The organism is Geobacillus sp. FSL W8-1251 (genome assembly GCF_038005945.1).
Taxonomy (GTDB): Bacteria; Bacillota; Bacilli; order Bacillales; family Anoxybacillaceae; genus Geobacillus; species Geobacillus stearothermophilus.
On record NZ_JBBOUF010000001.1, the window covers coordinates 1,280,545 to 1,395,887 of the forward strand.

The 115,343-nt window shown below is 51.6% G+C and carries 93 protein-coding genes, 3 rRNA genes, 7 pseudogenes, 3 CRISPR repeat arrays and 3 riboswitches (2 of these 109 only partly in view); of the genes and pseudogenes, 32 read left to right on the top strand and 71 right to left on the bottom strand.

What is annotated here, in order from left to right; genetic code table 11:
* From NSS88_RS06775 to NSS88_RS06785, 3 genes and pseudogenes are all read right to left on the bottom strand, one after another.
* Positions 1-662 carry the 5' portion of a S1C family serine protease gene (locus NSS88_RS06775; protein ID WP_049624127.1) on the bottom strand. 544 nt of this gene lie to the left of the window's left edge, so only the first 662 of its 1,206 coding nucleotides appear in the window; its start codon is at positions 660-662; its stop codon lies off the left edge, out of view.
* Positions 643-828, bottom strand: a complete 186-nt coding sequence (locus NSS88_RS06780; RefSeq protein WP_081106600.1) for a hypothetical protein — start codon at positions 826-828, stop codon at positions 643-645. The genes NSS88_RS06775 and NSS88_RS06780 overlap by 20 nt, the downstream gene beginning before the upstream one ends.
* A gap of 23 nt (positions 829-851) precedes the next feature.
* Positions 852-1,289, bottom strand: a pseudogene (locus NSS88_RS06785) (PepSY-associated TM helix domain-containing protein); the annotation flags it as partial.
* Between the two features lie 167 nt (positions 1,290-1,456).
* Between NSS88_RS06785 and NSS88_RS06790 the strand changes: the two are divergent.
* The 4 genes from NSS88_RS06790 to NSS88_RS06805 all read left to right on the top strand — a co-directional run bounded on the left by NSS88_RS06790 (position 1,457) and on the right by NSS88_RS06805 (position 6,607).
* Positions 1,457-2,119: a response regulator transcription factor gene (locus tag NSS88_RS06790; RefSeq protein ID WP_033016949.1), complete on the top strand. Its 663-nt coding sequence runs from the start codon at positions 1,457-1,459 to the stop codon at positions 2,117-2,119.
* Positions 2,109-3,482, top strand: coding sequence for a sensor histidine kinase (locus NSS88_RS06795; RefSeq protein ID WP_033016947.1), 1,374 nt, complete (start codon positions 2,109-2,111; stop codon positions 3,480-3,482). The genes NSS88_RS06790 and NSS88_RS06795 overlap by 11 nt, the downstream gene beginning before the upstream one ends.
* A gap of 170 nt (positions 3,483-3,652) precedes the next feature.
* Positions 3,653-4,222: a TetR/AcrR family transcriptional regulator gene (locus NSS88_RS06800; RefSeq protein ID WP_033016946.1), complete on the top strand. Its 570-nt coding sequence runs from the start codon at positions 3,653-3,655 to the stop codon at positions 4,220-4,222.
* Between the two features lie 75 nt (positions 4,223-4,297).
* On the top strand, positions 4,298-6,607 hold the full coding sequence (locus NSS88_RS06805; protein WP_341083733.1) for a YhgE/Pip domain-containing protein: 2,310 nt from the start codon (positions 4,298-4,300) through the stop codon (positions 6,605-6,607).
* A 197-nt stretch (positions 6,608-6,804) separates the two neighbouring features.
* Here the strand turns inward: NSS88_RS06805 and NSS88_RS06810 are convergent, their stop codons facing one another.
* On the bottom strand, positions 6,805-7,152 hold the full coding sequence (locus NSS88_RS06810) for a hypothetical protein (RefSeq protein WP_049624124.1): 348 nt from the start codon (positions 7,150-7,152) through the stop codon (positions 6,805-6,807).
* Between the two features lie 178 nt (positions 7,153-7,330).
* Here NSS88_RS06810 and NSS88_RS06815 point away from each other — a divergent pair, with 178 nt between their 5' ends.
* From NSS88_RS06815 to NSS88_RS06825, 3 genes are all read left to right on the top strand, one after another.
* Positions 7,331-7,855 carry a hypothetical protein gene (locus NSS88_RS06815; RefSeq protein WP_055359149.1) on the top strand — a complete coding sequence of 175 codons (525 nt, stop codon included), beginning with the start codon at positions 7,331-7,333 and terminating at the stop codon, positions 7,853-7,855.
* Positions 7,815-8,468: a PspA/IM30 family protein gene (locus NSS88_RS06820; RefSeq protein WP_055359148.1), complete on the top strand. Its 654-nt coding sequence runs from the start codon at positions 7,815-7,817 to the stop codon at positions 8,466-8,468. The genes NSS88_RS06815 and NSS88_RS06820 overlap by 41 nt, the downstream gene beginning before the upstream one ends.
* A 233-nt stretch (positions 8,469-8,701) precedes the next feature.
* A complete protein-coding gene (locus NSS88_RS06825; RefSeq protein WP_341083735.1) occupies positions 8,702-9,934 on the top strand; it encodes an MFS transporter in 1,233 nt (410 codons plus the stop codon).
* A gap of 60 nt (positions 9,935-9,994) precedes the next feature.
* On the opposite strand, the gene NSS88_RS06830 is transcribed toward NSS88_RS06825, so the two are convergent.
* Both NSS88_RS06830 and NSS88_RS06835 read right to left on the bottom strand, forming a co-directional pair.
* Positions 9,995-11,041, bottom strand: coding sequence for a DmpA family aminopeptidase (locus NSS88_RS06830; RefSeq protein WP_341083736.1), 1,047 nt, complete (start codon positions 11,039-11,041; stop codon positions 9,995-9,997).
* A 650-nt stretch (positions 11,042-11,691) separates the two neighbouring features.
* Positions 11,692-12,141: pseudogene (locus NSS88_RS06835) on the bottom strand (DUF4351 domain-containing protein); the annotation flags it as partial.
* A 310-nt stretch (positions 12,142-12,451) separates the two neighbouring features.
* Here NSS88_RS06835 and cas9 point away from each other — a divergent pair.
* From cas9 to cas2, 3 genes are read left to right on the top strand one after another with little or no spacing between them, the layout of a single operon-like run.
* Positions 12,452-15,715 (top strand): type II CRISPR RNA-guided endonuclease Cas9, encoded by a 3,264-nt coding sequence (gene cas9, locus NSS88_RS06840; RefSeq protein WP_341083737.1) that lies wholly within the window; start codon positions 12,452-12,454, stop codon positions 15,713-15,715.
* Positions 15,645-16,544: a type II CRISPR-associated endonuclease Cas1 gene (gene cas1 / locus NSS88_RS06845; RefSeq protein WP_341083738.1), complete on the top strand. Its 900-nt coding sequence runs from the start codon at positions 15,645-15,647 to the stop codon at positions 16,542-16,544. Before cas9 ends, cas1 begins: the two co-directional genes overlap by 71 nt.
* 4 nt (positions 16,545-16,548) lie before the next feature.
* Complete coding sequence (gene cas2, locus NSS88_RS06850; protein ID WP_033016933.1) at positions 16,549-16,857, top strand: CRISPR-associated endonuclease Cas2; 309 nt, start codon at positions 16,549-16,551, stop codon at positions 16,855-16,857.
* A gap of 101 nt (positions 16,858-16,958) precedes the next feature.
* A CRISPR array of direct repeats spans positions 16,959-17,389; the repeat unit is 36 nt; unit sequence ATTATACCACAGCGATAATCTCAGGGGAACTATGAC.
* 209 nt (positions 17,390-17,598) lie between these two features.
* Here the strand turns inward: cas2 and NSS88_RS06855 are convergent.
* The 3 genes from NSS88_RS06855 to NSS88_RS06865 form a co-directional block, all read right to left on the bottom strand.
* A complete protein-coding gene (locus NSS88_RS06855; protein WP_069303982.1) occupies positions 17,599-18,399 on the bottom strand; it encodes an ExeA family protein in 801 nt (266 codons plus the stop codon).
* On the bottom strand, positions 18,392-19,645 hold the full coding sequence (locus NSS88_RS06860) for an IS481 family transposase (protein ID WP_341083740.1): 1,254 nt from the start codon (positions 19,643-19,645) through the stop codon (positions 18,392-18,394). Before NSS88_RS06860 ends, NSS88_RS06855 begins: the two co-directional genes overlap by 8 nt.
* A gap of 152 nt (positions 19,646-19,797) precedes the next feature.
* Positions 19,798-20,343: a DUF6431 domain-containing protein gene (locus tag NSS88_RS06865; RefSeq protein WP_033011705.1), complete on the bottom strand. Its 546-nt coding sequence runs from the start codon at positions 20,341-20,343 to the stop codon at positions 19,798-19,800.
* Positions 20,344-20,530: 187 nt separating this feature from the next.
* Positions 20,531-21,027: direct repeats of the CRISPR family, unit length 36 nt; unit sequence ATTATACCACAGCGATAATCTCAGGGGAACTATGAC.
* A 113-nt stretch (positions 21,028-21,140) separates the two neighbouring features.
* Here NSS88_RS06865 and NSS88_RS06870 point away from each other — a divergent pair.
* Entirely contained in the window at positions 21,141-22,514 is a 1,374-nt protein-coding gene (locus tag NSS88_RS06870) for an IS1380-like element ISGsp2 family transposase (RefSeq protein ID WP_012748994.1), read from the top strand.
* Between the two features lie 226 nt (positions 22,515-22,740).
* A CRISPR array of direct repeats spans positions 22,741-23,237; the repeat unit is 36 nt; unit sequence ATTATACCACAGCGATAATCTCAGGGGAACTATGAC.
* A 90-nt stretch (positions 23,238-23,327) separates the two neighbouring features.
* On the opposite strand, the pseudogene NSS88_RS06875 reads toward NSS88_RS06870, so the two are convergent.
* The 5 genes and pseudogenes from NSS88_RS06875 to NSS88_RS06895 form a co-directional block, all read right to left on the bottom strand.
* Positions 23,328-23,711, bottom strand: a pseudogene (locus NSS88_RS06875) (DUF4351 domain-containing protein); the annotation flags it as partial.
* A 49-nt stretch (positions 23,712-23,760) separates the two neighbouring features.
* On the bottom strand, positions 23,761-24,981 hold the full coding sequence (locus NSS88_RS06880) for a TIGR02679 family protein (RefSeq protein ID WP_033016650.1): 1,221 nt from the start codon (positions 24,979-24,981) through the stop codon (positions 23,761-23,763).
* A complete protein-coding gene (locus tag NSS88_RS06885; RefSeq protein WP_049626822.1) occupies positions 24,978-29,099 on the bottom strand; it encodes a TIGR02680 family protein in 4,122 nt (1,373 codons plus the stop codon). Before NSS88_RS06885 ends, NSS88_RS06880 begins: the two co-directional genes overlap by 4 nt.
* Complete coding sequence (locus tag NSS88_RS06890) at positions 29,059-30,255, bottom strand: TIGR02678 family protein (RefSeq protein WP_049624943.1); 1,197 nt, start codon at positions 30,253-30,255, stop codon at positions 29,059-29,061. Before NSS88_RS06890 ends, NSS88_RS06885 begins: the two co-directional genes overlap by 41 nt.
* A 2-nt stretch (positions 30,256-30,257) precedes the next feature.
* Positions 30,258-31,748, bottom strand: a complete 1,491-nt coding sequence (locus NSS88_RS06895) for a TIGR02677 family protein (RefSeq protein ID WP_033016653.1) — start codon at positions 31,746-31,748, stop codon at positions 30,258-30,260.
* Between the two features lie 145 nt (positions 31,749-31,893).
* Between NSS88_RS06895 and NSS88_RS06900 the strand changes: the two genes are divergently transcribed.
* The 5 genes from NSS88_RS06900 (at position 31,894) to NSS88_RS06920 (ending at position 37,942) form a co-directional block, all read left to right on the top strand.
* Positions 31,894-32,541, top strand: a complete 648-nt coding sequence (locus NSS88_RS06900; RefSeq protein WP_341083742.1) for a hypothetical protein — start codon at positions 31,894-31,896, stop codon at positions 32,539-32,541.
* A gap of 444 nt (positions 32,542-32,985) precedes the next feature.
* Complete coding sequence (locus tag NSS88_RS06905; protein ID WP_049626823.1) at positions 32,986-33,888, top strand: glycine betaine ABC transporter substrate-binding protein; 903 nt, start codon at positions 32,986-32,988, stop codon at positions 33,886-33,888.
* 16 nt (positions 33,889-33,904) lie between these two features.
* On the top strand, positions 33,905-35,038 hold the full coding sequence (locus tag NSS88_RS06910; protein WP_049626819.1) for a betaine/proline/choline family ABC transporter ATP-binding protein: 1,134 nt from the start codon (positions 33,905-33,907) through the stop codon (positions 35,036-35,038).
* 224 nt (positions 35,039-35,262) lie between these two features.
* On the top strand, positions 35,263-35,892 hold the full coding sequence (locus NSS88_RS06915) for an ABC transporter permease (protein ID WP_049626818.1): 630 nt from the start codon (positions 35,263-35,265) through the stop codon (positions 35,890-35,892).
* 682 nt (positions 35,893-36,574) lie between these two features.
* Entirely contained in the window at positions 36,575-37,942 is a 1,368-nt protein-coding gene (locus NSS88_RS06920) for an ISLre2-like element ISGsp3 family transposase (RefSeq protein ID WP_341083745.1), read from the top strand.
* Positions 37,943-38,300: 358 nt separating this feature from the next.
* On the opposite strand, the gene NSS88_RS06925 is transcribed toward NSS88_RS06920, so the two are convergent.
* The 5 genes from NSS88_RS06925 to NSS88_RS06945 form a co-directional block, all read right to left on the bottom strand.
* Positions 38,301-39,242 carry an ABC transporter ATP-binding protein gene (locus NSS88_RS06925; protein ID WP_049624427.1) on the bottom strand — a complete coding sequence of 314 codons (942 nt, stop codon included), beginning with the start codon at positions 39,240-39,242 and terminating at the stop codon, positions 38,301-38,303.
* The gene (locus NSS88_RS06930) at positions 39,242-39,925 is read right to left on the bottom strand and encodes an ABC transporter permease (protein WP_064213618.1); all 684 of its coding nucleotides are present in this window, start codon (positions 39,923-39,925) and stop codon (positions 39,242-39,244) included. The genes NSS88_RS06925 and NSS88_RS06930 overlap by 1 nt, the downstream gene beginning before the upstream one ends.
* Positions 39,926-40,068: 143 nt before the next feature.
* Complete coding sequence (locus NSS88_RS06935) at positions 40,069-41,394, bottom strand: hypothetical protein (protein WP_049624429.1); 1,326 nt, start codon at positions 41,392-41,394, stop codon at positions 40,069-40,071.
* A gap of 6 nt (positions 41,395-41,400) precedes the next feature.
* A complete protein-coding gene (locus tag NSS88_RS06940; RefSeq protein ID WP_049624430.1) occupies positions 41,401-42,084 on the bottom strand; it encodes an ATP-binding cassette domain-containing protein in 684 nt (227 codons plus the stop codon).
* Positions 42,085-42,256: 172 nt separating this feature from the next.
* Positions 42,257-42,460 (bottom strand): hypothetical protein, encoded by a 204-nt coding sequence (locus NSS88_RS06945; protein WP_049624431.1) that lies wholly within the window; start codon positions 42,458-42,460, stop codon positions 42,257-42,259.
* Between the two features lie 184 nt (positions 42,461-42,644).
* On the opposite strand from NSS88_RS06945, the gene NSS88_RS06950 reads away from it, so the two are divergent.
* From NSS88_RS06950 to NSS88_RS06965, 4 genes are all read left to right on the top strand, one after another.
* On the top strand, positions 42,645-42,809 hold the full coding sequence (locus tag NSS88_RS06950; RefSeq protein ID WP_167359665.1) for a hypothetical protein: 165 nt from the start codon (positions 42,645-42,647) through the stop codon (positions 42,807-42,809).
* Between the two features lie 6 nt (positions 42,810-42,815).
* Positions 42,816-43,766, top strand: coding sequence for a polyprenyl synthetase family protein (locus NSS88_RS06955; protein WP_049625308.1), 951 nt, complete (start codon positions 42,816-42,818; stop codon positions 43,764-43,766).
* Between the two features lie 118 nt (positions 43,767-43,884).
* Positions 43,885-45,900: an ATP-binding protein gene (locus tag NSS88_RS06960; protein ID WP_231107666.1), complete on the top strand. Its 2,016-nt coding sequence runs from the start codon at positions 43,885-43,887 to the stop codon at positions 45,898-45,900.
* Positions 45,827-46,426, top strand: a complete 600-nt coding sequence (locus NSS88_RS06965; protein WP_080985714.1) for a response regulator transcription factor — start codon at positions 45,827-45,829, stop codon at positions 46,424-46,426. The genes NSS88_RS06960 and NSS88_RS06965 overlap by 74 nt, the downstream gene beginning before the upstream one ends.
* Positions 46,427-46,473: 47 nt before the next feature.
* Here NSS88_RS06965 and NSS88_RS06970 read toward each other — a convergent pair.
* Positions 46,474-46,623, bottom strand: a pseudogene (locus tag NSS88_RS06970) (undecaprenyl-diphosphatase); the annotation flags it as partial.
* 73 nt (positions 46,624-46,696) lie between these two features.
* Between NSS88_RS06970 and NSS88_RS06975 the strand changes: the two are divergent.
* A pseudogene (locus NSS88_RS06975) lies at positions 46,697-47,140 on the top strand (helix-turn-helix domain-containing protein); the annotation flags it as partial.
* 206 nt (positions 47,141-47,346) lie between these two features.
* On the opposite strand, the gene NSS88_RS06980 reads toward NSS88_RS06975, so the two are convergent.
* The 11 genes and pseudogenes from NSS88_RS06980 to gatC form a co-directional block, all read right to left on the bottom strand.
* Positions 47,347-48,147, bottom strand: coding sequence for an ExeA family protein (locus tag NSS88_RS06980; protein ID WP_064213564.1), 801 nt, complete (start codon positions 48,145-48,147; stop codon positions 47,347-47,349).
* Positions 48,140-49,393: an IS481 family transposase gene (locus NSS88_RS06985; RefSeq protein WP_094239815.1), complete on the bottom strand. Its 1,254-nt coding sequence runs from the start codon at positions 49,391-49,393 to the stop codon at positions 48,140-48,142. Before NSS88_RS06985 ends, NSS88_RS06980 begins: the two co-directional genes overlap by 8 nt.
* Before the next feature lie 152 nt (positions 49,394-49,545).
* Positions 49,546-50,091 carry a DUF6431 domain-containing protein gene (locus tag NSS88_RS06990; protein ID WP_289643825.1) on the bottom strand — a complete coding sequence of 182 codons (546 nt, stop codon included), beginning with the start codon at positions 50,089-50,091 and terminating at the stop codon, positions 49,546-49,548.
* Positions 50,092-50,164: 73 nt separating this feature from the next.
* Entirely contained in the window at positions 50,165-50,464 is a 300-nt protein-coding gene (locus tag NSS88_RS06995; RefSeq protein WP_235434221.1) for a hypothetical protein, read from the bottom strand.
* Positions 50,454-51,107 (bottom strand): annotated as a pseudogene (locus NSS88_RS07000) (NADH dehydrogenase FAD-containing subunit); the annotation flags it as partial. The gene NSS88_RS06995 and the pseudogene NSS88_RS07000, both read right to left, overlap by 11 nt.
* 12 nt (positions 51,108-51,119) lie before the next feature.
* On the bottom strand, positions 51,120-52,253 hold the full coding sequence (locus NSS88_RS07005; protein WP_015374614.1) for an IS4-like element IS5377 family transposase: 1,134 nt from the start codon (positions 52,251-52,253) through the stop codon (positions 51,120-51,122).
* 91 nt (positions 52,254-52,344) lie between these two features.
* Positions 52,345-52,593 (bottom strand): hypothetical protein, encoded by a 249-nt coding sequence (locus NSS88_RS07010; protein WP_339239987.1) that lies wholly within the window; start codon positions 52,591-52,593, stop codon positions 52,345-52,347.
* Positions 52,594-53,426: 833 nt separating this feature from the next.
* Positions 53,427-54,731, bottom strand: a complete 1,305-nt coding sequence (locus tag NSS88_RS07015) for a homocysteine synthase (RefSeq protein WP_049624723.1) — start codon at positions 54,729-54,731, stop codon at positions 53,427-53,429.
* A 176-nt stretch (positions 54,732-54,907) separates the two neighbouring features.
* A complete protein-coding gene (gatB, locus tag NSS88_RS07020; protein WP_049624724.1) occupies positions 54,908-56,338 on the bottom strand; it encodes an Asp-tRNA(Asn)/Glu-tRNA(Gln) amidotransferase subunit GatB in 1,431 nt (476 codons plus the stop codon).
* Between the two features lie 13 nt (positions 56,339-56,351).
* Positions 56,352-57,809: an Asp-tRNA(Asn)/Glu-tRNA(Gln) amidotransferase subunit GatA gene (gatA, locus tag NSS88_RS07025; RefSeq protein WP_055357791.1), complete on the bottom strand. Its 1,458-nt coding sequence runs from the start codon at positions 57,807-57,809 to the stop codon at positions 56,352-56,354.
* Positions 57,810-57,821: 12 nt separating this feature from the next.
* Entirely contained in the window at positions 57,822-58,112 is a 291-nt protein-coding gene (gene gatC, locus NSS88_RS07030) for an Asp-tRNA(Asn)/Glu-tRNA(Gln) amidotransferase subunit GatC (RefSeq protein WP_014194780.1), read from the bottom strand.
* Between the two features lie 621 nt (positions 58,113-58,733).
* On the opposite strand from gatC, the gene NSS88_RS07035 reads away from it, so the two are divergent.
* On the top strand, positions 58,734-59,282 hold the full coding sequence (locus NSS88_RS07035; protein WP_049624726.1) for a hypothetical protein: 549 nt from the start codon (positions 58,734-58,736) through the stop codon (positions 59,280-59,282).
* A gap of 28 nt (positions 59,283-59,310) precedes the next feature.
* Complete coding sequence (locus tag NSS88_RS07040; protein WP_049624727.1) at positions 59,311-60,087, top strand: VOC family protein; 777 nt, start codon at positions 59,311-59,313, stop codon at positions 60,085-60,087.
* Positions 60,088-60,206: 119 nt separating this feature from the next.
* Here NSS88_RS07040 and NSS88_RS07045 read toward each other — a convergent pair whose 3' ends face one another.
* From NSS88_RS07045 to NSS88_RS07080, 8 genes and pseudogenes are all read right to left on the bottom strand, one after another.
* Positions 60,207-60,473: an LOG family protein gene (locus NSS88_RS07045; RefSeq protein WP_445236771.1), complete on the bottom strand. Its 267-nt coding sequence runs from the start codon at positions 60,471-60,473 to the stop codon at positions 60,207-60,209.
* Between the two features lie 240 nt (positions 60,474-60,713).
* Positions 60,714-61,937: a CamS family sex pheromone protein gene (locus NSS88_RS07050; protein WP_049626465.1), complete on the bottom strand. Its 1,224-nt coding sequence runs from the start codon at positions 61,935-61,937 to the stop codon at positions 60,714-60,716.
* Positions 61,934-63,946 (bottom strand): NAD-dependent DNA ligase LigA, encoded by a 2,013-nt coding sequence (gene ligA / locus NSS88_RS07055; protein WP_049626466.1) that lies wholly within the window; start codon positions 63,944-63,946, stop codon positions 61,934-61,936. Before ligA ends, NSS88_RS07050 begins: the two co-directional genes overlap by 4 nt.
* Positions 63,947-63,967: 21 nt before the next feature.
* Positions 63,968-66,142, bottom strand: a complete 2,175-nt coding sequence (pcrA, locus tag NSS88_RS07060) for a DNA helicase PcrA (protein ID WP_049624738.1) — start codon at positions 66,140-66,142, stop codon at positions 63,968-63,970.
* A gap of 28 nt (positions 66,143-66,170) precedes the next feature.
* Positions 66,171-66,872, bottom strand: coding sequence for a heptaprenylglyceryl phosphate synthase (locus NSS88_RS07065; protein WP_033009957.1), 702 nt, complete (start codon positions 66,870-66,872; stop codon positions 66,171-66,173).
* 99 nt (positions 66,873-66,971) lie between these two features.
* Entirely contained in the window at positions 66,972-67,298 is a 327-nt protein-coding gene (locus tag NSS88_RS07070; protein WP_033016672.1) for a YerC/YecD family TrpR-related protein, read from the bottom strand.
* A 102-nt stretch (positions 67,299-67,400) separates the two neighbouring features.
* Positions 67,401-68,417, bottom strand: coding sequence for a DUF3048 domain-containing protein (locus NSS88_RS07075; protein WP_183084375.1), 1,017 nt, complete (start codon positions 68,415-68,417; stop codon positions 67,401-67,403).
* 27 nt (positions 68,418-68,444) lie between these two features.
* A pseudogene (locus NSS88_RS07080) lies at positions 68,445-69,668 on the bottom strand (adenine deaminase C-terminal domain-containing protein).
* Between the two features lie 94 nt (positions 69,669-69,762).
* On the opposite strand from NSS88_RS07080, the gene NSS88_RS07085 reads away from it, so the two are divergent.
* On the top strand, positions 69,763-70,008 hold the full coding sequence (locus NSS88_RS07085) for a YgaP family membrane protein (protein ID WP_033009953.1): 246 nt from the start codon (positions 69,763-69,765) through the stop codon (positions 70,006-70,008).
* A 357-nt stretch (positions 70,009-70,365) separates the two neighbouring features.
* On the opposite strand, the gene NSS88_RS07090 is transcribed toward NSS88_RS07085, so the two are convergent.
* Entirely contained in the window at positions 70,366-71,922 is a 1,557-nt protein-coding gene (locus tag NSS88_RS07090; protein WP_341083776.1) for an IS1182 family transposase, read from the bottom strand.
* A gap of 158 nt (positions 71,923-72,080) precedes the next feature.
* Between NSS88_RS07090 and NSS88_RS07095 the strand changes: the two genes are divergently transcribed.
* Positions 72,081-72,185 carry an EYxxD motif small membrane protein gene (locus NSS88_RS07095; RefSeq protein WP_325048220.1) on the top strand — a complete coding sequence of 35 codons (105 nt, stop codon included), beginning with the start codon at positions 72,081-72,083 and terminating at the stop codon, positions 72,183-72,185.
* Here NSS88_RS07095 and purD read toward each other — a convergent pair.
* The 12 genes from purD to purE all read right to left on the bottom strand — a co-directional run bounded on the left by purD (position 72,139) and on the right by purE (position 84,944).
* The gene (gene purD / locus NSS88_RS07100; protein WP_049626468.1) at positions 72,139-73,431 is read right to left on the bottom strand and encodes a phosphoribosylamine--glycine ligase; all 1,293 of its coding nucleotides are present in this window, start codon (positions 73,429-73,431) and stop codon (positions 72,139-72,141) included. The genes NSS88_RS07095 and purD overlap by 47 nt on opposite strands.
* 26 nt (positions 73,432-73,457) lie before the next feature.
* The gene (gene purH / locus NSS88_RS07105; RefSeq protein ID WP_049626469.1) at positions 73,458-74,996 is read right to left on the bottom strand and encodes a bifunctional phosphoribosylaminoimidazolecarboxamide formyltransferase/IMP cyclohydrolase; all 1,539 of its coding nucleotides are present in this window, start codon (positions 74,994-74,996) and stop codon (positions 73,458-73,460) included.
* The gene (gene purN / locus NSS88_RS07110) at positions 74,959-75,591 is read right to left on the bottom strand and encodes a phosphoribosylglycinamide formyltransferase (RefSeq protein ID WP_049624731.1); all 633 of its coding nucleotides are present in this window, start codon (positions 75,589-75,591) and stop codon (positions 74,959-74,961) included. The genes purH and purN overlap by 38 nt, the downstream gene beginning before the upstream one ends.
* Entirely contained in the window at positions 75,588-76,628 is a 1,041-nt protein-coding gene (gene purM, locus NSS88_RS07115) for a phosphoribosylformylglycinamidine cyclo-ligase (protein WP_033016678.1), read from the bottom strand. Before purM ends, purN begins: the two co-directional genes overlap by 4 nt.
* Positions 76,629-76,693: 65 nt before the next feature.
* Positions 76,694-78,106 (bottom strand): amidophosphoribosyltransferase, encoded by a 1,413-nt coding sequence (gene purF / locus NSS88_RS07120; RefSeq protein WP_341083788.1) that lies wholly within the window; start codon positions 78,104-78,106, stop codon positions 76,694-76,696.
* Complete coding sequence (gene purL / locus NSS88_RS07125) at positions 78,082-80,310, bottom strand: phosphoribosylformylglycinamidine synthase subunit PurL (protein ID WP_341083790.1); 2,229 nt, start codon at positions 80,308-80,310, stop codon at positions 78,082-78,084. The genes purF and purL overlap by 25 nt, the downstream gene beginning before the upstream one ends.
* A complete protein-coding gene (gene purQ, locus NSS88_RS07130) occupies positions 80,294-80,980 on the bottom strand; it encodes a phosphoribosylformylglycinamidine synthase subunit PurQ (protein WP_033016682.1) in 687 nt (228 codons plus the stop codon). Before purQ ends, purL begins: the two co-directional genes overlap by 17 nt.
* Complete coding sequence (gene purS, locus NSS88_RS07135) at positions 80,977-81,231, bottom strand: phosphoribosylformylglycinamidine synthase subunit PurS (RefSeq protein WP_049624734.1); 255 nt, start codon at positions 81,229-81,231, stop codon at positions 80,977-80,979. The genes purQ and purS overlap by 4 nt, the downstream gene beginning before the upstream one ends.
* On the bottom strand, positions 81,219-81,947 hold the full coding sequence (gene purC / locus NSS88_RS07140; RefSeq protein ID WP_061567394.1) for a phosphoribosylaminoimidazolesuccinocarboxamide synthase: 729 nt from the start codon (positions 81,945-81,947) through the stop codon (positions 81,219-81,221). Before purC ends, purS begins: the two co-directional genes overlap by 13 nt.
* 75 nt (positions 81,948-82,022) lie before the next feature.
* On the bottom strand, positions 82,023-83,318 hold the full coding sequence (gene purB / locus NSS88_RS07145) for an adenylosuccinate lyase (RefSeq protein WP_049624735.1): 1,296 nt from the start codon (positions 83,316-83,318) through the stop codon (positions 82,023-82,025).
* Positions 83,315-84,463 (bottom strand): 5-(carboxyamino)imidazole ribonucleotide synthase, encoded by a 1,149-nt coding sequence (purK, locus tag NSS88_RS07150; protein ID WP_081106593.1) that lies wholly within the window; start codon positions 84,461-84,463, stop codon positions 83,315-83,317. Before purK ends, purB begins: the two co-directional genes overlap by 4 nt.
* A complete protein-coding gene (gene purE / locus NSS88_RS07155; RefSeq protein WP_049626475.1) occupies positions 84,456-84,944 on the bottom strand; it encodes a 5-(carboxyamino)imidazole ribonucleotide mutase in 489 nt (162 codons plus the stop codon). Before purE ends, purK begins: the two co-directional genes overlap by 8 nt.
* Positions 84,945-85,054: 110 nt before the next feature.
* Positions 85,055-85,156, bottom strand: a riboswitch (purine riboswitch).
* 147 nt (positions 85,157-85,303) lie between these two features.
* Between purE and NSS88_RS07160 the strand changes: the two genes are divergently transcribed.
* Positions 85,304-85,747: an Hsp20/alpha crystallin family protein gene (locus NSS88_RS07160; RefSeq protein ID WP_049624736.1), complete on the top strand. Its 444-nt coding sequence runs from the start codon at positions 85,304-85,306 to the stop codon at positions 85,745-85,747.
* Positions 85,748-85,987: 240 nt separating this feature from the next.
* Here the strand turns inward: NSS88_RS07160 and rrf are convergent.
* The 9 genes from rrf to NSS88_RS07205 all read right to left on the bottom strand — a co-directional run bounded on the left by rrf (position 85,988) and on the right by NSS88_RS07205 (position 100,584).
* Positions 85,988-86,104: ribosomal RNA gene (gene rrf / locus NSS88_RS07165) — 5S ribosomal RNA — on the bottom strand.
* Positions 86,105-86,231: 127 nt separating this feature from the next.
* Positions 86,232-89,159 (bottom strand): 23S ribosomal RNA (locus NSS88_RS07170).
* Between the two features lie 635 nt (positions 89,160-89,794).
* Positions 89,795-91,353, bottom strand: a 16S ribosomal RNA gene (locus NSS88_RS07175).
* The 16S, 23S and 5S rRNA genes sit together here, the layout of an rRNA operon.
* 501 nt (positions 91,354-91,854) lie before the next feature.
* Positions 91,855-92,403 (bottom strand): GNAT family N-acetyltransferase, encoded by a 549-nt coding sequence (locus NSS88_RS07180; RefSeq protein WP_033016802.1) that lies wholly within the window; start codon positions 92,401-92,403, stop codon positions 91,855-91,857.
* A gap of 138 nt (positions 92,404-92,541) precedes the next feature.
* On the bottom strand, positions 92,542-93,867 hold the full coding sequence (locus tag NSS88_RS07185; protein WP_049625455.1) for an NCS2 family permease: 1,326 nt from the start codon (positions 93,865-93,867) through the stop codon (positions 92,542-92,544).
* Positions 93,868-93,957: 90 nt separating this feature from the next.
* A riboswitch (purine riboswitch) is annotated at positions 93,958-94,059 on the bottom strand.
* Positions 94,060-94,148: 89 nt separating this feature from the next.
* Positions 94,149-95,681 carry a glutamine-hydrolyzing GMP synthase gene (gene guaA, locus NSS88_RS07190; RefSeq protein WP_053532828.1) on the bottom strand — a complete coding sequence of 511 codons (1,533 nt, stop codon included), beginning with the start codon at positions 95,679-95,681 and terminating at the stop codon, positions 94,149-94,151.
* Positions 95,682-95,763: 82 nt separating this feature from the next.
* Positions 95,764-95,820: riboswitch (purine riboswitch) on the bottom strand.
* A gap of 467 nt (positions 95,821-96,287) precedes the next feature.
* Positions 96,288-98,450, bottom strand: coding sequence for a DUF4129 domain-containing transglutaminase family protein (locus tag NSS88_RS07195; RefSeq protein ID WP_341083797.1), 2,163 nt, complete (start codon positions 98,448-98,450; stop codon positions 96,288-96,290).
* Complete coding sequence (locus tag NSS88_RS07200) at positions 98,447-99,622, bottom strand: DUF58 domain-containing protein (RefSeq protein ID WP_341083799.1); 1,176 nt, start codon at positions 99,620-99,622, stop codon at positions 98,447-98,449. The genes NSS88_RS07195 and NSS88_RS07200 overlap by 4 nt, the downstream gene beginning before the upstream one ends.
* Positions 99,623-99,627: 5 nt before the next feature.
* Entirely contained in the window at positions 99,628-100,584 is a 957-nt protein-coding gene (locus NSS88_RS07205; protein ID WP_053532401.1) for an AAA family ATPase, read from the bottom strand.
* A 336-nt stretch (positions 100,585-100,920) separates the two neighbouring features.
* On the opposite strand from NSS88_RS07205, the gene NSS88_RS07210 reads away from it, so the two are divergent.
* Positions 100,921-101,418 (top strand): Nramp family divalent metal transporter, encoded by a 498-nt coding sequence (locus tag NSS88_RS07210; RefSeq protein WP_235434235.1) that lies wholly within the window; start codon positions 100,921-100,923, stop codon positions 101,416-101,418.
* A 134-nt stretch (positions 101,419-101,552) separates the two neighbouring features.
* Here NSS88_RS07210 and fumC read toward each other — a convergent pair whose 3' ends face one another.
* Positions 101,553-102,923 (bottom strand): class II fumarate hydratase, encoded by a 1,371-nt coding sequence (gene fumC / locus NSS88_RS07215; protein ID WP_055358645.1) that lies wholly within the window; start codon positions 102,921-102,923, stop codon positions 101,553-101,555.
* A gap of 270 nt (positions 102,924-103,193) precedes the next feature.
* On the opposite strand from fumC, the gene NSS88_RS07220 reads away from it, so the two are divergent.
* Entirely contained in the window at positions 103,194-103,457 is a 264-nt protein-coding gene (locus NSS88_RS07220) for a hypothetical protein (protein WP_341083803.1), read from the top strand.
* Between the two features lie 166 nt (positions 103,458-103,623).
* Here the strand turns inward: NSS88_RS07220 and groL are convergent, their stop codons facing one another.
* Entirely contained in the window at positions 103,624-105,240 is a 1,617-nt protein-coding gene (gene groL, locus NSS88_RS07225) for a chaperonin GroEL (protein ID WP_033016756.1), read from the bottom strand.
* A 118-nt stretch (positions 105,241-105,358) separates the two neighbouring features.
* On the bottom strand, positions 105,359-105,643 hold the full coding sequence (gene groES, locus NSS88_RS07230; protein ID WP_033010033.1) for a co-chaperone GroES: 285 nt from the start codon (positions 105,641-105,643) through the stop codon (positions 105,359-105,361).
* Positions 105,644-106,003: 360 nt separating this feature from the next.
* Between groES and NSS88_RS07235 the strand changes: the two genes are divergently transcribed.
* The 3 genes from NSS88_RS07235 to NSS88_RS07245 all read left to right on the top strand — a co-directional run bounded on the left by NSS88_RS07235 (position 106,004) and on the right by NSS88_RS07245 (position 108,600).
* On the top strand, positions 106,004-106,738 hold the full coding sequence (locus NSS88_RS07235; RefSeq protein WP_049624795.1) for a CPBP family intramembrane glutamic endopeptidase: 735 nt from the start codon (positions 106,004-106,006) through the stop codon (positions 106,736-106,738).
* On the top strand, positions 106,735-106,914 hold the full coding sequence (locus tag NSS88_RS07240) for a YdiK family protein (protein ID WP_033010036.1): 180 nt from the start codon (positions 106,735-106,737) through the stop codon (positions 106,912-106,914). The genes NSS88_RS07235 and NSS88_RS07240 overlap by 4 nt, the downstream gene beginning before the upstream one ends.
* A gap of 135 nt (positions 106,915-107,049) precedes the next feature.
* Positions 107,050-108,600 (top strand): IS1182 family transposase, encoded by a 1,551-nt coding sequence (locus NSS88_RS07245; protein ID WP_341083536.1) that lies wholly within the window; start codon positions 107,050-107,052, stop codon positions 108,598-108,600.
* 151 nt (positions 108,601-108,751) lie between these two features.
* On the opposite strand, the gene tatC is transcribed toward NSS88_RS07245, so the two are convergent.
* Genes tatC through moaC form a run of 4 tightly spaced genes read right to left on the bottom strand, consistent with a single transcriptional unit; the run spans position 108,752 to position 110,837 of the window.
* Positions 108,752-109,501, bottom strand: a complete 750-nt coding sequence (gene tatC / locus NSS88_RS07250) for a twin-arginine translocase subunit TatC (protein WP_033016804.1) — start codon at positions 109,499-109,501, stop codon at positions 108,752-108,754.
* A gap of 20 nt (positions 109,502-109,521) precedes the next feature.
* Positions 109,522-109,674 (bottom strand): twin-arginine translocase TatA/TatE family subunit, encoded by a 153-nt coding sequence (gene tatA, locus NSS88_RS07255; RefSeq protein WP_031406010.1) that lies wholly within the window; start codon positions 109,672-109,674, stop codon positions 109,522-109,524.
* A 17-nt stretch (positions 109,675-109,691) separates the two neighbouring features.
* Positions 109,692-110,333 carry a redox-sensing transcriptional repressor Rex gene (locus NSS88_RS07260; RefSeq protein WP_033016754.1) on the bottom strand — a complete coding sequence of 214 codons (642 nt, stop codon included), beginning with the start codon at positions 110,331-110,333 and terminating at the stop codon, positions 109,692-109,694.
* A gap of 15 nt (positions 110,334-110,348) precedes the next feature.
* Positions 110,349-110,837, bottom strand: coding sequence for a cyclic pyranopterin monophosphate synthase MoaC (gene moaC / locus NSS88_RS07265; protein WP_055358561.1), 489 nt, complete (start codon positions 110,835-110,837; stop codon positions 110,349-110,351).
* A gap of 95 nt (positions 110,838-110,932) precedes the next feature.
* Between moaC and abc-f the strand changes: the two genes are divergently transcribed.
* Entirely contained in the window at positions 110,933-112,864 is a 1,932-nt protein-coding gene (gene abc-f / locus NSS88_RS07270; protein WP_033016753.1) for a ribosomal protection-like ABC-F family protein, read from the top strand.
* Positions 112,865-113,568: 704 nt separating this feature from the next.
* On the opposite strand, the gene tsaD is transcribed toward abc-f, so the two are convergent.
* The 3 genes in view from tsaD to tsaB are tightly spaced (each overlapping or abutting the next) and all read right to left on the bottom strand, a layout consistent with a single transcriptional unit that may run on beyond the window.
* Entirely contained in the window at positions 113,569-114,582 is a 1,014-nt protein-coding gene (gene tsaD / locus NSS88_RS07275; RefSeq protein WP_047817700.1) for a tRNA (adenosine(37)-N6)-threonylcarbamoyltransferase complex transferase subunit TsaD, read from the bottom strand.
* The gene (rimI, locus tag NSS88_RS07280) at positions 114,579-115,031 is read right to left on the bottom strand and encodes a ribosomal protein S18-alanine N-acetyltransferase (protein WP_055357894.1); all 453 of its coding nucleotides are present in this window, start codon (positions 115,029-115,031) and stop codon (positions 114,579-114,581) included. Before rimI ends, tsaD begins: the two co-directional genes overlap by 4 nt.
* Positions 114,991-115,343, bottom strand: partial view of a tRNA (adenosine(37)-N6)-threonylcarbamoyltransferase complex dimerization subunit type 1 TsaB gene (gene tsaB / locus NSS88_RS07285; RefSeq protein WP_055357895.1) — the 3' portion only. It continues 388 nt past the right edge of the window; the window shows 353 of its 741 coding nt (coding positions 389-741); its start codon lies off the right edge, out of view; it ends in the stop codon at positions 114,991-114,993. Before tsaB ends, rimI begins: the two co-directional genes overlap by 41 nt.

A 115,343-nucleotide genomic window follows, 5' to 3' on the forward strand; every position in this document is an offset into this window, starting at 1 on the left:
GAAACAGGCATCGTCCGCTTGCCGCTGACGATCCCTTCCGTCACCGTCCGCGACAAATCAAGGCCGAGCGGGTTGCCGATTGCCGCGACAGGCTCGCCGATTTTCACCTTCGACGAGTCGCCGAAGCTCGCCACTTTCGTCACCCCTTCAACGGGGATTTTCAAGACGGCAAGGTCGGTGAGTGCATCCGCGCCGACGATGTCGGCTTTCACTTTTTTGCCGTTCGGAAGCGCCACTTCGACTTTGTTTGCCCCTTCAATGACATGGTTGTTCGTCACAATGTAGGCCGCATTGCCTTCTTTTTTAAAGATGACGCCCGACCCCGTCCCCGCTTCCGTATCTTGCGCTTGTTCGGAGAAAAAGTCGACTTGTTTTTGAATGTTGACGACGCCGACGACCGCATCGGCCACTTTATTAATGGCAGCGATCATGTTCGTGTTGACGTTCGCCGTCGGCTGCAGCGGCAGCGCCTCGCTTTTTGCGGTCGTTTCCGCTGTTTCCGTTTGGGAATTCGTTTCTTCATGCATCCATTTCGGCGCCACATACCACGTCGCCGCGCTCCCAATCACCGCCCCTGCGACGGAAGCGGCGAGCCACGATACGAAGCGGCCGCGGCGTTTCGGTTCTGGCGTTGGGGTTGGTTCAAATGGCATCATGTCCATTTGTCCTCTCCTCCTTCATGATCCATGATGGAATATGCAGCATCTTCGAGCGAATGGCCGCCAAGCAGTGAAATGGCGGGCGAAATACGACGATGCCACCGACATCGATCGGTCTCGCATAAAGGGAGGACCAGCGGCACTGTTTCTTTCGGTTGTTCCGATGCATCGTTTCATCCCTTTCTGCATACGTTATGTCGTCTCCGGCGCTGGCGTCATCCGCTTCTGCTTCCGCCTCCGCCCGGCTGCGAGCGTGCGGATCGACAGGAAAATCCCCGTCGCGGTCAAAATGATCATCGCCACCGCCGCGACATCAACCGCCCAGCGGATGTCAAGCGAACCGATTCTCCCTTCGTGCAGCTGGCGGACGAACATCATGAGCGACGATCCGCCTCCCTCGGCGCGCGGTGCCATCGGGGCCGTAGATGCCCCCGCTCCCGACGTCTGCCCCGCCCCGAACGCGTTCATTCTTTCCTGCGCGGCGCGGTGCATCTCGCCGCGCTCCGCCTGGCCGATCAGCCACGGCTCGGATAGAAGGAGCCCCGTCACCGCCTCAACAAGCAAAAAGATCGAACTGATCAGCCCAATCCAAAGATGCAAATTCCTCATTTTCCTCATCGCCGTTTGCCTCCTTTTCCTCTTCGTCCATCATGATAGCCAAGGAAGGTGAAAAAATGGTGAAAATTCTTTTTGAGAGAACAGCCTTCTGCGCGGCGAATGGGCTGCGTTTTCACCGTTTTTTCACGAACGATTTGATATGATTAAGAAGGAAGAGAGACAGAACGGGAGGAATGGCGATGAAAATTTTGCTGGCCGAGGACGATCTTCACCTAGGGGAGCTGATCGTTCACTTATTGAAAAAGAAAGGGATCGACCATATCGATTGGGTGCAGGAAGGAGAAGATGCGTACGACTACGCGCTCGCCGAGTTTTACGATGTCGTCGTGCTCGATTGGATGCTTCCAAACGGCGATGGGGTGGACATTTGTCGACGGTTGAGGCAAAACGGCTACACAGGCGCGATTTTGATGCTGACGGCGAAAGACGCCGTCCACGACCGCGTCACCGGGCTTGAGGCGGGAGCGGACGATTACTTGGTCAAACCGTTTGAAATCGACGAGCTCGTCGCGCGGCTCAAGGCGCTCGCACGGCGGACGTTCGTCCCGCTCCAAGAGGAAAAAGTGGCGTTTCACGGCTTCACCTTAAACCGGACAAGCCATACGCTCCATCGCGGCGATGAAGAGATTTTCCTCACTCCACGCGAGTTTCAGCTTCTCGATTTGCTCGTGCAAAACCAAGGGCAAGTCGTGCCGCGCGAAACGATATTGGACCGCGTTTGGGGGTGGGATGCCGATGTGTCAATGAAAACGATCGACGCGACAATCAAGCTATTGCGCAAAAAGTTGAAAGACGATGTCATCCAAACCGTTCGAGGAGTGGGGTATAAAATTGAAAAATAACTGGAGGGAATGGCGCGGCTGGCTGCGCCGCCTAGGAAGCGCCGACTTGTTCCGCCGCGCCCATTGGCGGCTGACAGCGCTCTACAGCGGCATTTTCACGTTGTTTCTCGCCTTGTTTGTCATGATCGCCGCGGCCTTGTTTTACTGGATCGCCACTTCTGACCAAGAGCGGCGCATCAGCCGCCTCGCCGAGCAAGAGGCGAATACGATCGAGCAGTTTTTACTGAAGCAGAGCGATTTTGACTTGTTTCATGACGAAAGCGTCGTCCTGCTTAGTGAAGATCAACTTTTCTTTTACGTAATCGGCCCAAACGGCGATCTGCTTGCTGGGGATGAAATTCATCCGCGCCTGCGCCCGTATTTTTTGAACGTCTTGTCCCGTATGGACACAGGCGAGCGCACCCCTGTATATGTGACCGTGTCGCTGCCCGAGCATATGCCTGGCCTCGCGCGCGAAGCGGCCCGCGACTGGCGCGTGCTCGCCGCCGCCCGTCCGCTCGTCATCCACGGCGATTTCGTGGGCATGCTGTATATCGGCATGGACGTCACGTCGTTTTTCGGCGTGTTCCATTGGCTGCTCATTGTGCTCATCGGCTTATCGGTGCTGTTTCTTGCCGTCGGCGTGGCGCTCAGCTTCTTTATGTCCAAGCGCGCGCTCGCACCGATTGAAGAAGCGTACGAGCGGCAGCGCCAGTTCGTCGCCGACGCCTCTCATGAGCTGCGGACGCCGCTCAGCGTCGTCTTCTCGTCCGTCGAGGCGCTTGCGCTTGAGGAGGATGTGATGAAAAACGACTTTGCCCACCGCCTGCTCGACCGCCTGCGTGACGAATTGAAGCGAATCACGAAACTGATGAACGACTTGTTGACGCTCGCCCGCGCGGATGCGAAACACGCCGCGCTGGAGCTTTCAAAACAAACGTTCGATTTCCGCCCGCACGCCGAGCGCACGTTCCAGCTCATGTCGGAACTGGCGGCGAAAAAACAGATTACAATGCATTTTCACGCTCCCGAGCAAGCGCTCGTCACCGCTGACCCGGACAAATTGACGCAGCTATTGTACATTTTGCTCGACAACGCGATCAAATACACCCCCGAAGGCGGCGAGGTGACGCTGTCGATCCGCACCGAGCCAAAGCACGTGTTCCTTTCCGTCAAAGACACCGGCATCGGCATCCCGCCGGAAGACATCGGCCGCATTTTCGACCGCTTTTACCGCGTCGACAAAGCGCGCTCGCGCCAACAAGGCGGCCACGGCCTCGGGCTGTCGATCGCCAAATGGATCGTCGACGCCCACGGCGGCGCGATCCACGTCCATAGTCAAATCGGGGAAGGAACCGAATTTCTTGTTCGTCTTCCTTGCTAAATCCGGGGGACAAAACAGCAAGGCCAAGGCTTCCTTCCCCCAACAGAACGCGCCGTCGAGTGAGAAAAATGAAACATAAATATTGCTGTTGCGAATCGAACGTATTCATGTTATGATTTAAAACGTGATGACCAAATCGTCCATTTAGTCAAAACAAAGGATGAATGCCCATGTCGGATAAAAAACAACAAATTATTGATGCCGCCACCAAATCATTTTCGCTGTTCGGCTACAAAGCAACGACAATGGATCAAGTAGCGAAGATGGCTAATGTCGGGAAAGGAACGATTTATACATTTTTCAAAAGCAAAGAAGAGCTGCTTGACCATATCGTTTCCTCTGTTATATCCGAAATTAAGCATGAAGCGGATGCGGCTATGGATGATCGTTTGTCGTTCAGCGAAAACGTCCAACGCGCCTTGCAACGTATTTTTACGTTCCGCCAGGAACATGAATTAACCATCAAACTTTTGCAGGAAGTTCGCGATATTGGCACCGCAGCTGTACGAGAGGTGATGAAACGCCTTGATCGCGAAATGATTGCCTATATTCGCGAAAAAATTGAAGAAGCGATGGCAAAAGGGGAAATTCGCCCTTGCGATCCTGAGTTGACGGCATTTTTCATGTTTAAAATGTACATCGCACTAAGCATTGAATGGGAAAAAGAGCACGAACCATTGTCTCAACAAACCATTGCCGAACTGTTTGATCTGTATTTGCTGAAAGGATTGTCTCCATGATAATCCTTCACTTTTTGGGCTAAAAATGACTAAATGGACGAATCAGTCATAATTATACACAAAGGAGGTTCGGGCATGCACGCATTTCAATTATGGTTGAAAGAATGGAAGGCCATTCTGACCAACCGCAAAGTACTGATTCCTGTCATAGCTGTATTATTCATCCCTCTTCTATACAGCGGCATGTTTCTATGGGCATTTTGGGATCCATACAATCATTTGGATGAACTTCCCGTCGCTGTAGTCAACCAAGACAAAGGGGCAATGCTCGACGGAAAGGAGATTCATCTTGGAAAAGATCTCGTCGAGAAGTTAAAAGAGAACAAACAGTTTGACTGGCATTTTGTAACCGAACATGAAGGGGAAAAAGGGTTAAAAGAACAAAAATATTATATGCTCATTCAAATCCCTGACGATTTTTCCCGGAATGCGACAACGCTGCAAGACGATCATCCGAAAAAACTGGAGCTCATTTACAAACCGAATGAGGGATTTAACTTTCTATCGGCACAAATCGGTCAAACTGCAGTTGAAAAAATAAAAAACGAAGTAGCGAACGCCATAACAGAAACATATGCCGAAAGCATGTTTGATACGATTCAAACCGTCGCTGACGGATTGACAAAAGCGAGCGACGGAGCCGCACGACTGCATGACGGACTCAGCCAAGCACAAAACGGAACAAACCGACTGTATGATGGCATGAAAAAAGCACAAGACGGAAGTGAAACGTTATATCACCATTTAGCGACACTCGCGGAAAAATCCGTGAGCTTTACTGACGGACTGCACCAAGCTGCCAGTGGCTCATTGCAAGTTCAAACCGGAATCGAAACGCTTTACAACGGGATGAAACAAATGACCGCTGGGCAAGAGAAACTCCTCTCCGGAGCCAAGCAGGCTCAACAAGGAACAGCGAATCTTGCTTCAGGGACAAGACGCGTATATGAGGGAATGCAAGCGCTCGACGCCCGCATTCCGCAGCTTTTGCAGGGTTCGGAACAATTAAGCGGGGGAGCCGAAAAGCTAGCATCGTCGCTTGCGCAATGGCAACAAGGCGCGGCTCGGGTTCAAACAGGGGCGACCCAAGTAACAGGCGGGCTTGAACAGTTAGCGGCGCAGCTTGATGCACTCATTGCTCAAACCCCCGATCCGACACAAAAGGCGGTGTATGAGCAGCTAAAGGAAAATGTTGGGAAATTATCATTCGGAAGCAAAAAAGTCGAAAACGGCATTGCACAGTTAAATAGCAGCGCCCAATCGTTGCACTCTGGAGCCTCTTCTTTGCACGAAGGAGCCCGACGGCTGCACGAAGGGCATATCGCTCTCGATCGCGGAATCGACAAACTGCTTGCCGGTCAACAACAACTTGTCAATGGCGCAGACGCACTGGCGAATGGCCAAGAACAACTCGTCAGCGGCATGAACACAATGTATGAAAAAATGCAAGAAGCTGCACAAGGAGCAAGCCAGCTTGCCCATGGCAGTGGAACACTTTCTTCAGGCCTGCAAACATTGGCTCAAGGAGCAGATCAGCTTCAAGATGGCACGCGTCGGTTGGCAAACGGTTCACAACAAGTAGCGGATGGAACGAAGGAATTAACGAACGGGACAAAACATTTGCAAGATGGTGTCAACCAACTGACAGACGGCTCAAAAGAATTGGCGAATAAGTTGAAAGAAGGAGCCGAACAAGCAAGCGATGTCAAGGCCAATGAGGCTGTCTACGACATGTTTGCCCAACCAGTGAATCTCCACAAGGAAGAAATCAATAAAGTGCCGAACTACGGAACAGGGTTTACGCCGTACTTCTTGTCACTCGGATTGTTTGTGGGTGCGCTGTTGCTTTCCATCGTCTTTCCGCTTCGCGAACCAGCAGGGGTTCCACGTTCGCCATTGCATTGGTTTTTGGCTAAATTCGGCGTCTTGATCGGCGTTGGGATTTTGCAAGCACTGCTGGCGGATGTCGTGTTGCTGGTTGGACTCGATTTACACGTAAAAAGCGTCCCGCTCTTTATCGTGTTTAGCATTGTCACTAGCATCACATTTTTATCTGTCATTCAATTTCTTGTTACCGTGTTCGGCGATCCAGGAAGATTTATCGCGATTTTCGTGCTGATTTTGCAATTGACAACAAGCGCGGGAACATTCCCGCTCGAACTGATTCCACGCTCGTTGCAACACTTTAACGCATGGCTTCCGATGACGTATTCGGTTTTCGGATTGAAAGCGGTCATCTCAAGCGGTGATTTCTCGTTTATGTGGGAAAACATCGGCAAGCTGCTACTATTTGTTGTTGCCATGATGATGGGAACACTCGTTTATTTGACTATCCAACATCGCCGCCAATTTGCAACAGTCATCGAACAAGCTTCTGAAGCGTAATGCTTCAGAAGCTTGTTTTTTTCTATCGACCCTTGCCATCGTTATCATTCTTTCATGATTTCTCTCTGATGCAAGGGACAATGATGGAGAACAGTTTTTCATGTTCTTCCTCACATTTCAACTAATAATTCTTGAACGGTGAGACAGGCGTTATGAGCCGCTTCAGCGTTTTTTCGCAAACGGAACGTCGCCCTGCTTCAGGCGATGCAACAGGTGGAGGGCGTGGAGAATGCCAAATATATCAACGCATTCACAACCGCGTTGATATACTGCATAACCAAGTCTCCGACATCTCGGATTTCGATGGGAAACAGGCGGATGATGAGGACAGACACCGCGATGATGAGGAACGAACCGATCAGAGTACCGCCGAACCGCGCCTGCGGATGCCATCGAATTCTCGCCAGGCCGACGATCAACGAACCGATGGCAACCCCCAAAAACGAGCCGTACGCATAATATCCAACATAAAACGTCGGAAACAAAAAGGAAAACCACAACACCAACAAAGCGCCGCCCACATCAACCCCATACGACCGAACCACGTCTTTCCTTCCTCCCCCGTCATGTCATGCGAACATCACCGTTCATCTCGCAGCTCCCCCTAATGGATGATATGCTCAAAACCCCTTCAAAAAACATTCGCTTTTCACCTAATTTTCTCCTTCCCCTTCTACAATACAAACCGTAAGCCAGTCCACCACACAAAAGGAGGTGACGAGATTGAAGAAAGCTCGGGCAGTTTTTCTGCTCGCCCTTGTTGCCCTTGCAGGGGTCAGCCTGTTTCACATTCTCGCTCCGCATGAAGTGATGGCGCACGGGCGGCCGGGCGCTCCGTTTGACGGCATGCCGGGCGGATTCGGTCATCCCCATCGGGAGTTCATCATGGAGCAGCGTGGAGGCTGGATGATGCCGATGTTGTTCCTAAAGTGGCTCATCCCTCTTTTGCTTGCCGCCGCCGGGGCCGCATGGCTCGCCGCGGCGCGGTCGAAGCGCTGGATCGGCTGGGTGCTCGTCACACTCGGAATTGCGGCGTTGCTGCCGAAATGGGTGTTGCTTTTGCTTGCACTGGCCGCGGTGTACGCCTTGGGACGTCGCCAAGCGCGCAAACCATCTGCTGTTGAGGTGTTGATGCCAGCGGCGCCATCCGTTTCCGCCGATTGGCTTGATGAATGGGAAAAAACGATTCAAAAGGAGGCACAAACAAATGGGCATTTTTCGCCGAATGAAGACGATCGTTCTCGCTGAAGTGAACGAACAAATCGACCGCTGGGAAGACCCTGTCGCCATGACGAAACAATATTTGCGCGAACTTGAAGAACAGCTCGAACGAGGGCGCCAGGCGCTCGCCCAGCAATGGGTCGCCGAGCGGCGCTATGAGACGCTCATCGCCCAAGCGGAGGCGACGATTGAAAAACGGAGCCGCCAAGCGAAACTGGCGCTCGAGCGCAACGAAGAAGCCGTCGCCAAACTCGCCTTGCGAGACAAGCTGTTGTATGAGAAAAAACTGGAGGCGTACAAACAACAATACGACGCCATCAAAGCGAAAACAGCCGAAGTCGCCAACCGTCTAAACCAACTGCGCGAGCGGTACGACGAGCTCGCAGCTAAGCAGCTGGAGCTCGCTACCCGCGTTAACGCCGCGCAAGCGTTGAAGCAAATCGACTCGGCGCTCGCCTCCTTTTCCGCCGACGAGGCGCTGCGCGGCTTTGTCCGCATAGAAGAGCGCGTCATCGCCTTAGAAGCCGAAGCGGCAGCCGCCCGATTCGGAACGAACGCCGTGTTGTCCCCTGTGCCATTTGATGAAGAAGTCGAACGTGAACTGGCGAAATGGAAAGACGCCCAAGCGCATAACGCCTAATTTTCCCCTCCCCCCTTTTGACATAGATCACCCCCTTGCCGAGTTGGCAAGGGGGATTCGTTTGTTTCGCACCCTTGGACAAGCGGCGGCCAAAAGCACATGCAGCCCGCGACAAGCCTGAACGATGCCCGATGCCATGGTCTTGCCCCATTGATAAGCAAAATAGTTTCCTTTGTTTTTCCATCGTGCTAAAATTAATTAGAGAGACGAAAGAATACAGGAGATGACCTGCCTTGAACTGGAAACGAAGCGTCCGCGTTCTTTGGCTGTGCAATTTCATGGTGTCGGCGGGAATGACGATGGTCATTCCGTTTTTGTCACTGCTGTTGTGGGAAATGGGCGTCACCGAGCACCATTCGTTGAGCGTCTGGACCGGTCTTGTCTTTTCGGCGACGTTTTTGTCGGCGGCCATCATGGCGCCGATTTGGGGCATGTTCGCCGACAAGTACGGCCAGCGCGCCAACCTCATCCGCGCGGGGATCGGCATGGGCTTGATCACCGGATGCATGGCGTTCGCCGCCTCACCGATGGCGCTGCTTGCTCTCCGATTTCTTGTCGGCTTTTTCTCTGGATTTATCACTGTCTCGTTTTCATACTTGGCGCGCGTTGTGCCGAGAGACCATAGCGGCGAGGCGCTCGGGACGCTGCAGACGGGAAGCATCGCCGGCAACATCATCGGACCTCTCATCGGCGGCGCCTTATCCGATTGGTTCGGCTTCCGCCCGGTGTTTCTCGTGACCGGGCTTTGCATTTTACTGACGCTCTTACCGGTCATTTTTTGGCTCGAAAAAGATCCCGTCGTGCCGCAGACAAAAGAAAACAAGGCCAGCTTCAAAGAAGTATTCAGACACCGGCCGCTCATCGTCTTATTTATCGCCACCTTTCTCGTGCAAATTGCGGTTCTTGGCGTCAACTCGATGATGACGATTTTTGTCCAGTCGCTCGTCGGCCATTCTCGCAATCTCGCCTTTCTATCCGGCCTCGCCTCGTCGATCACCGGCATCGCGACGATCATCGGCGCACCGTACTTAGGGAAACTCGGCGACCGGATCGGGCAGGAGAAAACATTACCGATACTGCTTGTGCTGTCCGGCTTGTTCGCCTTGCCGCAAGTATGGACGGACCATCTTTGTGAATTGTACGTCTGGCGCTTCTTGCAAGGGCTTGTCGTCGGCGGGGTATGGCCTGCCCTTCAAGCGCTGATCAACGCGCAATGCCCGCGCCGCATCCAAGGCCGCGTGTTCGGCGTCACAGCCAGCTCCCGCTTTCTCGGCAACCTCGCTGGTCCGACGGCAGCGGGAGCCATCGCAGGATTCGCATCCATTTCGGCCATTTTCGCCTTGTCAGGGCTGCTCCTCATCGCCACAGGGGCTTTGGTCGGATCCACCACCCACGACCGCGCATGGCGTGAAGACATGAAAGAAAAAATCGCCGCCTGGGCGCACCGCCTTCACATCCGCCACTGACAGCGCGGCCAAGATCATAAATAAACGACCTGAGAGGAATCCCTTTCAGGCCGTTTTCGATCATTCTCCCATCCGTCGAAGCAGCGAATACGGAATCTCCTCCCCCACCCGCCCGTTGCGCCCGGTCGTCGTCTCGGCCATCGTAAGCGAATTCCAAATCGCTTCCTCGGTCGCCTCAATCGCCGCCTGGAACAGCTCATTCATGAGCGGCGCGTCATCACGGACGAGCGGAGGGAACGGTTGAAGAGCAGAATCCGAAAAATGGGGAATGGTATAAGCATTGGAAAACGCAATGACAATGTCGCCGCTCCCGTGATGGACGCAGCTTCCCGTCCGCCCGAGCCCCACCGCCGCCCGCTTCGCCAGCCGCTTTAACTGCCGCGCATCAAGCGGCGCATCGGTCGCGACGATCATCACAATCGAACCAGCCGGCACATCCCGTTCATCAAACGACGGCGGCACATACGGCGTAAACCGCAGCTCTTCACGCCGGCCGAAATTGCTCACGACCAGCGCCCCGACCGTATATCCCCTGCTCACGACCCGCGATGAGCTGCCAACGCCCCCTTTCCAGCCGAAGCACATCATACCCGTCCCCGCGCCGATCGCCCCTTCTTCCATATCGACGCGCGCCGCGGCAATCGCCTCTTTCGCATGCTCCTTCGTCACCGAAAGCGCCCGCGCCGTATTCAAATAGCTGTCATTGCATTCCCCGACGACAATGTTGACCGACCCGGTCGTATCTCCGATCTCCGGCGTCATCGCAAGCATATACTCAAGCGTCCCTTGCCAGACAGCGCCGACACTGAACGTATTAGTCAGCATAATCGGCGACTCGATCAACCCAAGTTCCTCGACCTGCACCAACCCGACCGTTTTCCCAAAACCGTTCAAAACAAAACAAGCCGCGGGCACCTTCTCCAAAAACCAGTTGCCCCCATGCGGCAACACCGCCGTCACCCCAGTGCGGATCACTGTCCGCTCATTCATATCTTCCCGAATCGTCACATGACCGACCCGCACCCCAGGCACATCGGTGACTTGATTGCGCTCCCCTGTCGGAAGCGTGCCGATGGAAAAACCGAGATCGCGAAGCTTGCAGCGCATAACCGTTCCCCTTTCTTTCCTTTGCTTGCCCCCATCGTGAAAAAGCAAAAACAAACGCCCATCCGGAAGCAAACAAATGTTGCTCCTTCTATCCAAGTATAGCGCATCGAACAAAGCTGCCGCGAGAAAAACAGAACGAAGAAGAAGTTTTGCGCGTGGCGAGGGTCAAGGAAAGATGGTGGGTCATCTCCACATTGCCAGCGAAGACAGCACAAGAGGTGAAAAGATCACCAAATTGCGCGGGTGAAAACGCGATTCAGATATGTGTGGAAGACGGGGAGTTGGATAAGTTTTAATCCCTCATAGGTACGATAAAAACATAAGATCGGATAGTGTTTCATATGTGCGATGCCCGTTTCAATCCCTCATAGGTACGATAAAAACAAGCGATGATTCAAAACAAATTAAATGGAGGTAATGTCGGTTTCAATCCCTCATAGGTACGATAAAAACCCCACACAATGCGCATAAAATCAAGCTTTTCCCCTTTTGGCTGTTTTCAGAATATCACGTTTCAAATATTCTGTCAATATCGTTCAGCCGTGTTGGCTGTAGGATTTTGGCGCAAAAGAACATTGTCGTCGATCCCCCGGGGTTTTGGCACGATTGGAGGTCGACGACAATGTGGGGCTTGACGGCGAAGGGCCGTCTCACCCCTTCATCCTTTCAATCTTCTCCATCGGCAGTCCGGTCAGTTCGTGGATCGTGTCGACGTCGTATCCTTTCGCCAGCATTCTCTTCACCACGTCGAGCTTCCCTTCCTCGATCCCTTCTTGGCGTCCTTGCTTCATCCCTTGCTTTAACCCCTGTTCGATTCCTTGTTGGATTCCCTTTTCCATCCCCCGCTGTTCGTATGAGACGATGAGCTCCATCACACGCTTTGCTTCCTTCGTTTCCATTTGGCTCCCCTCGTGTCGCCGTTTTGCTTCCTCCTCTTCGGATCGCCGCAAATACGTCTCGAAAAAACCGAACAACAGCCGCTGTTTCGCTTCATCCAGCTCGAGACGGATGAGCATGCGCAAAAATTCCTTTTTCACGTCGACTTTCTCCTCTTCATTATACCCCATTTTGCTTAGCAAGATGGTGGCAACCGAATTATTTGGTGGATGCAGCGCTAGGGCAGACCCATACGAGTGGGTTTCCCTCCACTCAAAATGATCTAACTTTTGAAAAAAATGCTTGCGTTTTCTAAAATTCCCCATTATTATAGTAATAGGATCATACCACAGCAATGATCTCAGGGTTACTATGATAAGGGCTTTCTGCCTAAGGCAGACTGACCCGCGGCGTTGGGGATCGCCTGTCGCCCGCTTTTGGCGGGCATTCCCCATCCTTGCGCAAACTCAGACCTTGGCGGAAAACGCTAAGGTCTTTTTTACTACATATCTCTATTAACGGGAGGGGATCGACATGAGATACAAAATCGGCCTTGATATCGGCATTACCTCTGTAGGTTGGGCAGTCATGAACTTGGATATTCCCCGCATCGAAGATTTGGGCGTCCGCATTTTTGACAGAGCCGAAAATCCGCAGACGGGAGAATCCCTAGCTCTTCCCCGACGCCTCGCCCGCTCCGCCCGGCGTCGATTGCGCCGCCGCAAGCATCGGCTGGAGCGCATTCGCCGTCTGGTCATTCGCGAAGGAATTTTAACGAAAGAGGAACTGGACAAACTATTCGAGGAAAAACACGAAATCGACGTCTGGCAGCTGCGTGTTGAGGCATTGGATCGAAAATTAAACAACGACGAGCTGGCTCGCGTCCTCCTTCATCTAGCCAAGCGGCGCGGCTTCAAATCCAACCGCAAAAGCGAGCGCAGCAACAAAGAAAACAGCACGATGCTCAAACATATCGAAGAAAACCGGGCCATTCTCTCAAGCTACCGGACCGTCGGCGAAATGATTGTGAAAGATCCAAAGTTTGCGCTCCATAAGCGCAATAAAGGAGAAAATTATACAAACACAATCGCCCGCGATGACTTAGAACGCGAGATCCGACTCATTTTCTCCAAACAGCGTGAGTTTGGAAACATGAGTTGCACGGAAGAGTTTGAGAATGAATATATCACCATTTGGGCTTCCCAGCGTCCTGTCGCTTCCAAAGATGACATCGAGAAAAAGGTCGGCTTTTGTACCTTTGAACCGAAAGAAAAACGGGCGCCAAAAGCAACTTATACATTCCAATCGTTCATCGCCTGGGAGCACATCAATAAATTGCGGCTCATCTCCCCATCAGGCGCACGAGGGCTCACCGATGAGGAACGACGCCTTTTGTATGAACAGGCATTCCAAAAAAACAAAATCACCTACCATGATATACGGACGTTGCTCCGTTTGCCTGATGACACTTACTTTAAAGGCATTGTGTATGATCGAGGCGAATCACGAAAGCAAAATGAAAACATCCGATTCCTTGAACTCGACGCCTATCATCAAATTCGGAAAGCCGTCGATAAAGTGTATGGAAAAGGGAAGTCAAGTTCATTTCTCCCAATCGATTTTGATACATTCGGTTACGCCCTGACATTGTTTAAAGATGATGCCGACATTCACAGCTACTTGCGAAACGAATATGAACAAAACGGAAAACGGATGCCAAATTTAGCGAACAAGGTATATGACAACGAGCTAATTGAGGAACTATTGAACTTGTCATTCACCAAATTCGGCCATTTGTCGCTAAAGGCGCTTCGCAGCATTCTCCCGTACATGGAACAAGGAGAAGTCTACTCTTCGGCTTGTGAGCGGGCGGGATACACATTTACAGGGCCAAAGAAAAAACAAAAAACAATGTTGCTACCAAATATTCCGCCGATCGCCAATCCGGTCGTCATGCGTGCATTGACACAGGCGCGGAAAGTGGTGAATGCTATTATTAAAAAGTACGGTTCGCCGGTATCCATTCATATCGAGTTGGCCCGCGATTTATCACAAACGTTTGACGAACGGCGGAAAACAAAAAAAGAACAAGACGAAAACCGGAAGAAAAACGAAACCGCCATCCGCCAACTCATGGAGTATGGCTTGACGCTAAACCCAACCGGCCATGACATTGTCAAGTTCAAACTTTGGAGTGAGCAAAATGGGAGGTGCGCCTACTCGCTTCAACCGATCGAAATCGAGCGGCTGCTTGAACCGGGGTATGTAGAAGTGGATCACGTCATCCCGTATAGCCGAAGCTTGGACGACAGTTATACCAATAAAGTGTTGGTATTGACAAGAGAAAACCGCGAAAAAGGCAACCGCATTCCTGCCGAATATTTAGGCGTCGGAACCGAACGCTGGCAACAGTTTGAAACGTTTGTGTTAACGAACAAGCAGTTTTCCAAAAAGAAACGGGATCGGCTGCTCCGACTCCATTATGATGAAAATGAAGAAACAGAATTTAAAAATCGAAATTTAAATGACACCCGGTATATTTCACGCTTTTTCGCCAACTTTATTCGCGAACATCTGAAATTCGCCGAAAGTGATGACAAGCAAAAAGTCTATACGGTCAACGGCCGCGTTACCGCCCATTTGCGAAGCCGCTGGGAGTTTAACAAAAACCGTGAAGAATCGGATTTGCATCATGCCGTCGATGCCGTGATCGTCGCTTGCACAACGCCAAGCGATATCGCCAAAGTCACCGCCTTTTACCAACGGCGCGAACAAAACAAAGAACTGGCCAAAAAGACAGAACCGCACTTCCCGCAGCCTTGGCCGCACTTCGCCGACGAACTGCGGGCGCGTTTATCCAAACATCCAAAAGAGAGTATAAAAGCTCTCAATCTTGGAAATTATGATGATCAGAAACTCGAATCGCTACAGCCGGTTTTTGTATCCCGAATGCCGAAGCGGAGCGTTACAGGGGCGGCTCATCAAGAAACATTGCGGCGCTACATTGGCATCGATGAACGGAGCGGGAAAATCCAAACTGTTGTCAAAACGAAACTGTCCGAAATCAAGTTGGATGCGAGCGGGCATTTTCCGATGTACGGCAAAGAAAGCGACCCAAGGACATACGAAGCGATCCGCCAGCGTCTGCTTGAACATAACAATGACCCGAAAAAGGCATTCCAAGAGCCTTTGTACAAGCCGAAAAAGAACGGCGAACCCGGGCCTGTCATTCGGACCGTAAAAATCATCGACACAAAAAACCAGGTCATCCCGCTCAATGACGGCAAAACCGTCGCCTACAACAGCAACATCGTTCGGGTTGACGTATTTGAAAAAGATGGGAAATATTATTGTGTCCCTGTCTACACCATGGACATCATGAAAGGGATTTTGCCAAACAAAGCCATCGAGCCGAACAAGCCGTACTCTGAGTGGAAGGAAATGACGGAGGACTATACGTTCCGATTTAGCCTGTACCCGAATGATCTCATTCGCATTGAGCTTCCGCGGGAAAAAACAGTGAAAACAGCCGCAGGTGAAGAGATCAACGTTAAGGATGTGTTTGTCTACTACAAAACGATTGACTCAGCCACAGGGGGATTAGAGTTGATCAGCCATGACCACAGTTTCTCGCTCCGCGGCGTCGGTTCAAGAACCCTCAAACGATTCGAGAAATACCAAGTAGATGTGCTCGGCAACATCTACAAAGTGAGAGGGGAAAAAAGAGTTGGGTTGGCGTCATCTGCTCATTCGAAAACCGGGGAAACTATCCGTCCGTTACAATCAACTCGTGATTGAACAGGAAGAAAAAGTTTCGATCCCGCTCGAGGATATTTGTTCCATTATCATCGAGGAGCAAGCTGTCAGCGTGACAGCAGCCGCTTTAAGCAAAATGGCCGAACATAACATTACATTATTCACCTGTGACCAAAAACGGCTTCCCAATGGGGTGCTGCAGCCGTTCCAAAAACATTCCCGCCAAGTGGGCGTGCTGCACATGCAGTACGCCTACTCCAAGCCTTTTAAAAAGCGAATTTGGCAGCGGGTCGTGATCCAAAAACTCATCAATCAAGGAAAGTGTTTGGAGTTCCTGAACAAAGAAGGAGCCGACGAGCTATACCGCATCAGCAAAACCGTCGACTCTGGAGACAGCAATAACCGTGAAGCGTATGGAGCGAAAAAGTACTTCCAGTATTTATTTGGCAGTGAATTTACCCGACGAAGCGACTCCGTGGTGAACGCCTCTTTAAATTACGGATACGCCATTATGCGGGGACTCGTCGCCCGCTCTCTCGTTGGGTATGGTTTTTTCCCATGCTTAGGAATTTACCATGATAACGAGTTGAACAAATTTAACCTTGCCGACGACTTTATGGAAGTATTGCGTCCGCTCGTTGACCTATACGTGGCTCAACATATTCAACCGGATGATGAATTTTCTCCATCCATTCGGGCAGACTTATATAATTTAGCCAACATGGACATACTAGTGAATGGAGAAAAACTGACCGTCGTGAACGCGGTGGAAGAAATGACAAAAAGCTTCGTCACGGCAAGCCGAAGCCAAGACCCTTCGTTGTTGAAATTGCCGGAACTTCTCCCGTTGCAACTGCACGTGTATGAGTAAGTTTATGCGGTTGCTCGTCTTTTTCGATCTTCCCGTCGTGACCAACCGGGAGAAGCGCGAATACCGGCGATTTCGCACATTCCTGCTGAACGAAGGGTACGATATGTTGCAGTTTTCGGTCTACAGCCGCGTCTGCCACGGACATGAAGCAACGGACAAACACTTGGCAAGATTAAAACGCAACTTACCTCCTCGAGGATCGATTCGGGCGATGGTCGTAACGGAAAAGCAGTACGCAAAAATGCAGCTGCTTCTTGGGGAACCAACGGCGCAAGAAAAGAAAGTGACATCCACCCAGCTGACGCTTTTTTAAAAAAAAACAGAAATGGTTCCTCTTTTTGCATAAGCGCCTTTGCATTTTTTGAAAGCAAAAAAGCCTGCGATCCTTGAGATTGCAGGCTTTTTTGGATACGTATTATACCACAGCGATAATCTCAGGGGAACTATGACTCCGTTGACTTTTGAAAATTTTACACTACCATTATACCACAGCGATAATCTCAGGGGAACTATGACGAACATTTTAACGGCTTCTACCATGGCCTTATTATACCACAGCGATAATCTCAGGGGAACTATGACCTCTATCGTTGCATCCGGCGCAACTTGCGTATTATACCACAGCGATAATCTCAGGGGAACTATGACCCATCGTATCCCCCTTAATACCCATGATCTATTATACCACAGCGATAATCTCAGGGGAACTATGACTTTAAACTGTGATGTAAATATAAAAATTTATTATACCACAGCGATAATCTCAGGGGAACTATGACTCACATCGAATCGTTCCATATGCATCCTCCATTATACCACAGCGATAATCTCAGGGGAACTATGACACTGTAAACTAGCACATTATTTCAGAATCCCTTTTTCAAATTATTTCAGGCGGATTCGGAAATAATGTGCAAAATTTTTGCGGATTGTTCCGGATTTTGCACATTCTTTCGGAACGTTTGCACGCTCTTTCAGATGAAGATTTCCAGCGCGCCTGATGGACCTATGGAAAAGAGAAAGCACAAAAGAGGCCGATTCGGCCCCTTTCGTGCTAATACCCCATTTCCTCTGCGGCCATGCGCACCATTTCTTCGTCAATGGCGTCCTTTTTCAGCTGATACCCGTATAACAGGCACGTCGTGGCCAACGTGTTGATCACCCGAGGCCATCCCCGCGACTGCAGGGCAATCGCCTCTAACGCCGATGGGGTGAAGATCGGATGCTTCGCCCCGGCCTGTTTCATCCGATGTTCGATGTAGCCCGCCACCTCTTCCTTCTCCAGCGGCCCCATCCGGTATCGCATGATGATCCGCTGGTCGAGAGGGCGGTGCTGATTGAGCCGCAGCTTCCCCTGTAAATGGGGCAGCCCGGCCAAAATCAAGACAAATGGGTTGGTCGAATCCATCTCAAAGTTGAACAAGATCGCGATGTCCTGTAAAAATGCATCCTTCGCTAAATGCATCTCATCCAAAATGAACACCGGCGTGATCCGCCGTTCATGATACAATCGCTCGATCGCCTGCTGGATTTGGCGGAAGAGGTCTACCTTGCGGTACTTCGGTTCCTCTCCTAATCCCAAGGCCAGTCCACGGTAAAAATCCATCACGCCTCCGGTGGATAACGGAAAGTAGACGACATGATACAATGATGGATTCAATGACTCTTTCAGCGCCCGAAGGGCGAACGTCTTGCCCGCCCCCGGCTCTCCGATCAACAGCCCGATCCCCCGGGTTCGTTTCACGTACTCCAGCGCCCGCAACGCTTCCTGAAATGACGCCCCTTGATACGCCTCGGACGGGTCTGTTTCTTTCGCAAACGGCTCCCGCGAAAGGGAGTAAAACGATTTATACACCGTGTTCTCCCTCCTTCGCCGGAATCGCCGCAAACGGGGACCGATGGCGTTTTACATAGGCATTGTCCTCCAAACGCACCCGAATGGCTTCCGCCACCCGTTTGCCATCTTCGTACACATAGACGCCTCGTTCGTCATAGCGGAGCTCAATCGATTGCCCAATGAACCGAGGCGGCACTTCGTATAGCTGTTTATTCAGGGTGATTGTGCCATCGGCTTTCACCTTGCGGTGCTCCCGTTTCAGAAAAATCGCATCCAGCCAATCGCCATCTTCGATGAACGACACGAGATGCACTTGCGATTGAAACACCTCATGCGGCGTTTTTCCGTCCAGTGAGGCGTGCGGTTTTCGATGATACTCCTCTTCAAGCCACTTCCAAAAACGCTCGTTCAACTCGTCAAGCGATTTCGGCGGATTCAGCTCCAACAGTGGATAAAACCGTGTCTGTACGGTGCGGAAGAACCGTTCGATTTTTCCCTTGCTTTGCGGGTCATACGGCTGGGTGTGGATGAGTGTAATCCCCATCTCGGCGCACGCATACTGCAGCACCTCGGACCGATAAATTTTCCCGTTGTCCGAGTAAATGCGTTTCGGCTTCCCGCAACGAAGCACCGCTTCCTTCGTGACGATCCGCAGCCCGTCAAACTTCTCCGAAGGGAAAAATTGGGCATATGGCACTAACCGCGAGCAGTCATCGATATACGCGATCAAAAACGTTTTCTGGGCTTTCCCATGGACGCGAATCGTGGGTCCATGGGATAAGTCCCCTTGCCAAAGCTCATTGATCTGGTCATACGCAAAGCGCTTTCGCTCCGGCATCGGCAAGATTTCTTTCCCGACAAGGTTGTGTTTTTTCAATAATCGGTATATAGTAAAGTAAGAGATATGGTTTTTTGGGATTTCCCCCTGCTCGATCAGGTGTTCGTAGAACACCGTCACGGGCATGGTGGGATGTTCTTTTCTTAGGGCTAAAATATGATCCTCATCATCGGGCGACAGACGCCTTGAGTGGCCGCGGTCCGAACGGCGCTTCGGCTTTAAGGCGTCAAAGCCCCCTTTTTTGTATCGGGTGCACCAATCGAGGATCGTCTTGGCTGCGATTCGTTTGTCTCCCTGGTGGGGAACATGGTGCACTCGCTCGCTCACCTCTTTCAGATACGTCTTCGGTTCCACCTGCCCATTCACCAACGGAGCGATTAGCCCGTACCGAAACAGGGCAATGTCGTGTCTCATCGACTCATTCATTCAAATCTCCTCCTTGTCTCACTTGGAATCAGGACCGTTCCGGTCCGTCTGCCCTTATCGTACCGAATTGCTTTTTCTCCGTCGATAGGAAAGGTTTGTGGGAACCGAAACTATTTCCAATTTAGGGTATGTATGTAAAATCAGGATCCCATTTAATTCGCAAAAGGGTGTCGGAATCCGCCCTCCCACATCTCTCTGATGGCCGAATCAAGACCGTGTTCCTCTAACGTCTGGATCCACCAAGAAGCCCGTTCCTTTTCTTTTTTCACGATAGGGCCTATGATCCTCCACCGCCTCGCAAAAAAGCTGTGAAGGCTTGATAGGTTTCGGTAGAACCGTCGGACATAAAAGATGATGCCGTCCTTTGTCGGGAGAAACGGAGCCTGGTTCGTCCTTTCGGTCAATCCCAACTGCTCTTTCACGACTTGCCATATGGCGGACAACGTATACTGAAAATACGGGAGGAGAAAGGAAGGCAGCACACTCACCGTCTTCAAGCATTCCCGACAGCGATACCGGACAATCCAAATGCGATAATCACCATGTGGGGTCAATGCGTTTCGCTCATAGTAACCGTGGCGGTGCAACGGGCGCTTGGCCCGGCAATGCGGACACTTTTTCAGAAGAGGGAAGTCGTTTTCTTTTCCACGCTCTGCATACGTTTGGACGTCAATGCCAAAGTCATGAAATTGGATCACGTCCTCCTCCCCCTCCTATGAACCGATGGATTTTCTCTTCCGAAATAATTCACAAAAAATTTAGCACATTCTTTCAGAAAAGGGGAGAGGGCTTTCTGAAGGAATGTGCAAAAAAATGTCTCTTTTGTTCCGAAATAAAGTGATAATTTACAATGACACAATTTCGGACTTGCCTTTGATTTTGCGAATTATACCACAGCGATAATCTCAGGGGAACTATGACAATGTTTTAAAGTGGTGATTTTAATGTTTATTATACCACAGCGATAATCTCAGGGGAACTATGACAGTGACATTAACGGGATATGCACAAATCAAATTATACCACAGCGATAATCTCAGGGGAACTATGACCTGAGAAGCAGAATCCCATACTTGCCTAGAATTATACCACAGCGATAATCTCAGGGGAACTATGACAACGCGCGGAGAAGGAAGTTGACGCGGAGGATTATACCACAGCGATAATCTCAGGGGAACTATGACAGAGGGCAATAGCTGCCCATTCCGCGTTTGATTATACCACAGCGATAATCTCAGGGGAACTATGACCAATCTCAACTATGGCGTTATTTAGAGGTTATTATACCACAGCGATAATCTCAGGGGAACTATGACATTATAAAAATCAAATTGTAATTTGTCATAATTATACCACAGCGATAATCTCAGGGGAACTATGACTATACACATAATATGTACCTGAATCCGTGACAAAACATCTTTACAATGGTCGCAAACCGTTGATACGATAAGGGAAAACGACGTTGACGATTCTTCATCAAGTAGGTGATATGATGAAAGATTTCCCGATTCGGTTTGTATTGACAGATGAAGCGATTACCCCAAGTGCTGGGCTTGCTCTCGTTGGCTACTTACTCCATCGAACGAAACTGGATAAACGGGTAAACGCACTTCGGCTTCCAACGGTTCGTCGAGAAGTGCACATTTCCCATAGCGATGTCATTCGCTCGATGATTGGCTTGCTTGCCACAGGAAAAACGGATTTCGATCATATCGAAGCGTATCGTCAGGACGATATCTTTTCGGCATCGATGGGGATTCAGCACGTGCCTTCCTCTCCAACCTTGCGACAACGACTCGATCAGCTCGCTTGTCTTCCGATGACCGAAACGATTCTTTGGGAGGAGTCCATACGTCTGTTGATTCAACGACATGCCACTTTGTCCCCTTGTTGGACCAAAGGAAAGACGACATGGCTTCCCCTTGATATAGATGGTTCCCCATTTGACAACTCCGATACGAAAAAAGAAGGAGTCAGTCGAACGTATAAAGGATTTGACGGTTTTACACCGTTGTTTGCGTATGCAGGGAAGGAAGGGTATCTCGTTCATGCCGAGTTGCGTCCAGGGAAACAACATGTGCAAGACAACATGCCCTCGTTTTTAGTCACCGCTATCCGTCGAGCTCGTCAACTGACTTCATCTCGTCTGCTTGTTCGCATGGATGCAGGAAACGATGCAGAAGCGAATGTGCACGTATGCCTAAAGGAAGACGTGGACTTTGTCATCAAGCGAAACTTACGCCGAGAATCGAAAGCGCTTTGGTTCCAGATCGCTTCGCAAAAGGGCAGACGCGTCGATGATGGACAAAGCGAAGGAGTACAAACCTATGAGCTATGCCTTCCACAGAAGGCAGCGATCGATGGAAACACGTATACGTACGTTCAAGTCACCCAAGTGACGGAACGGACGATGGAACGCAATGGACAGCTGATGCTCGTTCCTGATTATGAAGTGGAAAGCTATTGGGTGCGGCTCAAAGGATACGAGCATGTTCGAATGAGCGATGTGCTCGCGTTGTATCATGACCATGCGACATGCGAACAGTTTCATAGCGAACTGAAGAGCGACTTAGATTTAGAGCGGCTTCCATCTGGGAAGATGAAAACGAATGCGCTCGTGTTGGTCATGGGAGCCTTCGTTTACAATCTTCTTCGTCTGATTGGACAAGATCTATTAAGCGATCCGAGACATCCGTTGCACCACAAAGTGAAACGCCGTCGCATCAAGACGATTATTCAGACGGTGATCACGATGGCAGGTCGACTCGTCCGCCGATCACGACAGATCTGGATGAAACTGACGCGAAGGAGTGGGTACAGTATACTCCTACTGAATGTGTATCAAAAATGGAAAGAGGCAAGATAACAAACAGATGTTCGGGTACTCATATCCATCACTCCCCCCTGTACTTTTTTTGTCTCTTTTTTGGTTTGTATCTCCATAAAAGAGGATTTATCTCGTTTTCAAACATGAAAGTGGTGCAGGGAATCATCAAAAAAAGGGATGTATGGATCATATATCCATAGAACTAACACCAAAATCAAAGTTGATTTCCAACCATCACGGATTCAGGATGTATTATACTTAGTAAATTATACCACAGCGATAATCTCAGGGGAACTATGACCAGGCTCAACTATGGCGTTATTTAGAGGTTATTATACCACAGCGATAATCTCAGGGGAACTATGACCACATACGGAAAGGAGCATGACGCAAGAGTATTATACCACAGCGATAATCTCAGGGGAACTATGACTCGAGATCAAGAGCTAAAACTTTTTCGAGATTATACCACAGCGATAATCTCAGGGGAACTATGACGTTAGGATGATACTTGTGTTAGAAGGAAAAATTATACCACAGCGATAATCTCAGGGGAACTATGACCGTTCCTGGGCCGTCGTCGAATCACTGCACATTATACCACAGCGATAATCTCAGGGGAACTATGACCCAGCTGGTTTTTAACCCATTCGTCGATTTATTATACCACAGCGATAATCTCAGGGGAACTATGACTTCCTCCCGATCAAGTGGATGCCCATGAAAATTATACCACAGCGATAATCTCAGGGGAACTATGACAAACGCATAAAACCATTGTCGTCGATCCCCCGGGGTTTTAGCACGATTGGAGGTCGACGACAATGTGGGGCTTGACGGCGAAGGACCATCTCACCCCTTCATCCTTTCAATCTTCTCCATCGGCAGTCCGGTCGGTTCGTGGATCGTGTCGACATCGTATCCTTTCGCCAGCATTCTCTTCACCACGTCGAGCTTCCCTTCCTCGATCCCTTCTTGGCGTCCTTGCTTCATCCCTTGCTTTAACCCCTGTTCGATTCCTTGTTGGATTCCCTTTTCCATCCCCCGCTGTTCGTATGAGACGATGAGCTCCATCACACGCTTTGCTTCCTTCGTTTCCATTTGGCTCCCCTCGTGTCGCCGTTTTGCTTCCTCCTCTTCAGATCGCCGCAAATACGTCTCGAAAAAACCGAACAACAGCCGCTGTTTCGCTTCATCCAATTCGAGACGGACGAGCATGCGCAAAAATTCCTTTTGGAGAAGGAGACCCGATCGCTCCGGGCTCCTTCTCTGGCTCGTGGATGGACTACCCGTTGATATCCTCTGTCAGCCTCCCGATAATTGCCTCTTGATACCCCGCTTTTTTCGTTTCCGCCATCTCCTCTTTCAGCGGCTGCAGCGGCGTCGACGTTACGGATGCGAGCTTGGCGAGGCGCTCGGGGGTGAGGTCGACGACAGGGTTGGCGGCCCTATAATCCTCGACGGAAAAGCGCCAAAGGGTGACGGCCTGTCCATACCGCTCCTGCAGCCGCTCTGCCATGGCCAATCCTTCTGGGTCGAAGTCGCCGGAGTAATACAGCTTGGCGCCTGAAGAGGCGAGAAGATCGAGCAGCTTCATCGTCGCCACGTTCATTTGCCCGTTCGTGCTGACAAGCGGGGCGCGGGTGTCAAGCAGCGTCGAAAAGACGCCCGCGTTTTCGACAATGTACACCGTCCCCCCATGGGCAGGGCGGGCGCGGACAAGCGACAGCACATCTCTAAGCGGCATGTTCAGCGCTGTGTTCGCCTCCCAGGCAGCGGAGAAAACAGGATGCGGTCCGTCCTTGGTTTCAGCAAGAATGTTGGCGCATGTGACAAAGTTCAGGATATCCTCACGGAGCAAGCCGACGGACTGGAGCAACTCGTTGACGCTCTCTACAGATGCCATGTCCCAATCCCCGGGCACGGTCGCTTGCAACGCCGAAAGCAACAATCTCCCCGGTAGCGTGGACAAATCGAACGCATGCGGGTCGCCCGCCACTTGCTGGGCAAAGAGCGGGAGGCGCATGTATGACGGGAGCGGGAGGCGGCCCAAAGCCGCGCTGACAAGGCGGATGGCCTCCTCCAGGCTGCGGCGGTCGGTTTCGTACGCCGTTTGGACGAAGCGCTGAGGGCGGACCGACTCAACCCAATGATGCTCCTCGGTCAGACGCGCAAAAAAACGATCCCGTTCCTCTTCCTCCGCCTGGCGCCGTTCTTTGTTTGAGACAAGCGGGGCGCCGAAGTACTGTTCAAGCAGCTCGACAAGCCCAACGCCCGCAAACCTCGTCTGTCCGAGCTGTTTTTCAAACGCGATAAGGGAGACGCGGGAGACGTCTTTGCCGAAAAAGGCGGCCACCGCCTCCCGCTCTTCATCGGTGAACACCTCTAAAGACACCGCGCCGCCGACGCGGCCGAGCGACTCGTACTTGCGTTTCATTTCGGCAAACAGCCGCTTGAAGCCCGGTTCGGATCGGAAAAAGGCAGCCGCCTCCTTGGCCGTGCTCACGTTTCGATCATCTCCCATTCTTTGTCATCGACCATGAGCTGTTTGACGCGCCCGTTCCAACGGTAATGAATGACGGTCACAAACGACGCATTGCGCGGGCGGACGAGTTCGCAAATGGACAACGCGGGCACGGTGTCGTAGTCGCCCCAAAGCGCCTGCGAGTTCATGATGTAGTTAAAGCCGAGCTGTTCGACAAGTCCGAACAGGTTGCGGATGTTGTTTTCATCGACGCCGGCGAACGCCTCGTCGAGCGAAATGATGTACGGGGCATCATCGCCCGCTTCTTGGTAGCGCGAATACGCCGCGGCGAAAAGGGGAATGTACATCGCCATCGCCTTTTCCCCACCGCTGAATTGGTAAAAGCGGTGGTTCGTCAGCTCGCGTTTCGGCTCGTTTGTTTTTTCATAGTACAAAGTGAAGGAAAACCATTTCCGATAGTCGAGCACTTCTTTAATGATTTGATGGAGCGTGCTGCCTTGGCCGCGCTCTTCAAGCAATTCGCGGGCGCGGGCGATTTTCGAGCGGAAATGGTTCGTCACTCGCTGTAAATCTTCCTCTCTAAGCAGCCGCGGATCAAGCCGCAACAGGCGCACCAATTCTTTCGTATCGAGCTCCGCTTCCGTCTCCGCCGTTTTTGGCTTCCATTGAATGGACAGCACAAGCCCTGATGATGTGTCGAGGCCGCCCATCAGCTTGTTCATCTCATTCACCCACCGTTCGGCGCGCTGGATGCGGCTGCGCAAAATGCGGCCGACTGATTTTAAGATGACGTCCTCATACAGCTCGCGGTCTTGTTCTTTCATATACTCGTGCTGCAAGACGATGTCGCGCTCCACTTCCGCCAGCACCGCAAACGGCGTGGCGCGCTCGCCTTTGTAGTCGAGGTAAATGACGTGCCGTTCTTGTTTCTCCCGCCAGTCCGCGGCTTTCATGGCCATCTCATCGTCTGGGGCAGCGGCGGTCCATTCGGGCTTCGTTTGTTCTTCCAGCGGCTCGAAGGACGCCCGGTATTCGGTCAAGTTGGACGACTCTTGGAAAAAGACGGTGTTCAGCCGCGCCAGAAGCGAGGAACGCGTCTCTTTTAACACTGCTTCGTACCGTTGTTTCGCTTCTTTCGCCTGCTCCAGGAGGGATCGGGAACGATCAAGATCCACAAGCCCAAGCGCCGCTTCACGGGCAAACGACTTTTCCCACATCGCGGCGAGCTCGCGGGCGAACGCTTCCCGCTGCGCCCCTTTTTCCCGCTCTTCGACTAAGCGCATGAGCCGCTGTTCCGTCCGCGCCCGTTCGTTGACAAGGCGCGGAATTTCTTGGCGCAAAAACGCCAATCGTTCTTGAATGCGGGCGATTTCGGCGCGAATGTCATCCGCCCCCATTTGCGCGAGCGTCCGTTCCATCTCCGCGATTCGCAAGGCGAGCCGCTCGGTTTCATCCCGAAGCCGATTTCGTTCGCCTTTCGCTTCGTCGATCTCCGTTTCCAGCGCCGCGAGCCGCTCGCGCTGTTGGGCGATCATCGCCTCGGTATGGCACGTTTCGCGGTAAAGCACTTCGAGTTCGTGCACATGGCGGACGTACGATTTCATGGCGAGCTGGGCTTGTTCACAACCGTCTAAAGTAAAGGCCAAATCGAGCTCGGCCGACTCGTCGTGGAGCTGTTGTTTGATTTGTTTCCATTCGCGCGCCAAGAGAGCGGCTTTTTCTTCTTGCCGCTTCCATTCCCGTTCTTTGCTTTCGGCTTGGCGGCGCGCTTCTTGCGCTTCGTCAAACGCGGTGCGCACATCGCGGTCCGATGGGAAGGACGCCAACCAGTCGGCGAGCGCTTGGATGGCCGCTTCCACCGCCTGATGCGCCCCGCGCAGACGGTCGATCTCTTGCCCCACAGCGGCGATCTCGGCTTCCAGCGCTGCGATGTTCTCAAGCCGCCACCGTTCGCGCGCCGCACGGCCAATGAACATCGCCTTCGATCTCCGCGGCGCATGGCCGCGGACAAGGCCGAGCGAATAGCGCCCCGTTTCATCGATCGTCATGCCGCCTTCTTGGTCGGCATCGGTGATGACGATGCTTCGGAGCACTTCGTCAATCCGCTCCATTGACACAGGGGCATTGGCATCTGGGCGCAAATAATCAGCAAGCGTGTGCGCCATATGGACCGGTTTCGGAATGAGCACACGGTCGCAGGCGACGTCGATCTCGCGAGCAGTAATGAGGGCGTCAAGCAGCCCCGCGTGTGAAAGCGCCGATTCGATTCGCTCGCGCACATCGTCAGGCACATCGTCGACAAATTCGACCGCGGCATAAAGCGGGACAAACGGAATGCCTTTCTCCTCCAGCGCCAACCGGGCGGCAGTGGTTTGTTCATCCCGTTCAGGCTCGGGGTCGCGTTGTTCCCGCCATTGACGCAGTTCGGCCTCGCGCTCTGCCCGTTTTTCTTCCAACATACGGATGTCATGCTCGAGCCGCCATTTCTCATCCTTTTTCTTGCCGACGGCATCGTAATACGCTTGCACGAATGGGCGCTTCAAATCATCGAGCGAATACTGTTCATAGAGGGCGCCCATTTGTTGCAAAAACGCCTGAATGTCCGTTTCGGAAACGTCGATTCCTCCCTGCTCGACCCAGGCAAGCACGGCTTGTTCAAACCGCTCTTTCTCCTCTTCGAACAGCTCTTCCCATTTCCATTGCTGGTGGCGCCATTCGTCCATTTCCCGCCGCCTTTCGCCCGCTTCGCTGCTCGCTTCTTCATAGCGTCGTTTCACCTCGTCATGCCTGCGCCAAAGACGCGCCAACTCCTCGAGCTGCTCGATATGGCGGTCGGCTTCCTGTTTCCACGCGGCAAACGAAAACTCTTGTTGCTTTTGGCGATGGCGGTGAAAATCGTCTTCGTTCGTTTCATGCAAGGAAAAGGATCCTTCGTCGGCATCCATACGCAGCTGCTCCAGCTCGTCTTCAAGCTTCCGCTCAAGGTCATCCAGCCGCGCTTCCGCTTCATCGAGGCGGCGGCGGTGCTGACGTTCCTGTCGTTCTTTTTCCGCAATCGTCTGCTCGTGCCGCTCCCGCCGTTCCTCTAGGCGCTGCCGTTCGGCTTTCAGCTGTTCATACTTTTCCGCCTGCTGGAACACTTCATGGCCAGCCAAGTCGATTTCGCGCGCTCGCAGCACGTCTTCTTCGCGGCCGAGGCGGGTGATGGACTCCTCAAGCTCATCAAGCGCCTTTCGCGTCTTTTCTTCTTCATCGTGAAGGCGTTGTTGCTCGGCGGCGAGCTGTTCGGCCTGCTTGACCGCTTTTACGTATTCTGCCGCCTTTTCGGCGATCATATATTCGTTGTACAGGCGGTATTGATCGCAAAGGCGCTTCAACGCCCGTTCGTCGCGTTCGAGCTGCTCAAGCTGCTGCTTGGCTTGGTCCATGTTTTCAATCGTTTCGGATAAATGGCGGAGCTCGTCATCGGTCAACGGAGGCAGCGAGCTTTCCAAAATCTCATAAATCACCGTCGGCTTAAAGTCTTTCGACAGCTTCGGGCTGCGCAGTTGAATGAGCAGTTCGATCAATTCTTGAAACGCCTCGAGCGATTCAAAGCGAAACACATGCTTATTGACGAGCTCCATATACTCTTTTTGCGTCTCGACGACCGTCCCGCCCGCACCGAGCAATGCGGCGAGCTCGCGTTTCGTCAGCGGGATTTTTTCACCTGTTTTTTCTTGTTTATACAACTGAAAGTCATAGCCGATGCGGCGGTTGTCGAACATGACAAACCCCCAAAAGTCGAGGCTTTTTTGCCGCTTTGCCCGCAGGCCGATGCCCGTTGTGACGTATTGGTCGGATGCTTTTCGTTTGTATTCCAAAAACAAATACCCCGTCCGCTCATCGCGATTGACGACGTCTTTTTCCCCAAGCAAGTAGTCTTCCATGCGCCGCGCCCGTGAGCCGAACGGATCGAGGCGATCGGGCGTCTTCTTGCCGTCTAAAAGCACCGGGATCAAGCTTTGCATCGTCACCGACTTGCCCGCCCCGTTGCTTCCCCGCAACAGCAGCTTGCCGTCAGCGAAATGAAAATACTGCTCGTCGTAATACCAAAAATTAATCAGCCCCGCACGATGAAGCACCCATGGATTCGCCATGTTCTCCTCCCTCTTTCGCGTCAAAATCATCTGGATACCGTCCCGACACCCGCCCGAGGAGGGGGTAAAGGACGATCATTCCGGTGTCGTGCTCCACATCGGCCATGCGCCATTCGTTGAGCGCCGCAAGCACTTCGCGGACAAGCTCGGCAGCCGACATGTCGCGGTACGTTTTCCCCCACCCCGCCCCGTAACGGCGGCGGCAATCGGCAAGCCAGGCGGAAAATTGTTCAGACGTCAACCGGATGCGGCCGTATTCATCCGGTGGATATTCCCCAAGCCGCTCGCGCACCAAGGCGGCAAAATGAAGGATGATCTCCGACGTTCCTTTCTGATCAGGAAATACGGTGTACGGCGCCTGCCGCTCAGGCAACATCAACATGGCGGCGTTTTTGTACAACTCGTACCGAAACGGCGTATGCGCTTCGATGTCATCGCGCAGCCGATGGCGGAAGTTGCGCAAGTAGTAAAAATCTTGCTCGTCCCCTTCTGTCCGATGCACCGCCGGGGATAAAAACAGCTTCCGATACAGGCGATGGCGCCGATAATCTTGCGGCGAGGCTTTCCACTCCTCGGCGAGCAATTCGTCGATCGATTCATATTGCAACAAATCTTTCGGATGCGTACGCATAAAATAGCGGGCGAGCACCGGCACTTCGTACAGCGCTTCTTCCTCCACATGCTGGGCGAACGCTTCAATCTCCCCATCCATCCGGCGGACAAGACCGATTTGTTCCGCCGTTTTCAACACGCGGATGAGCGCGCGCCGATGCGCGTAGTTCGTCCAATCGACTGGTAGATCCCCCGGGTACATGGCGCGAATTTCTTCGCATACGTCAGAAAGCAAAAACTTGTCCTCCACCGCCTTGCCTTCCAAATACGCCATCAAGCAGCAAAACAGCGCATAATCGAGCGGCTCTTGAAACGACTCGATGCCCATCCACGGCTCGGGATCGGCGGGAATTTTCTCGAGCTTGGCGAAATAGCGGTGGACGATGAGTCGATACCCAAACTTCTCCTCCACATACCGTTTCAACACATGTTCACGCTCGCGGACGAGCTGGTACAAATCCGGCTCTTGGTCGCGAATGATCCAAAACTGCTCAAACAGCGCGGCGAGCGCTTCTTTCGCCTTGTCGTCAAACGCCGTTTCCATCCTCACTCACCTCCCGAAAGCACATGAATTTCGTAGTTCGGCATCACGAGTTCCCCATCTTCTGCACGAAGGCAAATCGTCCCCTCTTTGTTCACCACTTTGACCACCCACCCGTTTTCCGTCTTCATTGCTTGCCCCTCGCGCCCCATCGCCTTGGCGATCCAACCGAGCAGCGTTTTTCGTACATATGGAGTCACCTCGGGAAGGTCAGCCAGCACGATTTTTCCATCGGTCACAAGCTGTCTGAGCGCCGCTTCCTCGCGCTCTTTTTCTTCCAAATAGCGAAGGCGCGCTTCTTCTTTCTCCCGTTCTTTGTCTTCAATCGCCTGCGGCTTTTTCTTTTCCCCGTAATGGCGGACGCGCGGCTTCGTCACCCACTCGGCTGGCGGCTCGTCCCATACGTCGCGGTATATGTTGTCGGTCGCCTCCGCATCAGCGACGAGATGTTTCGTATGGAAGCAGCCGAATACGACCGCTGACAGGCAGTGCGCCTCTTCAATCGATTCAAGGCGGGAAAACCAGCGCGCCAAATGCAAGTAGTCGCCTTTGCGGCTGCGAAAATGATGATGCCGCTCGCCAAGCCGCTGCACGACGCGCGTCAGACGGCGAATCGCCTCATTTGTCTGGTATTGCAAAAACGAAAGCTCGCTCTCGCGCCCGTTGCGGCCTAAAAACCATTCACACAAGCTGCGCCACGTCTCCCATTTTTCTTCAATCTGCACAGCGCGCGGCGGCGGTGCATCGGCAAAGCGCGGGATCGACCGCTCATAGTCGACGACATGCCCGATGAACTGCCGAACCCCTTCTTCCGGCAGATCTTCAAGCAATTGTTCAATCTGCATCGACGTTTTTTGCAAGGCGACGATAAAATCGCGCAAGTACGCCGTAAACTGCTCTTTATAGACGAGAAACGACTCGGACGTCATCCGCTCTTCCACGTTTTCGCTATGTAAATAGGCCATATAGTCTGCGGAATTTTGGATGATTTTCTTGAAATAATCGAACGTCTCTTCCCATACTTGGTACATTTCATCTCTCTGTTCCTGAAACCCGGAGGCGATGATCGCCTCGATGCGGGAAAGGGAAGCATACAAGCGGTCAAACCGCGTTTTCTCAAGCGATCCTCCGAACGAATCCCCAAGCTGCTCAAGCGTGCGGATCATCCGCTCGATCTCCACCGTGTACGGACTGCATTGGTAGCGGAATCGCTTTTTCTTAAACTCTTCAATCGTCCGCACGTGGGACGTCTCTTGACGGGCGATCAAGTTGTTCCATTTCACGAGCTGGTCGAGGTCTTGCTGCAAGTCATCTTCTGTGTAATCGGCAAACTCCTCGTGCTGCTTTAAAAAAGCGTACACTTCTTCTGGAAACAAATATTGGCGCATCCGCTCGTGCTGAATATAGAAATAGCGCAAAATCGCACGGTAGCGGTGCGCGTTTTCGGTCGATAAATATTTGGTTTCGACAATGGGTTTGAGCCATGTGGCATCCATCTCCGTCCACCTTCGCTTCGGTTTTTTCCTACTGTTTATTGTAACGATTTTCTCCGCTCTTTTTCTAGCAAAAACCGTTTTCCTATTTTTTCTCGCCATCGGCGCGCGTTTTTTGTAAAATAGAGGGGAAAAGGAGGTGAAACGAATGGAAGCGTTGCTGCGGGAAATTTTGCATGAAGTGAAAGCGACACGCACGGCGGTCGAGTCGCTCGAGCAGCGGGTTGGCGCCTTGGAGGGACAAGTAGCCAATCTCAATGAAAGAACGGGTGCCCTTGAAGTGCTGGCGGCCAACCTTAATGAACGAACAGGCGCTCTCGAAGCGCAAATGGCCCAGCTCAATGAGCGGACGAGCGCCCTTGAGCAACAATTCACTCAGCTGAACGAGCGGACAAGCAACCTCGAACACCAAGTCGCCCAACTGAGCGAACGCATGGGCACCGTCGAACACCAAGTCGCCCAACTGAACGAATGCATGGGCACCGTCGAACACCAAGTCGCCCAACTGAACGAACAGACGAACACGCTTGCACAGCGAATCGACCTGCTTGATGAGCGCACAAGCGAAACGAAGGCGATCGTTGAAGCGCTCCGCCATGGGCAAGAAGTGCTGACCGCCAAATACGAGGCGATGGCGCACGACCTCCACCATATGAAAGGCGACCTCACCCGTATCACTTCCATCCTCGAAGACAAAGTGCTGCCTGCCCTCGCCGAACATGAAGCGGGACTGCACGTCTTGAACGCCCGCGTTTTCAAAACGGAAAGCACCCTTCATCGCCTTGTTCATGCCTAATGCGTTCCCCATAAAGAAACGTTCCACATTGATTCCCTTTTCACCCGGCAGCCGTGGGCTGCCGTTTTTTGTTTTCCCCTTCCCTCACGGGTCGCTGCTCCAAGGCATCAAGCAGGAGCATCCCCCATTCTCGGTCCACGGCTTGGGGCAGCTCTGGCTGGCGCATCAACGGATGAGCAAAAACTTTATTCGAACATCTCGAATTCGGAGCATTCTGAAGGATTCGCCAGCATTCCGGAGCATTTTTTAGGATCAAGGAGGAGAGGGCCATCATCACCGCGAGAGCAGGCGAGAGGCAAACATATCGGCTGATACCAAATTTGCCAGTTGCACCCAAATTGCGGTATCCTTTGTTTGTGACGCTTTTTCATCCCCTCCGCGTCTTGTTGCCGCCTTTTTTCATCCCCCTTTATTTGTATGACAACAGCCGAAAAAGAAGGAATGGTGTTGCGAAAATGGATTCGATCTTTGCTCGCTGTCGGGCTTGTGTTTGGGTTAGCGGCCTGCAGCGAAACGAGTGATGCGAAAGGGAAAATCGTCATTAGCGGGAAGAAGTTTACCGAGCAGGTGATTTTGACGCATTTGTTGGCGGAATATGTAAAGGCCAACACCGATTTGGATGTGGAAGTGAAGGACAGTTTGGGCGGCGCGTTTATGCTCCAGCAAGCCATTGAAAATGGCGATGTCGACATGTACGTTGAGTACACCGGAACGGGATACTTAAACATTTTAAAACAGCCGTACGATCCTAAAAAGACGCCCGAACAAATCGACAATGAAACGAAGAAATTATATAAGAAAAAATACAACATCGCTTGGCTCAAACCACTCGGATTTAACAACACCTACGCCTTGGCCATGCGCAGAGACTTGGCGGAAAAGCTCGGGTTAAAAACGTACTCCGATTTGGCCAAACACTCGTCCTCCCTCACCTTCGGGTCGGACGCCGAGTTTTTTGAGCGAAGCGACGGCTATGATGGGCTTGTCGATGCGTACGGATTTCAGTTCAAGAAAAAAGTGACGATCGATCCAGACCTGCAATACGAAGCGGCGAAAAACGGGGAGATTGACGTCATCACCGCCTATACGACTGATGCAAGAATCAAAAAATATGATTTGGTCGTGCTAAAAGATGATAAGAACTACTTCCCGCCATACCACTCCGTGCCGATCATCCGCCAGGAAGTGCTCGATGCCAATCCCGGGCTTGAGGAGAAACTAAACAAGTTGGCCAACATTTTGACCGATGAAAAAATGATGGAACTAAACGGCCAAGTGAACTTGGAAGGAAAACAGCCACGTGAGGTGGCAATCAACTTTTTGAAATCGGAAGGACTGATCGACTAGAAAGCGAGGAATGTCAATGATTCGGTTTGAAAACGTGACGAAACAGTATGAGGACGGCTTTGTCGCCTTAAAAAATATGAATCTTGAAATCCGCAAAGGCGAGCTGGTCGCCTTGATCGGGCCGAGCGGGTGCGGGAAAACGACGACAATGCGGATGATCAACCGCTTGATCGAGCCGACATCGGGCAAAGTGTACATCGACGGGCAAGACATTTCCCAGCTTGACCCGGTTGAGCTGCGGCGCAACATCGGCTACGTCATCCAGCAAATCGGCTTGTTTCCGCACATGACGATCGCGGAAAACATCGCACTCGTGCCGAAACTAAAAAAGTGGGAAAAACACGCCTATGAAAAACGGGTCGACGAATTGCTTGAGCTCGTCGGATTGGATCCAGCGACGTTCAAGCACCGCTACCCGTCAGAGCTCAGCGGCGGCCAGCAGCAGCGCGTCGGCGTCGTCCGCGCCTTGGCCGCCGAGCCGGATATTATTTTAATGGATGAGCCGTTCAGCGCTCTCGACCCGATCAGCCGTGAACAGCTGCAAGATGACATCATCCGTCTGCAAGAGGAGATTCAGAAAACGATTGTCTTTGTCACCCATGATATGGACGAAGCGATTAAAATTGCCGATCGGATTGCGCTGATGAAAGATGGTGAAATCGTCCAGTTTGCGACGCCCGACCAAATGCTTCGGCGGCCGGCGAACTCGTTCGTACGCGAATTTATTGGTGAAGATCGGCTGCAAATGCGAACTCGCCAAACAGCCGTGCCAACAGCGGAAGATTTAATGTCCGATGACGTCGCAACGATTTCGCCACGGCGTGGCTTAGCCGAAGCGTTCCGGCTAATGAAAGCGAGAAAAGTAGACAGTTTGGTTGTCGTCGATAAAAAGCACTCGTTTCTCGGCATCGTGACACTCAAACAAATCGAACAACGATACAATGAGGAACATTTGCTTGTTGCGGACATCGCTGATTACGATGTGACGACATTACAAAAAGAAGCGGGTGTCACCGACGTCGCTGCTTTGTTCCAAGACTCGGATGTGCGCATCATTCCGGTGCTCGACGGCGACCGTCTTGTTGGCGGTATTACGCGCTCGAGCATGATGCGTGCACTCGCTGAGTGGACGTTCCAGCAGCACGCATAACGGGCAACGGAACATGCGCAGGCAAATCACAGCCGGAAAACTCGATGCCGCAATCGCCTCGCTTGAACAACATGCCTCATGTTGAAAAGGAAAAATGGCCTCGAGCGGTTTGTCAACGGAATTCGTTCTGCTTGCGAATAAAAAGGGATGACCGTTTTTATCTGAACTTCTCACGACGAAGCAGCAGCCATCCGCTGCCGCTTTTTCCGCCAAGGAGGGATACAATGGAATTATTGCAGACGTTTATCGAACGACAAGAAGAGATTTGGATCGCTTTTCAAGAGCACGTACTGTTATCCGCTATTGCCATGGGCATCGCCATTGCGGTTGCCGTGCCGCTCGGTGTGGTGTTGGCGCGGTACCGCAAACTTGCCGAGCCGATTATCGGCATTGCCGCCATCATTCAGACGATTCCGAGCCTGGCCTTGCTTGGATTTATGCTTCCGATTTTCGGCATCGGCAAACTGCCGGCGATCATCGCGTTGACGCTGTACGCCTTGCTTCCGATTTTGCGCAACACGTACACGGGCATTCTCGGCGTTGACCCGGCGCTCGTTGATGCCGGACGAGGAATGGGGATGACATCGCGGCAAATTTTATGGATGGTCGAGCTTCCCCTCTCGCTTCCCGTCATTATGGCTGGCGTGCGCACGGCGACGGTGCTGACGATCGGCGTCGCCGCCTTGGCGACCTTCATCGGCGCCGGCGGTCTTGGCGACTTGATCGACCGCGGCTTGCGCATCGCCGATAAAAACTTGATTTTAGCCGGGGCCATTCCTGCGGCGATCTTAGCGATTGCCTTTGACTGGCTGCTGCGCAAAGTGGAAAAGAAAGTGACGCCAAAAGGGTTTTGACAGGCCACCAGATGTTGACTTCTTCCATACGCTTCAGGCAACCAACAAACACAGTGGCCCTGACGCAAAACTTCCTAAGATGGAAGCCGTCTTGAAAAAGGTGTCCTCCAACAACTATTGTTGAGCTGATTTTTCATTCAATCACCAGCCTTCTAGGCATGAATATGCCCCATTAAGGCACGCGTATTTTCACTGAAACAAGTTCCTTGGAGAATTTTCTCTCCAAGGAACAGCTCCAAGATATAAGCCACTAAACTTGAGTATGGTCTGTAGATGAGCAAATTCACTAACATAAATAACATAAATTGACAACCAAACAAAAAAGGGGTTCATCACCAAAAGATGTACTTGACTTTTAAAGATAAACATGATAGCAATGTTGCTCAAAGAGATGTGTGGTATAAAAAGGAAAAATGCTATTTTGATTGTCTTTATCATAATCGTCTTTCTTTGTCAAGTACACTTTGTGGTGAAGAGCCAACTTTTTCATAGTGTGAGTAAAATATTTGTGGGTGACATTCCGAAATGATCCCCGACGAGGGTTGCGAACTTTTGTTCGCGACGCTCGTCGGGGCCACCAAGCGAAGCGCGGTAGAAAAAAGCAAATGTCATGCAAAAAGGACTCTCTCCCTGCTATGATGGTGATTGTCAACATCAACCGAAAACAGGAGGGAGAGAGTCCATGAAACATCTTACCACAGAATGGCCTTTATTAAAAGAGCTGGAGGAACAATTAGTCAGAACTCTTCAAAAGGTGTTCGCTGTCTTGTTGGCGGCCCTTTTGGAGGAGATTGATCAACAACTGGCGGAAGCGCGGGACAAGCGCCGGTATCAGCTGAAAGACAAACGGCCGACTACGATCCAAACGCTGTTTGGGGAAGTGACGTTTCGACGGAACGACTACTATGACCGGCAAACGGGGAACTATACCTTCTTGCTGGATGCCGAATTAGGCTTTGATGGGGCCCGATCGATCAGTCCTTGCCTCGAGGAAACGGCGGTCGAGTTGGCCGTAGAGTGCTCTTCCTACCGCAAAGCGGCCCGTACGTTGGAGTCGATCGTGGGGTATGCGGTCCTAAGCCACGAGGCGATTCGCCAACTGGTGCTGGAGGCCCCTGTCTCGCTGCACCGCCCTGTTTCCCAACGGCACGGCCGGGTGCTGTTTGTGGAGGCGGATGGACTGTTTATTTCCCGCCAGGGGAAAGGGAAACGGGCGAAAGAAGAGAAAATCCTGGCGGTTCACGAGGGATGGAAACGAAACGGTTCGCAGCTCGAGCTCGTGAACCGGCGCCACTACCTCCATGAAGGGGAGGGAGACGTGTGGGAACGGTTTGAGGAGTGGCTGATGAACGAATATGCCTATGATCCGTGCCGGGACCTGTTGATCATCAACGGCGACGCGGCGTCGTGGATCACGGCCTGCCGGGAGTATTTTGGGAAGCGGGCGTGCTTTCAGCTGGATCGATTTCATGTGGCGCGGGAGCTGCGTCAGTGTCTGTCCGGCCATCCGCGTTGGCAGGAGGTGCGGAAGAAGCTGGCGAAACAAGACGAAGAGGGGCTTCTCGTGGAGCTGAACAGCGCGGTCGGCACGTTGGAGGACGAAGCGAAAGAGAAGCAGATGGCTGCCATGATCCGCCGGATCGAGTCGATGCCGGGATGCATCCGGGACTATCGGGAGTGGCTGTCGGAGCAAGGGGTGGAGACGACCGGCATGCGTCCGATGGGCCACGCCGAGAGCGTGATGAGCCGGTTTGCGCATCGGGTGAAATCCCGCCGCAGCTGGAAAGACCAAGGGCTTCGGGCGTTTCTGAGGGCGATGGCGGCCCGAATCGACGGGATTTGGCGGAGAAATGGGCAGTTGGTGGAGGAAGAAGAGACCCGAACGGCGGCCTCGGCCTCAACAAAGTCCAAGCGGATCGAACAGGCCAAACGGAAGGCCGGACGGTTATGGGCAGATGTGGTGCGTCAGAATCTACCGTGTCTGCAGCGGTCATCCGGGACACCGATCCATCAAGCGTTGTCGGCGCTCCGGGATGGTGGTTGGGTGTAAAAAAATGGAATATCTTATCATCGCCTCAAGATGAGGGATGAGAGTCCGAAAGCGCTTACGATATGAATTTCTGAAAATGGTTCGCTAACTAGTGATTGACAACGCCCGTAGTGAACCGAAAAAATGTTCTCCACAAAGTCTTGACTGACTCCTTGAATAAGAAAGCCTGGTAAAGCGATCAAATCTTTGATAAACTGAGATTGTATGCGAAATTTCCTCCGTGGTTGATGGTTTGGTCACCTTTACCATACAGGAAATTTCGCATTTTTTGTACCCTTAATCAGAAAACAACCTGATTGTCAAGTACATTTTGTGGTGAAGAGCCTTTTTAATGTAATTAGTCCATAATATGTAAAAATTAAGTTTTGATCATATCTATCGCATCCCTAGATGTCCGATCAAAGAAAATATCTTCTAGTGTAGCTTTTTCCGTTTTTACTTCATATATATCAATGTTTTGGCTGGATAAATAATGAATCAATTTAGGTATATCAGCTTCCTTATACAGATAACAATATAAATATTGGTCTTTTACTTGTATATCAGAAACATAATCGACTAAATTATTTTTCATGGAATGGGCAATAAAAGAATCCTCTTTCTTTATTTTGATGGAAAGTCGTATAGTACGTTGATGTAAAGCTCTTAATTCTTCCATGCTCCCGATTTTAGATATTATACCGTTTTCCATAATAGCTATTCTGTCACAGATTCTCTCAACTTCAATAAGATTATGTGAAGTTAAAAAAATAGTCATGTGATCTTGAGATAGCTCTTGAATAAGTTGCTGAATTTCAACGGCTGACTCCGGATCTAAACCAGAGGTAGGTTCATCCAGAAAAACGACTTGTGGCTTCCCTAGAATAGCCTGGGCAATTCCTAGCTTTTTTTTCATACCAAACGAATAACTGCCAACCTTTTTCTTTTCATGACCTTTCAGCCCTACTCTCTCCAATATAGCAAGCAAATCACTATTTTTCATTTTTAATTTTTTTAATTTTGAAAAAAATATGAGATGTTCAATAGCAGTTAAATCATAGTAATAGTTTGCAGCATCAGGCATTACTCCAATGATCCTCTTGATTTGATCGATTTCTTGATTCGTTTTTCCACCTATAGTAAAACTGCCCTCAGTGGGCAAAATAATACCTGTTAACATATTCATTGTTGTCGTTTTTCCCGCTCCATTTTTACCTAAAAACCCGAAAATTTCACCTTTTTTTACATCAAAAGTAACACCTTTCACGACATAATGATCTTTAAATTTCTTTTTTAGGTTATATACCTCTATGATTTTCACTACAAATCTCTCCTTTGAAATATAGCCAAAGCTATCAACAGCATAAGAATAGAGAGAAAAAACGGAAAAATGATATAGTAACCGCCTTTAAGAATATAGTAATACGGGAGTATATACTTAATGATTTCCGATATGAATTTAGTCGAGCTAACAGACCACAATCCTAAAACAGGTAGCGCAATACCTAACAAAATACTTACAAATGTAGTATGAGACGGTTTTTTTATTACTAAAGATATCAAGATGGTTAAACTGACAGCATAGGCAATGAAACACATAATTTGCAGAAAGTCAAAAACAAATATCTGCTTAGCAAATAAACCAATAACAATAAATGAGCATAAAATACAAATCAGCCAAAACAAAAAAATCCCTAAAAACTTTCCAATAACAATAGAACTTCTAGAGGATTTAGTAACCAAAAAGCGGATCGTTTGGTTTTCAACTTCTCGGTTGATTGCATCATGGGATAAAGACAAGACAAAGAGAAACCCTAAAAACATAACTAGCCCTCGAATACTAGAGACGTAAGCTGATTCAGCATGATCTTTTTGTAATATATCCAGGTTATTACTGAAAAATTTAGAAGCAGCAAAACACACTACAAGAAAAAATGCAATCACAGCAATAGACTTAAAACCTTTGAACAAGCTTTTAAATTCTTTCTCGACAATTGCTTTCATAATAGTCACCTATTTTTGCTTTCCTTTGGAATTAAATACAGATATTAAAAGTAACGCAATAATTGCTATAAATATAAAATTTTGTGGAGACTGGTTACGATAAATAAAATAGGCAATGGTAGCAGCAATTAGTAAAACGTACTTCATAGTGTATTTTCAGTCCTCTCTTCTCTATATATTTTGTAATAAGTGAAAATACATAAGATTATTAAAACTAAGATATTGAAGAATATCCCTAGTTCCAACAACATTAGACCAATAAATAGGCATAAAACAATATATTTAATTGAAGTAATAATTATCCCTTTCTTTGTTGCAGATTTTCGTACTTTAAAATAAACACTGATAATATAAAAAACACAAGAAATTGTCAAATTAGTTAACATAATAGATAAATCGACTTTTAACAAAATGCTATAGAAGGCCAAAGCTAATAAACTAAACAAGATATTTAAACAACCTGCAATAAAATCGATTGAAATAGTTTTATAGCGATTTAATATAGGAAAAAAGTCATCAAGATCATTCGAATAGAGTAATCCTAACATTCTAATTTCATAGAAAAAATAAAAATTCATCATAAGAGTTAAATAAAAGCTAGAAATTTTATCTTCAGAACCTTGAAAAGTGTAACTAATCCAAGAATATATTATAGATAAAGTGGTGATTACTAAATATTTAAAGAGTACGAATTTATCTCTTATGTATATCTTTATGTAAGTTTTAATAATGTTCTTTAACTGCTTATTAAATAATACTAGACTGCTCACTCCTGCTATAATATTACTTAGCTTTATAATTGGTGTAGGGATACTAGTCTTTTTAGTGTTTAACAATTTATTAACAAAAAACGGACTTATAACTAATAATATAATAAATCCTAATAAAATGATATCATCGTATAATTTTATTAAATTCTTTAATAAAAGATTAATACTAAAAAAGTATGGTTCTTTTTTCCCTAATAAAAATAAAATAAATAATAGAAGCAAAGGAACCAAGAAGCGGGAAAAATATTTTTCTTTTACTACGCACACCATATACTCTATAACTTGAGAAATCATTATTAGAAAAAAGATTCGAAAAAAATAGAGTCCTATTAATGATAATGGGATTTTAAATGCAATCAACACAAAAAAGCTACAGAAATAAAAACGAATTTGGTCTTTACTGAATAATTTACACAGAAAGTTAAAGACAATAATAGTAAAAGGGGGTATAGGAGTTGTCTTTAAAAACGCAAATAATAAGTTGATACTTTCTCTTTGATTTTCATTCATAAATATTGCAACTAGATGTAAAAGGAAAATGACTGCTGGAACACCCTTTAATACAATGTCATCTTCAAACATATATAACATAACGGCTAACATTCCACCAAAAAGGAAAGCTGTACCCCACGATAGTAATTTATTAACATGCCCTTCTACTAATTTCGAGTAAATTTTAAAATATTGGTTTATGAGCATGCTATCCTATAGCACTCCTTTTTGTGAAGTGTCAACTTCTATAATTTTTCTATCCACTATTTGATAACATTTATCCGTAATAGTGATGGCCTCATCATATAAATGAGTGGTAAAAAGAATAGAATGTCCGATTTTTTTCTTGTTTAAAAACAAATCTTGAACTTCTCTTACAGATTGTTCATCCAATCCTTCGAAAATCTCATCACAAACTAGAAGAATAGGATCATACAATAAGGTGCCTATCAACACAATTTTTTTTCTTGTACCAAAGGATAAATTCTCAATGAGTTCATCTAGATAGGGCTGTACTGCTAACTTCTCAGCTAAATATTCAATTTTTTTCCTTGTTTCTTTATAAGGTAAGGAAAAAACACTTTGTATAAACGAGAAATATTCATTAGGGGTTAACAATTGGCAAAATGAGTAATCATCACTTGGAACAAATCCACTGTATTTTCTTATCTGCCGTCTTTCCCGTATATTATAATCTCCAATCTTAACCACACCAAAATCAAAATCTGTATAACCTAGTATACATTTTAAAAATAGGCTTTTCCCCGTACCATTTTTTCCAAAGAGGGAACATATCTCTCCTTTTTTTATTGTAATGTTACACTCTTGTAAAATAACTTTATTATTTATGGATTTTGTTAAGTTGCGTACATATAATACATTATTACTCATTGACATATTACAAAAACTCCATTATAATTATTAATAATAAATGGTTTATATTTAGATGTAGGCTAGAACGCATCGTTTTTTGTGAATTAATTGTGAGTTAACGATGTGTTCTAGTTATTCCGGCAAATTTGGATTGGCTCAAAAGAACTTTCATAGAGTTCTTTTGTAGCCAATTTTTTTATAGACCTAATAATTTTGCAATAGCTTCGATAACGGCAGATGATAAGGTAGAAAGATAATTAATGAGCGCATTAAGACCTCGAGCAATCGCGTCTACAATTGCACTACCCGCGAGAGTGATGATAGCCTGTTTTAGCCAGTTGCTCATTTTAGGCCAGTATTTGAGTAAGTATTCTGCGATCTTTCTAATTACACTTGACATTTTTCATCCTCCTATTAAGATGCGTTCATAGCCTACGACTACAATTTACTACATTTAAAAACAAAAAACATCCGTATTTTCCGTAAATTTGATTGCGGAAAATACCTATTTTTTTAGAAAGTGATGACAAAAGCTGTAATATAGTGTAAAATTTTGATAAAAATATTGGTTGGAGGTAGGTATTATGAACCAAAACTTATGGAATGTTCTTCAAACACTACTAGGGAAAGATTCCATCGGAACAACGGAACTTGCGTTAGCAAGGGAGAGTTTAAGTCCAGAAGTCTTCTCAGCATTGGTAGAGTATCTGCAAGATGGATTGAAAGCGAAAGGAAATCCGTGGGTGTAAGGTTGAATGAATATTGTTGGAAGAAGCGAAATAAAGACCTTTTTGCAAAATCACTTGTCCACTAATTGTATGTTAGAACAAGAGATCATACAATATATTTTCCATATGCTGCACCGCAAAGGAAAAATATTTAATAATGATGGAACTTATTTTTCTTGGGGAGAGTTTTATGCATACGTATCCTCATTCCATTTTGATGAGGATACGTGCAGCCAATCTGTTATCACTCACGCTGCTGCTATTGAACTTCTTATTTTAGCAACAGACATTTTTGATGAGATTTCCGATCATGATCAAAGTGATGAGATAATAAGTCAGTTATCTATAGGTGAAGCGGTCACCATTGCCAATGCGAGTATGATGGAAGCGTTTCGACTCATTCTTCATAATTCTAAGACAGATGTGTATGAAAAATTCGCTATTATCATCTATGAGTTGCAAAACGCTTGTAATGGACAGTGGAGAGATTTACATTTTGTCATTTCTGAACATGTTCCGACAGAAGATGATTATTTTCGTATTATCAAACAAAAGTCTTCGTCCTTAGTAAAACTAGTTTGCGAACTCAGCGATATCCATAACCAAAACATATGGGGTCCCATTGCGACTGACATCGGCATTGCCGGTCAACTGAAAAATGATGCAAAAGATATTCTTTCTGATTATAAGAGTGATTTAACGAACAAAAAGGCCACTCTTCCTTTCATTAAAGCCGTTGAATATAGTATCGAAAAAGATAATGGGTGGCTGCTAAAGAAACTTCATCAACTGAAAGCAAATGATCACAACTCTCTATTAATGCAGGAGATTAAGAACTATATACGTAAAACCGGAGCAATCGATTACTGCTTCATTCTTTCCAAAGTCTATATGAATAAAGCAGTGGACCAGCTTACTGCCCATTTTCCGGAAAAACAAGTTCAAGTAAATCGTTTAAAAAGTTATTTGGAAAGCTAGGGATAATATGAACAAAAAAGTTTTTCCCTTTGTCATGCCACTCATTTTTGTCCTTATTATTTGTTATACTCTATTGAAAATGTACAATGAGCACTTTTCGTTCCAGCATTATTTCACGATGTTCATTGGAATGGCGTTTTTTTTTATTGGCATCTATAGCTATGTGCAAAAACCGAACTCGATCGTTGTTCAACATTTTTTAGCGTTAATGTTTATTAGCGGGCTTGCTATTGCTTTGTCAACACCTTCTAGCTGGAATATAAAACCGGCAAAAGAATTGGAAGTAATTGTTGTCTCTTTTGCTCCCTATATTCTTATGAAATTTTTTGAGCATTTCCCTTCATCAACAAAACCGACATTTTTTCGTCAAGTGCGTATGATCACATTATTGATTGCCATCTTCGCAACGCTCATTTATTTCTTAATAGGCATTCGTCACGATGTCATCGTCAGCACGATCGTTCGGCCATTCATTGTCGCGAACATGGTTCTATCGTTACTATCTTGTATTGTCATCTTTTATTTACACCTTCGATCTAATTCCGATAAAATAAAAAATCAAATGTATCTTTTAATCGCTGGCCTGATTCTATCGTTTGCTCCTGTTGTCATTCTTAGCTTAATTCCAGATGTATTTTTTTCTTTTTCGGGCGTTCCTTTTCATTATAGTCTTAGCAGCATCATCATCTTTCCTATGACACTGTCATATCTATTAACGAAGCAAGAAATCGTTGATTTTCGAGAAATCTTTCGAAAAATTAGTTTTCAATTATTAGCAGTGATTTTGAGTTTAGTTGCATTTAACCTATTATTGTCTATGTTTTACAATTTCAACTTAAAGTCAGCGATTTTAATGAACACCTTACTCATATGCACCTTCGTTGTTTGCGACCTGATCCACAAAGGGTTGGAACCTTTAAAAATGAAAAAATGGCATCTTAAGAATCAAGAAATACAAAAAGAAAAATTGCTCATCCTTCAGCAATTGCTGAACGGGAAGCATTTGGAATATTGCGCAAAGCTCATTGCTGATTTAATACATAAAACGATCGATGTTAGCGGAGTATGCCTGATATGGAAAAACGATAACATCCCTATGGTCTTGCATAAAACAGGAGTTTTTCTCCATTTTAACGATGCGGAACTACTGACTTGCGTTCATCAGAGCTGCCATCCTGAAAAAATGAATATCAATGGAAAGAACTTCTTTTTCTATCCTATGAATATGGAGGATGTAACGATCGGATGGGTCATCATCGGAGAGAAAACGAACGCGACGGTTTTTGAAAAAGAAGAAATCAAACTCATCGAAAAAATTCGAACCGACGCGACAGAATTATTTTCCAGCTCGAAATCGTTACAGCAAATCGAAAAACAGTTAAAGGAAACAATGAAAGAATCTCAAGATTATAAACAATTTCATTTGCTACTGATTAATGAACAAGAAGAGGAAAAAAAGAAGCTATCTGTTTTTCTCCATGATGAGGTGTTGCAAAATTTAATCCTGCTTTTTAATAAACTTGAATTGCTAAGCAAAAATAAAAAAATGGATAACGGAGTTTTCGAAGACATCAAAGAGTCGCTCCGCAACAGTATTTTTGAAATAAGGGAAATGTGCCATGAGTTATATCCGGTTATAGTAGAAGATTTGGGATTGGAGAAAAGTCTCTATTCATTAAAAAGAAAATGCCAAACGAACCATAATGTTACCATTGAGATTGATTATAATACGAATCTGAGAGTCATTCCCGCTTCCCTCTCTATTCAAGTGTTTCGAATGATCAAAGAATTGGTTTACAACGCCATAAAACATTCTTCGTCAAAGAAGGTTTTCGTTTCTGTTGTAGAAACGAACAATTTCCTAAACATAAAAGTAAAAGATCATGGTATTGGATTTAAGGTGCCGAATCGTTTATCAGAGTTATCGCAAAACAATCATTTAGGATTGATTACGATTCAAAAACGAGTCAATCAGTTCAAAGGCACACTTGACATACAGTCTGAACCGGGAGCTGGAACTTGCGTTTCGATAACTCTGCCAATAGATGGGGATGGAACAAATGAAAATCAAAGTATTACTAGTGGACGACCATTTATTAGTGATGCTCGGGATTCAACAATTGTTAGAAAATGAAGCTGATTTAGAGGTTGTAAATACGATTTGTCATCCCGCCCGTTTAGAGGAGGAAATCATCAAGCACAACCCTGACGTCATTGTCATGGATATAAGAATGAAAAACGATAACGGAATTGAATGGACGAAGAAAATCACTGAAACATATCCAACATGTAAAGTCGTTATTTTATCAGGGTATGACTATGACGAATACATTCACGCTGCTTACGAAGCCGGGGCTTATGCGTTTGTGACAAAAGAAAATTCCGCCTTTGAATTGGCCAATGCGATTAGGCAAAGCCATTTAGGAATCAAATCTTTTCCGATTGAGCGATTATCCAATTATAATTCTCCTCTCACAAAAATAGAATTAAACATTCTCCAACTCATTTCCGAGGATAGGACAAACGCAGAAATCAGCGAGCTGTTAAACATCAGCAGAAGAACGGTCGAACACCACGTATCTTCGATTTTGCGAAAATTGGATGTCGACTCACGGGTGGGAGCGGTTGTCAAAGCGATGAAGCTTGGGATATTGGAATAAAAACAGCCCGATGGAACGTTGTCCATCGGGCGTCAGTTAAATAATTTCTAGAAATACACGATGTAAATAACAAGCGCCAAGACAATACGGTACACCGCAAACGGCACGAGGCGGATTTGGTTAATAAGCTTTAAGAAAAAGCGAATCGAAACGAGCGCGAACACAAACGCGCTAATAATGTTAAAGCCGATGATAAAATCCCCAATATAGCCGGAATAAAATTCCCCACTTACAATAGAACCATAGTGTCAACGAGAGGAGCTATGGTTCATGATTACGAGAGGGGAATTTTTTATGATCAAAGAGATGTATGAAAGGGGAATGAGTATTTCCGATATTGCGAGGGAATTGGGGATCGATCGGAAAACCGTCCGAAAATATATTCACTCCCCCAATCCTCCTTCCAAATCCAAGCGAAAACAAAGAAAAAGCAAGTTAGATCCATTTAAGCCGTATCTTCAAAAACGAATGTTAGAAGATGGGGTGTTTAATAGCGAAAAGTTGTTTTTTGAAATTCGACAACAGGGCTATACGGGAGGAAAGACGATTTTAAAAGACTATATGAAACCTTTCCGAGAGACGGCGAAAAAGAAATACACCGTTCGTTATGAAACGCTTCCTGGCGAACAAATGCAAGTCGATTGGAAAGAAGTCGGGGAGGTCGTGATCGAAGGGAGAAAAGTCAAGTTATCGCTATTTGTGGCTGTGTTAGGTGTAAACTAGCACATTATTTCAGAATCCCTTTTTCAAATTATTTCAGGCGGATTCGGAAATAATGTGCAAAATTTTTGCGGATTGTTCCGGATTTTGCACATTCTTTCGGAACGTTTGCACGCTCTTTCAGATGAAGATTTCCAGCGCGCCTGATGGACCTATGGAAAAGAGAAAGCACAAAAGAGGCCGATTCGGCCCCTTTCGTGCTAATACCCCATTTCCTCTGCGGCCATGCGCACCACTTCTTCGTCAATGGCGTCCTTTTTCAGCTGATACCCGTATAACAGGCACGTCGTGGCCAACGTGTTGATCACCCGAGGCCATCCCCGCGACTGCAGGGCAATCGCCTCTAACGCCGATGGGGTGAAGATCGGATGCTTCGCCCCGGCCTGTTTCATCCGATGTTCGATGTAGCCCGCCACCTCTTCCTTCTCCAGCGGCCCCATCCGGTATCGCATGATGATCCGCTGGTCGAGAGGGCGGTGCTGATTGAGCCGCAGCTTCCCCTGTAAATGGGGCAGCCCGGCCAAAATCAAGACAAATGGGTTGGTCGAATCCATCTCAAAGTTGAACAAGATCGCGATGTCCTGTAAAAATGCATCCTTCGCTAAATGCATCTCATCCAAAATGAACACCGGCGTGATCCGCCGTTCATGATACAATCGCTCGATCGCCTGCTGGATTTGGCGGAAGAGGTCTACCTTGCGGTACTTCGGTTCCTCTCCTAATCCCAAGGCCAGTCCACGGTAAAAATCCATCACGCCTCCGGTGGATAACGGAAAGTAGACGACATGATACAATGATGGATTCAATGACTCTTTCAGCGCCCGAAGGGCGAACGTCTTGCCCGCCCCCGGCTCTCCGATCAACAGCCCGATCCCCCGGGTTCGTTTCACGTACTCCAGCGCCCGCAACGCTTCCTGAAATGACGCCCCTTGATACGCCTCGGACGGGTCTGTTTCTTTCGCAAACGGCTCCCGCGAAAGGGAGTAAAACGATTTATACACCGTGTTCTCCCTCCTTCGCCGGAATCGCCGCAAACGGGGACCGATGGCGTTTTACATAGGCATTGTCCTCCAAACGCACCCGAATGGCTTCCGCCACCCGTTTGCCCTCTTCGTACACATAGACGCCTCGTTCGTCATAGCGGAGCTCAATCGATTGCCCAATGAACCGAGGCGGCACTTCGTATAGCTGTTTATTCAGGGTGATTGTGCCATCGGCTTTCACCTTGCGGTGCTCCCGTTTCAGAAAAATCGCATCCAGCCAATCGCCATCTTCGATGAACGACACGAGATGCACTTGCGATTGAAACACCTCATGCGGCGTTTTTCCGTCCAGTGAGGCGTGCGGTTTTCGATGATACTCCTCTTCAAGCCACTTCCAAAAACGCTCGTTCAACTCGTCAAGCGATTTCGGCGGATTCAGCTCCAACAGTGGATAAAACCGTGTCTGTACGGTGCGGAAGAACCGTTCGATTTTTCCCTTGCTTTGCGGGTCATACGGCTGGGTGTGGATGAGTGTAATCCCCATCTCGGCGCACGCATACTGCAGCACCTCGGACCGATAAATTTTCCCGTTGTCCGAGTAAATGCGTTTCGGCTTCCCGCAACGAAGCACCGCTTCCTTCGTGACGATCCGCAGCCCGTCAAACTTCTCCGAAGGGAAAAATTGGGCATATGGCACTAACCGCGAGCAGTCATCGATATACGCGATCAAAAACGTTTTCTGGGCTTTCCCATGGACGCGAATCGTGGGTCCATGGGATAAGTCCCCTTGCCATAGCTCATTGATCTGGTCATACGCAAAACGCTTTCGCTCCGGCATCGGCAAGATTTCTTTTCCCACCAGGTTGTGTTTTTTCAACAATCGGTATATAGTAAAGTAAGAGGTATGATTTTCTGGGATTTCCCCCTGCTCGATCAGGTGTTCGTAGAACACCGTCACGGGCATGGTGGGATGTTCTTTTCTTAGGGCTAAAATATGATCCTCATCATCGGGCGACAGACGCCTTGAGTGGCCGCGGTCCGAACGGCGCTTCGGCTTTAAGGCGTCAAAGCCCCCTTTTTTGTATCGGGTGCACCAATCGAGGATCGTCTTGGCTGCGATTCGTTTGTCGCCCTGGTGGGGAACATGGTGCACTCGCTCGCTCACCTCTTTCAGATACGTCTTCGGTTCCACCTGCCCATTCACCAACGGAGCGATTAGCCCGTACCGAAACAGGGCAATGTCGTGTCTCATCGACTCATTCATTCAAATCTCCTCCTGGTCTCACTTGGAATCAGGACCGTTCCGGTCCGTCTGCCCTTATCGTACCGGATCGCTTCTTCTCCGTCGATAGGAAAGGTTTGTGGGAACCTCAACCATTTCCAATTTAGGATATATATGTAAAATCAGGATCCCATTTAATTCGCAAAAGGGTGTCGGAATCCGTCCTCCCACATGTCTCTGATGACCGAATCAAGACCGTGTTTCTCCAACGTCCGGATCCACCAGGAAGCCCGTTCCTTTTCTTTTTTCACGATAGGGCCTATGATCCTCCACCGCCTCGCAAAAAAACTATGAAGGCTTGATAGGTTTCGGTAGAACCGTCGGACATAAAAGATGATGCCGTCCTTTGTCAGGAGGAACGGAGCCCGGTTCGTCCCCTCGGTCAATCCCAACTGCTCTTTCACGACTTGCCATATGGCGGACAACGTATACTGAAAATACGGGAGGAGAAAGGAAGGCAGCACACTCACCGTCTTCAAGCATTCCCGACAGCGATACCGGACAATCCAAATGCGATAATCACCATGTGGGGTCAATGCGTTTCGCTCATAGTAACCGTGGCGGTGCAACGGGCGCTTGGCCCGGCAATGCGGACACTTTTTCAGAAGAGGGAAGTCGTTTTCTTTTCCACGCTCTGCATACGTTTGGACGTCAATGCCAAAGTCATGAAATTGAATCACGTCCTCTTCCCCCTCCTATGAACCGATGGATTTTCTCTTCCGAAATAATTCACAAAAAATTTAGCACATTCTTTCAGAAAAGGGGAGAGGGCTTTCTGAAGGAATGTGCAAAAAAATGTCTCTTTTGTTCCGAAATAAAGTGATAATTTACAGTTGAACCTAAAAGAAATAAAAAAACAGGCAGATGAAAAAACTCATACCGATAGAGCAAGATAAAATCTTTAAGGCTGTGCCATTTCCCCACTACCACCATTCCTAGCGGCAAGATGCTCACCACCATCAACAGAGCCATGACGCCCAAAATCATTCGGATAACGGTGCGATGCAACAGCAAATCTTGCCAAACAAAAAAAACAATCTGTCTAGAGAACATCTTCACTCTTCTTCACTCCATATGAAAATACCCCTACCGCGATCAACAATTGGAGGATAAACACGATGACGATTTTCCAATAGGACAATCCTTCCACTGGTTGTGAAGGGATTAAAAAATTAAACGGATCCCAGGCCAATTGGTTGGTAATGGTCAGCGCTGCCCAACAAACCATATAAATGATTTGTGGCATCAACGTGATCAAATACCGATTTTTCAAGAATAAAGAAAAGGCTAAACCGAGACAAACGTAGCCACCGGCAAACAACCCGCCAATGACATAATACGCGAGAACATACCAATAAGGGGAGATCTCCAATAAAGGAGAAAAAAGGCTTTTCTTTTCCCCTTCAAATGAATTGTCCGGCAACGGCAACGTGCCATGGACCAATTGCCGATAAGCCTGGGAAAAGCTCGAATAATCCCAATGGTTCGTCAAAAGATTCACCAGCACAACTCCCAGCACAAGAGGAAGAAGGAATAAGAAGAAAGCGCTGATATAGGAAAACACAAATTTCCTTCGAAAATAGACTCCCCTTCCCATCCGTGTCAATTGATAATGAATATTTCCGCTCTTTCGCTCACGATCAATCGAATCCACCAATGGAATCGACAACAATAATGGAAAAAGGAAGTAATATAGCACGAGTGTTGATTATCCAAAATTAGACATACGCCTTCCATAAATTTGGGCATACTCAAACAAAGCAGCGGCCATCCCGGATTTCCAATCGAGAGGAAGCTGCCCAGAGAAAAAACGGCGAACGAACGAAATGAAGGAAAGAGAGACGTTCGTCTGTTTTTTGGTTTGATCATACAGCCATCGCAGCAACACATACGCGATGAACGCCGCAAACAGTTGGTTGTATACCGCATTTTCCGTCGTGCCAAACAAGGTCGGGACATTCAGATATTGCTTCACCCAACGGAAAAAGACCTCAACAGTCCAACGTTGTTGGTACATGTCGGCAATGGTTTCCGCAGACGCATGGAAGAGGTTCGTCACGACCCGAATGTCGCGGCCATTCGCATCTCGAAAGATCACCACCCGGTGACGCTTGGTGGAGCGGCATTGTTTCGTTCCCAACTGGCACGTGAAGTCGGCTTGAACCGATGAGGATGTGCTGGAAAGGCGTTTCAAGCTTTTTTTCTGATGAAGTTCGATGTTGTCCTTCATCCGAATGACAAAGAGCTGATGCTGCTCCACAAATCGATCGAGGCGTTCGATTTTGAAATACGCCCGGTCTTCCACGAGCACTTGTTGAGCGTTCGTCAACTGTTCTCCCACCGGGCCATCATGACGCAGTCCGATGGTTTCCACCACGTCTGCCGGCAACGAGGATTCCGGCGAATACGCGACGTGCAGCTTCACTCCGGCGCGTTCGCCGTGATACGGAGCCCATGGGAGGCGGTTTTTCCCGACCGTGACGGTCGTCGAATCCACCACCCGAAGCGGTTTGGGAAACCGAAGCGAACGGCGGGTTTGGCGGTTGCACTTGGAAATGATCAACGCCAACAAGCGTTTCATGATGTCATAGGGAACTTCTTTCGCTTTCTTGGATACTGTGGAATAATGGAATCGCGGCAATCCATACAGAGGCCCCACATCGGCTCCGTGGCGAAAGCTTTTCCATTGATGCATGGCGGCCAGCAGGAAGAAGTGAATCAACTCGCGCAACGTAAAGGTTCGAGACGAATCACGATACCCAACCGCTTCGGCAATCAGTTGAATCTCTTCATCCGAAACAAGTTTTTGCATCAAATTCGGGAGTGTGGTATGCTTGTTCATAGAGAGCACCTCCTGGGTTTGTTTGTGTCGTTACTCACATTCTACAGGAAAGGTGCTCTTTTTTCTATACCCTTTGGATTTTATTGGATAATCAACACGCCTGGTAATATAGAGATGAAAATACGTTAAAGCGGAAGCCTCCTAGACCAACCCATTCAAGGTGAGGCGATGCCAAGGCGGAAACATTTGGATTGTCGTGGTAAATTCGTTCAAGCAACTGCACATTTTCACGATAATCTTTCACCCCCAACACGACAGCGCCAATGACGAGCAACAACAGGCAAGCTGCGCTGATATAAAAGTTCTTATTTTTCAGAAGTTTAAGCAATTCCATATACATACAATCATCTCCTAATTCTTCTGTTTAAGGACGGTTTTCTTCATTGAAATTGAAGAAGACCGTCCCTGACGAAGAAAACCTCTCTCTTGTCCAAGTTGACTGAACATATCTATAAAATCGATCAATTGTCGGGGTAAAATTTGCCTGCGATATCAACTGTAACGTAAGTGAAGGATGCATTTTCCGCCACTAATGAAACTTTTTTGCCAACAGCGCTTTGGTCGACAGTGAAATAACGCGTGTCATTATCGGTTACATTCAGCGCGGTTGGCGACACTTTCGTGGAGCCTTGCTGAATCCACATATTCGCTTTATAATCGCTCCCACATTGCTATCATGTTTGTCTTTAAAAGTCAAGTACATCTTTTGGTGATGAACCTTAAAATACAGGACCGGTCCCATGGGATATTATAACAAAAAAAAAGAAGTAAATACGAAAAATTAAAACAAAATGGGTGCATCACTGTAACCTTGAATCGGTGATCAAGACGGGTTCACGCCCCCACAAGAAAATTTGATCAATCAACCAAATATTACATCTCGGTTCTTCACCTAATAGGTGAACATTCGAAATAGAGTAGAGGCCTCTGCATAATTGAGAGTTTCCCGGCATTTCGGGTACACTTCTATCACGGATTCAGGTGGAACGTACTTGACAAGCGAGGATAGTCTGGAGTCTCCGTGTCCGGAAAATCTGATGTACTGATTTTCCCTTGCAAGTGCAGAGAAGGCGTGTTCTGAGATAGCTTTGCTCTGCAAATCAAAAAAGAGCGCCCTAGTTTGTCGATTAGGGCGCTCTTTCTATTTTCTAAATGGTTCTCGCTTCGTTGCTTCTACTTCACCCCCACCGTCTGGCTTTGGCGGATGGCTTGACGCAAGTCGTCCAAAATGTCGTCGATCGACTCCGTGCCGACGGACAGACGCACAAGGCCCGGGGTGACGCCGGCGGACAATTGCTCGTCCGGGCTCAGCTGCTCGTGCGTTGTGCTGGCCGGGTGGATGATGAGCGATTTCGAATCGCCGATGTTGGCCAAATGGGAGAACAGCTTGACCGAGTCGATCAGTTTTTTCCCGGCTTCGACGCCGCCTTTGATTTCAAACGTGACGATCGCACCTTGCCCGTTTGGCAAATACTTTTTCGCGAGTTCATGTGACGGATGGCTTGGAAGCCCTGGATAGCTGACGGATTCGACGGCTTCTTCCTCTTCTAAAAACTTGGCGACGGCAAGGGCGTTTTCGCTATGGCGCTGCATCCGTAAATGAAGCGTCTCTAATCCTTGCAAAAGCAAAAACGCGTTAAACGGCGACAGCGCCGCTCCTAAGTCGCGCAACAGCTGGATGCGCGCTTTCGTGATGTACGCCGCTTCGCCGACGGCATCCACATACACCAACCCGTGATAGCTTGGGTCTGGCTCGGTGAACTCCGGAAACTTGCCGCTCCCTTTCCAGTCAAACTTGCCGCTGTCGACAATCACGCCGCCGATCGAATTGCCGTGCCCACCGATAAACTTTGTCGCTGAGTGGACGACGATGTCGGCGCCGAATTCAATCGGCCGCAATAAGTATGGACTGGCCACCGTGTTGTCGACAATGAGCGGAATGTCGTGGCGATGGGCGATGTCGGCGACCTCTTCAATGTCAAGCACATCGTTTTTCGGGTTGCCGATCGTTTCCGCAAACAACGCTTTCGTTTTGTCGGTGATGGCCTTCTCAAAGTTTTCCGGATCGGACGGATCGACAAACTTCACCGTAATGCCAAACTTGCGCAGCGTATGAGCGAACAAGTTGTACGTGCCGCCGTAAATGGACGACGACGACACGATTTCATCGCCCGCCGAGGCGATGTTGATGATCGAATAAAACACCGCCGCCTGCCCTGATGAGAGCGCAAGCGCCCCGATCCCGCCTTCAAGCGCCGCGATCCGTTTTTCAAGCACATCGTTCGTTGGGTTCATAATGCGCGTGTAAATAAACCCTTCCTCTTTCAAGCCAAATAAATTGGCTGCGTGCTCGCTGTCGCGGAACACATATGAGCTTGTTTGGTAAATCGGCACCGCCCGCGCGCCCGTTTCCGCATCCGGTTTTTGCCCGGCGTGGATGGCGAGCGTCTCCGGGCGGAAGGTTTGTTCATTGCTCATCGTTTCCTCTCCCCCTCTTTGATCCCTCGAGATCTCATATCCTACTAAATCAATTGGTTTTTCTTATAAAGAATCTATCACTGGATCACAACGTTTGTCAATTATATTTTTTTAATAGTGAAAAAATTTTTATTGAAAACAGAGCCTGCCGGTGGGCAGGCCTCCTATTTGTTTCATCACCGTTTTCCAATTTCCTCTATTAACAGCTTATTGACAAGCGGCGGATTCGCTTGCCCTTTTGTTGCTTTCATCACTTGGCCGACAAGGAAACCGAGCGCGCGGTCTTTGCCGTTTTTATAGTCTTCCACCGACTGCGGGTTGGCGTCAAGCACTTCGAGCACGATTTTGCGCAACGCTCCTTCGTCGGAAATTTGCACGAGCCCTTTTTCTTTGACGATTTTCTCCGGGTCGCCGCCTTTTTCAACAAGCTCTTTGAACACTTTTTTCGCGATTTTCGACGAAATCGTGCCGTTTTGGATGAGTTTGATCATGCTTGCTAGGCTTTCCGGCGTCAAGGCGATGTCATGCAGCTCTTTTTGTTCGGCGTTTAAGTACCCGGACACTTCGACCATGAGCCAGTTCGACGCCAGTTTTGGATCAGCGCCGTTGGCGACCGTTGCTTCGAAGAAGTCGGCCATTTCTTTGGTCAATGTCAGCACTTTGGCGTCGTATTCCGGCAGGCCCCATTCTTCGACATACCGCTTCCGTCGGGCGTCCGGCAGCTCCGGAATCGAGGCGCGGACGCGCTCTTTCCATTCGTCGTCAATATAAAGCATGACCAAGTCCGGCTCCGGGAAGTAGCGGTAGTCTTCCGAGCCTTCTTTGACGCGCATGAGGATGGTCGTTTTTGTCGCTTCGTCAAAGCGCCGCGTTTCTTGACGGATGACGCCGCCCGAGAGCAAAATTTTCTCCTGCCGCTTCGCTTCGTACTCGAGCCCCATGCGGACGAAGTTGAACGAGTTTAAGTTTTTCAACTCCGTTTTCGTGCCGAATTGGTCCGATCCGATCGGCCGGAGCGAAATGTTGGCGTCGCAGCGGAGCGATCCTTCTTCCATTTTGCAGTCGGAGACGCCCGTGTATTGGATGATCGCTTTTAATTTTTCCAAGTAGGCGTACGCCTCTTCCGGCGAGCGGATGTCTGGCTCCGAGACGATCTCAATGAGCGGCGTCCCTTGGCGGTTAAAATCCACGAGCGAATAGCCGTCGCCTGTATGCGTCAATTTGCCCGCGTCCTCTTCCAAGTGAATGCGGGTGATGCCGATTTTTTTCTTTTTTCCGTTTACTTCAATTTCAATCCAGCCATTTCGGCCAAGCGGCTGATCGTATTGCGAAATTTGGTACGCTTTCGGGTTGTCCGGATAAAAATAGTTTTTGCGGTCGAATTTCGTCTCGGTCGCGATTTCGCAGTTTAACGCCATCGCTGCTTTCATCGCAAACTCGACCGCCTGGCGGTTCAACACCGGCAGCACGCCCGGATACCCTAAGTCAATGACGTTCGTTTGCGTGTTTGGGGGCGCTCCGAACGCGTTCGGGCTGCTGGAGAAAATTTTCGATTTCGTTTTCAGCTCGACGTGCACCTCAAGTCCGATGACCGTTTCAAAGTTCATCACCTAACCCCCCTTACAACACCGGTTTTTGCTTATGGTAGTCAGTCGCCTGTTCAAAGGTGTGGGCGACGCGATAGACCGTGCTTTCATCAAAGTGCTTGCCGATGATTTGCAAGCCGACCGGCAAGCCGTCGACAAAGCCGCACGGCACGGAAATGGCCGGCACGCCCGCCAGGTTGACCGGAATCGTTAAAATGTCGTTTGCGTACATCGTCAGCGGATCACTCGTTTTCTCACCGATTTTAAACGCCGGAGTCGGCGTTGTCGGGCCGATGATGACGTCATATCGTTCAAATACGTTTTCGAAGTCGCGCTTGATCAACGTCCGCACTTTTTGCGCTTTTTTGTAATACGCATCGTAATAGCCCGAGCTTAACGCGAACGTCCCGAGCATAATGCGGCGCTTGACCTCCGCCCCGAATCCTTCGCTCCGTGTGAGTTTATACATATCGATCAAGTTTTTCGCGTTGTCCGTCCGGTAGCCGTAGCGGACGCCGTCAAAGCGGGCGAGGTTCGCCGAGGCTTCCGACGAAGCGAGCAAGTAGTACGTCGCCAAGGCATATTTCGAATGCGGAAGCGACACTTCTTCCCACGTTGCACCGAGCTTCTCAAGCACGGCAAGCGCCGCCAGCACCGACTGGCGCACGCCTTCGTCGACGCCTTCCCCTAAATATTCGTTCGGCACGGCGATTTTCAATCCTTTGATGTCCCCGGTCAACGCCTCCACATAGTTCGGCACCGGCACGTTTGCCGATGTCGAATCCATCGGATCGACGCCTGCAATCGCCTGCAATAAGTAGGCGTTGTCTTCGACCGTGCGCGTAATCGGACCGATTTGGTCCAGCGACGACGCAAACGCGACAAGCCCGAAGCGCGAGACGCGGCCGTATGTCGGCTTCAAACCAACAACCCCGCAAAACGCCGCCGGCTGGCGGATCGAACCGCCCGTATCCGAACCTAAAGCAAACGGCACTTCCCCTGCCGCCACCGCCGCCGCCGAACCGCCGCTCGAGCCGCCCGGAACGCGCTCTAAGTCCCACGGGTTGCGTGTCAGCTGAAAGCCAGAGTTTTCCGTCGACGAACCCATGGCGAACTCGTCCATATTCAGCTTCCCGATCGTAATGGCGCCCGCAGCGTTCAGCCGCTCCATAACGGTCGCGTCGTAAATCGGGTCAAAGTTGTATAAAATTTTGCTGGCGCATGTCGTGCGCAATCCTTTTGTGACGATGTTGTCTTTAATGCCGATCGGCAAGCCGAACAGCGGGTTCGTTTCTTCGCCTTTGGCGAGCTGGTCATCCAACTCTTTCGCTTTCGCCCGCGCCTGTTCTTCATTTAATGTTAAAAACGCTTGCACTTTTTCTTCCACTTCGCCGATGCGTCGGTACGATTCGTCGACTAAATCGGAAATCGACACTTCTTTTTTCTGCAGCAACGTATGTAATTCTGATACGGAATGGTCAAAAAGCGACATAAATCCCCCTCCTTACTCTAAAATGGCCGGCACACGGAACTGGCCGTCTTGCTGATCCGGCGCGTTTTTCAACACTTCCTCGCGCGGCAGCCCCGGTTCTGGAATATCCTCGCGCATCACATTTCTCATATCAAGCACGTGCGAAGTCGGCGGAACGTTCTCCGTATCCAATTCATTCAACTGCTCGGCAAACGTAATGATCGCATCGAGCTGTTTCGTAAACATCTCCGCCTCTTCATCGGTAATCGCCAACCGCGCCAAATCGGCGACATGTTTCACTTGGTCAATGGAAATTCGCGACATAGTTTCACCTCCAACGAGTTCGACCTATCACAATACCATGATGATACCAAACTTTTATCCAATGAAGCAACCGTTGTCACGTGTTCTGGGCGAGAATCAATCTATATATTCACGATGCAAACGAATATACGTTCTATAACCTCTCCCAATAGCGAAGGCAGGCGTGAAACCGGGGGGATTTGATGTTTGATGTAGGAATATTTCGTTTTCCTGAACAGAGCACGATGGGATGGCACACGCATGAGTAAACGGTTGATGGGAGGAAAAGGACGCGCTCCTATTTTAGACACAGGAAGGAATCGCTCGTGACGCCTTTTTTTATTCAAAGAAATACGATAAAATGAAAGCACAAGGAGGGAAATTGCATGTCGCTGCCAAATCAAAATCATCCATGGACATATGCAGATTACGTAATCTTCATCGCATTGCCAAAAGTATTCGCTTCCATGTGAGAACCCTCCTGACAAAAATCGGGAGGATTTTTTTGCACCGATATGGAATAAATCCTTGACAAACAAGGAATGTGAAGGAGTTTGTCCGCCATGGATGTTCAAATTTTCTTAATTGACAATCCCGAACATATGTACTATAATGACTGTAACGGACGAAAAAGGGGGAATCATGACGATGAGTGACGCTTTGCTCACCCAAGTGCTCGACCGCCTAAGCGCCATGGATGGCACGCTGCAAAAGCTCGTAGAGGGCCAAGAGCGGCTCGAGCGGGAACAAATCGCCATTCGCCAAGAACAAGAAGAAATTCGAAAAGAGCAACAAGAAATCCGAAAAGAACAACAAGAGATTCGAAAAGAACAACAAGAGATTCGAAAAGAGCAGCAGGAAATCCGCCTGGAACAACAGCGTCTGCGTCAAGAACAAGATTCGCTTCGCGCTGGGCAAACGGAATTAAACGGCATCGTGGCTGCTCTCCTCCACCGCCAAGACGAAACAGACGCCAAACTGGAAGCTCTCGCCGCTGACGTCCACCAGCTTCACCGGGAATTTTCCTCATTGAAACAAACGGTGGACCGCCTCGAACAAAAAATGGACTCCCGTTACGAACAATTGGCTGCCCAAATCGAAGACATCAAGCTGGACTTGAATTTTATCGCCCACCGCACCGTCGACAACGAACGAATCATTTACAAGCTGAAAGAAATGCTGTTCCGCTGATCGATTCATCTAAGAGGAGGCCGCTGCCATGCATATCGCGTTTGACCATCTCGTCCACTTGACCGAACGGCCCGAGCAAGTGAAAATGGCGTTTGAACAATGGGGGCTTGTGGCCATCCACGGCGGCCGTCATCCATCATGGGGAACGTACAACGCCTTATGTTACGTGGAGCATTTGCGCTACATCGAGTGGATCGGCATTGCCGATATACAGACGGCGAGAACGTGCGGAAACCCGCTCATCACTCAGCTTGTCGCCGACCGCCAAGAAGGAAGCGGCTTCTCCCAGTTTGCCTTTCGCACGAACGACATCGAAGCGGTGGCGGCGCAGCTCAAAAGCAAAGGATTCGCCCCAGTCGGTCCGCTCCCCGGCAGCCGCGAGCGCGATGACGGCAAGCAGCTCACATGGTCGATGCTGTTTATCGAAGACGACACAGACGGCGCGTTTCGCTATCCGTTTTTCATTCAATGGGGCGACCGTGATGACGTACGCATGAACGAGCTGGCGCCGCTCATGAGACACCCGATTGGCTCTGTTTCGCTGTCGTCAATTAGCCTCTACACCCTCGATCTCCAGCGGACGGTCAACGGCTACCGCCGGCTGTTTGACTTGCCCGAACCCGATGTCGGGCGCGATGAAGCGGGAGCATACGCGGAGCTCGCTGTCGACGGCATTGCGATTCGGTTCTATGAGGCTGACCGCCGTCATCCATCGACGCGCCCGTTTTCGTGCCGGCTTGTGGGCGTGCAGAAACCGCGCCGCATCGAAATCGAGGGCGCCACGTACATCATATCTGGCTCTTGACGGCCATTGTATTGCCACATGCTGCGCCCCCTCGCGCTAGGCGCCGTGCCAGCCCTTGGCGAATGCATTCCCACATACTCCCCTTTGCCGCTGAATAAGATGGAGTAACCGCTTCTTGATTATCGCAAACCATAGATGGCAAAGGGGGAGTCCAACCGTGTCCCACCCGTATGTTTCTCCAAAACTTTCAGTGGAATGATCCCAACCACGCGCCCTTGATGACGCAGCGCCGCCTCAGCAACCTCTCCCATCAAGCCCCGTGTCCCTCCGCCGTAAATGAGCGTAATGCCGCTTCGGGCTAAAAACGTTCCGAGCGCTTTCGCCGCTTCCTTATATCTCCCATCGTTTCCATTGCTTGATCCGCAAAACACGCAAATCGCCTTCAAGTCTCACACCCGCCTCCTGCCATAACCTGTTGCTCGTTTTGCATCCGTTTTCGAGTGCTGCGCTCATTTTCCTACCGTCATTATACAATGCTCTCCCTGTTCTTTCCACCATCGTTCAGACGGCCTTTTCGCGCAAAAAAGGGCCGCTGCTGCAGCCCTTTCCGCTTCCTTCATTTTTGGAGAATCAAATGTTCGGATCACTCCGTTCGCCGTATCCCAAATAACGCGATGATGCCGACCTTATTGATAAATATGCACAAACGGCTCGTCTGCTTTCGCCTGGCGCACGATGAGGCTTTCCGGCTGGCCGGCTGAGGCGATGTAGACATTAACGGTGATGTAGTCCGGGAATTTTTCCATCACCAAGCCGGTCACGTATTGGGTAAAGCCGATCACTTCCGCTTTGCCGTAAAACGGCATCGTAATGTTGATCGTTAACTTCTGAAGCTGGTCGTTGACGTACAATCCTCTGCCGACGATGCCGGTGTAGTTCGGGAAAAAGTCTTCAACGTCTGATTTAAAATTATTGAATTTGATCCAGTCATCGCGATGGTTCTTTTCCGCCTCATCGGACGGGAATAAATAATATTCCTCGTTCACCGCTTCCCAATCATCGATCGTGGCGCTTCCGTCGTCAACATGGGTGACCGCGAAAAAGTGGCCCGGAATCACGGACGAGCGCGGCGCCTGTTTGTACAAGGCAATCGTGATCGGCACGTTGCCGAGCCCTTTGATATTTCGCAGCCGCTTCAACACCTCGGCGGCGATCCGCTTTCCTTCCCGTTCGATGACATCGTCTTTGATTTTCACTTCGCGTGGATACCCTTGCTCGGTTGAGTAGTAGTGGACGGAATTCAACGCCAGGCCGATGGCGACGCCACCAAGCTTCACCTTGCCGTTATCGACTTTCACTAAGTAGTCGTGCTCCAAAATGCTGGCCAGGTAAATCGGGCTTTGTTTGTTTTTTTGCTCATTCGTTCCTTTGTCGCTGATCGGCGGGTTTAAGCCGATGTTGTCTTCCGGTTTCATTTTCTCTGCCTTCAGCTGGCTTTCCGTCCGCTTGCGGGCGAGCCAGCGCCCGATCGTTTCGCTGTCCAAATATTGCCCTTCCTGCAACAAATATTCATCCGGGGAAAATTGCTCAGATGCCAAGCGCATCAGCCCGGTTTCAAATTCATCGACATCAAGCCGGGTGTTGACGTCGTTGACGACCCGCCCGCGCGCCCCGGACGGCTTAAAAGGCAAGACAACGCGGTAATACGAATCAGAAATGTTGTATTTCGGGATGACCGCTTCTTGCTCTTTGCTTCCTTTGTCTTGCACGACTTCCTCACCTTTGTCAAACTTCGGCGCACACGCAGACAACAAACAAATCGAAGCGAGCCCGACAACGGCCAACCGTTTTCGGGCCCGATTCGTCCAACGACAAGCAACGAAACTGCGCAGTAGTGAGATTTGTTTCATCGTTTCCCCCTGTTGATCTCTTGCAAAAATCGTGGTTCGTCCCAAATCTCAATGCCAAGCTGCTGGGCTTTCTCCAACTTCGATCCGGCATCCTCGCCGGCGATGACAAGGTCGGTGCTGCGGCTGACGCTGCCGGTGACGCGCCCGCCAAGCCGCTCAATTTGTTCTTTTGCTTCATTGCGCGACATCGACGCGAGCTTGCCGGTCAAGACGACCGTTTTGCCGGCGAAGGCAGAGTCAGCAGGCGCTTCAGCCGACCGCTTCGGCCCTTTGTAAGCCATATTGACACCGTAAGCGCGCAGCTCCTGGAGCAGCTCAGTTGCTTCGGGTTGGGCGAAGAACGCCGTGATCGCATCCGCCATTTTCTCTCCGATTTCGGGGATGGCCATCAACTCCTCTTTCGTCGCCCGTTCGAGCCGCTCCATCGTTTCAAAATGCTCAGCCAAAAGTTGGGCGGCTTTCGCTCCGACGTAGCGAATGCCAAGGCCAAACAGCAGCCGTTCAAGCGAGTTTTGCTTCGACGCCTCAATCGCCGCAAGCAAGTTGGCCGCCGACTTTTCCCCCATCCGTTCCAACCCGACAAGCTGTTCCTTCGTCAGGCAGTACAAATCGGCGACATCGCGGACAAGGCCGGCGTTAAACAGCTGGGTGACGACTTTTTCGCCCAAACCCTCGATGTTCATCGCCGCCCTTGAGGCAAAATGGATGAGCCGCTCGCGCAGCTGGGCCGGGCAGTTCGGGTTCAAGCAGCGGAGCGCCACTTCCCCCTCGAGACGGACGAGCTCGCTTTCGCATTCCGGGCAGTGCGTCGGCATCGCAAACGGCGTTTCATCCCCATCGCGCCGGTCAACGACGACGCCGACCACTTCCGGGATGATGTCGCCCGCTTTTTTAATGATGACCGCATCGCCGATGCGAATGTCTTTTTCCCGTATAAAATCTTCATTGTGAAGGGTGGCGCGCTGCACCGTCGTGCCGGCGACGCGCACCGGCTCTAAAATCGCCGTCGGCGTGACGACACCCGTGCGACCGACGTTCACCTCAATGCCGATTAACGTCGTCACCACTTCCTCGGCTGGGAACTTGTAGGCAATCGCCCAGCGCGGGCTTTTCGCCGTCGCGCCAAGCGCCCGTTGCTGGGCGAATGAGTCCACCTTAATAACGATGCCGTCAATCTCATACGGCAGCTGCGGCCGCTTGTCGTGCCACTCGCTGACAAAGGCGATCACCTCATCGATATTGGCGCAGCGCCGTCGCTCTGGGTTTACTTTAAACCCGAGCGCCTGCAAATAATCAAGCGCTTCGCTGTGTGAAGCGATGCCGAGCGCCTCGGCGTCGGCTAAGCCATATACAAACAAATCCAGCTGGCGCGAGGCCGCCACTTTCGGGTCGAGCTGGCGGAGCGAGCCAGCCGCGGCGTTGCGCGGGTTGGCAAACAGCTCCTCGCCGCGGGCTTTTCGCTCCTCATTCAAGCGCAAAAACGACGCTTTCGGCATAAACGCCTCGCCGCGCGCTTCAAGCGACACCGGTTCTTTCAGACGGAGAGGCAGCGAGCGGATCGTTTTCAAATTTTCCGTAATGTCTTCACCCGTCGTCCCGTCGCCGCGCGTCGCCCCTTGGACGAAATAGCCGTCTTCATAGCGGACCGAGACGGCGAGGCCATCGATTTTCAGCTCGCATACGTACGCCGCTTCCCCGACTTCCTGACGGACGCGGCGGTCAAAATCGCGCAAGTCTCCTTCGCCAAACGCGTTCGCCAAGCTCATCATCGGAACGCGATGCGCCACTTTGCGAAACGCCTCAAGGGGCGGACCGCCGATGCGCTGGGTCGGCGAATCGCTCGTTTTGAGCTCCGGATATTGTTCCTCAATGGCGATGAGCTCTTGCATCAACCGGTCATACTCGGCATCTGGAACAGACGGGCGGTCAAGCACATAATATTCGTACCCGTAGCGGTTCAACAGTTCGCGCAGCTCGGCCGCGCGCCGTTCGGCTTGTTGGCGGTCCATACGTTCACCTGTTCTCCTTTCCTACACTTTCTCAATCGGCGCAAATTTGGCAAGCAGTCGTTTAATGCCGATCGGGCTCGGGAAGGCGATGTCGAGCTCTTGGTCGTCGCCGCCGCCGCGGACGCTGACGACGGTGCCGATGCCCCATTTCCGGTGATTCGCCCGATCGCCGACTTTCCACGATCCCACGGCGCCGCTTGCCTGCGGGCGCGAAACGGCCGAGCGGGAGGCGCCCGCTTGGCGGCGCGAGGCTGTCTCAAGCAAATGCGCCGGAATTTCATTCAAAAAGCGCGACGGCGGGTTCATTTGGATGTTGCCAAACAGCGTCCGCATTTGCGCGCTCGTCAGCACAAGTTCTTCCTCCGCGCGGGTGATGCCGACGTACGCCAGCCGCCGTTCTTCTTCCATCTCATCGTCATCCTCGAGAGAGCGGTTGTGCGGGAAAATGCCTTCTTCCATGCCGATCAAAAAGACGACCGGAAACTCGAGCCCTTTGGCGGCATGCAACGTCATCAACATGACGGCATCTCCTTCAGCGGCCTGTTCCGTCCCGTTCAGCTCGTCCAAATCGGAAATGAGCGCCAAGTCGGTTAAAAAGGCGATGAGCGATTTATCGTCGCTCACATTTTCAAAATGCTTCGTCACCGACAAAAACTCATCCAAGTTCTCGAGCCGGCTTTGTGCTTCAATCGTCCGCTCCGCCTTGAGCATCTCGCGGTAGCCCGATTTGTCGAGCACTTCTTCGACGAGTTCGGTGACGGAGACGTATTCTTGCAGCTGTGTCCATTGCTCGAGCTGGCTGCGGAACGCGGCGAGCGCCCCGGCCGCTTTGGCGCCAAGCCCGATCATCTCTAGCTCGCCGAGCGCCTCAAACAAGGACAGCTCATGATCGGCTGCATAGCGGACGAGTTTGTCGATCGTCGAGGCGCCAATGCCGCGTTTTGGCACGTTAATGATGCGAAGCAAGCTTAAATCATCGTCCGGATTGGCGATGACGCGCAAATAGGCGAGAATGTCTTTAATTTCTTTCCGGTCATAGAACTTTAAGCCGCCGACAATTTGATACGGAATGTTCGCTTTCAGCAACATTTCCTCCATGACACGCGACTGGGCGTTCGTCCGGTACAAGACAGCAAAATCACGGTAGCGGCGTTCGCCGCGCTCCACCGCCTCGCGGATGCGTCCAGCGACAAACTGCGCTTCGTCCGCTTCGTTCATCGCCTCATAATAAAGAATCGGCTTTCCTTCCGGGTTTTCCGTCCAAAGCCGTTTCGGCTTCCGGTTGACGTTATGCTCGATGACTTCGTTCGCCGCTTGCAAAATGCGCTTCGTCGAGCGGTAGTTTTGTTCAAGCAAAATGACTTTTGCGTTCGGATAGTCGCGCTCGAACGACAAAATGTTTTGGATGTCCGCCCCGCGCCACCGATAAATCGATTGGTCGGCGTCGCCGACGGCGCAAATGTTTTGAAAGCGTTCCGCCAGCTTTTTGACCAGCGTATATTGAGCGCGGTTCGTATCCTGGTACTCATCAATATGGATGTACTGAAACTTATATTGGTAATAGTGAAGCACATCCGGCACGCGGTCAAACAGTTGGATCGTCGTCATGATCAAATCGTCAAAATCGAGCGAATGATTGCGAAGCAGGCGCTGTTGGTATTCTTGATACACATCGCTGACGACTTTTTCGTAATACGTCGAGGCCCGCTTCGCGAATTGCTCCGGAGGCAACAGCTCGTTTTTCGCCGCGCTGATCGTGCCTAAAATCGTCCGCGGCTCAAATTTTTTCGGGTCTATGTTTTTTTCTTTTAAAATCGTTTTCATGACTGAAAGCTGGTCCGTCGGATCAAGGATGGAAAAATTGCGGTTGATGCCGATGCGGTCAATGTCGCGGCGCAAAATGCGGACGCACATCGAGTGGAACGTCGAAATCCAGACGTCTTCCGCCGCCCCACCTAAGAGCGACTGCACACGTTCCCGCATTTCGCGCGCCGCCTTGTTCGTAAACGTAATGGCCAAAATGTTCCACGGCGCCACATGCTTTTCCGCCATCAAATAGGCGATGCGGTGCGTCAACACCCGCGTTTTCCCGCTTCCCGCCCCCGCCATAATGAGCAGCGGGCCTTCCGTCGTCCTGACGGCTTCTTGTTGCTCTTTGTTTAAATGGGCGAGCAGCTGTTCCGATAAAAAGTTCATTGTTTTCACCACCAATACACCATATGTTCTATTTCGCCTCATTCGCCCGCTTTACGGCGTCCACGGTCAGCAGCGCCTGTTCAAACGATTCGTAAACGGCGTTGCCGACGACAACAGTATCCGCCCGGCGCGCCATCTCAGCCGCCTGCTCCGGTGCGGTGATGCCGCCGCCATAAAACAGCTGCGTCTCGCCGAGCGCCTGTTTCACTTTTTCCACCAAGGCGGGGTCGCCGTATATGCCGCTATATTCAAGATAAAAGATCGGCAGCTTGTACAAATGTTGAGCGAGGCGAGCGTAGGCCACCACATCGTCTTCGCTCAGGCCGGCGTCGGCTTCGGTGAGCTTCGCCGCCTTGCATTCCGGATTTAAAATGCAATACCCCTCGGCAAAAATCTCATCCCAATTCATGATCTCGCCATATTGTTTCACCGCCTCATGATGGCGGCCCACCACCCAGTCGACATGGCGGCTGTTTAACACGATCGGAATGAAATACGCATCAAACCCCGGCGTCAAGGCCTCAAGATTTGTGACTTCAAGCGCGCATGGCACCGAAAAACGGCGGATGCGGGCCAATAAATCGAGCACACCATCGAGCGTCACCCCGTCCGTTCCGCCGACGATGACGGCATCCGTCCCCGACTCGCAAAGGCGCTCAAGGCGCTCATCATCGATCGGTTTGTTCGGATCGAGCTTAAACACATGGCGCCAGGCGCGAATCTCTTCCATGACAATACCCCTTCCACTCTGTTCTCCATTGTTTCATTATAACAAATCCGCAAAAAGAAAAGGAGTTCCTTTGCGAATGGAAGGAATCTCCTTGCCTGCTTAGTCTGTCACCGATTCATTCTCTTCTTGCGGTTGTTCCTCTTTAATGCGGTCAAGCGCCATGGCATAGGCATCGTTTCCATAGTTGAGGCAGCGTTTGACGCGCGAAATGGTCGCCGTGCTCGCTCCGGTTTCCGTTTCAATTTTATGGTACGTATACCCTTCCCGCAACATGCGGGCGACTTCCAGACGTTGGGCAAGCGCCTGAATTTCGTTGACGGTGCATAAATCATCGAAAAAACGGTAACACTCTTCCAAATCGCGCAGCGACAAGATGGCTTTAAACAGTTGATCAAGCTCTCTGCCGCGCAGCTTGTCGATTTGCATGTTTGTCTCCTCCTTGCTTTGGCGAAAAACGATTTGGTGGACTGTTGGCGCTCTCCTCTTTATGTTTATGGTTTGGAAAACCCGCCGGCGGCCGTTTTCGGGTCACCGCCATTGCACGATCGCCAGTTCCGGAACGATATTGATCCACGTTTTGCCTGGCACGAACCCGACCGGCGCCCCATCGCGGTATGGCAGCAGCCGGCCGTCGACATTTTTCCATTCAATCGGCTGGATGATGCCGTTTTGCAGCAAATAGCCTTGGCCGCCGGACGTGAGGTCAACGTCGCGCCGCCCATGGCTGTCGATCACTTGATGGCGGGCGGCGATGATCATCACGTTTTGCGCCACAACCGGGTCGCGCGTATCGTAATCGACCGTCTGCTCGCCGCCGCTGTATCGGTAATACCCATGCCGTTCCGGAGCATAGCGGTATTCCACTTGGGCGTACGAGCGGTGCGAATAGGCGATGTGGACCGTCCCTGCCTTTTCCCCGCTCGGTTTGTCCGCGCGAAACGGCAGCGGAGCGACATCGTCCGTCCAAGCATACCCGTTTTGTTCCGCCCCTTTTTTAATGTTGGCAAACGTAATGTACGAGTTGTGCGGCGCCTTGCGGAAGGAAACGCGCTTAAACAGCGTTCCGTCATAAAAGAGCCCGTTCAAATAATCGGTTTCCCCCTGCTCGAGCCGCGCTTTCGCTTCCGGGCTCCATCCATGGCAAACATAAATGGCATTGTAGCCCTCGCTCAAATCAATATAATAATCACGCGCACTCCGCACCGGTCCGACTCGTTCCGGCTGTTCGCTTTGGTAAAGCGCCAAAAAGCGGGTGATATCCCCCTCAGCGAGCACCTCATACACGATGTCCGCCTTGCTTAATCCCGACTGTGGGCGCGCCTTCGGATGGTTGTTGACCATCACGCCGACGACCCGTTGATGAACGTTCCCTTTCGCCGGCAGCCCGGTCAGCGGGAACGTTTGTTTTTCCTCCGCCGGAGGCTTGGACGGCTGCTCCTGCCGAGGAGCCGGTTTGGCTGGTTCAGCCTGCTTCGGCTCGCTTTTGGTCGTGCAGCCTCCTAACAACAATACCGCGCAGCTGATGACGAACAGCCAATGTTTCAATGGACACACAACCCTTTCTTTTTTATTTTACCGCATTATCGAAGGAAAGAGTACCGTTTTGTGCATGACATCGTAAATGCCGCGCTGGGTGATGCGCACATACGGCAAATGGGTCGACTGCAAAAAGAGCAACGAATACACAGGGTCTTCAAAGCGGTATCCCCTCTCCCGCAACAGACGGACGAACTCTTTTTCCTTGTCGATCAATGACTCCATCTCCAGCGCGGACATCATGCCACCAAGCGGAAGCGGAAGCTCAAATACGATTTCGCCATTTTCGGCAAGCACCAAGCCGCCGCCGATTTCCTTCATCCGTCGGAAAGCGAGCAACATATCTTCCTTATGTTTGCCGATTAAAACCAAATCGCCCGTATTCGAGTACGAGCTCGCCAATCCGCCGAGCGCTGATGAAAAGCCTTTGAGCATCGTGTTGACGTGCCAGCGTCCATTCCGGTCAAGCAGCACCGGCAAGTCCGGACGAATCGAAGAATGGCGGAGCGTGACCGTATAACCGTGCCAAAGACGGGTTCGCACCTCTTTTCCCGTCATGGCCTCATGGTCGCCATCCACGCCAAACAGCGCCATTTTAACAAGCGTTTTTTCCGACGCTCCCGGAAAATGCCCTTCGATTTTGCGACGCCGCCGTTTCGCCTCTTGCATCCAATACAAAACGATGTCATCGCCGCTGACGAGTCTCGACCATGATGTCAGCTCGCCGCCTTGGAGGACCGTTTCCTGGTCAAGCCATCGTTTGATCCGTACGTTGGACAATTGCTCATCCTCGCGCTCCAGCTCCGTTTGGCCATCAAACCGGCACCACCAATACATCGAAGTTGGAAGCGTATTCATTTGTTGCAAAAACAAAAGCGCCTCGTCATCATTCAGATGCAAAAGGAAAAACAAGTTATCGTTCACTAGCGTCGTCGTCCCGCGCGCCGCTGCATAACGGGCAAAGGAACGGGGATTATATAATTGAAATGGATGGACATGCGGCTCGATGTAGCCGGGAACGAGCACATACCCGCGGCAGTCGACGACTTCGCATGCCCCGTCGACCCGGTCGGGAAGACGCTCTCCGGCATACACGATGCGGTCACCATTAATCCATATATTTCCTTTTATCCATTCACGAAAATACGAGTGCAAATACGTCGCATTCACCAATACTTTCGTTGGTGATTATTTGCCTTCAATCACTGCTGCTTGTTCACGCAGTTCGCTGCCTTTCCAGCGGTAACGTTGTTCGCCCATTGACACCCCGTCCCTTGTTTCCTAATCGTTCCATATAACCATTTTAACGTACGAAAGCGATTTTCACAATAAAAAGATGAGGAGGGGCAAGCCAATGGCAAATATCGGCATTGTGAATGCGCTCATTCGCATTACGCTCGGTTTGACTGTCGTAGCATGGGCGACCGCCCGCCTGGCCCGGCGGCCATGGTGCACATCGTACTTGTTCGCCGCTTTGCTTGGGGCCATGAAAGTCGGTGAAGGGATTACCCGTTTTTGCCCGCTGACGGCCTTGTTTGACAACATGCAGCGCCAGCAGCTGCTTGAAGAACAAAAAGAAGCCGTTGTCAATCCAACGTAACGAACATCATGCGGTCAACTTGGAACAAGGTTGCATATGGCACCTGTTTCCTGTCGTGCTGGCGTGTGTTGCGCCGGCGGACGAAGATGCTGCGACCTCGTCTCGTCAAGTTCGGAGGCATCCACTTTGCGGGGAACTGGCTTCGGCCTTGTCGTCCATTTACTTGGAACTTGCGTCTTGAGCCGCCCGGACTTCTCAGGAAAGTTGGCTTCGACCCCGCCCGAATTGTTCCATTATCACGCCAAAAAGGGGCTGACCCAAAAGTCCGCCAAAAAGCGGACTTTTGGAGTCAGCCCTCTCTGGTTTTTGTATATTTTACCAAACGGAACAAAATTCCGACTCTGTTCTCCCCCTCATTTACGCCACCAAGGACAATTGCTTGTCCCTAGCGGCTTTTTTGAGAAGATTGTGGGCAGCACAAACCAGCCCCCATTCGATGGAAACTTTTTGGAGGCCTCGCAGGACAAAGCGACGAAACCCGCGATTTTGTTTGATTTGCCCAAATACACTCTCAATGTCGGTTTGGCGTTGGCGGTATCGGGCTTGCCCTTCTTCACTCTCCAACCGTTCGCGGGCTTTCTGTTTTTGTTCATGATAGATGGGGTTCCATTGCGTGGTTCGTCCATACTTGGAAGTCGTGCAGGCCGAACGGAACGGACATCCTTCGCATTCATGGCATTGGTAGTGTCGGGTGACCGAGGTGTATCCTGATTCCGTGGTCTGTTTCGAAGTTCCGGTGCGAACCAGCTTTTTCCCATTGGCGCAAATCCAAACGTCTTCTTCTTCCACATAGGTCCAATTCTGCTGATGATGCGGATTTTTCTTGACCTTGCGCGTGTTCTCCTTCTCATACGTATGGTACTTGATCAAGGCCGATATGTGCTTCTCTTCCAGCTTCACGTAGTTCTCTTCCGAGCCATAAGCCGCGTCAGCGATCAAACGTTCGGGTTCCACGCCGTACTTCTCTCGAACGGTCTCCAAATGCGGGAGAAGACAACGAGTGTCGCCCGGCCTCTGATGAAGGGAATACCCCAAAATAAATTGGCCGGAAGAACCCACCTGTACGTTATAGGCCGGCTTGAGCTGGCCGTTTCGCATGTGATCCTCCTTCAACCGCATGAAGGTGGCATCCACATCGGTCTTGGAATAGCTGTTGCGATCCCCGCATACATGGAGTTGGTGTTCATACTTTTCACTGCGGGGCAAGTAGTCCTCCTTCATCTTCTTGATGGCCTTCTTCAACGGTTGGTTGTCCGGCTCGGCCTCCAACCGTTTTTCCCACTCCTCGGTTTTCTTTCGGATTTCTTCTGACGTAAAGGCCGGCGAAGGGTCGATGTCGATGTCTTCCGCCTTTTCTTCTTCCACGATCACCTCGATCTGGGCAATCAGCCGATCGACATTGGCTTGGAGTTTCTCCTGGTACTTCTCAGCCGATTTGCGCCAAACGAAGGTGTACCGGTTGGCATTCGCTTCAATTTTCGTTCCATCCACAAAATAATCTTCCATCTTGACATAGCCGTCGGCCACGAGCAGCGTGATCATTTCCCGGAACAGGTCGTCAATCAGGTCTTTCATCCGCTCCGAACGAAACCGATTGATGGAACGGAAGTCCGGCTTTTGAAATCCACTTAGCCACATGAGGGGAAGGTGGACTTCGAGCTGCCGTGCAATCTCACGGCCATGATACATTTTTTGGGTGTAAGCGTAAAGGAGAATTTTGGTCATCATTTTCGGATGATAGGCGGAGGCGCCCCCTCCTTTGTAGTAAGCAAGAAACGTCTCCATCGGGATGCGTTCAACCATCTCATGAACCACGTGGGCCATGTTATCCCGTGGAATGAGATCGGCGATGTTGCTTGGCAAAGAGAGGTTGTCCATGGTATACTCTTTAAAGGAAATATGATCATGTTTCATAAAAGAATCGCCCTTCTTTCGGTGGTAGTGGTTTTGGTGACTCTATTCTACCAGAAAAAAGGGCGATTCTTCTATATTTGAGGCAAAAAAGTGGGGGCTGATCCCAAAACGCATTCGCGTTTTGGGTCAGCCCCTTCCACCCAAAGGAGTGATTGACCATGTTGCTGGAATATATGACCGATATGTCGTTCGTATTGGCCGCGTTAATCGGGGGAATTATCGCTCTTTCATACGTGTATATGCGGCGGAGGCGCGTTCGATAGCGCGCCGGCCGATGTCGCGGCGGTAAAACAGCCCGTCGCTTTCGATTCGCGTCAACTGTTCATACACTTTTTCCTTCGCCTCAACGAGTGTACTCCCTTTCGCTGCTGCCAGAAGAACGCGGCCGCCGTTCGTGTACAGTGCACCGTCTTCTTGCTTCGTCCCGGCATGCAATAGCAGCACATCGGAATCAAGCCGATCCACCCCCCGAATGGCCGCTCCGCGCTCATAGGCGCCCGGGTAGCCTTTGGCAGCCAGCACGACACCGAGCACCGCTTCGTCCGTCCACTCAAGCGCCAACTCTTTTCCTTCCATCACCGCGAGGATCGCTTCAACCAAATCGGTTTTCAGCCGCGGCAGCACGACTTGCGCCTCGGGATCGCCAAAACGGGCGTTGAATTCGATCACTTTCGGCCCGGCTGCCGTTTCGATCAGCCCAGCATACAGCACGCCGGTAAACGGCCGGCCTTCAGCCACTAACGCTTTGGCGGCCGGGCGCAAAATCGTTTCCAGCGCTGTTTCCACCGTCTCCGCTGAGATTTGCGGCACTGGCGAATACGCTCCCATCCCACCGGTGTTCGGACCTTCATCCCCGTCATACGCCCGCTTATGGTCTTGGGCGATGGCAAGTGGATACACTTTCTCGCCGTTGACGAACGCCATAAACGAAAATTCTTCGCCTTCCAAATACTCCTCGATCACGACTTGGCAGCCGGCTGTGCCAAACTGGCCATCGACAAGCGCTGCCTTCGCGGCGGCCAGCGCTTCTTCCACCGTTTGGGCGACGGTCACGCCTTTTCCGGCAGCCAATCCGTCCGCTTTCACGACGATCGGCGCGCCTTTTTGTTCAATGTACGCTTTCGCCTCTTCATACGACGCAAAGGTCGCATGATCCGCCGTTGGGATGCCGTATTTCTTCATCAGCTCTTTGGCAAACGCCTTGCTTCCTTCGATGAGCGCTGCCGCTTGAGTTGGGCCGAAAATGCGAAGCCCCTCGGCCATAAAACGGTCAACAATGCCGGAAGCAAGCGGCGCTTCCGGCCCGACGATCGTCAAATCGATTGCGCGTTGCTTGGCAAACTGCACAAGCGCGTCGATATCGAGCTCATCAATGTCGACGAGCTCCGCCACTTCCCCGATGCCCGGGTTGCCTGGCGCCGCGTACAGTTTGTCCACAAGCGGGCTTTGCGCCGCTTTCCAGGCGATGGCATGCTCGCGCCCGCCGCGTCCGACTACCAGAACGTTCATTGTCTTCCTCTCCTTTTTGCCGCCGTTTAATGTTTGAAATGGCGCACACCGGTAAACACCATGGCCATGCCGTACTCATCCGCTTTGCGAATCGAGTCGGCGTCGCGAATCGAGCCGCCCGGCTGAATGATCGCGGTAATGCCGGCTTTTGCTGCTGCTTCAACCGTGTCGTCCATCGGGAAGAACGCATCGGACGCCAACACAGCGCCAACCGCCTGTTCCCCGGCTTGTTCAATGGCAATGTTGGCCGCGCCGACTCGATTCATTTGCCCGGCGCCCACGCCGACCGTCATCCCATTTTTGGCGAGTACAATCGCATTCGATTTCACATGTTTGACAACCTTCCAAGCAAATCGAAGCTGTTCGCGCTCTGCCTCGGTCGGCTCGCGTTTCGTGACGATGTTCCATTCGGCGTCTTCAAGCGTATACTTATCGGCCTCTTGCACAAGCAAGCCGCCATTGACGGAAACGAGCGTTTTTTCCTTAACGTCCGGCGCGGCAAAATCAAGCGTCAACAAGCGGATGTTTTTCTTTTTCGTCAAAATGGCGAGCGCCTCGTCGCTGAACGATGGGGCGATGACGATTTCCAAAAAGATGTCGTGCATCCGTTCGGCTGTTTCTTTGTCCACTTCCCGGTTGACGGCGACAATGCCGCCGAAAATCGAGACCGGATCGGCCTCGTACGCTTTCGTAAATGCCTCAAGAAGCGTGGCACCGACCCCGACGCCGCACGGGTTCATATGTTTGATCGCCGCTGCGGCTGGCTCTTGAAATTCGCGAATGAGGTTGATGGCCGCATTGGCGTCGTTGATGTTGTTGTACGACAGCTCTTTTCCGTGCAGCTGTGCCGCTTTGGCAATCGAGAACGCCGCGCCGAGCGGTTTGGCGTAAAACGCCGCCGATTGATGCGGATTTTCGCCATAGCGCAACGACTGTTTTTTCGTGTAGGTGACGGTGAGCGTTTCCGGATACTCTTCGCCGGCAAGACCGGTCAAATATTCGGCGATCATCGCATCATACGCCGCCGTATGGCGGAACGCTTTCGCCGCCAGCTGCTGCCGCGTCTTTGCTTGGATCGAACCGGTTGTTTTCAGCTCTTCGATCACCATTGGATAGTCGGCCGGGTCAACGACAATCGCGACATCGGCATAGTTTTTCGCCGCCGCCCGCACCATCGTCGGGCCGCCGATATCGATGTTTTCAATCGCCTCGGCCAGCGTCACGTCCGGTTTGGCGATCGTTTGCTGGAACGGGTACAAGTTGACGACGACCAAATCGATCGGACGGATGCCGTGCTCTTTAAGCGCCGCTTGGTGGCGCTCATCGCTGCGCACCGCCAAAATGCCGCCATGGATGGCTGGATGCAGCGTTTTGACGCGCCCGTCCAAAATTTCCGGAAACCCGGTGACATCGGAGATCGAAATGACCGGAACGCCGGCCTCTTCAAGCGCCCGTTTCGTCCCGCCGGTCGAAATGATGTCGACGCCAAGTTCCGCCAATTGCTTTGCAAACGGAATGATCCCTTCTTTATTGGACACGCTGATCAATGCTCGTTTCACTGCCATCATTCTCGATCCTTTCTTCCTGTTGTTCCTTCTCCCCTAGCAGCATGCGCAACACCGCTGGATACAGCTCATGTTCAACTTGATGGATGCGCGCCTCAAGCACCTCGATCGGCTCACCGGGCACGATCGGGACGGCGCACTGGGCGATGACCGGCCCGGTGTCCATCCCTTCATCAACATAATGGACGGTGACGCCTGTTTCCAAAACGCCCGCCCGGTACGCCTGGCCGATCGCATCTTTGCCCGGAAACGCCGGCAGCAGCGATGGATGAATGTTGACGATTTTCCCTTCATAGACGGAAAGCAACGTCGGCCCGATCAAACGCATATAGCCGGCGAGCGCAATCCAGTCGATGCGCCGCTCCTTCAGCTCGCGCAAAATTTCGCTTTCAAACGCCGCCTTCGATGGATACTCTTTCGGCGAAAACACGAACGCCGGCACGTTTTCGCGCGCCGCCCGTTCAATGACTTTCGCCCCCGGGCGGTCGCACACCAAAAGCGCTACTTCCGCGGGCACCTCACCGCGCTTGGCTGCGTCGACGATCGCTTGAAAGTTCGTGCCGCTCCCGGACGCAAAGATCGCCAACCGTTTCATGCGCCGTTCCCTCCGGCAAACGACACGCCTTCCCCTTCGACGACTTCGCCGATAATGTATGCGGCCTCCCCTTGCTGGGCCAGCGCATCGACAACCGAGTCCGCCGCCTCCGGGCTGACCGCCATCACAAGGCCGATGCCCATATTAAAGACGGAAAACATCTCTTCTTCCTCAAGCCCGCCGTTTTGGCGCAACAAATCAAAAATCGGCAGCCCCGGCCATGAGCCGCGCTCAATGCGCGCACCCAGCCCGGAAGGCAGCATGCGCGGAATGTTTTCGATAAATCCGCCGCCGGTAATATGAGCCATCCCTTTGATCGTAAACGTCTGCAGCAAAGAACGCAACGGTTTCGCATAAATGCGTGTCGGCTTCAATAACTCCTCGCCGAGCGGAACCGCAAGCGGCTCGTAAATGCGGTCAACGTCCAACTTCGCTTGGTCAAACACGATGCGGCGCACGAGCGAGTAGCCGTTGCTGTGGAGACCGCTTGAAGGCAGTCCGATCAGCACATCGCTCGCTTGAATCGTTTGCCCGGTCACCAATCGTTCTTTTTCCGCAATGCCGACCGCAAACCCTGCCAAATCATACTCATTTTCCTCATACATTCCCGGCATTTCCGCCGTTTCCCCACCGATCAAGGCGCAGCCGGCTTCGACGCAGCCGTCGGCCACTCCTTTGACGATGGCGGCGATTTTCTCCGGCACCGCCTTGCCGCAGGCGATATAGTCAAGGAAAAAGAGCGGTTCCGCTCCTTGGACAAGAATATCGTTGACACACATCGCGACGCAGTCGATGCCGATTGTATCATGTCGGTCAAGCAAAAACGCCACTTTCAGCTTCGTGCCGACGCCATCCGTGCCGGAGACAAGCACCGGCTGGCGATAGCCAAGCGCCGATATATCGAACAAACCACCAAAGCCGCCGATCCCGCCCAGCACTTCCGGGCGCATCGTTTTTTGTACGTGCTGTTTCATGAGAGCGACCGCTTGGTAACCCGCCTCAATGTCAACCCCTGCTTCTTTATATGCGTTTGCCACATTCCATCCTCCCTTTGGCCGCCATGCAGCCAACTTCACACCGAATCGCGTTCTCCATCGCGATGTTATTTCACCGTCAAGCACGGTCGGACAGCCCGGCCGATGCGGGTTGGGTATTGGCCAGTGAAACATGCCAAACATTGCCCGCGCTCTGGCGAGATGTCCGGGCGCCCGATCGCCTCAAGCATCCCTTCCTGGCTGAGAAACGCCAGTGAATCCGCACCGATCAAGCGGCGAATCTCTTCGACCGAATGTTTCGCCGCGATCAATTCTTCCCTTGATGACGTATCAATGCCGTAAAAACAAGGATGGGTGATCGGCGGGGCGCTGATGCGCACATGCACTTCCACGGCCCCCGCTTCACGGAGCATCGTGACGATGCGCCGGCTTGTCGTCCCGCGCACGATCGAATCGTCGACCATCACGACCCGCTTGCCGGCCACAACCCCGCGCACCGGTGACAGCTTCATTTTCACGCCTTGCTCACGAAGCGCTTGTGACGGCTGGATGAACGTCCGGCCGACGTAACGGTTTTTGATGAGCCCTAATTCATAGGGGATGCCGCTCGCTTCCGCATAGCCGATGGCGACCGAAATGCTCGAGTCCGGCACGCCGGTGACGATGTCGGCCTCTGCCGGCGCCTCAAGCGCCAGCCGTTTCCCTAAGTTTTTGCGGGCCGTATGGACGTTGATGCCGTCGACATGGCTGTCCGGGCGGGCGAAGTAAATGTATTCCATGCTGCAAATCGACCGCGGCTGCCTAGGAGCAAACCGTTCCGAATGCACCCCTTCATGACTGATGATGAGCAATTCCCCAGGCGCCACTTCCCGCTCGTATGTGGCGCCGATGACGTCGAACGCGCACGTTTCCGATGCCACGACATACGCCGAGCCGAGCCGGCCGAGCGACAGCGGCCGGAAGCCGTGCGGGTCAAGCGCCACATAGAGCGCTTCTTCCGTCAGCAGCAAAAACGCAAACGCCCCTTCGATCTGGCTTAGAGCCTCTTTCATTTGCCCGACAAACGTCGGCGCTTGGCTGCGGCGGATGAGATGGGCGAACACTTCCGTATCCGATGTCGTCTGAAAAATGCTTCCTTGTCCTTCAAGCGCGAGCTTCAACTCGATGGCGTTCGTCAAGTTGCCGTTATGGGCGAGCGCCATCGATCCGGTTTGCGAGCGGAACAAGAGCGGCTGCACGTTTTCATAGCCGCCCCCGCCCGCCGTCGAATAGCGGACATGACCGATGGCCGCCGCCCCTTTGAGTGCATCGAGCGTGCCGCTTTGAAACACGTCCGTCACCAGCCCCAGCCCTTTATGACCGGATAAGCCCCCGTTATGCGCCGCCACGATGCCGGCCCCTTCCTGCCCACGGTGTTGCAGGCTGTGAAGCCCGTAATATGTGAGCCGGGCGGCGTCTTCATGCCCCCAAATGCCGAAAATGCCGCACTCCTCGTTCAATCCTTTGATTTCAGCAAGCATGGAATAGCCCCTTTCCAGACGTTTCGCATCTCGTCAACCGAAAGGCGGATGACCGTTTCCCCCTGTTCCCCGTTCACTGTCAAGATGCCGTCGTCTGTCACTTCGCCGATTCGCTTCGCTTCCACGAGCTGTTCAAACGCTTCCTGATGTTCTTTTTTCACTGAAACAACAAAGCGCGATTGCGTTTCGCCGAACAGTTCACTGACGAGGTCGCCGCCGACCGTCACCTTGGCGCCAAGCCCTAAAGCCCCCATCAGGCACTCCGCCAACGCGACCGCCAACCCACCTTCCGCCACATCATGCGCCGACGCCACGACCCCAGCGCGGATCGCCGCCAGCAGCTGGCGCTGGCGTCTTGCCTCCACCTCTAAGTCAATCTCCGGTGCTTTTCCGAAAATGCGGCCTTCCAGCCATTTTTGCAGCTCGCTGCCGCCAAACTCCGGCTTCGCCTCGCCGATCACGTAAATGAGGTCGCCCACTTGCTTAAATAGCTGGGTGGTAATATGCGAAAGGTCCTCAATGAGCCCGACCATGCCGACGACCGGTGTCGGGTAGACGGCCACACCGTTCGTTTCATTGTACAGCGAGACGTTGCCGCTCACGACCGGCGTCCCGAGCACCCGGCACGCCTCGCTCATCCCGTCGACCGCTTTTTCGAGCTGCCAGAAAATCTCCGGCTTTTCCGGGCTGCCAAAGTTAAGGCAGTCCGTAATCGCGAGCGGCTTCGCCCCCGAACAAACGACGTTGCGCGCCGCCTCGGCGACGGCGATTTTCCCGCCCACTTCCGGATCCAAGTACAAGTAGCGCGAATTGCAATCCGTGGTGAGCGCAAGCGCCTTATTCGTGCCGCGGATGCGCACGACGGCCGCGTCCGATCCTGGGGCGACGACCGTATTCGTCCGCACCATGTAGTCATATTGGTCGTACACCCATTCTTTGCTCGCAATCGTCGGTTGGGCGAGGAGCCCGAGCAATGTTTGGTTGTAGTCTTCGATGTGCGGAATATACGGCGGCATCGCTTGAAATTCGCGGTAGTAAACCGGCTCTTTCGACGGCTTATGGTAAACCGGCGCGTCTTTCGCCAGCGCGTCCACCGGAATTTCCGCCGCCACCTCGCCGCGGAACCAGAGACGAAGCATTTTGTCATCGGTCACTTTGCCGATTGCTTTGGCCTCTAGGCCGTATTTGGCAAAAATCGCAGCGATTTCGTCTTCCCGCCCTTGCTTGACGACAAGCAGCATCCGCTCCTGCGATTCAGACAGCATCATTTCATACGGCGTCATGCCGGTCTCGCGCTGCGGGACGAGATCCAAATTCATTTCAATGCCAAATCCGCCTTTGCTTGCCATTTCGGCGGATGAACTCGTGAGCCCTGCCGCCCCCATATCTTGAATGCCGACTAACGCATCCGACTTGACTGCTTCCAAACACGCCTCCAGCAGCAGTTTTTCCATAAACGGATCGCCGACTTGCACGGCCGGGCGCTTTGCTTCCGACTGTTCGCTCAACTCTTCCGATGCAAACGTCGCCCCGTGGATGCCGTCGCGGCCCGTTTTCGCCCCGACGTACATGACCGTGTTGCCGACTCCCGTCGCAATGCCGCGCTGAATATCCTCATGGCAGATGATCCCGACGCACATGGCGTTGACAAGCGGATTCCCTTCATACGACGGATCAAACTGCACTTCACCGCCGACCGTCGGGATGCCGACGCAGTTGCCGTACCCGGCAATGCCGGCGACGACCTGCTCGAACAAATATTTGACGCGCGGCGACGTCAGTTCGCCAAACCGAAGTGAATTGAGCAGCGCGATCGGCCGCGCCCCCATCGAAAAGACGTCGCGGATGATGCCGCCGACCCCGGTCGCCGCCCCTTGATACGGCTCGATCGCCGACGGGTGATTGTGGCTTTCGATTTTAAACACCACCGCCAACCCGTCGCCGATGTCGACGATCCCGGCGCCTTCGCCCGGCCCCTGCAGCACGTGCGGGCCGTCGGTCGGGAATTTTTTCAGCACCGGCTTCGAGTTTTTATAGCTGCAGTGCTCCGACCACATTACCGAAAAAATGCCGGTTTCCGTGTAGTTCGGCAGTCTTCCTAAAATCGCCTCAATGCGCGCAAATTCGTCATCCGTCAATCCCATCTCGCGGTACAATTGTTGTTCTTTGATCATCGCCGCGCTCGGCTCAAGCAGTAACGACATGCGTCTCCCTCCAATAGTTGACGATCGATCGAAATAGTTTCAGCCCGTCCGCGCTGCCGAGCAAGGCGTCGACCGCCCGCTCCGGATGCGGCATCATGCCAAGCACATTGCCCCGCTCATTGACGATGCCGGCAATATCCATGAGGCTGCCGTTCGGGTTTTCCCCATGGTAGCGGAACACGATTTGCTTGTTTTCCACTAAGCGCTCGAGCGTCTGTTCATCGCAATAATAATTCCCTTCACCATGGGCGATCGGAATCGTAATGACTTCCCCTTTTTCGTAGGCGGATGTAAACATCGTCCCATTGTTTTCCACCACAAGCTGCACCGGCCGGCAGATGAACTTCAACCCTTGATTGCGGCGCATCGCCCCAGGAAGCAAGCCGGCTTCAAGCAAAATTTGAAACCCGTTGCACACGCCAAGCACCGGTTTTCCGGCATCAGCCGCCTGTTTGACGGCAGCCATTACTTTCGAAAAGCGAGCGATCGCTCCGGAACGCAAGTAATCGCCGTACGAAAATCCGCCCGGAAGCAAAACGGCGTCAAACCGGTCCAAGTTGTCCTCATCATGCCAGACGTACTCGACTTCCTCGCCAAGCTCATCGGCGATCGCATGATACATGTCGACGTCGCAATTCGATCCCGGAAATACAACGACGGCAAACTTCATCGGGCGACGGCCTCCTCAATTTCATAGCGGTAATCTTCAATCACCGGATTGGCGAGCAGCTTTTCGCACATCTCGCGAACGATCTCGTTGATGTCGCGGCCGCTCTCTTCCATCACAAGCTCCATGAACTTCCCGATTCGTACATCTTTCACTTCCGTATATGACAAGCTGTGCAGCGCCCCTTTCACCGCGGTCCCTTGCGGATCCAACACACTTTCGCGCAGCGTCACATATACTTTTACCTTGTACATGCCGATTCTCCCCCTAATCGTTGTAAAATGACTTCATACGCCTCCGTCAAGCTGCCGAGATCGCGGCGAAACACGTCTTTATCGAGCTTCTCGTTCGTGTCAGCGTCCCACAGCCGGCACGTATCGGGCGAAATCTCGTCGGCTAAAACAATCGCCCCGTCCGCCGTGCGGCCGAACTCCAGCTTAAAATCAATTAATCTCACCTTTCGTTCCGCAAAATGGGCGCCCAGCACGTCGTTCACCTTGAGCGCTTCGCGTTTCAACTGGTCAATCTCCTCGCGGCTGGCAAGTTTTAAAATCGCAATATGGTCTTCCACGAGCAGCGGGTCGCCAAGATCATCGTTTTTGTAGTAAAACTCGACAAGCGGCACCTCAAGCGGCGTTCCCTCCGCCAAGCCGATGCGTTTCGCTAAGCTGCCCGCTACAACATTGCGCACGACCACCTCAAGCGGAATGATCGTCACCTGTTGGACGAGCTGCTCGGTCGGCGACAGCTTTTCAAGAAAATGATTGGCGATCCCGGCTTCGCGCAGCTTCAAAAACAACAAGCTGGAAATCTCGTTATTGAGCCGCCCCTTGCCGGCGATCGTCGCCTTTTTCCCGCCGTTAAATGCGGTCGCGCTGTCTTTGTACTCGACCCAAAGCACGCCCGGCGCATCGGTCGCGTAAATCTTTTTCGCTTTTCCTTCGTACAGCAGCTGTTGTTTTGTCGGCATGATGAACGCCTCCGTTATCCAGAAGATTGAAAATTTTCCGCTCGGACAGCCGGCCCAAAGCCAGCCGTTTTCTGCTCAATCCAATCCTAAGCGGGCAAAAATCGTATCGACGTGTTTCAAATGATGGCGGTAGTCAAAGCAATCATCGAGTTCCTCTTTGGTGAGCCGGCTTGTAATCCGCTCATCCGCCTCAAGCAGCGAGCGGAACGGCACTTGTCGCTCCCACGCTTCCATCGCTTTCGGCTGCACCAAATCGTACGCTTCCTCGCGCGTCATCCCTTTGTCAATCAAAGCGAGCAACACGCGTTGCGAGTAAATGAGCCCGAACGTGCGCTCCATATTTTTCTTCATATTTTCCGGGTAGACCAACAAGTTTTTCACAATGTTCGCGAACCGATTCAGCATATAGTTCAACGCGATCGTCGCATCCGGCAAAATGATGCGCTCAGCCGACGAATGGGAAATGTCGCGCTCATGCCAAAGCGGCACATTTTCATACGCCGTCACCATATACCCGCGAATGACGCGCGCCATGCCGGTCATATTTTCCGAACCGATCGGATTGCGCTTATGCGGCATCGCTGATGAGCCTTTTTGTCCTTTGGCAAAAAACTCTTCGACTTCGCGGACTTCGCTTTTTTGCAAGCCGCGAATCTCGACGGCAAATTTTTCAATCGATGTCGCAATTAAGGCCAATGTCGCCATATAGTAAGCGTGGCGGTCGCGCTGCAGCGTCTGCGTCGAAATCGGCGCTGGCGTCAAGCCGAGTTTTTCACACACATACTGCTCCACAAACGGATCCACGTTGGCGTACGTGCCGACTGCGCCGGAAATTTTCCCGACTTCCACCATCTTGGCAGCTTGTTCAAACCGCTCCAAATTTCGCACCATCTCGGCATACCAAAGCGCCAGCTTCAGCCCGAACGTCGTCGGTTCGGCATGAACGCCGTGCGTGCGCCCCATCATGACCGTGTATTTATGTTCGCGCGCTTTCTCTTTCAGCACTTGAATGAAGTTTTCCAAATCACGCCGCAAAATCGCGTTCGCCTGCTTTAACAAGTAGCCGAGCGCCGTATCGACGACATCGGTCGACGTGAGACCATAATGCACCCATTTTCGTTCTTCCCCAAGCGTCTCAGAAACGGCGCGGGTGAAGGCGACGACATCGTGGCGCGTTTCTTCTTCGATTTCCTTAATGCGGTTGACGTCAAACGACGCGTTTTCACGCAGGCGGCGGACATCTTCTTTTGGGATGACGCCAAGCTCGGCCCACGCCTCGCACGCGAGCAGTTCCACCTCAAGCCATGCCTTAAAGCGGTTTTCCTCGGTCCAAATCGCTCCCATTTCCGGTCTTGTGTAACGTTCAATCATCCTCGTTCCAGCCTCCGATCATGCCAAATTTGCCACGATTCGATTCTCGCCAACGCCGCCTCGACATCGTCTGCCAGCACCGTCACATGCCCCATTTTCCGCTTCGGCTTCGCTTCGTGTTTGCCGTACAGATGGACGTAGGTCCCCCCGTCGAACGCACCGATATGCCGAATGACCGGCTCGACGTGCTCGCCTAAAATATTGACCATCACCGCCGGCTTCAACAATTCGGTCGATCCGAGCGGCCAGTTGCAGACGGCGCGGATGTGCTGGGCAAACTGCGACGTCGCGCATGCATTGATTGTATAATGTCCGGAGTTGTGCGGTCTAGGGGCCAGCTCATTAATATAAATATCCCCGTCCGCCGTCAAAAACATTTCCACCGCCAGCGTCCCAACGAGCGAAAACGATGCGGCCAACACTTCCGCGTAGCGAATGGCCCGCTCTTGCACGCTTTCCGGAATTCGAGCCGGAACGATCGTTTGATGCAAAATGTTCTCGATATGAATATTTTCCGCCACTGGAAAAACAGCCGTCTCACCATCGAGGTTGCGGGCGACAATGACCGACATTTCCTTCACAAACGGCACCCAGCCTTCCAAAATGCATGGGCCAAGCCCAAGCAAATCAGCCGCTTTGGCTAGATCGCCTTCGCCGCGCAGCACATATTGTCCTTTGCCGTCGTAGCCGCCGCGCCGCGTTTTCAAGACGCACGGAAAGCCGGTCATGGCAACGGCCTGTTCCAACTCATCCCATCCGTCCACTTCCCTATACGGCGCCACCGGCAACCCGGCTTCGACAATCGCCGCTTTCTCCAGCGCCCGGTCTTGCGTCACCGCAAGCAGTCGGCTTCCTTGCGGGACATAGGCGTTTGCCTCCAGCCACTCAAGCGCTCGCGCATCGATATTTTCAAATTCGTACGTAATGACATCGCTCACGCGGGCCAGTTCAGCGATGGCGTCCAAATCATGATAAGGCGCCGTAATCTCCACATCGGCCACTTGCCCGCACGGGGAATCAGGCGTCGGATCCAGCACGGCGATGCGAAACCCCATCTCACGCGCCGCCAAAGCCATCATCCGCCCGAGCTGCCCCCCGCCGATGATGCCGATCGTCTGCCCAGGAACGATCCGTTGCTTAGTCAAATTGATCACTGCTTTCTACGATTTGTTTGCGAATCGCTTCCCGCCGCGCTTTGAGCGCCTCCATATAGCGTGGCTCAAGCAGTCCAAGAATCGATGCGGCGAGCAGTCCGGCGTTGGTCGCCCCCGCCTTGCCGATCGCCACCGTCGCCACCGGCACCCCGCCTGGCATTTGCACAATCGACAATAACGAATCCAGTCCATTCAATGCTTTTGACTGCACGGGCACCCCAATCACCGGCAGCGTCGTTTTCGCCGCGATCATCCCCGGCAAGTGAGCCGCACCGCCGGCCCCAGCAATAATGACTTTAATGCCCCTCTCCTCCGCCGTTTCTGCATACCGAAACATCTCATCCGGCGTCCGATGCGCCGACACGACTTTTTTCTCAAACGGAATCCCCAATTCCTCAAGAACAGCGCAAGCATGCCGCATCGTTTCCCAATCCGAATGGCTTCCCATCACAACCCCGACGATCGGGCTCATACGTTCCACCCCTTTAATGCAAAACAATAAAGCCCAGAACATACATTCCCTCTTATAAGCGAGGGAAAGCATCGTTCTGGGCTTTGACAGTTGCTGATCGAAAAAAAGCCAAAACCGATCCTTTCCCTCATAGTCCAATCATTTACGGTGATTGGGTAGAGACTTTTGGGCCATATTCCCAAAATTATATGAGGGACATTGCGATACACTATGAAGCTACTTTTATATTAACAAGTTTTGAAACAAAGTGTCAAGGCAAAATCGAACATTTAATATTTTTGAAAAGGAAATGTTCGTATTTTATCAATCACCAAACAGACGGGGCGGCATATGATGAAGGAGCAGAGGAGGGAAACGCCATGGCTGATCAAAACCCGTTCACACCGTTTTCCGATTGGACAAAGCATTGGGAGCAGTTTTTCCAAACCGATTTTTGGGGGAGCATTCAGCCGTTGCTGCCGTCGGCAAACAAATCATCATCCGGCATGAACCTATACAAGAAAGACAACGAACTGCTCATCGTCATTAGCCTTCCCGGACTGAAAAAAATCGAGGACGCGGAAGTGTATGTATCATACAAAACGCTGGAAGTGAAGGCGACAGTCAATCTCAACTTTAAAGGGTTTGAATTAGTAGAAGAAGGCATTTTCCAAGGCCGGTTTGAAAAAACCGTTCCACTGCCATTCCCGGTCAAAGAGGACCGCATTGAAGCGACATACCATCACGGCCTGCTCTTCATTCACTTGCATCGCCTCATTCCCGAAGAACCCAAAAAGAAAATTATGATTAAAAAAGGGGAATGATCGTCCCAATAGGCAGCAGACCGTCAACCGCCGCATATAAAAAAAGAGGGTGTCCCATGGCGTGCAGGACACCCTTTCGCGAGTTTCCGTTTCCTATCGCTTTTATGAAAAAGGGGGTCTAGGAAACGATGATCACGCTTTACATTTTGGGGGAGAGGATTAAAAATGGCGTCATTCAAAATGACTCATTTGAAATAGGCAAAAAAATGAGAGAACCAAACAGCTCCCTCATTTTTGCCTGCCTAGCAGCGACCTACTCTTGCAGGGGCGCTGGCCCCAACTACCATCGGCGCTGGAGGGCTTAACTTCCGTGTTCGGGATGGGAACGGGTGTTTCCCCTCCGCTATCACCACTAGGCAAGCGATTCAGTTTCGACATCATTTATTATACTTAAAAAATAAATGTTGTCAAGAAGGAAAGTCATTCCTTCAAAACTAGATAACCGTCGGAAGAAGCCGAGGCGAACCGCTCGCCTCCGCTTTTCTTGGTTAAGCCCTCGATCGATTAGTATCCGTCAGCTCCACGTGTCGCCACGCTTCCACCTCGGACCTATCGACCTCGTCATCTTCGAGGGATCTTACCCGCCTGACGCGGTGGGAAATCTCATCTTGAGGGGGGCTTCACGCTTAGATGCTTTCAGCGCTTATCCCGTCCGCACATAGCTACCCAGCGGTGCCCCTGGCGGGACAACTGGTACACCAGCGGTGCGTCCATCCCGGTCCTCTCGTACTAAGGACAGCTCCTCTCAAATTTCCTGCGCCCGCGACGGATAGGGACCGAACTGTCTCACGACGTTCTGAACCCAGCTCGCGTACCGCTTTAATGGGCGAACAGCCCAACCCTTGGGACCGACTACAGCCCCAGGATGCGATGAGCCGACATCGAGGTGCCAAACCTCCCCGTCGATGTGGACTCTTGGGGGAGATCAGCCTGTTATCCCCGGGGTAGCTTTTATCCGTTGAGCGATGGCCCTTCCATGCGGAACCACCGGATCACTAAGCCCGACTTTCGTCCCTGCTCGACCTGTCCGTCTCGCAGTCAAGCTCCCTTGTGCCTTTGCACTCTCCGAATGATTTCCAACCATTCTGAGGGAACCTTTGGGCGCCTCCGTTACCTTTTGGGAGGCGACCGCCCCAGTCAAACTGCCCGCCTGACACTGTCTCCCACCCCGCTAAGGGGTGCGGGTTAGAATTTCAATATCGCCAGGGTGGTATCCCACCGCCGCCTCCACCGAAGCTGGCGCTCCGGCTTCCCAGGCTCCCACCTATCCTGTACAAGCGATACCAAAATTCCATATCAGGCTGCAGTAAAGCTCCACGGGGTCTTTCCGTCCTGTCGCGGGTAACCTGCATCTTCACAGGTAGTATAATTTCACCGGGTCTCTCGTTGAGACAGCGCCCAAGTCGTTACACCTTTCGTGCGGGTCGGAACTTACCCGACAAGGAATTTCGCTACCTTAGGACCGTTATAGTTACGGCCGCCGTTTACTGGGGCTTCGGTTCGCACCTTCGCTTCCGCTAAGCGCTCCCCTTAACCTTCCAGCACCGGGCAGGTGTCAGCCCCTATACGTCGCCTTTCGGCTTCGCAGAGACCTGTGTTTTTGATAAACAGTCGCTTGGGCCTTTTCACTGCGGCTCGTTCGGGCTCTTCACCCAAACGAGCACCCCTTCTCCCGAAGTTACGGGGTCATTTTGCCGAGTTCCTTAACGAGAGTTCTCCCGCGCGCCTTAGGATTCTCTCCTCGCCTACCTGTGTCGGTTTGCGGTACGGGCACCTCTTCCCTCGCTAGAGGCTTTTCTTGGCAGTGTGAAATCGGGGACTTCCGGATGACTCCGTCGCCATCACCGCTTGGCCTTACAATCCGCGGATTTGCCTACGGATCAGCCTTGCGGCTTGGACAGGCTCTTCCAGCCGCCTGCTCGCCCTATCCTCCTGCGTCCCCCCATCGCTCAAACGGGAAGGAGGTGGTACAGGAATCTCAACCTGTTGTCCATCACCTACGCCTTTCGGCCTCGGCTTAGGTCCCGACTAACCCTGAGCGGACGAACCTTCCTCAGGAACCCTTAGGCTTTCGGCGCAGAGGATTCTCACCTCTGTTTTCGCTACTCATACCGGCATTCTCACTTCTAAGCGCTCCACCAGTCCTTCCGGTCTGGCTTCAACGCCCTTAGAACGCTCCCCTACCGATGACCAACGGTCATCCCGCAGCTTCGGCGGCACGTTTAGCCCCGGTACATTTTCGGCGCAGAGTCACTCGACCAGTGAGCTATTACGCACTCTTTAAATGGTGGCTGCTTCTAAGCCAACATCCTGGTTGTCTTTGCAACTCCACATCCTTTTCCACTGAACGTGCACTTTGGGGCCTTAGCTGGCGATCTGGGCTGTTTCCCTCTCGACCACGGATCTTATCACTCGCAGTCTGACTCCCGGGCATAAGTCGTTGGCATTCGGAGTTTGACTGGGTTCGGTAACCCGATGAGGGCCCCTAGCCCAATCAGTGCTCTACCTCCAACACTCTCCATCCCGAGGCTAGCCCTAAAGCTATTTCGGGGAGAACCAGCTATCTCCAAGTTCGATTGGCATTTCACCCCTACCCACACCTCATCCCCGCACTTTTCAACGTGCGTGGGTTCGGGCCTCCAGCCGGTGTTACCCGGCCTTCACCCTGGACATGGGTAGATCACCTGGTTTCGGGTCGACGACGACGTACTTTTCGCCCTGTTCAGACTCGCTTTCGCTGCGGCTCCGCCTCTTCGGCTTAACCTCGCACGCCATCGTCACTCGCCGGTTCATTCTACAAAAGGCACGCCATCACGCATGAACGCGCTCTGACTACTTGTAGGCACACGGTTTCAGGTTCTCTTTCACTCCCCTTCCGGGGTGCTTTTCACCTTTCCCTCACGGTACTGGTGCACTATCGGTCACTAGGGAGTATTTAGCCTTGGGAGATGGTCCTCCCTGCTTCCGACGGGATTTCCCGTGTCCCGCCGTACTCAGGATCCGCTCGGGAGGGAACGAAGTTTCGACTACAGGGCTGTCACCTTCTCTGGCCGGCCGTTCCAGACCGGTTCGTCTACCCCGTTCCTTTCTCACTCCCACAATGAGCGGTCCTACAACCCCAAGAGGCACGCCTCTTGGTTTGGGCTGTTCCCGTTTCGCTCGCCGCTACTCAGGGAATCGCGTTTGCTTTCTTCTCCTCCGGGTACTAAGATGTTTCAGTTCCCCGGGTGTGCCCTCCATGCCCTATGGATTCAGGCATGGATACTGCCCCATTACGGACAGTGGGTTCCCCCATTCGGACATCTCCGGATCAACGCTTGCTTACAGCTCCCCGGAGCGTTTCGGCGTTTGCCCCGTCCTTCATCGGCTCCTAGTGCCAAGGCATCCACCGTGCGCCCTTTCTAGCTTAACCTACAGCGCTCTCGGCTTCTTCCTTATTGTCTAGCGTCGGCTCGCCGCCGCTCGGGGTCAAATAACCTTCGCCTTCCGGGTGCAAGCACCCTTGCAGGCGAAGAACATTTGCCCATCGCGGCGACCCGCGAGCCTCCGCTTTTCCGGTTATCTAGTTTTCAAGGAACGAAGTTGCTGCCTTGAACCTGCTTCTTCGCTGGTTTGCGTCGAGGAATTCGGCTTCTCCGAATCCGCTTGTAGACGCAGACGCAAACGAGACTACTTCATTGAATTCACTTCTCTGCAGTCTTGCGTCGAGGAATCCAGCTTCTCTGAATTCACTTGTAGACGCAAAGCGACTTCTTTGAACAAACTTCCTTGCGGCTTTGTGCCGAGGAATCTTGCTTCCCTGAACCTGCTAGCAGACGCAGGCACAGGCGCTTTTGAAGGAATTTCTCATTCCTTCAAAACTGAACGAAACGAAAGCGCTGTGTATCGACAGTTGGCCATTGCGGCCTCCACTTTTCGTCTTGTCTAGCTCCAGCGCCTGGCTCTCTTCTGCCAAATAACCTTCCCCCTCGGGGTGCCAGCACCCCTCCGGGTGAAGAACATTTGGCTTCGAGAGCCGAACGCGGCGCTTCCGCTTTTCGTCCTTAGAAAGGAGGTGATCCAGCCGCACCTTCCGGTACGGCTACCTTGTTACGACTTCACCCCAATCACTTGCCCCACCTTCGGCGGCTGGCTCCCTTGCGGGTTACCTCACCGACTTCGGGTGTTGCAAGCTCTCGTGGTGTGACGGGCGGTGTGTACAAGGCCCGGGAACGTATTCACCGCGGCATGCTGATCCGCGATTACTAGCGATTCCGGCTTCATGCAGGCGAGTTGCAGCCTGCAATCCGAACTGAGAGCGGCTTTTTGGGATTCGCTCCCCCTCGCGGGTTCGCAGCCCTTTGTACCGCCCATTGTAGCACGTGTGTAGCCCAGGTCATAAGGGGCATGATGATTTGACGTCATCCCCACCTTCCTCCGACTTGTCGCCGGCAGTCCCTCTAGAGTGCCCAACCGAATGCTGGCAACTAGAGGCGAGGGTTGCGCTCGTTGCGGGACTTAACCCAACATCTCACGACACGAGCTGACGACAACCATGCACCACCTGTCACCCTGTCCCCCCGAAGGGGGAACGCCCAATCTCTTGGGTTGTCAGGGGATGTCAAGACCTGGTAAGGTTCTTCGCGTTGCTTCGAATTAAACCACATGCTCCACCGCTTGTGCGGGCCCCCGTCAATTCCTTTGAGTTTCAGCCTTGCGGCCGTACTCCCCAGGCGGAGTGCTTATCGCGTTAGCTGCAGCACTAAAGGGTGTGACCCCTCTAACACTTAGCACTCATCGTTTACGGCGTGGACTACCAGGGTATCTAATCCTGTTTGCTCCCCACGCTTTCGCGCCTCAGCGTCAGGTGCAGGCCAGAGAGCCGCCTTCGCCACTGGTGTTCCTCCACATCTCTACGCATTTCACCGCTACACGTGGAATTCCGCTCTCCTCTCCTGCCCTCAAGTCCCCCAGTTTCCAATGACCCTCCACGGTTGAGCCGTGGGCTTTCACATCAGACTTAAGAGACCGCCTGCGCGCGCTTTACGCCCAATAATTCCGGACAACGCTCGCCCCCTACGTATTACCGCGGCTGCTGGCACGTAGTTAGCCGGGGCTTTCTCGTGAGGTACCGTCACCGCGCCGCCCTCTTCGAACGGCGCTCCTTCGTCCCTCACAACAGAGCTTTACGACCCGAAGGCCTTCTTCGCTCACGCGGCGTCGCTCCGTCAGGCTTTCGCCCATTGCGGAAGATTCCCTACTGCTGCCTCCCGTAGGAGTCTGGGCCGTGTCTCAGTCCCAGTGTGGCCGGTCACCCTCTCAGGCCGGCTACGCATCGTCGCCTTGGTGAGCCGTTACCTCACCAACTAGCTAATGCGCCGCGGGCCCATCCGCAAGTGACAGCCCAAAGGCCGCCTTTCAACCGAAGACCATGCGGTCTTCGGTGTTATCCGGTATTAGCTCCGGTTTCCCGGAGTTATCCCGGTCTTGCGGGCAGGTTGCCCACGTGTTACTCACCCGTCCGCCGCTGACCGAATCAAGGCAAGCCCCAATCCGGTCCGCTCGACTTGCATGTATTAGGCACGCCGCCAGCGTTCGTCCTGAGCCAGGATCAAACTCTCCAAAGAAAGTTGATTGGCTTTTGCTTCGGCCCATGCGGACCTCCGCTTTTCGTATTGTCCAGCTTCGGTCCGCCGCCGCTCGGGGTCAAATAACCTTCGCCTTCCGGGTGCAAGCACCCTTGCAGGCGAAGAACATTTGCCCGTCGCGGTGACCCGCGGACCTCCGCTTTTCGTCGCGCTTCGTTTCGTTCAGTTTTCAAGGAACGATCAATCTCTTCATCGCCAGAAGAATTACTTCCTCAAAAGCGACTATTATAATGTATCATCTTTTCGTTTTTTTGTCAACACTCTTTTTTGTTTTTTTTGCCGCATCGAAGCGGCTTTATTAATATAGCATCTCCATTTTGATATGTCAAATGTTTATTGCAAAGGGAGTCGGTCAAGATCCCTTAAAGATGTGCATGGCTTTTCGGCACTACCACTACCATGATGGCATTGTTCACAATGGAATCAGACATGCAATCCCTTATGGGGGAAGAGCCATTTTTCCGCATCCCCCAAACCCCCTTATTCACATTTCTCCCATTCTCTCGCTAGCATCCCGTACACAACATGGTCGACAAAACGATCGTAAAGCCACTCCGCGTCTCGAATCGTTCCTTCATTTGTAAATCCCAGCCGTTCTGGAATCGCTCTGCTCCGGTGATTTTCTGTTGCACAGCGGATTTCAACGCGATTCATCCCTTGCTCTGTAAACAAATAGTCGATGCACGCCTTGCATGCTTTCGTCATCAGCCCCATTCCTTGAAACGATTCGCCAAGCCAATAGCCAATGCTCGTTTTTCGATTCGCTCGATCCATATAATGAATTCCGATCACACCAGCCAATTGGCCGCGGTGCCAAATCCCGGCCTCAAAGCCGTTTCCAGCAGCAAACTTCTGCAACCCTTGAAAGATAAACGTTTTCGAATCCGCTACTGTTTGGGTTGAATCCACCCATGGGAGCCATTGACGCAAATGTGGGCGGCATGAATCAATTAACGCAAAAAGCGATTCCGCATCTTCCATTGTGAGCAACTTTAGCCATGAATGTTCCTCTAAGCGATGGATAAACATCGTTCATTCCCCTTTCATCATTTCTTCCATTATAGCACATCACCTTCCACACTCTGTCGTCCCCGCTACGCTCTTGTCAAAAAAAAGACTGTTCCCACGGCAGCCAATCCGCCTTAGGAACAGCCCTTTATTCCTCTTCTATTCCCGCAAAAAGACGAAGTAACAGATAAAGACGACAAACAGCACATATAACAGCGGATGCACGTCTTTGGCGCGGCCTTTTAAAATCATCGTGATCGGGTAGAAGATGAAGCCAACGGCAATCCCAGTGGCGATGCTGTAGGAAAGCGGCATCGTGATGAGCGTGAAGAATGCCGGTACAGCGACTTCGAACTTTTTCCAGTCAATTTCGCCGATCGACGAAGCCATCAACACCCCGACGATGATGAGCGCTGGTGCGGTGACCGGTGCGGTAATGACGCTCAGGAGCGGGGAGAAGAACAGCGCCAGCAAGAACAAAATCCCCGTCACGACCGCGGAAAACCCGGAGCGTCCTCCAGCAGCGACGCCGGCCGACGATTCGATATACGATGTCGTCGTCGATGTGCCAAACACCGCCCCAACCATCACCGCTGTCGCGTCAACAAGCAACGCTTTGCCGGCGCGCGGCAGTTTATTGTTTTTCAACAACCCGGCTTGGTTGGCGACAGCTAGAAGGGTGCCAGTCGCATCGAAAAAGTCAACGATAAAGAATGTCAAAACGACGCCAAGCATTTTCCACGAGAAAATGTCCGGCAAGTGTTCAATCGCGACGCCGAACGTCGGCGAAATATCCGGAATCGCGCCGACAATTTGCTTCGGCACTTCAATTAAACCGAAGATCATGCCGACGACAGCCGTAATGACCATGCCGTAAAAGACGCCGCCGTTTACCTTTTTCACCATTAAAACAACGGTGATGAACAATCCGAAAATGGCGAGCAGCGTATTGCCGTCTTTCAAATCGCTCAATCCGACCAGCGTGGCGTCGTTATTCACAATGATCCCGGCGTTTTGCAGGCCGATGAACGTGATGAACAGCCCAATTCCGGCGCTGACGGCATATTTCAGTTCAACGGGAATGGCATCGATGATTTTTTCTCGAACGCCGGTGAGCGATAAAATCGTAAAAATGATGCCGGAAACAAACACTCCCGCCAAGGCCGTTTGCCACGGAATGCCCATATGCAAGACGACCGTGAAGGCGAAGAAAGCGTTCAGCCCCATCCCCGGCGCCAAGGCGATCGGGTAGCGGGCCAGCACTCCCATTAAAATCGACCCGTATGCCGCCGCCAAAGCCGTGGCGACAAAGACAGCTCCTTGGTCAATGCGCAGTTCGTCAGGAAAATCTTTCACCGCCCCTAACGACAAGGTAAATGGGTTGACGAACAAAATGTACGCCATCGACAAAAACGTCGTCAGCCCGGCGATGATCTCCGTCCGATAATTCGTGCCGAGCTCATCAAACTGAAAATACTTTCTCACGTCTGTCCCCCCTATAAAGAATAAAAACGCTTCTGCAGCTACCAGAAGCGTTGACTAAGAAGGAATGACGAACAGAGAGAGGACATCGGCTCTCTATTTCACATCCCTCGTAGTCAAGCTATTTACGGTAGCTTGGTAGAAACTCCCGAGCCATATTCCCGGGATTATACGACGGAATTCGACAATATTCATGATTCCACGGCTATTGTATCAGCCTGTCGGTCGCTTGTCAAGAAAAAAAGACGAACATTTCTTTGGAAATGCTCGTCTTTTGTTCGTTTTTATTCCCACTCAATCGTCGCCGGAGGCTTGCTTGTAATGTCGTAGACGACGCGGTTGACGTGCGGCACTTCGTTGACGATGCGCGTTGAAATGCGTTCCAGCACATCCCACGGAATGCGGGCCCAATCGGCGGTCATCCCGTCGATCGAGGTTACGGCGCGGATGGCGACCGTATAATCGTACGTGCGGGCATCACCCATCACCCCGACGCTGCGGATGTCGGGAAGAACAGTGAAATATTGCCAAATGTCGCGGTCCAACCCCGCTTTTTTCACTTCTTCGCGCAAAATCGCATCCGATTCGCGGACGATTTCCAATTTTTCTTCCGTCACCTCGCCAAGGACGCGAATGCCAAGCCCCGGACCCGGGAACGGCTGGCGCCAAACGATTTCGTCCGGAATGCCTAATTGTGTGCCAAGAGCGCGCACTTCGTCTTTAAACAGCGTATTGAGCGGTTCGATCAGTTCGAATTTCATATCTTCCGGCAAACCGCCGACGTTATGGTGCGATTTGATCGTTTGCGCCGTCGCCGTGCCGCTTTCGATAATGTCGGTATAGAGCGTCCCTTGCACTAAAAATTCAATGCCTTCAAGCTTCGCCGCCTCATCGTCAAAGACGTAAATAAACTCGTTGCCGATGATTTTCCGCTTTTGTTCCGGATCTTTGACCCCTTTTAGTTTCGCCAAAAAGCGGTCTTTCGCATCGACTTTGATGACATTCATCTGGAATTGCTCACGGAACGTCTTCATGACGCTTTCCGCTTCGCCTTTGCGAAGAAGGCCGTGGTCAACAAAAATGCAGGTGAGCTGATCGCCGATGGCGCGGTGCACCAATACAGCCGCAACCGACGAGTCAACCCCGCCGCTTAAGGCGCACAACACTCTTTTTTCGCCCACTTGTTCGCGGATGCGACGCACCTGCTCATCGATGAAGTTTTCCATCGTCCAGTCGCCCCGGCAGCCGCATACATCGAAAACAAACTTCTTCAACAAATCGTTGCCGTAGACCGAGTGGCGCACTTCGGGATGAAACTGCACTCCATACCACTTCCGCCGTTCATCGCTCATCGCTGCGATCGGGCAGGAAGGGCTTGTGGCATCTACGACAAAGCCGTCAGGCAGAGCGGTAACCAAATCGCCATGGCTCATCCAGACGACTTGTTCGTCCGGCAAACCGTGGAACAACAGGGAGTCATGTTTCACTTGAATGAGCGCCTTCCCGTACTCGCGGTGCGACGCCTTTTCCACTTTGCCGCCTAAGTGGTGCGCCATCAGCTGCATCCCGTAGCAAATCCCTAAAATCGGCAGCCCGAGCTCAAAAATCGCTGGGTCGCATGTAAACGCTTGTTCATCATACACGCTGTTTGGACCGCCCGAGAAAATGATTCCTTTGGCGTTCAGCGCACGAATTTCCTCAGCACGGATCGTGTGCGGATGCAGTTCGCTGTAGACGCCAAACTCTCGGATGCGGCGGGTAATCAGCTGGTTATATTGACTGCCAAAGTCCAAGACGACGATCATTTCTTGGTTCATGTTTTCCACCCCGTCAAAAAAATAACGCTGCCGTTGCCCAAAACGTGGATGAAGGCAGAATAGCAGCGTCTTCTGCCTTCATAGTCGGGCCGTTTACGGCGGCCCGGTAGAGACGCACAAGCCATATTCTTGCGCTTATGTCAACTACCCCCACTTCGCTAACGCTTGAAGTGGGGGCTTGCAACTCCCCAGAAGTGCAAACGGACTTCGTCCTCCTTCCTTGACTTGGGGTTGCATCAGGGGGCAGGTTGACGACTACCCAACGACGCAGGTCATGCCTGCATCGTTACCGATTCTCTCGGTGTGTCTGTTGGCAGTACTTGGCTTCCACACACAACAGACGGACCTACGCTCGATGTTTTACGGTTACAACGTTTCCTGTAACCAACTCCATACATCGAGTAGCCGTGATTGGAGTGCCTTTATTGAACGGTTTTCTCCACGCCTTTATTCTATCATACACAAAAGAAAGGGGGAACGCGCATTCCTCTCCCACTTACTCCCTTTGGTCGTTGAAGTGGGAGTCTCCTGCGCGAAATAGGATGAAGGGCTTTCGTCTATCCGTATGCAAATTTGAATTCATTCTATCAACTTGCCGGCAGGCGGTCAAGAGATCGTCCTTTTTATTAAATTTTCCCACAATTGGCGCGCCTCACGGATGTCGATCCGGCTGCTGTTTGCGCCGTAGACCGCTTGTTCATACGATTTGGTCAAACGTTCCATTTCATCGGTTTCAAATAAACGATCCACTTGAATGGCGTACTGCCGCAACGTTTCATCTTCTTTTCGCCTCAGCCCGTAGTCATGCAGCTGACGCAACAACGCCAAGTAAGCGGGGACAAGCCATTCCGGGCCGTCAACTTGGCGGCGGCGGAATCGAAGGAGCGTAAGGCGCGGCCACCATTTTCGTCTTGTCGTGTAAATCGTTCCGCCCAATGCCGCCAGCATCGCGAACACGCCCAGCACCATTTGCCATGACCAACTGTCGGCCAGCTTCTCCCACCAATGGCGGTCTTGCTCTGGCGATGATCGTTTGATCAATTGTTCGAGCGGCACGCGCGGCTGTTCCTGTGGTTCCGGCTGCGAGGGCTGCGCTTGTTGCTCCTCATTCTGTTGAGAAAGTGAAAACGCATACGGGTTGACAAACCCCCGCGTTGGCTCAAACGGCACCCAGCCGACGCCTTCAAAATACACCTCAACCCACGCATGAGCGTCATGGTTGCGGATTTCGTAAAGATTTTCCCCGTCTTGCTCGCTGACAAGCCTTCCGGACGTATAGCCTTTCACCCAGCGCGCCGGAATGCCGAGCGAACGCACGAGCACGACCATAGAAGTCGAAAAATTGTCGCAATACCCCCGTTTTGTTTCAAATAAAAATTGATCGACGTAATCTTCGTTCTCTTTTGGAACGGCGACATCCTTTGTTTCGTACGTATATTGCCCAAGTTGAAAATATTGCTCAATGGCTCTCACTTTGTCGTAAGCCGTCTGTTCTCCGACGACGATTTGCTTCGCCAAGTCGCGCACCCTTTGCGGAAGCGTCTTTGGCAACTGCGTATATCGTTTCAACAGAAGAGGGTCTCGAACTGGGGGCGCGGCGCGCAACGCCGCAATCGGAAAATCCGGCTCCCAATAGGTCAATGAATACTTGCCAACAGGGAACGCATTCGCCCTGTCATCGGTCGTATAAATTTTCTCTGTCGCCACATCCATGCGGTACACGACCGGTTCGGCTACTTCCACCCGCCGCAACCCAAGCGGATAAACGAGATGAAACCCTTGATTGCGCCGCTCGATCTCCGCCTTTTGCTCCACTGTCTCAACTTGATCGCTCCACCATTCATACTTGAGCTCTTCGCCGTTGGCAAACGAGCGGACTTGCTCGCTCGGAAACACTTCCCATCCCTTGCCGGTGTAAATATCTTTCGTCTCAATCCGCCAGTAATGAAGCCCTCGATCTTTCGCCGTAAAGACGACGGTATCATCAGCAATAAACGGCCCGCCGAGGCGGGAATCATTCTGTCCGTATCCCACTTTTGCCACGCCAGGAGAAGGCGAGTCGTCGTTCGTTTCTTCCGGCTGGGCGTGATCGCTGTGGATAAACGCCACCGGATCCGGCCATTGCGGCGGCAGCTTCGGTCCCGCATACCCAGCCGCCAAAGCAGCAGCCGGAATGAACAGAGCGGCCGCCCGCCACGTTCCGATGCGAAAAGACGGCACTTTTGCCTGCAGCCGCTCGCCATGCAGCCAAACGAAGGCGAAAAAGCCAAGCGCCACAAGGCGAACGATCGCGTCGTTCCCGCTATACGGAAAAAACGTATCAAGCACAGCGATATACCCAACTGTCAATGCGTATGGGACAAACCACCGTTTTTTCTGGACAATCAGCCAATGAAACAGAAACGAGATGGCCCATAGCAGCAGAAAAAAGGCAAAGGTGCGCACGGCATCGCTCGGCATGGACAAGCGTCCCCCCTGCAGCCAAGCCGCGCCATCCCGCCATAAGGCATACGGCAGCGAGGCGGCCGAATGGAACGAAAACAGCCAAGCGAGCGACCACCATATATATCCCGCTTTCCCCAAAGCGGACAGCCAGATCGGAAGGCGGAGCCAATACATCCCGAAGCAAAGGGCGACAAAGGCCGCAAACACTCTAATATGCGCTGTATCCGTCACGTCTTCCAACGGCCAAAGCCATTCCGTGAGCAGCCAAGCCGCTAGGACGTTGGGCAGCATAGCAGACAACTTCCTTGTCCCTAACCGCCTCATCCGTCTTCTCCTCCTTGCCGGACAGTTTGCCATGATTGAGGGGGCATGTGGGATACGTGCACCCCCGCATGGCGGAGTCCGTCCGCCCACCTCCGCTCGTCCTCTCCCCATTCACGGTTGACCACATACAACACTATGCAGCGTTTTGACGCCATCGCTCGCAGCTGCGCAGCCAACTCGGCGGATAACCTCGACGTCACGACCACGCAACCGGCCGCTGTTCTCCAGTTCCCCTCCTCCGCCAATTGAGACGCAAGCGGCGCTGATCCGTTCGCCTCCGCTTCCGCCAGACAGAGAAGGAGCGACGGCCACTGCTCCTCGCTTCGCCGCGGCGCTAAATAAGAACGGGCTTTTCCAGTCACGAGCAGGCCGACTGGGACTCCTTCATTGATCAACGCTTTCGCGATGGACGCCGCCAGCGTGACAAGCTCCTCAAACCATGGCGATGCGGCGCCGTCGAGCACGACGATCCAATCGTCATTGCGCTGCTCATCGAACTCTTTTGTCATCAACGCTTGCCTTCGCGCTGACGCCTTCCAATGCACCCACGACATTTTGTCACCGGGCGCGTACTCGCGGGCGCCGGCCGCCACCGCCAGATCGCGGCGGTAAGCAAGCGGGCGGGCCTCTTTTCCATAGGCGAACCATTCACGCACCATTTCTGCCGGCCAAGGCCAATAGCGGGGATACACGATGATCGTGCACGGCGCCGAAAACGATTCTGCTTTGTTCACAAAGCCGAGGGCGTCAGAAGCCTCGAGGCGCACGATGTCCAACTGATGGCGGCCGCGCGGCAACGAGAGCGACCACGCACAAGAAAGGCGGCGTCGAAACGGCCACGCGGCCATCGCCCCTCCATGCCGCGGCTCCTGGCCCGAAACGGTGAGGGCAGCGGGCGGAATCGCCCAAGGCAGCTCCATGCGGACCGTCACCGGAATCGGTTCTCCTGCATGATAGCGCTTCGCCGGCACCGTCCGGCTTACCGCAACGCGTCTGATCGGATACAAGGCGACGGCAAACGCATGCAGTCCAAACGGCAAAAAGCTGTAAAACAAAAACCAGCTGACAAATCCGCCTTGAAACATGGCATAGGAAAACAAGATGGCGGTCAACAGCAACAATCCAACAAGCGGGAGCCAACGCCTCCCCTTCTTCATTCGCTTCGCGTTCATCGCTTTTATCGCCGTCCTTGCACCGGCACCGGCGTACGGGCAACAAGCTGACTGACGACCATTTCAGCATCAAGCTTGTCCCATTTCGCTTCCGGACGAATAAGCAGGCGATGAGCCAGCACGTAGGGAGCAAGGTGCTGCACATCATCAGGGATGACAAAATCGCGGCCATGAATGAACGCGTACGCCTGCGCCGCCTTCATCAAAGCGATGGCCCCGCGCGGGCTGACGCCCAAATAGACCGCTTCGTGCACACGGCTTTGCTGGATGAGATCGACGATATACCGCTTCACGGTGTCGCTCACATGCACGCCCATCACCTTTCGCTGCAGAGTGAGCAGTTCATCAAGCGGCATCACCGGCCCGATCTCCGAAAGCGGCGCCGCTTTTTCGAGACGGTTTAACATTTCGATTTCCTCATCGGGAGACGGATAGCCCATGTGCAGTTTCACTAAAAACCGGTCAAGCTGGGCCTCGGGGAGCGGATACGTTCCTTCATATTCAATCGGATTTTGCGTCGCCATCACCAAAAACGGCTGCGGCAGCGCCCGGGTGACGCCGTCAACAGTCACGCTTCCTTCTTCCATCGCTTCCAGGAGCGCCGATTGCGTTTTCGGAGACGTCCGGTTGATCTCGTCCGCGAGCACGATGTGGGCGACAATCGGTCCGGGTTTATACTCAAATTGCTGTGTTTTCGGATTGTAGACGGAAACGCCGATCACATCGCTCGGCAGCAAATCCGGCGTAAACTGAATGCGCTTCAGCTCCACGTTGAACGATTTCGCCAGCGCACGCACCAACATCGTCTTGCCGACGCCGGGCACATCCTCGAGCAGCACATGGCCTTTGGCCAATAACGCTGTTAAGCTGAGGATGATGACGTCGCGTTTTCCGACAATGACTTGCTCAATGTTGCGGACCACCTTTTCAAAAGGGGGGAGCAGCGGCTCGTAAATCGCCATGACATCAAACTCCTTTTATAGTAATGAATGGGTCTTTCAGCGGTAGACAAGGTGAAGTTTATACTATTACTATAATATCGAATATACGGAACTTTCGGAACCTATTTGCAACAAGGGGGAAGAGAAAAAAGGGAAATCGAAGTGGACGATGATCGGCCCGGGGCTGATCGGCGGCGTCGGCGGCTCTATCACCATGGCGTCATACGGATATTGGCTACAGGAAAACGGCTGGAAAGGGCGAGCTTACGTATCGCCGATGCGCTATGATTCCGCTGTCGCTTATATTGTCACCGCCATCTTTATGTTGTCGCTTCTCGTGCTTGGGGCGCCGCCTTGTTGTACGGCACTGACACGACGATCAGCGGCGAGCAGGGGCTTGTGTCATTCGCTTCGATCATGGGCAACGAGCTGCACCCGGCTGCCCGTTGGCTCTTTTTGCTCGGCTTTTGGTCGGCGTCATTTACATCGGTCATCGGCGTTTGGAACGGCGTTTCGTATTTGTTCGCCGATTTTGTTCGCAACATGCGGAAAACGCCGGTTGGCGCTGAATCGCTCAACCAGTCAAAAGCGTTCCGCTTCTACGTCTTTTGGCTCACCTTCCCGCCGATGCTCTTGCATTTCATCGGCAAGCCGGTCGGACTCATCATCGCCTACGGGGCGCTCGGCGCGCTGTTTATGCCATTTTTGGCTGTGACGCTTCTTTATTTGCTCAATTCGAAAAAAGCGCTTCCAGAAAAAGGGCGCAACCATTGGCTCTCGAATGCGCTGCTCGTTCTTTGTCTGGCGCTGTTTGCCGTCTTGTCGATTAATGAACTCATTCGCCTGTTTGCTTAACATTTTCCCGGTGCAAAGCAGCCAGCTGGCGGCAGGAGGCTGTCTCAATGGAAAAACGCTCATCCCTTGAATCGGGATGAGCGTTTTTGGCCCGCCTATTCGCTCACGGCTGATCTACCCGTCGTTTTGTGCCGCTAAATCATCTTCTCCGGCCTCACCCATTCTTCGTACTGCTCAGCTGTCACATACCCGGTTTTCAATGCCGCTTCCTTGAGCGTCAACCCTTCGCGATGGGCGAGCTTCGCGATTTCCGACGCCCGGTCATAGCCGATATGCGGGCTCAGCGCCGTCACGAGCATGAGCGACCGCTCTACGTATTCTTTCATTTTCGCTTCATTCGCCTCCAACCCTTTGGCGCACCGCTCATCAAACGAACGAATCGCATCGCCGAGCAGCTGCACGGACTGAATGGCGTTATAAGCGATGACCGGCTTGAACACATTTAATTGGAAGTTGCCTTGGCTTGCCGCAAAACCGATCGTGGCGTCGTTGCCGAACACTTGAACAGCGACCATCGTCATCGCTTCGCTTTGCGTCGGATTCACTTTCCCCGGCATGATCGAGCTCCCCGGTTCATTGGCTGGAATCGTGATCTCCCCGAGCCCGGAGCGCGGCCCGCTCGCCAGCCAGCGGATGTCGTTGGCGATTTTCATCAAATCGGAAGCAAGCGCTTTCAATGTCCCGTGGACGTAAACAATCTCGTCATGGCTGGTCAACGCATGGAATTTGTTTGTTGCCGAACGGAATGGATAGACGGTTTGCGCCTTCAGCTGCTCGGCCACTTGTTCGCCAAATCCCGGCGGCGCATTGATTCCGGTTCCGACCGCCGTGCCGCCGATCGCCAAATCAAGCAGCTTCTCACTCGCTTCGGTGATCATGGCCTTGCTTTTTTCCAGCATCGTCCGCCAGCCGGAAATTTCCTGCCCAAATGTAAGCGGCGTCGCGTCTTGCAAGTGGGTGCGCCCGATTTTGATCGTCTTTTCATATTGGCGTTCTTTTGCAGCGAATGTTCCGATCAAGCCATCAAGCGCCGGCAGGAGATGTGTTTGGATTTTCATGTAGATCGCGATATGCATCACCGTCGGGAATGTATCATTCGAGCTTTGCGACATGTTGACATCATCGTTTGGGTGAATGCGCCCCTCCCCGTCACCTAGCAGCTCGCTCGCCCGTCTCGCCACGACTTCATTGACGTTCATGTTCGTCTGCGTCCCGCTTCCCGTCTGCCAGACGACGAGTGGAAAATGGTCATCCCATCGGCCCGCCAAAATTTCCTCGCACGTGGCCACAATCGCCCGCTGCTTCGCTTCGCTCAGCTTTCCAGCCTGATGGTTCACGATCGCCGCCGCTTTTTTCAGCTCGGCATAGGCATAAATGAGTTCAAGCGGCATTGTTTCTTTGCCGATGCGAAAGTTTTGCCGGCTTCGCTCCGTCTGCGCCCCCCAGTACTTATCAGCCGGCACCTGCACCTCACCGAGCGAATCGCGTTCAATCCGCACGTTCATTCCATTCTCCTCCTTTGGATATCGCCTTTCCATTTCTAATTTTACCCAAAATCACAATCGACAATGAAACAAATGAGCAGGCAAAACGTCTAACTGAGAAAGGGGGAAACGACATGAAAAAATAGATGGCTATGGCTCCTCATCGCTGTATGGCTGTCCGGTTGCCAATCGGGCGACATCCAACCGCCTGACTTACGATTGGCCGTCGACGGAGAGACAATCGACCACCGCCTCGGAACATATACATGGTCAACAGGCGGCCGCGGAGTCGTGGCCGACGTTGCCGCCCCGCCGCTGCTCGTGAAAAACATGAATCCCCATCCGGTTGCCCCTGGGGCAAAATTACACCTCCAATTTGACGACCGCCCGTTGACGATCGAAGCGGGTGTATGGAACGGCGGAGATGCCGACTGGCGCTCGGTGCAAAACGGAATCATTACTCTTCCGGAAAAGAAAGAGGCATACATTTATGCCATTCACACCTCTTGGAAAAAAGGGAATGCGATTTATGCGTTTTTCATTGAGGTGCGATAACTAGCACAGCGGAGGAAAAGGTGCAATAGAATAGCGATATGAGGGAGAAACAACAGCTGCCCTTCACCCGATCAGCGGCTGTAAGAACACCTGGCTGAGGCATATATAGTCAAAAAGAAAAAGAACACCGGGGAAACCCCAGTGTTCCAAGGCTTTTGCGGCGAGATTACATCATGCCACCCATATCCGGCATGTTGTTGTTGCCTTTGTTTTCTTCCGGTTTGTCGGCAACGACCGCTTCTGTCGTCAAGACCATGGCGGCGACAGAGGCAGCGTTTTGCAGCGCCGAGCGAGTGACTTTCGTCGGGTCAACGATACCAGCTTCGATCATGTCGACCCATTCGCCTGTTGCCGCGTTGAAGCCAATGCCCGGTTTTTCGTTTTTCAGGCGCTCAACGATGATCGAGCCTTCCAGACCAGCGTTTTGCGCGATTTGACGAACCGGTTCTTCGATCGCGCGCAAGACGATTTTCACACCCGTTGCTTCATCGCCTTCCGCTTCGATGGCCGCAACTTTGCTGTAGACGTTCATCAACGCCGTGCCACCGCCAGCGACAATGCCTTCTTCAACCGCAGCACGAGTCGAGTTGAGCGCATCTTCAATGCGCAGTTTGCGTTCTTTCAATTCCGTTTCTGTCGCTGCGCCAACTTTGATGACCGCTACGCCGCCAGCGAGTTTCGCCAAGCGTTCTTGCAGTTTTTCGCGGTCGAATTCGGACGTCGTTTCTTCAAGCTGCGCACGGATTTGGTTGATGCGCGCTTTGATGCGCTCCGAATCGCCAGCGCCTTCGACGATCGTCGTCGTTTCTTTCGTAACAACCACTTTTGACGCACGGCCGAGCGACGCGATCGTCGTCGATTTCAGTTCACGGCCAAGCTCTTCCGAGATCACTTCGCCGCCTGTCAAAATCGCAATGTCTTCGAGCATCGCTTTGCGGCGATCACCGAAGCCAGGCGCTTTGACAGCAACCGCATTGAACGTGCCGCGCAGTTTGTTGACAACAAGCGTTGCGAGTGCTTCGCCTTCGACATCTTCCGCAATGATCAGGAGCGGACGGCCTTGTTGCACGACTTGCTCAAGAACCGGTAACAGCTCTTGGATGCTCGATACTTTTTTGTCCGTAATCAAGATGTACGGATTTTCGAGAACAGCTTCCATTTTTTCCGTATCTGTAATCATGTACGGCGAAACGTAACCGCGGTCGAATTGCATCCCTTCGACAACGTCGAGTTCCGTCGTGAAGCCTTTCGATTCTTCAAGCGTGATGACGCCGTCATTGCCGACGCGTTCCATCGCTTCAGCGATCAATCGGCCGACTTCTTCGTCAGCAGCCGAGATCGCAGCCACTTGGGCGATCGATTCTTTTCCTTTGATCGGTTTGGAGATGGCTTTTAATTCTTCAACCGCTACCGCTACCGCTTTTTCAATCCCGCGGCGGATGCCCATCGGATTGGCGCCAGCTGCCACGTTTTTCAATCCTTCACGGATCATCGCTTGAGCCAATACGGTAGCCGTTGTCGTCCCGTCCCCAGCGATGTCGTTCGTTTTGCTGGCGACTTCAGCGACCAGTTTCGCGCCCATGTTTTCAAACGGGTCTTCGAGTTCGATTTCTTTCGCGATCGTTACCCCGTCGTTCGTGATGAGCGGAGAACCGAATTTTTTCTCCAATACGACGTTGCGGCCTTTCGGACCTAATGTGACTTTCACTGCGTCTGCGAGTTTGTCCACCCCGCGCAACATCGCACGGCGCGCTTCTTCGCTGAACTTAATTTCCTTTGCCATACCCCGTTACCTCCTTATGAATTTATTTCACTGCATGCCGTGAAAAAGGTAAGTATTCGTGTCATAAAGTTAAGGATATGTCAGTTTTCCGGAATGTTTATGTGGTAAACGCAATATATTAGCGGATGACAGCCAAAACGTCGCTTTCGCGCAAAATTAAGTATTCTTTTCCGTCGTATTTTACTTCCGTGCCGGCGTATTTCGAGAAAATGATGCGGTCGCCGACTTCAACTTCCGGCGCAACGCGTTGGCCGTTGTCAAGCACGCGGCCTGCACCGACAGCGACAACGCGGCCTTCTTGCGGCTTTTCTTTCGCCGTATCCGGCAGCACGATGCCACTAGCCGTTTTTTCTTCAGTTTCCACGACTTCAATGACAATGCGATCGCCTAATGGCTTCAACACGGGAAACAACCTCCTTAACGATAGTTTTCGCCGTTCTTATTAGCACTCATCATTATTGAGTGCTAACACACTTATAATATTAATGAACTCTTCTCCGTTTTGCAAGTAGGAAATACAAAAAAATAACTGTTTTTCTTTCATGCGCGAAGATAAGGAGAAAATGGGATAACAAGCTGTCAGGCCCCAGATCAATCGGCGCACAAAATCCATTTTCATTATTGCACATTTCTAACATCAATAAACAACGCTAGGCAATTTTTTTGTGGCGGCCGCGCCAACCACGGCCGGCGCGCTTTTCTTATCATTTCGCCGAACATGTGCTACAATACGGATATATTTGAAATAAAGGGGTAAAACGATTTGAAGCGCCGTTACTGGTATGTCATCATCACCTATATCGCCATGCAGCTGTCTTCCTTTGTCGGTGTGCCGCTCCTTCGCTCCCTCGGCGTCGGCCAAGGCGCGCAAACACGTCTCGAAGCAGCGAAAATTGCCTCCGGCTATTGGGCGGTCATCAGCTTTTTATTGGCTTTTGCCATCATTTTATGGCTGCTGCGCGGCGACCGCGATGAACGGACAATGCGGCGGCTGCCGCTCGCCTCGTCATGGATGTGGGCGATCTCGGGCGTCTTTTTGGCGCTTGCCGCGCAAAGCGTTGCCGCCAACATCGAATGGCGTCTATTGGGCATTGAGCCGGGCTCGGAAAACACAAGGCAAATCATCGACATCATCCGCCTGACGCCATTGCTCGTCGTCGTCACGTCGGTCATCGGCCCGGTTTTGGAGGAACTCATCTTCCGCAAAATCATTTTTGGCTCGCTTTATGAAAAATACAACTTTTGGTTGGCAGCGCTGGCCAGCTCGCTTCTGTTTGCTCTCGCCCACATGGAGCCGGAGCATTTGCTTTTGTACACATCCATGGGGATGGTGTTCGCCTTTTTATACGCCAAAACCGGACGCATTTTCGTGCCGATGTTCGCCCATGTAGCAATGAACACGTTTGTCGTTGCCGTTCAAATTTTGTTGGCTGATGAATTGGAAAACATGATGCGCCAAGCGGAACTGCCGCTGGCCATTTGGAGGATTTGGCTATGACGCGCCATCCGCGGCTGTTTTCTGTTCCGTATTTCATCTTGGGCTTCCTGTTTACGTATTTGGCGATCGAAAGCGTTCATGAAACGATTTGGAACGTCTCAACCATCGCGTTGGCGGCGCTGGCCGCTTTTGATTTCGGCACCGCCTTTCGCTTGTTCTTCACACCGAGACAATAAAGGGGCTGACCCAAAACGCGAATGCGTTTTGGGATCAGCCCCCACTTTTTTGCCTCAAATATAGAAGAATCGCCCTTTTTTCTGGTAGAATAGAGTCACCAAAACCACTACCACCGAAAGAAGGGCGATTCTTTTATGAAACATGATCATATTTCCTTTAAAGAGTATACCATGGACAACCTCTCTTTGCCAAGCAACATCGCCGATCTCATTCCACGGGATAACATGGCCCACGTGGTTCATGAGATGGTTGAACGCATCCCGATGGAGACGTTTCTTGCTTACTACAAAGGAGGGGGCGCCTCCGCCTATCATCCGAAAATGATGACCAAAATTCTCCTTTACGCTTACACCCAAAAAATGTATCATGGCCGTGAGATTGCACGGCAGCTCGAAGTCCACCTTCCCCTCATGTGGCTAAGTGGATTTCAAAAGCCGGACTTCCGTTCCATCAATCGGTTTCGTTCGGAGCGGATGAAAGACCTGATTGACGACCTGTTCCGGGAAATGATCACGCTGCTCGTGGCCGACGGCTATGTCAAGATGGAAGATTATTTTGTGGATGGAACGAAAATTGAAGCGAATGCCAACCGGTACACCTTCGTTTGGCGCAAATCGGCTGAGAAGTACCAGGAGAAACTCCAAGCCAATGTCGATCGGCTGATTGCCCAGATCGAGGTGATCGTGGAAGAAGAAAAGGCGGAAGACATCGACCCTTCGCCGGCCTTTACGTCAGAAGAAATCCGAAAGAAAACCGAGGAGTGGGAAAAACGGTTGGAGGCCGAGCCGGACAACCAACCGTTGAAGAAGGCCATCAAGAAGATGAAGGAGGACTACTTGCCCCGCAGTGAAAAGTATGAACACCAACTCCATGTATGCGGGGATCGCAACAGCTATTCCAAGACCGATGTGGATGCCACCTTCATGCGGTTGAAGGAGGATCACATGCGAAACGGCCAGCTCAAGCCGGCCTATAACGTACAGGTGGGTTCTTCCGGCCAATTTATTTTGGGGTATTCCCTTCATCAGAGGCCGGGCGACACTCGTTGTCTTCTCCCGCATTTGGAGACCGTTCGAGAGAAGTACGGCGTGGAACCCGAACGTTTGATCGCTGACGCGGCTTATGGCTCGGAAGAGAACTACGTGAAGCTGGAAGAGAAGCACATATCGGCCTTGATCAAGTACCATACGTATGAGAAGGAGAACACGCGCAAGGTCAAGAAAAATCCGCATCATCAGCAGAATTGGACCTATGTGGAAGAAGAAGACGTTTGGATTTGCGCCAATGGGAAAAAGCTGGTTCGCACCGGAACTTCGAAACAGACCACGGAATCAGGATACACCTCGGTCACCCGACACTACCAATGCCATGAATGCGAAGGATGTCCGTTCCGTTCGGCCTGCACGACTTCCAAGTATGGACGAACCACGCAATGGAACCCCATCTATCATGAACAAAAACAGAAAGCCCGCGAACGGTTGGAGAGTGAAGAAGGGCAAGCCCGATACCGCCAACGCCAAACCGACATTGAGAGTGTATTTGGGCAAATCAAACAAAATCGCGGGTTTCGTCGCTTTGTCCTGCGAGGCCTCCAAAAAGTTTCCATCGAATGGGGGCTGGTTTGTGCTGCCCACAATCTTCTCAAAAAAGCCGCTAGGGACAAGCAATTGTCCTTGGTGGCGTAAATGAGGGGGAGAACAGAGTCGGAATTTTGTTCCGTTTGGTAAAATATACAAAAACCAGAGAGGGCTGACTCCAAAAGTCCGCTTTTTGGCGGACTTTTGGGTCAGCCCCTTTTTGCCTGGCGCCGTATGAACCGTCCTCTTGATGCTGCCCTCAATATGGATCGCCGCTTCCTTCCTCCGCCGCTAATTGCGCCTTTCGATAGCCGATTTTGGCAACCCAGATGCTCCCCTCATACAAAAGCGTCAGTGGAATCATGACGATCACTTGCGACAACACATCCGGCGGCGTAATGGCGGCCGCTAAAATAAGCAGCGCCAAATACGCATACTTGCGGATGCGAACAAGAAGCTGCGGCGTAATAAGCCCTAAGCGGGTGAAAAACAGGACAACAATCGGCAGCTGAAACACGATGCCAAACGGCAGCACGAGCTGCAGCAAAAACTGAAAATATTCATTAATGCCGATCATCTGTTGAATGCCGAGCCGTTCCGCCAGCTGATTCATAAACCGGACGACAAATGGAAACAAGACGAAATACGCAAAACCAACCCCGGCTAAAAATAGAATGATCGATGCTGGAATGTAGCTGAGCGTTGCTTTCCGCTCTTTTTCATACAGCCCCGGACTGACAAACGCCCAAATTTGATACAACAGCACCGGAGCAGTCAGTACAGCGGCGATGACAAAGGCAAACTGAAAATACACTTTAATCGGATCGGTGAGGCGGAACGCGTTCATCGTCAGCTGTTTCGCTTCCGCAGTGTGCTGCAAATACACAATGACGTCATCGACAAAAAAGAAGCTGGCTACAAGCGCCGCAACGAAAAAGAGAAGCACGATGATCAGCCGTTTCCGCAGCTCTCCGAGGTGTTCATACACGGACATTTCTTTGTCATTCATCGTTTCCCCATCCTGCCTTGTCATCGGTCGGTTTTTGTTTCTTCGTCATCAGCGAGCCCTTTTGTGGCGTCTTTAAACTCGCGAAGCGACTGGCCGAACGACCGCCCCAACTCCGGCAGCTTTTTCGTGCCAAACAGCAACAAAATGACAAGAACGAGCAACAAATATTTCATGTGTTGTTCTCTCCTTTTTACGATGGCGATGGATAGTTTTTCAAAAAATAGACGAGCGACTGCAGCTCAATGGCTAAATCGATATGATGGACACGAATATGGTTCGGCACGTTCAACCGCGCCGGAGTAAAGTTTAAAATGCCTTTAATTCCTTGCGCGACAAGGCGGTCGGTCAGCGCTTGAGCCGCGGCGGCCGGCACGGTTAAAATCGCGATCGGAATGTCGCCGCGAAGCCGCTCCTCCAGCTCATCGAGATGATAGACCGGCACCCCGCCGACTGTCGTTCCGACCTTCCGTTCATCGACATCAAACGCCATGACAATTTTCGTGTTGTTATTTTTCGAAAAGTTGTAGTTTAAAAAGGCGGTGCCTAAATTGCCGACGCCAAACAAGGCGACTTCGGTCACCTCATCCTCTTCAAGCGTCTGGCGGAAAAACGACAACAAATAATTGACATTATACCCGTATCCTTTTTTGCCGAGCGCGCCAAAATACGAAAAGTCGCGGCGAATTGTCGCCGGATCGACTTTCACCGCCTCGCTCAGCTCGGCGGAGGACACGCGCTGCTTCCCTGAGGCATGTAAATTTTTCAAAAACCGATAGTATAACGGCAGACGCTTGGCAGTCGCCTGCGGGATTTTCGGTTGTTCGTTGCTCATCGTTTCATCCCCCAGCTAATCGGTTTTCCGTCGATAATGGCCGGACTTCCCGCCCGTTTTTTCGACCAAATACGTTGGACCGATCGTCATTCCTTTATCGAGCGATTTGCACATGTCGTACACAGTCAATGCGCATACCGAAGCCGCCGTCAGCGCTTCCATCTCCACTCCTGTGCTCCCTTTCGTTTTGACCGTCACGGTAATCACAAGTTTATACGCTTCCGCCTCTTTTTCCCAAGCAAAGGCAATATCGACGCCTTTTAACATAAGCGGATGGCACATCGGAATAAGATCGGCCGTTTTTTTCGCCGCCATGACCCCGGCCACCTGGGCTACCGCCAGCACATCACCTTTCTCAATGGCATTGTTCGTCATCTTTTCGTAAATCTCTTCATTGACGGTGACGCTCGTTCTCGCCACCGCTATCCTGATCGTATCTTCCTTGTGTGTAATGTCGACCATTTTCGCCCGGCCTTGTTCATTGAAATGCGTAAACGATGACAAGACAATCTCCTCCATTTATCACTATACACCATTTTTCGTTATCTGTCTTTGACCGTTTTCGCGACTTACGTTAAACTATTCGCGAGGTGACGGACATGATCATTTTGCAAGTGAATGGACTCACGAAATATTTTGGCGCTGACCTTATTTTATCGAATATAAAACTAGAAATACAGTCCCGCGCCCGCATTGCTCTTGTCGGCCGCAACGGCGCAGGCAAATCGACGCTGCTGAAGATCATCGCCGGCGAACTTTCTTCCGACAGCGGTGAAATCATCAAGCCAAGCCATATCAAAATCGGCTATTTGGCGCAAAACAGCGGGCTCGACTCGTCACGCTCCATTTGGGACGAGATGCTGGACGTATTCGCGCCGCTCCGGGCGATCGAAGCGCAGCTGGCAGAGCTCGGCGCCCAGCTTGGCGACCCGGATCTGCTCGCCGATCCGTCCCGCTACGAAAAAACGCTTCAAGCGTATGACAACTTGCAAGAGCAATACAAAGAACAAGGGGGCTATCAGTATGAAGCCGACATCCGCTCTGTTTTGCACGGGCTGCAATTTTCGTCATACGATTACCAAACAACGCCCGTTTCCTCGCTAAGCGGCGGACAGCGGACGCGGCTCGCCCTTGGAAAACTGCTGTTGGCCAAGCCGGACTTGCTTATTTTAGACGAGCCGACGAACCATTTGGACCTCGATACGCTCACATGGCTCGAGCAATATTTACAGGCATACCCCGGCGCCGTTCTGCTCGTTTCCCATGACCGCTACTTTTTGGACAAAGTCGTCACCGAAGTGTACGAGCTGTCCAACGCGACGCTTAAGCGGTATAGCGGCAATTACAGCCGCTATTTGGAGCTTCGGGCCGAGCAATACGAACAAGAGCTAAAACGATACGAAAAGCAACAGGAGGAAATCGCCCGCCTCGAAGACTTCATCCGGCGCAACATCGCCCGCGCCTCGACAACGAAACGGGCGCAAAGCCGGCGAAAGCAGCTCGAAAAAATGGAGCGGCTTGAACGCCCGGCCGGAGATGAAAAATCAGCTTCTTTTTCTTTTGCGATTGAGCGGCCGAGCGGCCATGAGGTGCTCACCGCAGAGCAATTGACCGCCGGCTATCGCGAAGGCGCACCGGTCATCCGCCAAATCAGCTTTCGCATCACACGGGGGGAGAGTGTCGCCTTGGTCGGACCAAACGGCATCGGCAAGTCGACATTGTTGAAGACGATCGCCGGAAAGCTCCCAGTCCAATCCGGAAAGCTCCGGTACGGTGCAAATGTGAAAATCGGCTATTACGACCAAAACCAGGCGGAACTGTCGACAAACAAACGAGTGCTCGACGAGTTGTGGGACGCCTACCCGGACAAAACCGAAAAAGAAATTCGCACCGTGCTCGGCAACTTTTTGTTTTCCGGCGACGACGTCTTAAAACCGGTTTCCGCCTTAAGCGGCGGAGAGAAAGCACGCCTGGCGCTCGCCAAACTCATGCTGCAAAAAGCCAACGTTCTCTTGTTGGATGAACCGACCAACCATCTCGACCTTGACAGCAAAGAGATGCTCGAGCAGGCGCTTGTCGACTATCCGGGAACGATCTTGTTCGTCTCCCACGACCGCTATTTCATTAATCGCATCGCGACAAAGCTGTTTGAACTCTCGGGCGATGGGCTTGTCGAATATTTAGGAGACTATGACTATTACGTGGCGAAAAAAGAAGAAATGCGCGAATTGGCGCGCCTGGACTCCCACCCGCCCGCATCACCGGACAGCGGCGAAACAGCCAAATCCACATACGAGCAAGAAAAAGAGGAAAAAAGACGACAGCGCCAACGGCAGCGCCGTCTGGAAGAGATCGAAGCCGAGATCGCCGCACTGGAAGCACAAATCGCTGAAACCGAGCAGCAGCTGTGCGACCCGTCTGTATACGGCGATTATGAAACCGTGCAGCAGCTCACGCAAGAAAACGAAAAGCGGAAACAGCAGCTTGAAACGTTATTGGCCGAGTGGGAACAGCTCTACGCCTCGTTTTGAGCCAATCCGCTGCCAGGGAACGCCAACACGGGCATCTAGCGGCTTCATGTGCACTGCTCGTGCGCATCACCGCGCCAGGCCGATCACAGGCCAAACTCATTTAGCAGCCTTTTGCCTTGTTCATGAAAGCTGCTTCTTAGGTGAAGGACGATGACTGACAAGAGGGTGTCCCCAAAGGATTGGAACACCCTCTTTCGTTGCATATATATGCTTGCTGTTTCTGCCGCACTAGACGTGCGCCTATCTTGAAGGCAGGCGACCTTTTAGGTCAGCCCCGTTTTTGTGTTAATCACATTATACACAAAGAAATCCACACTTTTCTGTGCAAAACAGAAGTTATTCACCGACTTTTCCACATTATCCACAACCAATCCCTTTCCTCATATGAAAAAATGATTGTGTATTGCACTCCTCGCCGTTATCATGTTTTTTTTACTTTCCCACATTGTCCACAACCTATGGATAAAAATATGCACAACAAGTCCCCACCCGACGGCCGTTCCGCTTGCCAAACAAAAAAGAGCAGACCACCTGCCCTAAGCGATCCGCTCTATGAAATCCCCAACCTCCTAGAAGGCCGGTGACAAACTGCTGTCACGAGCAAATCAACGGCATTTCGCCAAAAAAGAAGGCTGATTCCACAGTTTTTCTCTAATTGAGAAACAAGTGGAGCTAGCAGTATTTTGTACTAAATCACCGACCTTCTAGACAAGCGGCAAGCTTGGATTGGCGTTGAGCGCCAAATCAGCCCGCTTTCCTTGTTGATATAACACAGTTCCCGCAACGGCAATCATCGCCGCATTATCAGTGCATAGCGATAACGGTGGGATGACAAGCTCCACATCGGGAAGCTCTTTCATTTTCTCCTGCAGTGCAGCCCGAAGCCCGCGGTTGGCCGCCACTCCGCCGGCGAGCAGCACTTGTCGTACGCCGTATTCTTTGGCGGCCTGCACCGTTTTCGTCACCAGCACATCGACGACGCTGGCCTGAAAGCTCGCGGCCATCTGTCTCGGATCGATCTCCTCGCCGCGCTGCTTCGCGTTGTGGAGCGCATTGAGAACCGCTGATTTTAAGCCGCTGAAGCTGAAATCATACGAACCTTCCTCAAGCCACGCTCGCGGCAAATCAATCACGGGCTCGCCCTCATGAGCCAGCCGGTCGATGTGCGGTCCTCCTGGGTACGGAAGGCCTAAAGCCCGCGCCACCTTGTCATACGCCTCACCAGCAGCGTCGTCGCGCGTCTCGCCAATGACTTGAAACGCCCCGTGGCCTTCCATGTAAACAAGCTCCGTATGCCCGCCGGAAACGACAAGCGCCAACAGCGGAAATTTCATCTCCGCCACGAGCTGGTTGGCGTAAATATGACCAGCAATATGATGCACCCCGACAAGCGGCAACCCGTGGGCAAACGCGAGCGCCTTTGCGGCGTTCACCCCGACAAGGAGCGCCCCAACCAACCCCGGTCCGGCCGTCACCGCAATGGCATCAAGATCGGAAAACGATACGCCAGCCTGCCGCATCGCTTCCTCCATGACGAGTGTAATTTGTTCGACATGATGGCGCGAGGCAATTTCCGGCACAACACCGCCAAACCGCCGATGGCTTTCCATTTGCGACGCCACAACATTCGATAAAATCTCTTTTCCGTTTTTCACCACGGCCGCCGCTGTTTCATCGCAGCTCGTTTCAATACCTAGTACATGCACGTTTTCATTCATGTCAGTTTCACCCACATCACTAGCGCATCTTCAAAATTGTCCGGATAATACCGTTTGCGGATGCCGCCATTGCGAAACCCAAGCTTTCGGTACAACGACTGGGCGACATGGTTCGAGACGCGCACTTCCAGCGTCATCGTCGCCGCCCCATGCTGCTTGGCTGTTTCCATAAGGCGGCGCATAAGCGCTTCGCCGAGTTTTTGTCCGCGAAACTGTGGCAGCACAGCGACATTCGTCACATGCGCTTCATCAATCACGAGCCACATCCCCGCATACCCGATGATCCGTCCGCGGTGCACCATGACAATATATTTCGCGTAACGATTGTACATCAGTTCATTATAAAAAGATTCCCGGGTCCACGGCGCGGTAAACGACGCCTGCTCGACTTGCACGACCTCATCGATATCATGAATGGTCATCGGCCGGAATTGCACATCGATCCCCATCGTCCCCGTCCCCTTTTTGTTTCGCAAGCCATTTCGCTTCCGCTTCCGCAAGACGGATGTAATTCGGCACAAACGTATGCGGATTCTCATGTTGTTTCTCTTTTCCGAGCATGATGAGCTCACTTGGCCGCGGCAATGTCAACGGCGGCGGCGTCATGAAAAACCGCCCGCCCAAGCGGCTTCGAAACAGCTCACTATATACCGGCGCATCGGCCCCGATGAACAATACATCCTCTCCCCGTCTGCGTAAATGATCGGCCCACTCGTCCGCCGCCACAATACGGTCCGCTTCAAGGCATCGGAGCGCGCCGT

Bases quoted from the DNA above. Each gene is read 5' to 3' on its own strand.
- NSS88_RS07010 (WP_339239987.1), bottom strand. From the start codon at position 52,593: ATGTATATGGAATTGCTTAAACTTCTGAAAAATAAGAACTTTTATATC.
- fumC (WP_055358645.1), bottom strand. From the start codon at position 102,923: ATGAACGTGCGGATTGAACGCGATTCGCTCGGTGAGGTGCAGGTGCCG.
- abc-f (WP_033016753.1), top strand. From the start codon at position 110,933: ATGATCATTTTGCAAGTGAATGGACTCACGAAATATTTTGGCGCTGAC.
- NSS88_RS07180 (WP_033016802.1), bottom strand. From the start codon at position 92,403: ATGTTTATCCATCGCTTAGAGGAACATTCATGGCTAAAGTTGCTCACA.
- NSS88_RS07200 (WP_341083799.1), bottom strand. From the start codon at position 99,622: ATGAACGCGAAGCGAATGAAGAAGGGGAGGCGTTGGCTCCCGCTTGTT.
- tsaD (WP_047817700.1), bottom strand. From the start codon at position 114,582: ATGAATGAAAACGTGCATGTACTAGGTATTGAAACGAGCTGCGATGAA.
- NSS88_RS06995 (WP_235434221.1), bottom strand. From the start codon at position 50,464: ATGTTCTCTAGACAGATTGTTTTTTTTGTTTGGCAAGATTTGCTGTTG.
- NSS88_RS06955 (WP_049625308.1), top strand. From the start codon at position 42,816: ATGAATATTGTTGGAAGAAGCGAAATAAAGACCTTTTTGCAAAATCAC.
- NSS88_RS06935 (WP_049624429.1), bottom strand. From the start codon at position 41,394: ATGCTCATAAACCAATATTTTAAAATTTACTCGAAATTAGTAGAAGGG.
- gatA (WP_055357791.1), bottom strand. From the start codon at position 57,809: ATGTCGCTTTTTGACCATTCCGTATCAGAATTACATACGTTGCTGCAG.
- NSS88_RS06820 (WP_055359148.1), top strand. From the start codon at position 7,815: ATGGGCATTTTTCGCCGAATGAAGACGATCGTTCTCGCTGAAGTGAAC.
- guaA (WP_053532828.1), bottom strand. From the start codon at position 95,681: ATGAACCAAGAAATGATCGTCGTCTTGGACTTTGGCAGTCAATATAAC.
- NSS88_RS06895 (WP_033016653.1), bottom strand. From the start codon at position 31,748: ATGGATGCCACATGGCTCAAACCCATTGTCGAAACCAAATATTTATCG.
- NSS88_RS06860 (WP_341083740.1), bottom strand. From the start codon at position 19,645: ATGAATGAGTCGATGAGACACGACATTGCCCTGTTTCGGTACGGGCTA.
- NSS88_RS06945 (WP_049624431.1), bottom strand. From the start codon at position 42,460: ATGTCAAGTGTAATTAGAAAGATCGCAGAATACTTACTCAAATACTGG.
- NSS88_RS07090 (WP_341083776.1), bottom strand. From the start codon at position 71,922: ATGAAACATGATCATATTTCCTTTAAAGAGTATACCATGGACAACCTC.
- NSS88_RS06930 (WP_064213618.1), bottom strand. From the start codon at position 39,925: ATGAAAGCAATTGTCGAGAAAGAATTTAAAAGCTTGTTCAAAGGTTTT.
- NSS88_RS07160 (WP_049624736.1), top strand. From the start codon at position 85,304: ATGGCTGATCAAAACCCGTTCACACCGTTTTCCGATTGGACAAAGCAT.
- NSS88_RS06885 (WP_049626822.1), bottom strand. From the start codon at position 29,099: ATGGCGAATCCATGGGTGCTTCATCGTGCGGGGCTGATTAATTTTTGG.
- NSS88_RS06965 (WP_080985714.1), top strand. From the start codon at position 45,827: ATGAAAATCAAAGTATTACTAGTGGACGACCATTTATTAGTGATGCTC.
- NSS88_RS07005 (WP_015374614.1), bottom strand. From the start codon at position 52,253: ATGAACAAGCATACCACACTCCCGAATTTGATGCAAAAACTTGTTTCG.
- purL (WP_341083790.1), bottom strand. From the start codon at position 80,310: ATGTCGTTACTGCTTGAGCCGAGCGCGGCGATGATCAAAGAACAACAA.
- purD (WP_049626468.1), bottom strand. From the start codon at position 73,431: ATGAACGTTCTGGTAGTCGGACGCGGCGGGCGCGAGCATGCCATCGCC.
- NSS88_RS07035 (WP_049624726.1), top strand. From the start codon at position 58,734: ATGACGATGAGTGACGCTTTGCTCACCCAAGTGCTCGACCGCCTAAGC.
- NSS88_RS06985 (WP_094239815.1), bottom strand. From the start codon at position 49,393: ATGAATGAGTCGATGAGACACGACATTGCCCTGTTTCGGTACGGGCTA.
- NSS88_RS07015 (WP_049624723.1), bottom strand. From the start codon at position 54,731: ATGAGCAATGAACAAACCTTCCGCCCGGAGACGCTCGCCATCCACGCC.
- cas2 (WP_033016933.1), top strand. From the start codon at position 16,549: ATGCGGTTGCTCGTCTTTTTCGATCTTCCCGTCGTGACCAACCGGGAG.
- NSS88_RS06940 (WP_049624430.1), bottom strand. From the start codon at position 42,084: ATGTCAATGAGTAATAATGTATTATATGTACGCAACTTAACAAAATCC.
- ligA (WP_049626466.1), bottom strand. From the start codon at position 63,946: ATGGACCGCCAACAAGCCGAACGGCGCGCGGCCGAGCTGCGCGAACTG.
- NSS88_RS06950 (WP_167359665.1), top strand. From the start codon at position 42,645: ATGAACCAAAACTTATGGAATGTTCTTCAAACACTACTAGGGAAAGAT.
- NSS88_RS07095 (WP_325048220.1), top strand. From the start codon at position 72,081: ATGTTGCTGGAATATATGACCGATATGTCGTTCGTATTGGCCGCGTTA.
- NSS88_RS07245 (WP_341083536.1), top strand. From the start codon at position 107,050: ATGAAACATGATCATATTTCCTTTAAAGAGTATACCATGGACAACCTC.
- NSS88_RS06900 (WP_341083742.1), top strand. From the start codon at position 31,894: ATGGAAGCGTTGCTGCGGGAAATTTTGCATGAAGTGAAAGCGACACGC.
- NSS88_RS07205 (WP_053532401.1), bottom strand. From the start codon at position 100,584: ATGGCGATTTACGAGCCGCTGCTCCCCCCTTTTGAAAAGGTGGTCCGC.
- groL (WP_033016756.1), bottom strand. From the start codon at position 105,240: ATGGCAAAGGAAATTAAGTTCAGCGAAGAAGCGCGCCGTGCGATGTTG.
- purB (WP_049624735.1), bottom strand. From the start codon at position 83,318: ATGATTGAACGTTACACAAGACCGGAAATGGGAGCGATTTGGACCGAG.
- purE (WP_049626475.1), bottom strand. From the start codon at position 84,944: ATGAGCCCGATCGTCGGGGTTGTGATGGGAAGCCATTCGGATTGGGAA.
- gatB (WP_049624724.1), bottom strand. From the start codon at position 56,338: ATGAACTTTGAAACGGTCATCGGACTTGAGGTGCACGTCGAGCTGAAA.
- NSS88_RS07040 (WP_049624727.1), top strand. From the start codon at position 59,311: ATGCATATCGCGTTTGACCATCTCGTCCACTTGACCGAACGGCCCGAG.
- rimI (WP_055357894.1), bottom strand. From the start codon at position 115,031: ATGGGGATCGATGTGCAATTCCGGCCGATGACCATTCATGATATCGAT.
- purF (WP_341083788.1), bottom strand. From the start codon at position 78,106: ATGCTTGCTGAAATCAAAGGATTGAACGAGGAGTGCGGCATTTTCGGC.
- tatA (WP_031406010.1), bottom strand. From the start codon at position 109,674: ATGAAATATTTGTTGCTCGTTCTTGTCATTTTGTTGCTGTTTGGCACG.
- purC (WP_061567394.1), bottom strand. From the start codon at position 81,947: ATGCCGACAAAACAACAGCTGCTGTACGAAGGAAAAGCGAAAAAGATT.
- NSS88_RS06780 (WP_081106600.1), bottom strand. From the start codon at position 828: ATGCATCGGAACAACCGAAAGAAACAGTGCCGCTGGTCCTCCCTTTAT.
- NSS88_RS07085 (WP_033009953.1), top strand. From the start codon at position 69,763: ATGGCAAATATCGGCATTGTGAATGCGCTCATTCGCATTACGCTCGGT.
- gatC (WP_014194780.1), bottom strand. From the start codon at position 58,112: ATGTCGCGAATTTCCATTGACCAAGTGAAACATGTCGCCGATTTGGCG.
- NSS88_RS06960 (WP_231107666.1), top strand. From the start codon at position 43,885: ATGTTCATTGGAATGGCGTTTTTTTTTATTGGCATCTATAGCTATGTG.
- pcrA (WP_049624738.1), bottom strand. From the start codon at position 66,142: ATGAACTTTTTATCGGAACAGCTGCTCGCCCATTTAAACAAAGAGCAA.
- NSS88_RS07050 (WP_049626465.1), bottom strand. From the start codon at position 61,937: ATGAAACAAATCTCACTACTGCGCAGTTTCGTTGCTTGTCGTTGGACG.
- purS (WP_049624734.1), bottom strand. From the start codon at position 81,231: ATGTACAAGGTAAAAGTATATGTGACGCTGCGCGAAAGTGTGTTGGAT.
- NSS88_RS06915 (WP_049626818.1), top strand. From the start codon at position 35,263: ATGGAATTATTGCAGACGTTTATCGAACGACAAGAAGAGATTTGGATC.
- NSS88_RS07195 (WP_341083797.1), bottom strand. From the start codon at position 98,450: ATGAGGCGGTTAGGGACAAGGAAGTTGTCTGCTATGCTGCCCAACGTC.
- purH (WP_049626469.1), bottom strand. From the start codon at position 74,996: ATGGCAGTGAAACGAGCATTGATCAGCGTGTCCAATAAAGAAGGGATC.
- NSS88_RS07260 (WP_033016754.1), bottom strand. From the start codon at position 110,333: ATGAGCAACGAACAACCGAAAATCCCGCAGGCGACTGCCAAGCGTCTG.
- cas9 (WP_341083737.1), top strand. From the start codon at position 12,452: ATGAGATACAAAATCGGCCTTGATATCGGCATTACCTCTGTAGGTTGG.
- NSS88_RS06830 (WP_341083736.1), bottom strand. From the start codon at position 11,041: ATGCGCTGCAAGCTTCGCGATCTCGGTTTTTCCATCGGCACGCTTCCG.
- NSS88_RS07240 (WP_033010036.1), top strand. From the start codon at position 106,735: ATGACGCGCCATCCGCGGCTGTTTTCTGTTCCGTATTTCATCTTGGGC.
- tatC (WP_033016804.1), bottom strand. From the start codon at position 109,501: ATGAATGACAAAGAAATGTCCGTGTATGAACACCTCGGAGAGCTGCGG.
- NSS88_RS06805 (WP_341083733.1), top strand. From the start codon at position 4,298: ATGCACGCATTTCAATTATGGTTGAAAGAATGGAAGGCCATTCTGACC.
- NSS88_RS06790 (WP_033016949.1), top strand. From the start codon at position 1,457: ATGAAAATTTTGCTGGCCGAGGACGATCTTCACCTAGGGGAGCTGATC.
- NSS88_RS07070 (WP_033016672.1), bottom strand. From the start codon at position 67,298: ATGCAAATCGACAAGCTGCGCGGCAGAGAGCTTGATCAACTGTTTAAA.
- NSS88_RS06920 (WP_341083745.1), top strand. From the start codon at position 36,575: ATGAAACATCTTACCACAGAATGGCCTTTATTAAAAGAGCTGGAGGAA.
- NSS88_RS06800 (WP_033016946.1), top strand. From the start codon at position 3,653: ATGTCGGATAAAAAACAACAAATTATTGATGCCGCCACCAAATCATTT.
- NSS88_RS07065 (WP_033009957.1), bottom strand. From the start codon at position 66,872: ATGGAAGAGATTCGCGCCTGGCGCCATGTGTTTAAGCTCGATCCGAAC.
- purN (WP_049624731.1), bottom strand. From the start codon at position 75,591: ATGAAACGGTTGGCGATCTTTGCGTCCGGGAGCGGCACGAACTTTCAA.
- purQ (WP_033016682.1), bottom strand. From the start codon at position 80,980: ATGAAGTTTGCCGTCGTTGTATTTCCGGGATCGAATTGCGACGTCGAC.
- NSS88_RS06910 (WP_049626819.1), top strand. From the start codon at position 33,905: ATGATTCGGTTTGAAAACGTGACGAAACAGTATGAGGACGGCTTTGTC.
- NSS88_RS06870 (WP_012748994.1), top strand. From the start codon at position 21,141: ATGAAAGATTTCCCGATTCGGTTTGTATTGACAGATGAAGCGATTACC.
- NSS88_RS06890 (WP_049624943.1), bottom strand. From the start codon at position 30,255: ATGGAAACGGCGTTTGACGACAAGGCGAAAGAAGCGCTCGCCGCGCTG.